General features: G+C 51.3%; 111 protein-coding genes, 1 tRNA gene and 4 pseudogenes (1 of these 116 running past the window's edge). 63 read left to right on the top strand and 53 right to left on the bottom strand.

Annotated features, from left to right (window positions below; all coding sequences use genetic code 11):
* The 3 genes in view from B5E43_RS05440 to B5E43_RS05430 are tightly spaced (at most 12 nt apart) and all read left to right on the top strand, a layout consistent with a single transcriptional unit that may run on beyond the window.
* On the top strand, window positions 1-619 hold the 3' portion of the coding sequence (locus B5E43_RS05440) for a DUF3991 and toprim domain-containing protein (RefSeq protein ID WP_242964722.1). Its footprint begins 845 nt before the window's first position; the window shows 619 of its 1,464 coding nt (coding positions 846-1,464); its start codon lies beyond the left edge, outside the window; its stop codon occupies window positions 617-619.
* Between the two features lie 12 nt (window positions 620-631).
* The gene (locus tag B5E43_RS05435) at window positions 632-2,467 is read left to right on the top strand and encodes a type IV secretory system conjugative DNA transfer family protein (protein WP_087394400.1); all 1,836 of its coding nucleotides are present in this window, start codon (window positions 632-634) and stop codon (window positions 2,465-2,467) included.
* Window positions 2,464-2,718, top strand: coding sequence for a helix-turn-helix domain-containing protein (locus B5E43_RS05430; protein ID WP_087394398.1), 255 nt, complete (start codon window positions 2,464-2,466; stop codon window positions 2,716-2,718). The genes B5E43_RS05435 and B5E43_RS05430 overlap by 4 nt, the downstream gene beginning before the upstream one ends.
* A gap of 89 nt (window positions 2,719-2,807) precedes the next feature.
* Here B5E43_RS05430 and B5E43_RS05425 read toward each other — a convergent pair whose 3' ends face one another.
* The 6 genes from B5E43_RS05425 to B5E43_RS05400 form a co-directional block, all read right to left on the bottom strand.
* The gene (locus B5E43_RS05425) at window positions 2,808-3,008 is read right to left on the bottom strand and encodes a hypothetical protein (RefSeq protein WP_087394396.1); all 201 of its coding nucleotides are present in this window, start codon (window positions 3,006-3,008) and stop codon (window positions 2,808-2,810) included.
* Between the two features lie 673 nt (window positions 3,009-3,681).
* Entirely contained in the window at window positions 3,682-4,272 is a 591-nt protein-coding gene (locus tag B5E43_RS05420) for a hypothetical protein (RefSeq protein WP_158098970.1), read from the bottom strand.
* Window positions 4,273-4,497: 225 nt separating this feature from the next.
* Window positions 4,498-6,480 carry a nucleoside-diphosphate sugar epimerase/dehydratase gene (locus B5E43_RS05415; RefSeq protein ID WP_242964721.1) on the bottom strand — a complete coding sequence of 661 codons (1,983 nt, stop codon included), beginning with the start codon at window positions 6,478-6,480 and terminating at the stop codon, window positions 4,498-4,500.
* Between the two features lie 51 nt (window positions 6,481-6,531).
* Complete coding sequence (locus tag B5E43_RS05410; protein WP_087394390.1) at window positions 6,532-7,251, bottom strand: CpsB/CapC family capsule biosynthesis tyrosine phosphatase; 720 nt, start codon at window positions 7,249-7,251, stop codon at window positions 6,532-6,534.
* Window positions 7,244-8,086, bottom strand: coding sequence for a CpsD/CapB family tyrosine-protein kinase (locus B5E43_RS05405; RefSeq protein ID WP_087394389.1), 843 nt, complete (start codon window positions 8,084-8,086; stop codon window positions 7,244-7,246). Before B5E43_RS05405 ends, B5E43_RS05410 begins: the two co-directional genes overlap by 8 nt.
* Complete coding sequence (locus B5E43_RS05400) at window positions 8,083-8,868, bottom strand: Wzz/FepE/Etk N-terminal domain-containing protein (protein WP_158098969.1); 786 nt, start codon at window positions 8,866-8,868, stop codon at window positions 8,083-8,085. Before B5E43_RS05400 ends, B5E43_RS05405 begins: the two co-directional genes overlap by 4 nt.
* Before the next feature lie 454 nt (window positions 8,869-9,322).
* Here B5E43_RS05400 and B5E43_RS05395 point away from each other — a divergent pair, with 454 nt between their 5' ends.
* Window positions 9,323-11,194: an S-layer homology domain-containing protein gene (locus B5E43_RS05395; RefSeq protein ID WP_087394384.1), complete on the top strand. Its 1,872-nt coding sequence runs from the start codon at window positions 9,323-9,325 to the stop codon at window positions 11,192-11,194.
* A gap of 110 nt (window positions 11,195-11,304) precedes the next feature.
* Here the strand turns inward: B5E43_RS05395 and B5E43_RS05390 are convergent, their stop codons facing one another.
* Window positions 11,305-11,805, bottom strand: coding sequence for a VanZ family protein (locus tag B5E43_RS05390; protein ID WP_087394382.1), 501 nt, complete (start codon window positions 11,803-11,805; stop codon window positions 11,305-11,307).
* Window positions 11,806-11,971: 166 nt separating this feature from the next.
* Here B5E43_RS05390 and B5E43_RS05385 point away from each other — a divergent pair.
* Window positions 11,972-12,082: pseudogene (locus B5E43_RS05385) on the top strand (transposon-encoded TnpW family protein); the annotation flags it as partial.
* A gap of 68 nt (window positions 12,083-12,150) precedes the next feature.
* On the opposite strand, the gene B5E43_RS05380 reads toward B5E43_RS05385, so the two are convergent.
* Window positions 12,151-12,441, bottom strand: coding sequence for a hypothetical protein (locus B5E43_RS05380; RefSeq protein WP_242964720.1), 291 nt, complete (start codon window positions 12,439-12,441; stop codon window positions 12,151-12,153).
* A 1,232-nt stretch (window positions 12,442-13,673) separates the two neighbouring features.
* Here B5E43_RS05380 and B5E43_RS05375 point away from each other — a divergent pair.
* The 29 genes and pseudogenes from B5E43_RS05375 to B5E43_RS05240 all read left to right on the top strand — a co-directional run bounded on the left by B5E43_RS05375 (window position 13,674) and on the right by B5E43_RS05240 (window position 44,513).
* Window positions 13,674-14,297: a sugar transferase gene (locus tag B5E43_RS05375; protein WP_087394377.1), complete on the top strand. Its 624-nt coding sequence runs from the start codon at window positions 13,674-13,676 to the stop codon at window positions 14,295-14,297.
* Window positions 14,298-14,307: 10 nt separating this feature from the next.
* On the top strand, window positions 14,308-15,141 hold the full coding sequence (locus B5E43_RS05370) for an aldolase/citrate lyase family protein (protein ID WP_087394375.1): 834 nt from the start codon (window positions 14,308-14,310) through the stop codon (window positions 15,139-15,141).
* 13 nt (window positions 15,142-15,154) lie between these two features.
* Window positions 15,155-16,057: a D-2-hydroxyacid dehydrogenase gene (locus B5E43_RS05365; RefSeq protein WP_087394373.1), complete on the top strand. Its 903-nt coding sequence runs from the start codon at window positions 15,155-15,157 to the stop codon at window positions 16,055-16,057.
* Window positions 16,054-17,181, top strand: a complete 1,128-nt coding sequence (locus B5E43_RS05360) for a glycosyltransferase family 4 protein (protein WP_087394371.1) — start codon at window positions 16,054-16,056, stop codon at window positions 17,179-17,181. Before B5E43_RS05365 ends, B5E43_RS05360 begins: the two co-directional genes overlap by 4 nt.
* The gene (locus B5E43_RS05355; RefSeq protein WP_087394369.1) at window positions 17,168-18,490 is read left to right on the top strand and encodes a nucleotide sugar dehydrogenase; all 1,323 of its coding nucleotides are present in this window, start codon (window positions 17,168-17,170) and stop codon (window positions 18,488-18,490) included. Before B5E43_RS05360 ends, B5E43_RS05355 begins: the two co-directional genes overlap by 14 nt.
* A 95-nt stretch (window positions 18,491-18,585) precedes the next feature.
* The gene (locus tag B5E43_RS05350; protein WP_343214268.1) at window positions 18,586-19,545 is read left to right on the top strand and encodes an SDR family oxidoreductase; all 960 of its coding nucleotides are present in this window, start codon (window positions 18,586-18,588) and stop codon (window positions 19,543-19,545) included.
* Window positions 19,546-19,628: 83 nt separating this feature from the next.
* On the top strand, window positions 19,629-20,723 hold the full coding sequence (locus tag B5E43_RS05345) for a glycosyltransferase (protein WP_087394365.1): 1,095 nt from the start codon (window positions 19,629-19,631) through the stop codon (window positions 20,721-20,723).
* A 50-nt stretch (window positions 20,724-20,773) separates the two neighbouring features.
* A complete protein-coding gene (locus B5E43_RS05340) occupies window positions 20,774-21,202 on the top strand; it encodes a glycosyltransferase (RefSeq protein ID WP_275532991.1) in 429 nt (142 codons plus the stop codon).
* Between the two features lie 5 nt (window positions 21,203-21,207).
* Window positions 21,208-22,509: a glycosyltransferase family 1 protein gene (locus tag B5E43_RS05335; RefSeq protein ID WP_087394361.1), complete on the top strand. Its 1,302-nt coding sequence runs from the start codon at window positions 21,208-21,210 to the stop codon at window positions 22,507-22,509.
* Window positions 22,506-23,720, top strand: coding sequence for a glycosyltransferase (locus B5E43_RS05330; protein ID WP_087394359.1), 1,215 nt, complete (start codon window positions 22,506-22,508; stop codon window positions 23,718-23,720). Before B5E43_RS05335 ends, B5E43_RS05330 begins: the two co-directional genes overlap by 4 nt.
* A gap of 27 nt (window positions 23,721-23,747) precedes the next feature.
* A complete protein-coding gene (locus B5E43_RS05325) occupies window positions 23,748-24,803 on the top strand; it encodes an EpsG family protein (RefSeq protein WP_087394357.1) in 1,056 nt (351 codons plus the stop codon).
* A 510-nt stretch (window positions 24,804-25,313) separates the two neighbouring features.
* The gene (locus B5E43_RS05320; protein ID WP_087394356.1) at window positions 25,314-26,465 is read left to right on the top strand and encodes a glycosyltransferase; all 1,152 of its coding nucleotides are present in this window, start codon (window positions 25,314-25,316) and stop codon (window positions 26,463-26,465) included.
* Window positions 26,458-27,615, top strand: coding sequence for a glycosyltransferase (locus tag B5E43_RS05315; RefSeq protein ID WP_087394353.1), 1,158 nt, complete (start codon window positions 26,458-26,460; stop codon window positions 27,613-27,615). The genes B5E43_RS05320 and B5E43_RS05315 overlap by 8 nt, the downstream gene beginning before the upstream one ends.
* Complete coding sequence (locus tag B5E43_RS05310; RefSeq protein WP_206406932.1) at window positions 27,612-28,148, top strand: acyltransferase; 537 nt, start codon at window positions 27,612-27,614, stop codon at window positions 28,146-28,148. The genes B5E43_RS05315 and B5E43_RS05310 overlap by 4 nt, the downstream gene beginning before the upstream one ends.
* Window positions 28,149-28,153: 5 nt before the next feature.
* A complete protein-coding gene (locus B5E43_RS05305) occupies window positions 28,154-29,674 on the top strand; it encodes an oligosaccharide flippase family protein (protein ID WP_087394350.1) in 1,521 nt (506 codons plus the stop codon).
* 2 nt (window positions 29,675-29,676) lie between these two features.
* Window positions 29,677-30,726 carry a nucleoside-diphosphate sugar epimerase/dehydratase gene (locus B5E43_RS05300; RefSeq protein WP_087394348.1) on the top strand — a complete coding sequence of 350 codons (1,050 nt, stop codon included), beginning with the start codon at window positions 29,677-29,679 and terminating at the stop codon, window positions 30,724-30,726.
* Between the two features lies 1 nt (window position 30,727).
* On the top strand, window positions 30,728-31,933 hold the full coding sequence (locus tag B5E43_RS05295) for a capsular polysaccharide biosynthesis protein CapF (protein ID WP_087394346.1): 1,206 nt from the start codon (window positions 30,728-30,730) through the stop codon (window positions 31,931-31,933).
* On the top strand, window positions 31,933-32,445 hold the full coding sequence (locus tag B5E43_RS05290) for a hypothetical protein (protein WP_087394344.1): 513 nt from the start codon (window positions 31,933-31,935) through the stop codon (window positions 32,443-32,445). Before B5E43_RS05295 ends, B5E43_RS05290 begins: the two co-directional genes overlap by 1 nt.
* Before the next feature lie 53 nt (window positions 32,446-32,498).
* Entirely contained in the window at window positions 32,499-33,530 is a 1,032-nt protein-coding gene (locus B5E43_RS05285; RefSeq protein WP_087394342.1) for a glycosyltransferase, read from the top strand.
* 51 nt (window positions 33,531-33,581) lie between these two features.
* A complete protein-coding gene (gene wecB / locus B5E43_RS05280; RefSeq protein WP_087394340.1) occupies window positions 33,582-34,742 on the top strand; it encodes a UDP-N-acetylglucosamine 2-epimerase (non-hydrolyzing) in 1,161 nt (386 codons plus the stop codon).
* 296 nt (window positions 34,743-35,038) lie between these two features.
* A pseudogene (locus B5E43_RS15465) lies at window positions 35,039-35,161 on the top strand (ATP-binding protein); the annotation flags it as partial.
* Window positions 35,162-35,373: 212 nt separating this feature from the next.
* Entirely contained in the window at window positions 35,374-35,664 is a 291-nt protein-coding gene (locus tag B5E43_RS14860; protein ID WP_143382952.1) for a hypothetical protein, read from the top strand.
* 289 nt (window positions 35,665-35,953) lie between these two features.
* The gene (locus B5E43_RS05270) at window positions 35,954-39,118 is read left to right on the top strand and encodes a hypothetical protein (protein WP_143382951.1); all 3,165 of its coding nucleotides are present in this window, start codon (window positions 35,954-35,956) and stop codon (window positions 39,116-39,118) included.
* A 461-nt stretch (window positions 39,119-39,579) separates the two neighbouring features.
* Window positions 39,580-40,005, top strand: coding sequence for a sigma-70 family RNA polymerase sigma factor (locus B5E43_RS05265; protein WP_087394335.1), 426 nt, complete (start codon window positions 39,580-39,582; stop codon window positions 40,003-40,005).
* A gap of 1,405 nt (window positions 40,006-41,410) precedes the next feature.
* Window positions 41,411-41,794 carry a recombinase family protein gene (locus B5E43_RS05255; protein ID WP_242964719.1) on the top strand — a complete coding sequence of 128 codons (384 nt, stop codon included), beginning with the start codon at window positions 41,411-41,413 and terminating at the stop codon, window positions 41,792-41,794.
* Window positions 41,795-41,800: 6 nt separating this feature from the next.
* Window positions 41,801-42,265, top strand: coding sequence for a hypothetical protein (locus B5E43_RS05250; RefSeq protein ID WP_143382950.1), 465 nt, complete (start codon window positions 41,801-41,803; stop codon window positions 42,263-42,265).
* Window positions 42,249-42,407: a hypothetical protein gene (locus B5E43_RS15055; RefSeq protein ID WP_158098968.1), complete on the top strand. Its 159-nt coding sequence runs from the start codon at window positions 42,249-42,251 to the stop codon at window positions 42,405-42,407. Before B5E43_RS05250 ends, B5E43_RS15055 begins: the two co-directional genes overlap by 17 nt.
* Window positions 42,408-42,418: 11 nt before the next feature.
* On the top strand, window positions 42,419-44,056 hold the full coding sequence (locus B5E43_RS05245) for a recombinase family protein (RefSeq protein ID WP_087394328.1): 1,638 nt from the start codon (window positions 42,419-42,421) through the stop codon (window positions 44,054-44,056).
* 381 nt (window positions 44,057-44,437) lie between these two features.
* Window positions 44,438-44,513: transfer RNA gene (locus B5E43_RS05240), tRNA-Ala, on the top strand.
* A 163-nt stretch (window positions 44,514-44,676) separates the two neighbouring features.
* On the opposite strand, the gene B5E43_RS05235 is transcribed toward B5E43_RS05240, so the two are convergent.
* From B5E43_RS05235 to B5E43_RS05105, 29 genes and pseudogenes are all read right to left on the bottom strand, one after another.
* Window positions 44,677-46,281 (bottom strand): site-specific integrase, encoded by a 1,605-nt coding sequence (locus B5E43_RS05235; protein ID WP_087394326.1) that lies wholly within the window; start codon window positions 46,279-46,281, stop codon window positions 44,677-44,679.
* A 4-nt stretch (window positions 46,282-46,285) separates the two neighbouring features.
* Window positions 46,286-47,443 carry a site-specific integrase gene (locus B5E43_RS05230; RefSeq protein WP_087394324.1) on the bottom strand — a complete coding sequence of 386 codons (1,158 nt, stop codon included), beginning with the start codon at window positions 47,441-47,443 and terminating at the stop codon, window positions 46,286-46,288.
* 3 nt (window positions 47,444-47,446) lie between these two features.
* Window positions 47,447-47,749, bottom strand: a complete 303-nt coding sequence (locus tag B5E43_RS05225) for a DUF6809 family protein (protein WP_087394322.1) — start codon at window positions 47,747-47,749, stop codon at window positions 47,447-47,449.
* Between the two features lie 184 nt (window positions 47,750-47,933).
* The gene (gene mobP3 / locus B5E43_RS05220) at window positions 47,934-49,889 is read right to left on the bottom strand and encodes a MobP3 family relaxase (protein ID WP_164475076.1); all 1,956 of its coding nucleotides are present in this window, start codon (window positions 49,887-49,889) and stop codon (window positions 47,934-47,936) included.
* Window positions 49,877-50,296 carry a hypothetical protein gene (locus B5E43_RS05215; protein WP_087394318.1) on the bottom strand — a complete coding sequence of 140 codons (420 nt, stop codon included), beginning with the start codon at window positions 50,294-50,296 and terminating at the stop codon, window positions 49,877-49,879. The genes mobP3 and B5E43_RS05215 overlap by 13 nt, the downstream gene beginning before the upstream one ends.
* A 346-nt stretch (window positions 50,297-50,642) precedes the next feature.
* Window positions 50,643-50,885, bottom strand: coding sequence for a hypothetical protein (locus tag B5E43_RS15460; RefSeq protein ID WP_242964726.1), 243 nt, complete (start codon window positions 50,883-50,885; stop codon window positions 50,643-50,645).
* A gap of 3 nt (window positions 50,886-50,888) precedes the next feature.
* Window positions 50,889-51,059, bottom strand: a pseudogene (locus B5E43_RS15455) (helix-turn-helix domain-containing protein); the annotation flags it as partial.
* Window positions 51,056-51,265, bottom strand: coding sequence for a helix-turn-helix domain-containing protein (locus tag B5E43_RS05205; protein ID WP_087394314.1), 210 nt, complete (start codon window positions 51,263-51,265; stop codon window positions 51,056-51,058). The gene B5E43_RS05205 and the pseudogene B5E43_RS15455, both read right to left, overlap by 4 nt.
* Window positions 51,262-51,624, bottom strand: a complete 363-nt coding sequence (locus B5E43_RS05200; protein WP_087394313.1) for a hypothetical protein — start codon at window positions 51,622-51,624, stop codon at window positions 51,262-51,264. The genes B5E43_RS05205 and B5E43_RS05200 overlap by 4 nt, the downstream gene beginning before the upstream one ends.
* Window positions 51,625-51,772: 148 nt before the next feature.
* The gene (locus B5E43_RS05195) at window positions 51,773-52,162 is read right to left on the bottom strand and encodes a sigma-70 family RNA polymerase sigma factor (RefSeq protein WP_158098967.1); all 390 of its coding nucleotides are present in this window, start codon (window positions 52,160-52,162) and stop codon (window positions 51,773-51,775) included.
* A 310-nt stretch (window positions 52,163-52,472) separates the two neighbouring features.
* Window positions 52,473-55,763 (bottom strand): DEAD/DEAH box helicase family protein, encoded by a 3,291-nt coding sequence (locus B5E43_RS05190; protein ID WP_242964718.1) that lies wholly within the window; start codon window positions 55,761-55,763, stop codon window positions 52,473-52,475.
* A gap of 16 nt (window positions 55,764-55,779) precedes the next feature.
* The gene (locus B5E43_RS05185; protein WP_087394308.1) at window positions 55,780-56,535 is read right to left on the bottom strand and encodes a hypothetical protein; all 756 of its coding nucleotides are present in this window, start codon (window positions 56,533-56,535) and stop codon (window positions 55,780-55,782) included.
* Entirely contained in the window at window positions 56,522-57,109 is a 588-nt protein-coding gene (locus B5E43_RS05180; protein ID WP_087394306.1) for a hypothetical protein, read from the bottom strand. Before B5E43_RS05180 ends, B5E43_RS05185 begins: the two co-directional genes overlap by 14 nt.
* Window positions 57,110-57,125: 16 nt before the next feature.
* Window positions 57,126-58,211: a restriction endonuclease subunit S gene (locus B5E43_RS05175; RefSeq protein ID WP_087394304.1), complete on the bottom strand. Its 1,086-nt coding sequence runs from the start codon at window positions 58,209-58,211 to the stop codon at window positions 57,126-57,128.
* 30 nt (window positions 58,212-58,241) lie between these two features.
* A complete protein-coding gene (locus B5E43_RS05170; protein WP_087394302.1) occupies window positions 58,242-58,700 on the bottom strand; it encodes a hypothetical protein in 459 nt (152 codons plus the stop codon).
* On the bottom strand, window positions 58,697-60,193 hold the full coding sequence (locus B5E43_RS05165; RefSeq protein WP_087394300.1) for a class I SAM-dependent DNA methyltransferase: 1,497 nt from the start codon (window positions 60,191-60,193) through the stop codon (window positions 58,697-58,699). Before B5E43_RS05165 ends, B5E43_RS05170 begins: the two co-directional genes overlap by 4 nt.
* A 6-nt stretch (window positions 60,194-60,199) precedes the next feature.
* On the bottom strand, window positions 60,200-61,258 hold the full coding sequence (locus B5E43_RS05160) for a Fic family protein (protein ID WP_087394299.1): 1,059 nt from the start codon (window positions 61,256-61,258) through the stop codon (window positions 60,200-60,202).
* Window positions 61,259-61,446: 188 nt separating this feature from the next.
* Window positions 61,447-61,938: a hypothetical protein gene (locus B5E43_RS05155; RefSeq protein WP_143382949.1), complete on the bottom strand. Its 492-nt coding sequence runs from the start codon at window positions 61,936-61,938 to the stop codon at window positions 61,447-61,449.
* Window positions 61,931-62,113, bottom strand: coding sequence for a hypothetical protein (locus B5E43_RS05150; protein ID WP_087394295.1), 183 nt, complete (start codon window positions 62,111-62,113; stop codon window positions 61,931-61,933). The genes B5E43_RS05155 and B5E43_RS05150 overlap by 8 nt, the downstream gene beginning before the upstream one ends.
* Window positions 62,114-62,262: 149 nt before the next feature.
* Complete coding sequence (locus tag B5E43_RS14855) at window positions 62,263-62,673, bottom strand: hypothetical protein (RefSeq protein WP_143382948.1); 411 nt, start codon at window positions 62,671-62,673, stop codon at window positions 62,263-62,265.
* 114 nt (window positions 62,674-62,787) lie between these two features.
* Window positions 62,788-63,222, bottom strand: a complete 435-nt coding sequence (locus B5E43_RS05145) for a hypothetical protein (protein ID WP_087394293.1) — start codon at window positions 63,220-63,222, stop codon at window positions 62,788-62,790.
* 38 nt (window positions 63,223-63,260) lie between these two features.
* Complete coding sequence (locus tag B5E43_RS05140) at window positions 63,261-63,581, bottom strand: hypothetical protein (RefSeq protein ID WP_158098966.1); 321 nt, start codon at window positions 63,579-63,581, stop codon at window positions 63,261-63,263.
* 132 nt (window positions 63,582-63,713) lie between these two features.
* Window positions 63,714-64,352 (bottom strand): hypothetical protein, encoded by a 639-nt coding sequence (locus tag B5E43_RS05135; protein ID WP_087394289.1) that lies wholly within the window; start codon window positions 64,350-64,352, stop codon window positions 63,714-63,716.
* A 566-nt stretch (window positions 64,353-64,918) separates the two neighbouring features.
* A complete protein-coding gene (locus tag B5E43_RS05130; protein WP_087394286.1) occupies window positions 64,919-66,670 on the bottom strand; it encodes a recombinase family protein in 1,752 nt (583 codons plus the stop codon).
* Entirely contained in the window at window positions 66,667-66,936 is a 270-nt protein-coding gene (locus B5E43_RS05125) for a hypothetical protein (RefSeq protein ID WP_087394284.1), read from the bottom strand. The genes B5E43_RS05130 and B5E43_RS05125 overlap by 4 nt, the downstream gene beginning before the upstream one ends.
* Before the next feature lie 17 nt (window positions 66,937-66,953).
* Window positions 66,954-68,219 carry a plasmid recombination protein gene (locus tag B5E43_RS05120; protein ID WP_087394282.1) on the bottom strand — a complete coding sequence of 422 codons (1,266 nt, stop codon included), beginning with the start codon at window positions 68,217-68,219 and terminating at the stop codon, window positions 66,954-66,956.
* 352 nt (window positions 68,220-68,571) lie between these two features.
* Window positions 68,572-68,793 (bottom strand): LLM class flavin-dependent oxidoreductase, encoded by a 222-nt coding sequence (locus tag B5E43_RS05115; protein WP_055080156.1) that lies wholly within the window; start codon window positions 68,791-68,793, stop codon window positions 68,572-68,574.
* 423 nt (window positions 68,794-69,216) lie between these two features.
* A complete protein-coding gene (locus B5E43_RS05110; RefSeq protein ID WP_087394280.1) occupies window positions 69,217-70,512 on the bottom strand; it encodes a phage/plasmid primase, P4 family in 1,296 nt (431 codons plus the stop codon).
* The gene (locus tag B5E43_RS05105) at window positions 70,487-71,101 is read right to left on the bottom strand and encodes a CHC2 zinc finger domain-containing protein (protein ID WP_087394279.1); all 615 of its coding nucleotides are present in this window, start codon (window positions 71,099-71,101) and stop codon (window positions 70,487-70,489) included. The genes B5E43_RS05110 and B5E43_RS05105 overlap by 26 nt, the downstream gene beginning before the upstream one ends.
* Before the next feature lie 242 nt (window positions 71,102-71,343).
* Between B5E43_RS05105 and B5E43_RS05100 the strand changes: the two genes are divergently transcribed.
* The 8 genes from B5E43_RS05100 to B5E43_RS05065 all read left to right on the top strand — a co-directional run bounded on the left by B5E43_RS05100 (window position 71,344) and on the right by B5E43_RS05065 (window position 79,718).
* Window positions 71,344-72,408 (top strand): DUF4238 domain-containing protein, encoded by a 1,065-nt coding sequence (locus B5E43_RS05100; protein WP_087394277.1) that lies wholly within the window; start codon window positions 71,344-71,346, stop codon window positions 72,406-72,408.
* Between the two features lie 61 nt (window positions 72,409-72,469).
* Window positions 72,470-72,676 carry a helix-turn-helix domain-containing protein gene (locus B5E43_RS05095; protein WP_087394275.1) on the top strand — a complete coding sequence of 69 codons (207 nt, stop codon included), beginning with the start codon at window positions 72,470-72,472 and terminating at the stop codon, window positions 72,674-72,676.
* A gap of 3 nt (window positions 72,677-72,679) precedes the next feature.
* Window positions 72,680-73,525 carry a helix-turn-helix transcriptional regulator gene (locus tag B5E43_RS05090; protein WP_087394273.1) on the top strand — a complete coding sequence of 282 codons (846 nt, stop codon included), beginning with the start codon at window positions 72,680-72,682 and terminating at the stop codon, window positions 73,523-73,525.
* Complete coding sequence (locus B5E43_RS05085) at window positions 73,506-74,168, top strand: sigma-70 family RNA polymerase sigma factor (protein WP_087394272.1); 663 nt, start codon at window positions 73,506-73,508, stop codon at window positions 74,166-74,168. The genes B5E43_RS05090 and B5E43_RS05085 overlap by 20 nt, the downstream gene beginning before the upstream one ends.
* Window positions 74,169-74,250: 82 nt before the next feature.
* Window positions 74,251-76,209, top strand: coding sequence for a hypothetical protein (locus tag B5E43_RS05080; RefSeq protein ID WP_087394270.1), 1,959 nt, complete (start codon window positions 74,251-74,253; stop codon window positions 76,207-76,209).
* Window positions 76,193-77,797, top strand: coding sequence for a hypothetical protein (locus B5E43_RS05075; RefSeq protein ID WP_143382946.1), 1,605 nt, complete (start codon window positions 76,193-76,195; stop codon window positions 77,795-77,797). Before B5E43_RS05080 ends, B5E43_RS05075 begins: the two co-directional genes overlap by 17 nt.
* A gap of 6 nt (window positions 77,798-77,803) precedes the next feature.
* Entirely contained in the window at window positions 77,804-78,238 is a 435-nt protein-coding gene (locus tag B5E43_RS05070) for a hypothetical protein (protein WP_087394266.1), read from the top strand.
* Window positions 78,231-79,718, top strand: coding sequence for an AAA domain-containing protein (locus B5E43_RS05065; RefSeq protein WP_087394264.1), 1,488 nt, complete (start codon window positions 78,231-78,233; stop codon window positions 79,716-79,718). The genes B5E43_RS05070 and B5E43_RS05065 overlap by 8 nt, the downstream gene beginning before the upstream one ends.
* 101 nt (window positions 79,719-79,819) lie before the next feature.
* Here B5E43_RS05065 and B5E43_RS05060 read toward each other — a convergent pair whose 3' ends face one another.
* Entirely contained in the window at window positions 79,820-80,068 is a 249-nt protein-coding gene (locus B5E43_RS05060; protein WP_087394262.1) for a DUF6061 family protein, read from the bottom strand.
* A 433-nt stretch (window positions 80,069-80,501) separates the two neighbouring features.
* On the opposite strand from B5E43_RS05060, the gene B5E43_RS05055 reads away from it, so the two are divergent.
* Window positions 80,502-81,176 (top strand): hypothetical protein, encoded by a 675-nt coding sequence (locus B5E43_RS05055; protein WP_206406929.1) that lies wholly within the window; start codon window positions 80,502-80,504, stop codon window positions 81,174-81,176.
* A 141-nt stretch (window positions 81,177-81,317) separates the two neighbouring features.
* Here the strand turns inward: B5E43_RS05055 and B5E43_RS15450 are convergent, their stop codons facing one another.
* The 3 genes from B5E43_RS15450 to B5E43_RS05040 all read right to left on the bottom strand — a co-directional run bounded on the left by B5E43_RS15450 (window position 81,318) and on the right by B5E43_RS05040 (window position 82,891).
* Window positions 81,318-81,515 (bottom strand): hypothetical protein, encoded by a 198-nt coding sequence (locus B5E43_RS15450; RefSeq protein ID WP_087394260.1) that lies wholly within the window; start codon window positions 81,513-81,515, stop codon window positions 81,318-81,320.
* A gap of 71 nt (window positions 81,516-81,586) precedes the next feature.
* Window positions 81,587-82,087 carry a class I SAM-dependent methyltransferase gene (locus tag B5E43_RS05045; RefSeq protein WP_242964717.1) on the bottom strand — a complete coding sequence of 167 codons (501 nt, stop codon included), beginning with the start codon at window positions 82,085-82,087 and terminating at the stop codon, window positions 81,587-81,589.
* Window positions 82,088-82,105: 18 nt separating this feature from the next.
* Window positions 82,106-82,891: a ZIP family metal transporter gene (locus B5E43_RS05040; protein ID WP_087394258.1), complete on the bottom strand. Its 786-nt coding sequence runs from the start codon at window positions 82,889-82,891 to the stop codon at window positions 82,106-82,108.
* A 393-nt stretch (window positions 82,892-83,284) separates the two neighbouring features.
* Here B5E43_RS05040 and B5E43_RS05035 point away from each other — a divergent pair, with 393 nt between their 5' ends.
* Window positions 83,285-83,560 carry a metal-sensing transcriptional repressor gene (locus B5E43_RS05035; protein ID WP_087180278.1) on the top strand — a complete coding sequence of 92 codons (276 nt, stop codon included), beginning with the start codon at window positions 83,285-83,287 and terminating at the stop codon, window positions 83,558-83,560.
* 103 nt (window positions 83,561-83,663) lie between these two features.
* Window positions 83,664-85,538 (top strand): cation-translocating P-type ATPase, encoded by a 1,875-nt coding sequence (locus tag B5E43_RS05030; protein ID WP_087394256.1) that lies wholly within the window; start codon window positions 83,664-83,666, stop codon window positions 85,536-85,538.
* Between the two features lie 110 nt (window positions 85,539-85,648).
* Here B5E43_RS05030 and B5E43_RS05025 read toward each other — a convergent pair whose 3' ends face one another.
* The 3 genes from B5E43_RS05025 to B5E43_RS05015 form a co-directional block, all read right to left on the bottom strand.
* The gene (locus tag B5E43_RS05025) at window positions 85,649-87,379 is read right to left on the bottom strand and encodes an ABC transporter ATP-binding protein (protein WP_087394254.1); all 1,731 of its coding nucleotides are present in this window, start codon (window positions 87,377-87,379) and stop codon (window positions 85,649-85,651) included.
* A complete protein-coding gene (locus B5E43_RS05020; RefSeq protein WP_087394252.1) occupies window positions 87,376-89,121 on the bottom strand; it encodes an ABC transporter ATP-binding protein in 1,746 nt (581 codons plus the stop codon). Before B5E43_RS05020 ends, B5E43_RS05025 begins: the two co-directional genes overlap by 4 nt.
* Before the next feature lie 75 nt (window positions 89,122-89,196).
* Window positions 89,197-89,826 (bottom strand): TetR/AcrR family transcriptional regulator, encoded by a 630-nt coding sequence (locus tag B5E43_RS05015; protein WP_087394250.1) that lies wholly within the window; start codon window positions 89,824-89,826, stop codon window positions 89,197-89,199.
* Between the two features lie 166 nt (window positions 89,827-89,992).
* On the opposite strand from B5E43_RS05015, the gene B5E43_RS05010 reads away from it, so the two are divergent.
* From B5E43_RS05010 to B5E43_RS15445, 6 genes are all read left to right on the top strand, one after another.
* Complete coding sequence (locus B5E43_RS05010; protein ID WP_087394248.1) at window positions 89,993-90,613, top strand: TetR/AcrR family transcriptional regulator; 621 nt, start codon at window positions 89,993-89,995, stop codon at window positions 90,611-90,613.
* Window positions 90,614-90,681: 68 nt separating this feature from the next.
* Complete coding sequence (locus B5E43_RS05005) at window positions 90,682-92,433, top strand: ABC transporter ATP-binding protein (protein ID WP_087394246.1); 1,752 nt, start codon at window positions 90,682-90,684, stop codon at window positions 92,431-92,433.
* The gene (locus B5E43_RS05000; RefSeq protein WP_087394244.1) at window positions 92,430-94,169 is read left to right on the top strand and encodes an ABC transporter ATP-binding protein; all 1,740 of its coding nucleotides are present in this window, start codon (window positions 92,430-92,432) and stop codon (window positions 94,167-94,169) included. Before B5E43_RS05005 ends, B5E43_RS05000 begins: the two co-directional genes overlap by 4 nt.
* Window positions 94,170-94,353: 184 nt before the next feature.
* Window positions 94,354-95,040 carry a class I SAM-dependent methyltransferase gene (locus B5E43_RS04995; RefSeq protein WP_087394242.1) on the top strand — a complete coding sequence of 229 codons (687 nt, stop codon included), beginning with the start codon at window positions 94,354-94,356 and terminating at the stop codon, window positions 95,038-95,040.
* Window positions 95,041-95,046: 6 nt separating this feature from the next.
* Entirely contained in the window at window positions 95,047-95,292 is a 246-nt protein-coding gene (locus tag B5E43_RS04990; protein ID WP_087394240.1) for a cation transporter, read from the top strand.
* Between the two features lie 37 nt (window positions 95,293-95,329).
* Window positions 95,330-95,482 carry a hypothetical protein gene (locus B5E43_RS15445; protein WP_242964716.1) on the top strand — a complete coding sequence of 51 codons (153 nt, stop codon included), beginning with the start codon at window positions 95,330-95,332 and terminating at the stop codon, window positions 95,480-95,482.
* A 287-nt stretch (window positions 95,483-95,769) separates the two neighbouring features.
* Here the strand turns inward: B5E43_RS15445 and B5E43_RS04980 are convergent, their stop codons facing one another.
* The gene (locus B5E43_RS04980; RefSeq protein WP_087394236.1) at window positions 95,770-96,168 is read right to left on the bottom strand and encodes a metal-dependent transcriptional regulator; all 399 of its coding nucleotides are present in this window, start codon (window positions 96,166-96,168) and stop codon (window positions 95,770-95,772) included.
* Window positions 96,169-96,429: 261 nt separating this feature from the next.
* Window positions 96,430-96,831, bottom strand: a complete 402-nt coding sequence (locus B5E43_RS04975) for a metal-dependent transcriptional regulator (RefSeq protein ID WP_087394233.1) — start codon at window positions 96,829-96,831, stop codon at window positions 96,430-96,432.
* 244 nt (window positions 96,832-97,075) lie between these two features.
* On the opposite strand from B5E43_RS04975, the gene B5E43_RS04970 reads away from it, so the two are divergent.
* From B5E43_RS04970 to B5E43_RS04940, 9 genes are all read left to right on the top strand, one after another.
* Window positions 97,076-97,288: a FeoA family protein gene (locus tag B5E43_RS04970; protein ID WP_087394232.1), complete on the top strand. Its 213-nt coding sequence runs from the start codon at window positions 97,076-97,078 to the stop codon at window positions 97,286-97,288.
* A 137-nt stretch (window positions 97,289-97,425) separates the two neighbouring features.
* Entirely contained in the window at window positions 97,426-99,432 is a 2,007-nt protein-coding gene (locus B5E43_RS04965; RefSeq protein ID WP_087394230.1) for a ferrous iron transporter B, read from the top strand.
* Window positions 99,432-99,605, top strand: coding sequence for a FeoB-associated Cys-rich membrane protein (locus B5E43_RS14845; protein ID WP_139193410.1), 174 nt, complete (start codon window positions 99,432-99,434; stop codon window positions 99,603-99,605). The genes B5E43_RS04965 and B5E43_RS14845 overlap by 1 nt, the downstream gene beginning before the upstream one ends.
* Window positions 99,606-99,820: 215 nt before the next feature.
* Window positions 99,821-100,372 (top strand): DUF3793 family protein, encoded by a 552-nt coding sequence (locus B5E43_RS04960; RefSeq protein ID WP_087394228.1) that lies wholly within the window; start codon window positions 99,821-99,823, stop codon window positions 100,370-100,372.
* Window positions 100,373-100,417: 45 nt separating this feature from the next.
* On the top strand, window positions 100,418-100,840 hold the full coding sequence (locus B5E43_RS04955) for a flavodoxin (RefSeq protein ID WP_087394226.1): 423 nt from the start codon (window positions 100,418-100,420) through the stop codon (window positions 100,838-100,840).
* A 110-nt stretch (window positions 100,841-100,950) separates the two neighbouring features.
* Window positions 100,951-101,871, top strand: coding sequence for an AraC family transcriptional regulator (locus B5E43_RS04950; RefSeq protein ID WP_087394224.1), 921 nt, complete (start codon window positions 100,951-100,953; stop codon window positions 101,869-101,871).
* A 27-nt stretch (window positions 101,872-101,898) separates the two neighbouring features.
* Window positions 101,899-102,021 (top strand): DUF6219 family protein, encoded by a 123-nt coding sequence (locus tag B5E43_RS15440; protein ID WP_343214270.1) that lies wholly within the window; start codon window positions 101,899-101,901, stop codon window positions 102,019-102,021.
* A gap of 18 nt (window positions 102,022-102,039) precedes the next feature.
* Window positions 102,040-102,312, top strand: a complete 273-nt coding sequence (locus B5E43_RS04945) for a DUF6110 family protein (protein ID WP_087238102.1) — start codon at window positions 102,040-102,042, stop codon at window positions 102,310-102,312.
* Window positions 102,313-102,364: 52 nt separating this feature from the next.
* The gene (locus tag B5E43_RS04940; protein ID WP_087394222.1) at window positions 102,365-104,458 is read left to right on the top strand and encodes a heavy metal translocating P-type ATPase; all 2,094 of its coding nucleotides are present in this window, start codon (window positions 102,365-102,367) and stop codon (window positions 104,456-104,458) included.
* Between the two features lie 245 nt (window positions 104,459-104,703).
* Here the strand turns inward: B5E43_RS04940 and B5E43_RS04935 are convergent, their stop codons facing one another.
* The 6 genes from B5E43_RS04935 to B5E43_RS04910 all read right to left on the bottom strand — a co-directional run bounded on the left by B5E43_RS04935 (window position 104,704) and on the right by B5E43_RS04910 (window position 108,722).
* Complete coding sequence (locus tag B5E43_RS04935) at window positions 104,704-105,048, bottom strand: cupin domain-containing protein (protein ID WP_087394220.1); 345 nt, start codon at window positions 105,046-105,048, stop codon at window positions 104,704-104,706.
* Between the two features lie 20 nt (window positions 105,049-105,068).
* Entirely contained in the window at window positions 105,069-105,398 is a 330-nt protein-coding gene (locus B5E43_RS04930) for a cupin domain-containing protein (protein ID WP_087394218.1), read from the bottom strand.
* 78 nt (window positions 105,399-105,476) lie between these two features.
* Window positions 105,477-106,163 carry an ABC transporter ATP-binding protein gene (locus tag B5E43_RS04925; RefSeq protein ID WP_087394216.1) on the bottom strand — a complete coding sequence of 229 codons (687 nt, stop codon included), beginning with the start codon at window positions 106,161-106,163 and terminating at the stop codon, window positions 105,477-105,479.
* Entirely contained in the window at window positions 106,157-106,906 is a 750-nt protein-coding gene (locus tag B5E43_RS04920) for an ABC transporter permease (protein WP_071432120.1), read from the bottom strand. The genes B5E43_RS04925 and B5E43_RS04920 overlap by 7 nt, the downstream gene beginning before the upstream one ends.
* Complete coding sequence (locus B5E43_RS04915; RefSeq protein WP_087394214.1) at window positions 106,896-107,915, bottom strand: ABC transporter substrate-binding protein; 1,020 nt, start codon at window positions 107,913-107,915, stop codon at window positions 106,896-106,898. The genes B5E43_RS04920 and B5E43_RS04915 overlap by 11 nt, the downstream gene beginning before the upstream one ends.
* A gap of 129 nt (window positions 107,916-108,044) precedes the next feature.
* Window positions 108,045-108,722 carry a Crp/Fnr family transcriptional regulator gene (locus B5E43_RS04910; RefSeq protein WP_087388209.1) on the bottom strand — a complete coding sequence of 226 codons (678 nt, stop codon included), beginning with the start codon at window positions 108,720-108,722 and terminating at the stop codon, window positions 108,045-108,047.
* A gap of 295 nt (window positions 108,723-109,017) precedes the next feature.
* Here B5E43_RS04910 and B5E43_RS04905 point away from each other — a divergent pair, with 295 nt between their 5' ends.
* Both B5E43_RS04905 and B5E43_RS15435 read left to right on the top strand, forming a co-directional pair.
* Entirely contained in the window at window positions 109,018-112,704 is a 3,687-nt protein-coding gene (locus B5E43_RS04905; RefSeq protein ID WP_242964724.1) for an acyl-CoA dehydratase activase, read from the top strand.
* Between the two features lie 150 nt (window positions 112,705-112,854).
* On the top strand, window positions 112,855-113,388 hold the full coding sequence (locus B5E43_RS15435; protein ID WP_242964715.1) for a hypothetical protein: 534 nt from the start codon (window positions 112,855-112,857) through the stop codon (window positions 113,386-113,388).
* A 244-nt stretch (window positions 113,389-113,632) separates the two neighbouring features.
* Here the strand turns inward: B5E43_RS15435 and B5E43_RS04895 are convergent, their stop codons facing one another.
* Window positions 113,633-114,736 carry a HAMP domain-containing sensor histidine kinase gene (locus tag B5E43_RS04895; protein WP_087394212.1) on the bottom strand — a complete coding sequence of 368 codons (1,104 nt, stop codon included), beginning with the start codon at window positions 114,734-114,736 and terminating at the stop codon, window positions 113,633-113,635.
* A gap of 312 nt (window positions 114,737-115,048) precedes the next feature.
* On the opposite strand from B5E43_RS04895, the pseudogene B5E43_RS04890 reads away from it, so the two are divergent.
* Window positions 115,049-115,343: pseudogene (locus tag B5E43_RS04890) on the top strand (hypothetical protein); the annotation flags it as partial.

The raw sequence follows: 115,343 nt of genomic DNA, 5'->3' as shown, positions 1-115,343 counted from the left end.
GCTGCAAAAACACGGTTACACTGACATCGTGACCCTGCGTCCTGCCTATAAGGATTGGGACGAGGACTTGAAAGCCCAGCACGGTCTGGAAGCCCAGCCCGCGGAGGAGCATCCCCAGTTGGTCGTGGCCGGCGAGGTCTGCCAGCGGATTGGGGCCATGTGCGGAGAGATAAAACCAAATCGAGCCGCTGAGCAGCTCCCGGAACTGCTTTGCAGTTACCGTGCCTGTCTGGAGAGGAACAAACTGGAGGAGGCCATGGACTGTGCGGAGGAGATGACCGCCCTCTCCCTGGCCGTCACCCTGCGGGAGTGCCGGCAGATGGGGACCGTACTGACACCTCAGCAGGGGGCGCAGTATCTCCAGAGCCGGATCCTCCCCCACCAAAACCGCTCCGGATTGAGAAGCCGCACGGCGGAGTTGTCCGCTCTGGTCCAGGACATCACCCAAAGGAGCGGCACGCCGGGCATCCGCTCCCAGACAGACAAGCGAGAGCTGGCCAGCGCATGGCTGGAGCTGGCCCTGGCCTGTGCCAAAGTTACCGTGAAGTATGAGGCGGACCAGTGGAAGCAGGAGCAGAAGCTCCAGCAGGAAAACACGGGGCCTGTCCTCCAGATGTAACAGGAGGCGATTATGTCGAAAGAGATCATCCTGCTCCTGTTCTGCGGTCTGGCACTGCTGGCCCTGGCCGCTGCCACCCACTTTACGGGAAACGGCTCCCTGGACAACATCAAGTCCAGGACGGTGGGAGACGGTCAGCACGGGACGGCGCGCTGGGCAACCAAACAGGAAATAGAAAAGACCTATCGCCACATCCCCTTCCGCCCCAGCCTGTGGCGGCGGGGCGAGGAGCTGCCCAAAGCCCAGGGACTGGTGCTGGGCTGCGTGGGGAAAAAGAATAAGGTGACCGCCCTGGTGGATCCCGATGACATCCACTGCCTCATGATCGGTGCCAGCGGCGTGGGCAAGACCGCCTTCTTCCTGTACCCCAATCTGGAATACGCCTGTGCCAGCGGCATGAGCTTCCTGGCCCTGGACACCAAGGGCGACTTGGCCCGGAACTACGGCGCCGTGGCCACGAAATACTATGGCTACCAGGCGGCGGTCATCGACCTGCGGAACCCAACCCGCTCGGATGGGTACAACCTGCTCACCCTCATCAACCACTACATGGATGTGTGCCGGGAGGAGCCGAAGAACATCGCCGCCCGTGCCAAGGCAGAGAAATACGCCAAAATTCTCTCCAAGACCATCGTCAACCCGGAGGGGGATGCCTCCAGCTACGGCCAGAACGCCTTCTTCTATGATGCGGCGGAGGGCCTGCTCACGGCAGTCATCCTCCTGCTTGCGGAGTACCTGCCTCCCACAAAAGAGCACCCGGAGGAGCGGCGGCACATCGTCTCCGTGTTCAAGCTGGTGCAGGACCTGCTGGCTCCCGTCATGGTGGGCAAGAAACCGAAAAACGGATTCCAGGTCCTTATGGGCAATCTGCCGGACACCCACAAGGCTAAGTGGTTTGCCGGAGCCGCCCTCAACAGCGCGGACCAGGCGATGATGTCTGTCATGTCCACCGTCCTCTCCCGGCTCAACGCCTTTCTGGACTCAGAGCTGGAGCAGGTCCTCTGCTTTGACAGCGCCATTGACGCCGAGTCCTTCGCCTCCCGGAAGTCCGCCATCTTCTTGATCCTCCCGGAGGAGGATCCCAGCAAGAACTTTATGGCGGGCCTCATGATCCAGACCCTCTCCCGGGAGCTGTTCGCCGTGGCGGATGAGCATGGCGGAAAGCTCCCCAACCGGGTGGTGCTGTTCTGCGATGAGCTGGGCACCATGCCCGCCTTTGACATCCTGCCCCTGTTCTCCGCGGGCCGCTCCCGGAAGCTGACCCTGGTGCCCATCATTCAATCTCTGGCACAACTGGAGAAGAACTACGGCAAGGAGGGGGCGGAAATTATCCAGGACAATGTGCAGGACACCATCTTCGGCGGCTTTGCCCCCAACAGTCAGACCGCCGAGGCGCTGTCCAAGGCCCTGGGCAGCCGCACCGTCATGAGCGGCTCCATCAGCCGGGGGAAAGAGAAAAGCCAGTCTCTGCAGATGATGGAGCGTCCGCTGATGACCCCGGACGAGTTAAAATCCATTCCCAAGGGACAGTTTATCGTCATGAAAACCGGCACCCACCCCATGCGTACCCGACTGCGGCTGTTCCTGGAATGGGGCATCACCTTCGGGGAGCCCTATGTCCTGCCGGAGAAGGCCGCCTGCCCTGTGGTCTACGCCAGCAAGCAGGAATTGGAACAGGCCATCCTCCAGAGGCACCCGCCGCAGCCGGAGGAAGAGCCAGCGCCTCCGCCGCGCCCACCGGCTCCACTGAACAGCGGCGGTAGCCGGAGAGAGAACGGCCAGACGATGCCGCTAGACAAGGCGAGAGGGATCCGCCAGATCCACCGAAATCAGGAGGGAACCCCATGAGTTATTTCCAGACCATTTATCAGTCCGACCTCAGCCACCGGGCCAGGGTGGTCTATATGTACCTCAAGGACCGGTCGGACCGGAACGGCAGATGCTGGCCGGCCATCAAGACCATCGCGGCGGAGCTGGGCCTGTCCCGCTCCACCGTCAAGCGGGCCCTGGACGATCTGTGCCGTGCAGGATTCCTGGTTAAAGAGAGCCGCTGGCGGGAGAATGGCGGGTGTACCTCAAATCTGTATCGGCTGTCCTGATAAAAAACAGACCCTCCCGCCAAGGGGAGGGCCTGCCTATTCGATGGACCGGGGGCTGGTTCAGTGTGGACCGCCCAGAAGGACCCACTTTAAGATTTTTTAATGCAGAAGAAAGCCCACAAAAGGCCCCGGTGCTTCCAGAAGGCGAGAAAGTGGACATGTACGGCCTCGTCTACCGAGAGGACGAACTGCTTCACCATTGAGCTGCCTTTCACGCCGTTCTTACCCCGATTGGAGGTCAGATAGGCCTCGTTGGACCAAATTTCCGGTGTGAAAGATACATGGATCATGTCGTGAAGAAGACCCTCGTCCACCTCCTCTATTGCCCCTGCCTCCGCCGCCTGGGCGGCGGAAATGCAGTCCCGGAAGTGCCACCGGACCAGCTTCCCCGCCGGCCCGGTGGGGATCCAAGGGGAAAATGGACCTCTAGATGGCTCATCCCGCTTATCCAGTAGGCCACATGTCAGGAATGCTTCCCTCCGAGGTACGATAGCCCTGCTGCTCCAGGATGGTCCCCGCCCGCACCAGATAATCTACATCCCCCATGGACCGTGCGTAGGACCTGGGTAGTACTCCGCAGATGCACAATCCTTCAAAATCACATAGGGACACCGTAGGTCCGCATCAGAGTGTGGATGCGGGTGTGTGCCCATCAGGCCCGCATGTGGTCGGCCAGTATGCGGTCCAACGTCCGCTGGACCTTTTGATTCAGGGCAAGGGAGAGCTCGTCCGGGTCCACAGAAGAATATGCCAGGGGGCAGGTCCCTCCTGCTTCAGCGCCTCGTGAAACAGAGCCGACTGGTCCGCACCCAGCAGGGGACTTTCTGTGGCGCCCCCCAAAACTGTCGGCCCCAGACAATGCGGTGGACAGGGCGGTGAGCGGTAGCGGGTTCGTCTGTTCCGTGTTCGTAATCTCTTGGTCAGCCAAGGGGATTCACCTTCCGGCGGCGTAAGAATGACGGATTAATTCAGATACTTATTGAGGTAGTACGCCTTTTGAGAGTTCTTTTCGTTGCAGTAGTAGTCCCACAGAGTATCCAGTACGCTGGTGTCTGCCCCCAGCTTCTCCAGTTCGGTGCGGTAGCGGGATAAAATCGATTCCACCGTCTGGTCGATTTCCACCTCCAACACATAGCATTGATCCAAACCATCCATACCGATCTCACGTTTTTTGCTGGAAGTGCGCTCCTCTGGGCTGAGGCTGTTCCACAGATTGACCGCCTCCTGCTTCATTGCCCCCAGGCGTGCCATCAGATCCACCTCGCAGGCATACAGCTCGGATACACAGTTGTTGATTAGCTGCTCAGCCTGGGCCTGGCTGGATACACCGCCGGAAGGGGAAGATGCGCCTTGGGATGACTGGGGGGCAGAGGAAGCTTCCTCTGTTCCTTCCGCTTCTGCTGTAGTTCCACCGGTCAGGCCCATCTCCGCTTTAACCTCGTCCGCACGGGCGGTTCCGTCAATCAAGGCTTGGCTCTGTTCAACCGTGGGAGCCAACACCGTAATGTTGTGATCGACCAGAGCGCCTTCCAAGTCTTTCTTATTCTGTTCCATATCCTGCAGGATCGCAGTTTCGTCTTTGGTGAACGCGGTATACAGGGCCTTGATATTATCCTGCTGCCAAACACAGAGGGCTGCAACAGCTCCAATCACAACCAACAAAATTAAAAGCAGTACTTTTTTCCAACGTTTCATAGCATCACCTATCGTTTCATACAGGGGAACATCCCAGAGCGGTTGCTGCCCTGGGATGTTCTCCTTCGGCTGAACCAGATTTTATTATACACGAGCATATATCTGGTTGGAAGTCGAATTTTCGCTTTTATCAAAGTCACTATCCGCAGTTTCCAGGTCATCGTCAAAGTCATACTCCTTCGCACTGTGGCTGAGAATCGCCTCAGAATTCACAGCTTCAGGATCCCGATAGGTAGGAACCAACCGCTTCATTAATGCGATGAGCTGATCCTTGGGGGAATCTGATGTGATCGCCTGATCCAGCGAGACCAGAGCATCCATGATCTCATCCGGCGTGATTGGCCGCTGCTCCTCCACAAAAATCTTCTCATTGCTGGTTTTGGTCAAATGCTCGCTCTTCATCAGCAATTCTTCGTAGAGTTTTTCCCCAGGACGCAGACCGATTTCTTTGATTTCAATGTCTTTGTAAGGCACCAGCCCGGACAGGCGGATCAGGTTTTCCGCTAGGGTGAGGATTTTCACCGGCTCTCCCATGTCCAGAACAAAGATCTGGCTCTGGCGGGCCATAGCTCCCGCCTCCAGTACCAGCATAGCGGCCTCAGGAATGGTCATAAAGTAACGGATGATTCGCTTATCGGTGATGGTAACCGGCCCTCCCGCCTGGATCTGTTTCTTAAACAGAGGAACAACAGAGCCGTTAGAGCCCAGCACATTTCCGAAGCGTACCGCGCAAAATTCCGTGGCACTCTCCCGGCGGCTCTGGAGGATCATCTCGCAGAAGCGCTTGGTGGCCCCCATAAAGTTGGTAGGATTTACCGCCTTATCGGTGGAAATCATCACGAACTTCTTAACCCCGGAGCGCTCTGCTGCCCGCACTACATGGTAAGTGCCGAAGACATTGTTCTTAATCGCCTCAGCGGGGCAGTTCTCCATAAGGGGTACATGCTTGTGAGCCGCCGCATGGAACACCACATCCGGTCGATACTCGTCAAAAATCTGGTAGATCCGCGTTTTATCCCGGATAGAAGCAATTTCCACCCTTAGATCCAGATTTTGTCCATAAATTTGTTTCAGTTCCTGCTGAATATCGTAGGCATTGTTCTCATAGATATCCAGAATGATCAGGGCCTTTGGAGCGTACTTGGCAATCTGACGGCACAGCTCACTGCCGATGGAGCCTCCGCCACCAGTGACCAGAACTACTTTGTTCGCCAGAAATTGAGAGACAGACTGGGGATCCAGCTGCACTGGCTTACGCCCCAGCAGGTCTTCAATCTGGACATCTTTCACTGCGGCTAGACTGACTTCGCCGTTGACCAGCTGGTAAATTCCGGGGAGCACTCTCAAGCGGCATCCGGTCATTTTACAGATATTCAGGATCTCCGCTTTTTCCTCCTGAGCGATCGTGGGAATGGCAAAAATAATTTGGGTAATGCCATACTGCTTGACCGCTTTCTGGATACAATCCCGCCCACCTACAATACGAGCGCCGTCCATATGCTTACCCGCCTTTTGTGGATCATCATCTATGACACAGCACAGGCGGCCTTCAATCTGCTGACTGGAGACAATCTCCCGGGAGAGGACTCGGCCGGCACTTCCTGCCCCAATGAGCATAATGCGATCTGAACTGGGGCGGAGAGACCGTAAATAAGCCCGCAGGGCGGTGAGAAAGCGCAGGGAGCACCGCTCACCTACCAGGCCAAAAAGCTGTAAGATCAGCATGATGAACCAGACGCTTTTGGGCAGACGCAGACCCAAGAAGGAACACAGCAGGACAGTAAGCGCAAAGGCTGCGAGCACGGAGAAAACCATGCTCAAGACATCCCAAACATTCACAGAACGCCAGATATAGTGGTACATTCGGCGAATCAGAAAAACGCCGCAGGTTACGGCAATTTGGATCAGGCAGCACACCAGCCAAGTATCCAGATAGTGGCGCGGAACAGCAGAAAAGGAAAAATCGAACCGCACCAAAAATGCCAGGATCCCCGTGGCAGCAATCACCAGACTGTCCGCCAAAAAAATCATCGGGAAACGCCACCAGCGCGACATGTTCTTATTCATATGCATCTCTCTTTTCCTCTTTACAACAGTCACACAACACCAGTATGCTGGCTAAACCAGCTGCCTTTTCACAACCGACATCTGACGCTGCAGATCTCCCGCCACCTCTTTCGAAAACTTTTTTCTAATCACGGCAATCGCCTCTCCCATATTTGGCGGTCTAGTGGTGGCATTGTGGCAGTCGGAAGCCAACAGGAAGCCCATACCCGCATGGAGCAGCTGTCTGACCAGCCGCCGTCCGCCCATGGTAAGAAACGCCCCTGAACTCAATTGGATGGGCACACCCAGGGCCAGGATTTCCTGAATTCCGCTCCAGCGCTGTCCTCTCATATATCGCTCCAGATGGGCAATGACAGGAGTGACCCCTGTTTTTCCGATCAGATCATAGAGCTGGTGAAACATCCCCTTATCCCAGGGGTAGAAGGGCAGTTCCAGCAACAGGAGACTGCTTTTTCCCATACACAGCTGGGGCAGTGCCTCCCACTCGTCCATATTGGGCGTCCATGCTACCTCCGCTCCAAGCAACAGTGTAGGCAACTGCCCCCTCTCCTCCTTGGGCAGTTCGTCTATCCGCTCTTGAAGACGGAGAAAGGAACTGGCTCTGCGCTGTAAAAACGCTTCGGGTTCTTCCTCTTCCCGGTAAAAATGAGGGGTAAGGACCACAGTGTCCACCCTTTGGCTGGCTTCCATTCTCAACATATCCAGGCTGAGCGTGGAAGAGGAGGCTCCGTCATCCATTTTAGGCAAAATATGGGTGTGTAGATCAATCATTTAGCCCCCTCTCGTCCTCCAAGGACTGGGGGGCCGAATGGCCGTACCCGTAGCCATATCCATATCCGCTTCGATAGGAGTACTTTTTGTACTTCTTATAGCGGTACTTCTTATACCCGTAACCGCTCTTTTCCAGATCCACGCCGTTTAAAACAAACCCCAAAAGCTTAGCCTGGGCATAGTTCAGTTGATCCACAGCTTGGATCACAGCCGGGCGTTCCGACTTCCCGGCCATCACCACAAACAGTACACCGTCTACCCTGGAGGCCAGCACGGCGGCGTCGGTCACCATGCACACAGGGGGCGTATCCAAAATAATGTAGTCGTAATTCTCCTTCACCGCCGCCAGAAAGCGCTCCATCCGGGCGGAGCCCAAAAGCTCAGAGGGGTTGGGAGGGATGTCGCCAGAGAGGATCACATCCAGTTTTTCCACTCCAGACGGCTTTATAGACTCAGACAGCAGCGCGGGAGAGACCAAGACATTGCTCAGCCCCGTGGCAGCGCTGACCCGGAGCAGCCTGGACAGCTTGGGGCGGCGGAGATCACAGTCCACCAGAAGGACCCGGCAGTCCGTTTGGGCATAGGATATGGCCAGATTGACTGCGGTAAAGCTTTTGCCCTCCCCCTGAAGAGCTGATGTAACAGCAATGAGTTTTCCTCCCGTGATATCCTCGGTCAGAGAGAAATTCACATTGGTTCGTAAGGTCTTATAGGCCTCCCGCATAAAAAAATCCTTAGAGGAAGAGAGCAGATTCTGCCGCTCCTCCTGAAGCATTGCAAACTCCTTGGAGCGGTTTTTCACCGCTCGCTTCTTCTTGCTTGGCAACAGGCTCATACCTTTTCCTCCTTCTCCGCCGCCCTTGCGGCAGGTGCGTTTCCGTAGCCATATCCGTAGGAGCTCTGCCGCGGACTGGACTGCGAAAAGGCGGGAATCTGTCCCAGCACTGGCAGCTCAAAAAGGTCTTCCAAATCTTCCTCACTTTTCAGCCGGACATCCATGAAATGCTGGATGGTTAGCACGCCCACGATAAGCACGCAGCCAACCATACCACCCAGCAGGGTGTTGCGGGAATAGCTGGGACTGATACGCGCCTGGGGGACCTTGGCGTAGTCAATGATCTTGCAGGAGCTGCCCTCTACAAACTCTTCAATCTCAGCGGGGGCAATTTCTGCCACTGCGTTGGCAATTCGAGCCGCCTCCTGAGGATCCGGGTGGGTAATATAGACCCGGAAAATCTCCGTTTCATCCACCTGGCTTGCGGAAAGCATATCCCGCAGCTGATCCGGCGTATAGCTCAGTGCTGCCTCCTCAATGACCTTTTCCAGCACTGTATCGCTACTGATGATATTTACATAGGTATTGACCAGCATCTTGGAGGTAGACAAATCGCTGCTGGTCACATAGTCAATACTCTGCCCGCTGCGGGAGTTGTTGACATATACCGACACGCCCGCCCGGTAGAGAGGGGTAATGCCAAAATACGTATATGTCAAAGCAATCCCGCCGGCCAGGACACCGCACAGTACAATGAGCCACCACTTATGCAGATAGGCCATCAACAGCTCCAGAAGGTCGATCTCTTGCTCCATCTGGGCACCTTTCCCGCGCTCATTCATGTCGAAATAAAAACTCCTTTTCATGTTATGTCAAGACACGTCATGATTCGTCAAAATATTTAGATACGCATATTATAATAATATCTCTCTTCAATTGCAAGAGAATTACAGAAATGTTAGAACAACCAAAACTTTTCATTGTTTCCACTGCCGATGCATCTGAATCAGAGTGCCTTTTAAATAAATACAAATCTGCCTAAGAATTGCTTGAAAGAGTCTTGCTAAAGATTGTAAATTGTGCTATTCTTCAAGTATTCCTGCCATATCATTTCCATAACAAAGAGTCCAGGCTTCCTGTTCATTGTCCTGTAAAAACTGGAAATAAATTGGCTCTGGACACCACTGCAATTGAGGGAATGACTTGTCTTCCCAGACGGCATGGAATCAAACATACATCAGCGTCCAACGGCTATGATACAGGTTCATAGCAGATCCAACACAGGAGGAGAGCTGTATGAAAATGAAACTTTGGAAAAAACTAGGCGCCATGGTTCTGACCTTGGCACTGACACTCGGCTTGGCACCCAGTGCCTGGGCGGCAGATTATGATGGTGCCAATCTGACCATCTCTGGCTCGGCCAGCGGTTCAGGCAGCCAGTACAACGTTCAGTACACCGCCAATTTGTCTGTAAGCGGCAACGCTGAAAACAACGATATTATTGCGCTGGTTAACGCGGCCAGGGCCAACGAGGCTTGGCTTCGTGCCCTGCGCTTTACCTGCTATCTGGAAGACGGTCTGCTAAAGAACGCAGTGACTTCCAGCGATCTATCCAGGATGAATGTATCCATTGCTGGAAACGACATCTTCGATGCGGTGGGCGGTCCCGCTAAGACCAGCGAAGGTGTCAGCATGACCTATCGATTGAAGAGTTCCGTAATTTCTCAGCTGAACACCGCCTCTGCGGCGGATCTTCCCGGTATTTTAGCCTGTAACATGAGCACCACCTTTAACGGCACCCTCACCAACAGCGAGGTCTGGAGCGCCGTGGGCAGTGCCAGTTCTATTTCCACCCAAGGTTATGTATTGGTTACATACGATCCCTCTACCAGTGAAGATTTGGGATTTAACATGGGTGCCTCTGTAAATTTGGCAGATGACACCTGCACCACTACCATCAGCCCCACTGCCAGCGGCGGGAGTTCCAGCGGCGGTTCCGATGGTGACTCCAGCCTCGGAAGTGTCACTGGCCAAGGTGACAATGTGAATGTGAATGTCAGCGGCAGCTCCGTGACCACCGCACAGATGGAGACGGCTGTGGAGCGGGCGGATTCGGGCGAGACGGTCACCATTGATGCCTCCCACCGTACCTCTGTCTCTCTGCCCTCCGGTGGTCTGGAGAACGCAGCGGACAACGACAATAACTTGACCGTGGAGCTGGAAGATGGCGAAGTCACCCTTTCCCCGGAGGCCCTCGCCTCTGTGGCGGAGCAGGCCGAGACCACTGTTATCCTGACTGTGGAGCCGGTGGCCACGGACGATCTGAACAGACGCCAGCAGGAAGTGGTGGGCGATGCCCCGGTGTTCGAGCTGACTCTCCGCAGCGGCAGCCGGTACATCACCGACTTTGACGGCGGTCTGATCACCGTGTCCCTGCCCTATGAGCTGCAGGAGGGGCAGAGCCCCGCTGGTGTTGTGGTCTGGTATCTGGACGACATGGGCAACATCAATGAGTGCTGGACCATGTATGACGTGCGCTCGGAGACCGTGATCTTCACCACCGACCACTTCTCCAAGTATGTCATCGGCTACGAAGATCCAGCGGAGGACATTGCTTTTGTGGATGTGGACGAGAACGCCTGGTACTATGATGCAGTGGTTTACGCCCTGGACAGCGGTTTGATGTCTGGCGTCAGCGACGACGAGTTTGCCCCCAATGCCACCCTGACCCGTGCCATGGTGGCTCAGATGCTGTACAGCCTGGAGGGCAAGCCGGAGCTGGGAACCAACCTGGGCTATCCCTACGCCGACGTGATGCCGGACAGCTGGTATGCCGATGCGGTGTACTGGGCCCGTCAGAAGGGCTATATCACCGGCTACAGTGCTGAGCAGTTCGGGCCTGATAATGCGTTGACCCGGGAGCAGCTGGCGGTGATTCTCTACAACTACGCTCAGGATCAGGGCTATGATACCGATGGCGTGGCCACTTTGGACAGATATCAGGACGCAGGCACTGTGTCCACCTGGGCCGTGGCCGGCCTGGGGTGGGCGGTGGATGCCGGCCTGATCTCTGGCCGGGGTGAGGGTATCCTGGCCCCCACCGGCACAGCCACCCGCGCCGAAGTGGCTCAGATCTTCATGAATTTCCTGGAGAATGTGGCCAAGTAAGGTGCTATGGGACAGGGGACCTGTTGTAAAATGGGTCTTGAATACTTAATCAAATAAAAAGGTTGTTGAGAATTGTTTGAAAGGCGATTCTCAACAACCTTTTTTATATATTATTTTCCGCTTGAACTAAATTTGCAGCAGACTTTTCTGTGAATCCTATGACTGATATGCCGCAGAATATGGGCGGCCAAAATACCCAGACAAGCGCCGCAAAAGTCGATCCAGACGTCGGTGACTTGGCTACCGCGGCCAGGGGAAAACAACTGGATCGTCTCGTCCACCAGGGCGGTGAGCAAAGCCAGAGTTCCAGCGCCGAACAGGCAGTCTGACAGGCTCCTCCTGCGCAACTGAATCAAAAGGCTGGACCACAACAGTCCTAACAGGGCAAATTCGGACATATGGGCCAATTTGCGAATCACGCGGTGGGCGTCTCCTTTGGGAATGTGGAGCTGATCCAGGATGGGGTCCAACAGATCCAGAACAGACCGACTAGCCTGAGCTGACTGGGCGGCTGGAAGCAGGGAATTGCCCCAAATAAAGGCGATACAGGCGATAACAGCAAGGCCCGTGAGAAGCAAATAGACACGCTGTTTGGTTTTGGGTTGTTCCATAGGAAAATTCCTCGCTGTGTTCCAGTTTACCCGGGAGCAAGAAAGGAGGTACGGGCCCAGTGTTTCTGTGCTATCTTATCACAAATGTGTTCCTCTTACAAGAATTTACATCTGATAATCTTCCGTTTTCGCGTATTTAGTATCCCATCCCCAGTGGTTTTCAGCCAAAATCGGCAGAACCACCTACAAGGTGCGCGTCCATTTCAGCAAGACCAGCCCTGAAACTATGAGAAATAAAATCAAGTGGATGCTCAAAGACGAGATGCAACAGATGTAAACACAGCGGACTAGGAACCTTTAACCAGGCTCCGGGTCCTTACCATGCCAAGAGTAAATGCGTAGAGGTCAATCCTCCACACCTTCGCTTTCGGGAAACTGTGCAACGCTCATGCACTTTGGATGTTCCATATCCAGAGTTAAAAAATCTCTGTCGCCGGTGAGGATAATATCCACGTCTGACACGATGGCTGCGTTTATGATCGGCTGGTCTTTGGCGTCTCGTATCAACTTTTCTGCATGGTCTACCGCAGAAATTAACTCATAGGACACTCTCGCCAGCAGCACTTCCGCATCTCCGGGAGATACTTTGGCCCTTTCCGCCTGAGCAATCCCGCAGCTCTGCGATATTGCGGTCACACAGGACAATTTCGTGATCGTGATTGTCTGCGATGTAGAGCAAAGCCTGTGCCGGTTTGGAACGTGGAAAGAGCAATGCAGAAACGAATGTTTGTATCTACCAATATCCGTATTTTACTGTTCCTTTCCATAACGCACTTCGTTTACAAGCGTCTGAACATCATCCTCGCTGGATACACCCAGTGCTTCAGCAGCCTCCGGCAAAGGCGGCCTGCCCCATCATGTACGTGTGCTGTGGGACAAAGCTGCCACCACGGGGCAGGCGCTCTCGCAAGCTTGTGGCAGTTATTCGTTCCCGCAAGGTGAGCTATATCCGAAGTACGCACAGTGCAAGGCTATAACATGCTGTGTACTGGGTATCACTGCATCCAGACGTCATGAATTACTTTTTGGGCTCTCTCAGGGGCGCCACTTGCCCTATCCGGAAGCAGTAAAGCAGATCGCGAGGAGCACCCTCAAGGACCGGTGGAAGAAACAGCTGCTGTTTCTTCTGGAAAAGACGTGCCGTGGAACCGAGTTAGACACCGTGGCTCAAAAGAGAGAGGAACCTCAGAGGCACCGGCGCTGCTGTCAGCCCAAAACCGTCCGGCAACAACGCCGGCAGACTAGGTGTGGAACGCTAGGCAAGAGGCAACGAAAGTCTTGCCGTCGAAACAGTGCACCTTTTTCTGTAGGCAGTGTGTCCATGGAGCGCACAAGTAAGCAGAAAGATATTCGGTGGGAAATTCCCCCATTTTTAGAAACTCATTCTCGAAAAATTTCCCTCAAGGCCTTTATAAATCCCGTATATGTGTTGCTTCCTGTCCAGATCAAAACTTGGGCCAACGGCTGGAGGAGAATGAGGTTTATGAGTAAAATTCAAGTAAAATTCCAATCCATTCGAAACTTTTTTGGCGCAAATAACTGATTTATGTAAAAAAACTTCTTTCGAAATTTCAAGTCTTTGACTTGAATATATAGAATGCACTTGGTATAATAAAAAAACCATTAGTATTTTGTCGCAGGTTGTTTTTTGGAAGCTATTTTGGTCAGCTATGCGAGGTGAAGCCCGTCACCGCAGGCTTGAGATCCGGAACGGGGTGCAGTATGCTTCTTCCTTGCGCAAAAACCGAATTGTGACCCAAAAAGTACCCGCGGACACTTGGCCCACGGGTACTATATTTTTATATAAAAGAATCAGAAAAATTTTGTGAAAACTATAAACGATGAAGGAGATAGGGTGAAGAAAAATAATGTACGTTAGATTTTGGAAAAGATTCTTCGATATTGTCCTATCCATAATAGGTTTAGTTGTAGCTGCAATTCCCATGGCTATTGTTGCTCTAGCAATAAAACTTGATTCGCCTGGACCTGTGATCTTTAAGCAGCCACGTTTAGGGCGTTATGGAACCGTTTATACCATGTATAAATTCCGTTCTATGTGTGTAGGAGCAGAAGAAGGTGGGGTATATTCTGACAGCAATGACTCCCGTGTGAGTAGAGTTGGGAAAATCATTAGGGCAACGAGCATCGATGAACTGCCTCAGCTTTTTAACGTTTTAAAAGGCGATTGTAGTTTGATTGGTTTCCGGTCGCCTCTGACATACCATCCGTGGCCCTGGGAGGAGTATACGGAAGAACAGCGGAAGATGTTTAATCTGCGTCCGGGGATTACTGGATGGGCACAGGTCAATGGCCGAAAGACGGTTGAGTGGCATGATCGGATTGCAATGAACGTGTGGTATGCGGAAAATTGCTCTTTTTTACTGGATCTCAAAATTCTGTTTATGACAGTATTTAAAGTTCTCTGCAATGCTGACAATGAAAATGTTGCAGAGACTGTGAAAGAAGAGAATAAGCGGCCCGTGGAGAAGTAAGGAGAAAGAAATGCTACAGTTGATGTACATAACAAACCGGCCTGAAATAGCAAGAATTGCGGAATCAGCCGGCGTAGATAGAATATTCGTTGATTTGGAATATATAGGGAAAGCAAGCCGACAGGGCGGCATGGATACCGTACAATCGCAACATACTCTGGATGATGTAAGAACAATTTCTGAAGTAATCCGCACTGCCGAGCTTCTCGTCCGGGTAAATCCGATTCATGAAGCAACAGAAGAATATTGCTCCTCGCAGGAGGAAATTGACACTGCGATTCAAAATGGTGCGGATATTATTATGCTGCCGTATTTTAAGACACTTTTGGAAGTGAAGCAGTTTCTTTCCTGTGTAGCGGGAAGAGCAAAGACGATGTTGCTTGTTGAAACACCAGAGTCCGTAAACATTATTGATGACATCCTTCAGTTGAAGGGAATCGACTGTGTTCACATTGGGATAAATGATTTGAGCATTGGATACAGAAAAAAGTTTATGTTTGAACTTTTGACAGATGGAACTGTCGAGCGGCTGTGCAACAAATTTAGAGAAAAAGGGATTCCATATGGGTTTGGGGGAATTGCTTCGCTGGGAAAAGGTGCACTTCCAGCTGAGATGATTATCAAGGAGCACTACCGGCTTGGTTCAACCTGCGCAATCCTCTCCCGTAGCTTTTGTGATACCACAAAAAACGTAGATATCCATATGGTCAAAAATACTTTTGACCATGGGATTGCGCAGATTAGAGCTTTAGAGGAAGAATGCCAAATGTACCGCGATTATTTTATGAAAAATAAAATAGCTGTGGCAGAGAAAGTTGCAGCCATCGTCGCTGCGAAAGAGTAAAGAGGATTTTCCCGTGAATTTATTAGTTACTGGCGCATGGAGTGATGCAAAAAAGCATATTTCACAGATCGAAGCAATGGGCCATGCTGTGGTGTTTATGCAGCAGGAGCGGGATGCTTTGCCATGTGAACCCGAATGGGTTGAAGGAGTGATTGCCAACGGCCTCTTTTTGACGCACCCAATTGAAAAATTTGAAAATCTACGATTTATTCAGCTTACCAGTGCCGGATATGATCGAGTTCCCATGGAGTATGTCAGAGCACATAAAATTAAAATTTATAATGCGAAAGGCGTATACAGTATTCCAATCGCGGAACATGTAGTTGCCGGTGTATTGGCGCTCTATCGACAGCTTCCGTTCTTTTTAGGCAGCCAAAAGTTGCATCAGTGGGTCAAACGGCGGGATTGCCTGGAGTTAACCGGGAAAACGGTCTGTATTGTGGGATGTGGAAGCGTAGGTAGCGAATGTGCAAAGCGATTTACAGCACTGGGTTGCCGCGTGATTGGTATTAACCGTACAGTTTTTGAGAGTAAAGACTATCATGCGGTTCTACCGCTGGATGATTTGAATCTGGATACAGTACTACCGCAGGCAGACATTGTTGTGCTGACTATTGCCTTGACAAGAGAGACGACCCATCTGATCGCGGCACAGCGCTTAAATATGTTAAAGCCATCGGCGGTTGTGGTCAATGTCTCCAGGGGCCAAATTGTTGACATGAGCGCACTGACCGCAGTGCTGCCGCATATTGGCGGGGCGCTATTAGATGTATTTGAGGAAGAACCGTTAGCGCCGGATAGTCCCCTGTGGGATATGCAAAATGTGATCATTACGCCGCATAACAGTTTTGTTGGCGAAGGAATCTCAACAAGAATGGTATATACAATTTCTAAAAACTTGGAGGCTACGGAATGAAGGTCCTCTTAATTTCACCCAAGAACAGAACGGTATATAATTTCCGTGGAGATTTGATTAAGGAAATCCAGATGCGAGGATATGATGTAATTGTAACTGGACCGAATCGAGATAATTTGGAAAAAATCCTTGCGCTGGGAGTACAGTTTAAGGAAATTCCCATGAACAAAAATGGCCTGAACCCGTTGGCCGATCTTCGGTATTTAAGGGCCTTGATGCAGCTGGTCCGGGAAGAACGTCCAGACGTGGTGCTGGGATATACCAGCAAGCCTGTAATTTACGGTTCCATTGCTGCGAAACTAGCCAAAGTGCCGCATAAAGCCGCCATGGTTACAGGGGTTGGCTATGCCTTTACAGCTCGATCCGTGAAAGCGAGGATCATTCGCTTGATCATGTCCATGTTATATAAGGCGGCGTTTTGGTCTTGCGATGTGGCAATTTTTCAGAACAGCAATGATGCTGATGAGTTTGTTCAGCGTCATCTGGTAAATCGAGAGAAATGTGTTGTGGTCAATGGCTCTGGCGTGAATATGGATCGATTTCCTGTGGCGGAGTTTCCTCCAAAAGTTACATTTTTTATGCTGTCTCGAGTGATGTATTCTAAGGGAATTCGGGAATATTTGGAAGCCTGTACAATTGTCAAGCAAAAATATCCACAGGTTAGATGTATGTTACTTGGAGCATGTGAAAACACCCAAGACTCGCTATCTAGAGAAGCGCTCCAGCCTTATATTGATCATGGAATTATTGACTATTATGGAGAGACAGATCGAGTAGCAGATTATTATCGCCAATGTTCTGTATATGTTCTGCCATCTTACCGAGAAGGAACACCGCGGACAGTTTTAGAGGCGATGTCAATGGGACGTCCAATCATTACAACCGATGCTCCTGGCTGCCGAGGTACTGTTTTAGATGGTAAGACCGGTTTCCTAGTGCCGATTCGTGATGGCAAAGCCGTTGCAGAGAAGATGATGAAGTTTATTGAGCACCCAGAGCTAATTTCAAGTATGGGCTCTGCCAGTGTAGAATATTGTCGAGAAAAATATGATGTGCGTATTGTCAATCAAGCGATGTGTGATGCGCTCAAGATAAAAGAGAGGAAGAGAGATTATGCTATTTGAGCAAATTAAACGGCGGGAAGCATCATTATCGTTAGTCGGCTTAGGTTATGTAGGCATGCCAATAGCTATAGAGTTCGCAAAGCGTGGCGTGAAAGTTATTGGATTTGACTTAAATGCTACAAAAATAGAAATATACAAGTCTGGTATTGATCCCACTCATGAGGTTGGGGATGAGGCAATTCAGAGTACATCTGTAGAATTTACAGCAGATGAGACACGGCTTAGGGCTGCTAAGTTCCACATTGTCGCGGTTCCGACTCCCGTCAACGATGATCACACCCCTGATCTGACCCCGGTAGAGGGTGCCAGCCAGATCCTGGGGCGAAATCTTACCAGGGGCTCCATCGTAGTCTTTGAGTCCACTGTGTATCCTGGTGTGACGGAAGATGTGTGTGTGCCCATCCTGGAGAAAGAGTCCGGTCTTAAGTGCGGAGTGGACTTCAAGATTGGATATTCTCCCGAGCGTATCAATCCGGGCGACAAGGTTCACCGCCTGAGCACGATTACCAAGATCGTTTCCGGAATGGATGAAGAGACTTTGGAAAATGTGGCCAAGGTATATGAAATTGTGGTAGATGCCGGGGTCCATAGAGCCGAATCTATCAAGGTTGCGGAAGCGGCCAAGGTCATTGAGAACAGTCAGCGCGATATCAACATTGCGTTTATGAATGAGTTATCCATTATTTTTGGGAAGATGGGCATCGATACCCTCTCTGTGCTGAGAGCCGCCGGGACCAAGTGGAATTTCTTGAATTTCCGTCCTGGGCTGGTAGGCGGCCACTGCATTGGTGTAGACCCTTATTATTTAACTTATAAAGCAGAGGAACTCGGGTATCACAGTCAGATCATTCTGGCCGGGCGCAGAATTAACGACGATATGGGTAAGTATGTTGCCGAAAATATCGTGAAAAAGCTGATTGTGGCCGACGTTTCCATCAAAAACGCTAAGGTAGCGATTTTGGGCTTTACTTTTAAAGAGAATTGTCCGGATACACGCAATACGAAAATCATTGATATTGTCAAAGAACTTGGCGAATACGGGATAGTGCCCGTCATCGCAGACCCGACCGCCGACCGCGATGAGGCAAAGCGGCTTTACGGCGTGGAATTTGTCGATATGGATTCGATTACAGGCTGCGACGCGGTTGTGCTCGCCGTAGCGCATGATGCTTTCAAAGACCTTGCACAGGCAGATTTCGACAAAATGTTTAAGCCGGTGGAAAATGATAAAAAAGTCCTGGTGGATATCAAGGGCCTTTTGGACCGTAAACAGTACGAAGCAGCGGGCTATCGGTATTGGAGACTATAAACTGTTATTTGGCGAGAAACAGGCTTTTACTTGAATCTATATATTATAAATATAGAATGTTTTTGAAATAAGGTGTAGAGATGGGCTATACAAATTTGAAATTTGACAGCGGCACGCTTTTTTTGGTAACCGGTGGAGCTGGCTTTATTGGCTCAAATTTGTGTGAAGCGATTTTGAATATGGGGTACAAAGTTCGGTGCATGGATGACCTGTCTACAGGGAAACAAAAGAATGTGGACATCTTTCTGGGATACCCTAATTATGAATTTATGAAAGGCGATATTAGGAATTTAGATACTTGTATGTGTGCATGTAAAGGGGCTACTTATGTGCTCCATCAGGCTGCATGGGGCAGTGTGCCGCGTTCATTGGAGATGCCGCTATTTTATAACAAAAACAATATCGAGGGCACTTTGAATATGCTGGAAGCCGCGCGGCAGAACGGCGTGAAAAAATTTGTTTACGCGTCGAGCTCGTCCGTCTACGGAGACGAACCGAATTTGCCGAAGACCGAAGGCCGCGAAGGGAATTTGCTTTCTCCTTACGCGCTGACCAAGCGCTGCGACGAGGAATGGGCGAAGCTATATACGCGGTTTTATGGGCTCGACACCTACGGGATGCGCTATTTTAACGTGTTCGGCCGCCGGCAGGATCCCGATGGAGCCTATGCTGCGGTGATCCCGAAGTTTATCAAGCAGCTGATGAGAGGCGAGACACCCACGATTAACGGCGATGGCAGGCAGAGCCGTGATTTTACTTACATTGAGAATGTCATAGAGGCCAATCTTAAGGCGTGCCTGGCCCCGCACGAGGCGGCGGGTGAGGCATACAACATTGCTTACGGCGGCAGGGAATACCTGATCGACATTTATTACGGCCTGACCAAAGCGCTCGGCGTTGATGTGGAGCCAAATTTTGGACCAGACCGCAAGGGCGACATCAAACATTCCCACGCGGATATTTCGAAAGCAAGGAAACTGCTCGGCTATGATCCGGATTATAGCTTTCAAGACGGAATAAAGCTCGCGATTGAATGGTACAAGGAAAACCTTTGAGCAGTTGGAAAGGGGAGACTCGCCCCTTAAACCTGACGCACATGAGAATGGGGTAGACTTAATAAATAGGGAGATAGTAGTAAATGGAATATCCAATTCGTGTGTTGTGTGTTTTTTCTCTGTTAGACCGCGGTGGTGCAGAAAGTATGTGCATGAATCTATACCGCCGGATCGACCATAGCAAAATACAATTTGACTTTGTGAAGCATGGCCCCCAAAAAGGTGCGTTTGAAGAAGAAATCCACTCCTTGGGTGGACGTATCTACGAAGCGCCTAGATATCAAATATATAACCATCAATTCTATTGTACATGGTGGAAGCAACATTTAGAAGATCATCCAGAACATCAAATTATCCATGGACACTACTATTCTGTTAGTGCAGTTTATTTCAAAGTAGCCCATGAGATGGGACGAATTACAGTAGGTCACTCCCATAGTACATCGGTATCCGGTCCCAATTGGTGGGAAACACAACTCAAACGAATGCTATGTAAAGGTGTAGAACGGCAAGCCGACTACTGCTTGGCCTGTTCCAAAGCGGCGGGGCAGTGGCTATTTCCCCATAAAGAATTCACTGTATTGCCAAATGCAGTGGATGCAGAACGGTTTTCTTTTAATCCTCGGATTGCGCAGGAGGTGCGATGCGAACTGTCATTGGGCGATCATTACGTGGTTGGGACCGTTGGACGGATTGTCCAAGTCAAGAATCCTATGGGAATCGTGGAGATTTTTAAGGCGCTTTGTCATAAAGAGCCAAACGCCCGCCTGCTGTGGGTGGGGGATGGAGCGCTCAGAGAGGGAGCGGAAAACGCATTGGCTCTGGCCGGCTTATCAGATCGCGTGGTATTTACTGGTGTGCGTTCCGATGTGGACCGGATGATGCAAGCTATGGATGTGTTTATCCTACCCTCCTTTTTTGAAGGGCTTGGTATGGTATTGATAGAAGCTCAGGCGGCAGGATTACCCTGTTTGAGCAGCGAGGAGGTACCGCGCGAGGCCGATATAACCGGACGATGCGAGTTTTTGCCTCTTCAGCGACCGGAACTGTGGGCGGAGCGCATTTTGGCAGCGCCTCGTGACAGGCCACATACAATAGAAGCCATTTGTCAGGCGGGGTATGATATCAAAACCTCGGCAAAATGGCTGGAGAACTTTTATATGGACTGTTTAAAGTGATAGAGTACCAATTATGTTGGCAGGTTTAACCCTTTTACTCAAGCGCCCGATTGCTTTTGGTTGGAGACGGCTCGAGACGTATGGAATCACAAAAACTTGCCACAGACTTGCAGATTGCAGATAAGGTAATTTTTACAGGTATTCGGAAAGACACCGCAAGATTGTTGCAGGCTATGGATGTTTTTGTTCTCCCGTCGATTTCTGAAGGCTTTTCTGTTTCGGCGTTAGAAGCAGAAAGCGTTGGATTACCGTGTGTTTTATCCAAAGGGGTTCCGACGGACGTGAAGCTGTTTCCTCAAATGCAAACAATCTTTCTTCCTGTGGAAAACGTTGATGAATGGGTTCGGCAACTGCGTCAGTTAAAAGGTTGCGGAAAAACATGTTGGGCAGATGAAATTCGCCAGACGATGTATGATGTGAATAACGGTGCCAAACAGTTAATGGAATATTATATGGAAAAGAGCAGAAGCTTGGAGTAGAGCATATGAAAATTCTTGTGATTTCCAGTACTCCCTGGTCGAGCAACAATAGTTTTGGAAATACTTATTCAAACTTATTTAAGGATATTCCGGGACTAACTTTTGCAAGTATTGCCCTAAATCCCGTAACAGAAGTTGATCCCATTGTTAGTTCATGCTTTTCTATTTCAGAAAAGGATCTAGTGGAAAATATGCTTCATGTAACTCGGAAAACCGGACATGAAATTAATCTGGAGATACTTGCGTCTCGTCCTATTTCCGGATCGGAAGCAAAGAAACTGGATCTTTCTGTGAAATCGTTTGCTCGAAAAAAACGTTGGATGTTGCTGTTTTGGGCTAGAGATTTCATTTGGAAATTTGGCCGCTGGAACTCCCCTGATTTAAGATATTATTTGGACACAGTACAACCGGATTTGATTTTTCAACCGATTTATTTTGTTCCACATCCCAATGTTATCGCCCAATATGTAAAGAGATATACGGATGCTCCGATGATTGGATACGTGTCAGATGATGTGTACACGTTGCACCGCTTTTCTCTGTCCCCGCTTTTTTGGATCGATCGATTAATTAAGCGAAGAAAAGTCAAGGAAACCATTCAGCAGTGTGAACTATTATATGTGATTTCTCAGCTCCAAAAACAGGAATATGAAAAGATTTTTCGTGTGCCATGTAAAATTTTGACTAAATCTTTGGATTTTTCCTGTGATCCACCAGTTAAATCACAATACCATTCGCCATTAAAGCTGGTCTTTGCTGGTAATATTGGAACTAACCGCTGGAAAAGTCTTGCGATGATTGCAGATGCATTGGAACAGATTAATCAAAGCGGTGTGCGTGCACAATTGTATATTTACACAACTACGCCGTTGACCACAAAAATGGAAAAGGCGTTGCAAAGAGGTATGTCTTCTTTTGTAATGGGAGCAGTTCCAGCAAGTGAGATCCTGAAAATCCAAACCGATGCTGACATTCTTGTGCATGTTGAGGCGCTTGATTTGAAAAACCGCCTTGTGGTTCGTCAATCTTTTTCTACAAAGTTGGTGGATTATTTTAAGGCGGCTCGCCTGATTTTTGCGGTTGGTCCCCGTGATGTAGCGTCTATTCAACATCTCATAGATAATGATGCGGCAGTGGTTGCTTCCAATCAAAAAGAAATATACGTGAAGCTTAAGAAAATCATTGAAACCCCTCAAATTATTGCAGACTATGGTAAGAAAGCATACGAATGCGGGAGAAAGCATCATAATAAAGAAGCCATGCAGTCAATGCTCAAGGAAGATTTAGTGAGGATAGCAAGGCAATGAAGATCGTTCAAATCAATGCAGTCTATCAAACGGGCAGCACGGGCCGTATTGCAATGGAACTGCACCGGGCACTAATGGATCTGGGGCAGGAGAGTTATGTTTTTACTTCAGATGGGAATTGTATAGACGCAAATGTTTTTCCGCTTGGCAGCAAGCTGGATCACAAGGCACATGCCCTATTTTCTCGCTTGAGTGGAGAGCAAGGCTATTTTTCAGCGGGGGCGACCAAGGCTTTGCTGAGGGAATTGGACAGGTTGGTTCCTGATGTAGTCCATTTGCATAATCTTCATGGAAACTATATCCATTTACCCATGCTGTTGAACTATTTGGGGGGAAAGAATATTGCTACGGTTATTACCCTTCATGACTGCTGGTTTTTTACTGGTAAATGTACTCATTATACGATACAGGGTTGTCAGCGCTGGCAAACGGGGTGCTATGGCTGTCCGAGAATAAAAAATGACAATGCCAGCTGGTTTTTTGATCGCACCCCCAAAATGTGGAGCGACAAAAAGAAATTGTTTACTGCGATTCCGCGTCTAGGTGTGATCGGTGTCTCTGACTGGATCACCAACGAGGCAAAAAAATCTTTTTTACAGCATGCGGCTGTGATCCGGAGAATCTATAACTGGATTGACATAGATCGATTTTATCCCCAAAATACAGATATACGCCAGAAGTATCAAATCCCGGATGAAAAACTGCTGATTCTGTGTATTGGCGGCGGTTGGAATGAGCACAGCAGTAAATATCAAGATCTGATTGGCCTTTCAAGATTACTGCCAGAAAATATGCACATCCTTTTGGCAGGCGCAGTGAATTCCAGCAGCCCTCTTCCCAGCAATATTACTTCCGTGGGGTATGTACATGGACTGGAAGAGTTGGCGCAAGTATATTCAGCGGCTGATGTTTATATTCATTTGTCCAAAGAGGATACATTTGGAAAAGTAATTGCTGAAGCAATGGCATGTGGGACGCCTGCCATTGTATATGATTCCACGGCCTGCCCGGAAATTGTGGGTCAGAATTGCGGGTATATTGTACCGGTGGGAGATTTGTCACAGATATATCATTTTGTATGCGAGATTGGAGAAAAAGGAAAATCGTTTTATTCAGCAAGCTGCAGGGACTTTGTTGAAAAGCGGTTTAAAAAAGAAGAGCTGATTGCAGATACGGTTGGTTTGTATCAGACGTTGATCGAGATGAAGTAAAAATAAAGCTATATCAGAGGAAGCACTATGTATTTAGTTATCATAGCGGTTGTGTTGACTTTTTTCTTTTCAAAATCCAAACAGTTTGATCGAACAAGAACTTGTATCTGGGTTTGTTTTTGCTTATTTGCAATTTCGGCATGTAAAGCAGTCTCCTCTTATGGGGATTTAATAGCTTATCGCAATAGCTATTTATCGTTGACCGGAACATCCATCAGTCGTTTATGGGAGCGGTATATTGCAGGCGACCTGAAAGATTTCGGCTTTTACGCAATCGCAAAACTGTTTTCAAACCTGGGATTGAGTACTGAAATTTGGATGGCGGCGATTGCGCTATTCTTTGCTGTTTGCGTTTGTGTATGCTTTTATCGGGAGTCAGAAGATATTTTTGTGAGCCTAATGGGTTTGTTGGCCCTGTATTATCGGTTTACCTTGTCTGGTCTAAGGCAAACGCTTGCGCTTGGATTGGTTTTGCTTGCATATCTAAAGATTATTGACAGAAAATTGCCTGCATACGTTTTACTTATGGCCGCGGCATTTTTGTGTCATTCATCATCTTTAATATTCTTCCCTGCGTATTGGGTAGCGCGGGCAAAGGTAAACTTTAAGCAACTCGTTTTGGTCATTGTAGCCTTGGGAATTTGTTTACTTGCTCCTGGTTATATCCGTACTCTCATACAAAACTTCGCTTGGAATGAAAGTATTGCATCATACAGCGATACGGAATCTGCATTGACCTGGAGCGGATATTTTATTCAGCTGGCCATGCTGATCTTTTGCCTTTTCTTTCAAAATACAGTTGTTGCAGCGGATGAAGATAAGAAAAAAATAGAAAATATAAACATATACATTAACCTTATGGTTATAGGGCTATGCATACAAGGTGCCAGCTCTATCATAGCAGAGGCATTTAGAATGAGTTATTACTATTCTATGGGAGCCTTATTTGCTGTTCCAAATATAATTGCCCATCAAAATGGAAAGAACAAAAAAGTGCTGTTTACCTCTGTTTCACTTATTTTTTTAGCTTACATACTATATACGGGCGGGTATGCAGATCTCAAATATTTTTGGCAAATATGAACGGTTAACATTTTTGCTGAATGACTTTTATCCGGAAAGGGCAAGGCATCATGAAGTATATCGGTTACTACGATTGTGAGCAAAATAAAGGCGAAAACCGAAATTATGTTTTATCTGCCACAAATAAAATGACTTACATTGCCAGCACATTGGCCAGAAATGGCGTTCCCGTGGAGATCATATCGGCAAGTGGAACTTTGAATACGAAGCCTTGCCCAGGTAAGACACTGGAAATTGCCCCCGATATTATGCTGAAGCTTTTTCCCAGCATGGGGACCGGGGGGAGAATCAAGCGAGTGTCCTGTCCAGATGGATGCTGCAGGCCCAGTTGTTTTCTCCTTTTTCAAGATAAGTGTTGCCAAAATTGCGTCATCTAAATGCGGAGAGTGACCAAGGGCTACACTGCAATGTGATGGGGTATCAATATTAGGTTGAGGGCACTGCGCCATACGGATGTGTAACAACACTTAACCTAAACGGGGAGAGAAGTATTGAAAGGTGAATTAAAACATGAGCAAAAAGTATATGGAAAAAATTAAAATACTGCAGGTAGTCTCATGTCTAGAAAAAGGCGGGACAGAGGCGTATATTGTAAACAATTTCAGACACATAGATCGAGAACGTTTTTCCTTTGATTTTTTAGTATTTGTTGAAAAAGAATATCCTTATTATACAGATATTATTCATAATTTAGGTGGGAGAATTTTTTTTTGTGGAGTTCCCTCTCTAAAAAGAATACCAATATTTCTTTATAGAATTATATCCGTAATAAAAAAATATGGGCCATATCAAGCGGTGCATTCCCATGTAAACATTGCAAATAGTTGGGTGTTGGTCGCAACGAAGCTAGCGGGTGTTCCAATTCGTATCTCACACTCTCATGATACATCAGGAAAAGACAGCGATACTTTTTTGAGAAAAGCCTATATTTGGTGGGAAGAGCTATTAATTAAAAAAAATGCAACACACTTTTTGGCATGTTCCACTCTGGCAGGAGAATATTTGTATGGCAAAGAGTTCTTTGCAGCAAAAGGCATTGTTAGCCACAACGGAATAGATATTGCACAATTTATAGACATAAATGAGAATAAACAGCAAGCATTAAAAGAAGAACTCGATATTGCCGATCATATTATTTTTGGCAATATTACGCGGTTTGAACCAAAGAAGAACACTTTATTTACTATTGATGTATTTGCGAAAATTGTGAAAAAATATCCTAATGCAGTCCTACTTCTTGGGGGGCCTGATGGTGGTTTATTGGAAAATGTAAAGAGCCGAGTACATAAACTAGGCCTTGACGGCAACGTACGATTTATAGGTGTTCGCAATGATGTTCCTGATCTATTACATCTTATGGATGTATATCTTTTTCCGTCTCTTTTTGAGGGCTTAGGGATTGTTGCATTGGAAGCTCAGGCGGCAGGAGTTTATATTATTGCGTCTAAAGCAGTTCCAAGGGAGGTAGATATGGGCCTGGGACTTATAGAATTTTGCTCGTTAGATGTTGATCAGTGGGTAACTGCTGGGTGTAAGCATATATTCAGAAAGCAACAAGACAGAAATATGGTCATCAAGCAATTTAGGGGAAAAGGATACTTAATTGAAGAAAGTGTGAAAGAGATTGCAGATATCTACGAGGGGGAGATAGGTCATGTCTAAAACTGTACACTATCTATGTTTTTACGCAAACCAGGATAACAAAGATGTTTTGACTTCCTATCCCTCGGTATGGAGTAAAATAGAGTACATTAGTGAAAAAATAAAGAATTGTGGTTATTCTGTAAACCTATTTTCTGCGGCACCAACAAAACAAAAAGGATTTTACCACGGGAATACAATACTTCACAAGGATGGAACCCGTGAAACCTATGTATCCTCTTTTCGAACTAAGTATTTTATATTAAATAAATTAAGCATAATGTTTATTTATTGCCAAATAATTTACAGATTGCTGACTGTGGACAAAGATGACATAATATTGGTCTATCACTCCATGTTTTACGACAGACCTGTAACCATTCTAAAAAAATTATTCAGGAAAAATTTTGTTTTAGAAATTGAAGATGTATATTCTGAACTGAGTGATGAAAATAAATATTTGAAACAAAGGGAAAGAAGATTTTTTGAATTACCACAAGCTTATTTGTGCGTAAATGATTTAATTGCAGAAAAATTAGAAAATAATAAAAAGAAAATTATCTCATACGGAAGATATGATTTGCCGCCAATCTATCAAAATAATTCTTGTCATGAAATGAATACAATAAATCTAATTTACGCCGGTGTGATTGAGCGGCAAAGAGGAGCCGCGTTTTTAGCGATTGATGCTATGAAGTGCCTAGAAAAGAAATATAAACTTCATATTTGTGGATTTGGCGACGATATAGATTTAAAAGCTCTTTATGATGCAGTTAAAGAGTACAATGATTCGAATGATGGAAATGAAATTATATACCATGGGATGGTAAGTGGTGAAAAGTACTATAAGTTACTACAGAGTTGTCAGATTGCGTTGAGTACCCACAAATATAGTACAGATACCATGTCATCAGCTGATAGTACTTTTCCCTCTAAGGTTTTGGTGTATCTATCCAACGGCTTACATGTAGTGGCGCAGCGGCTAAAATGTCTACAGAGCTCAAAAATAGGGAGCCTTATTCATTACTATGATGAACCAACAGCGGGAGCTGTGGCAGACGCTATCCATAGCATTGATTTGGATAAGTCGTATGATAGCCGCAGCATTATTCATGAACTTGATATAGATTTTCAAGAGAATATAAAGCTTTTGTTAGAGGTAGAAATATGAATTTATTGCTGTTGTATGACCGGATATGGCAAAAACTAAAAAGGACTTACCGGAATGCGGTTTTTCGTGCGAAAACAGGGTATCATGCCAATTTGGTGGGATCAATAACGCTCATTAATAAAAATTTAAAAATTGGGAAAAACGTTACTTTTTACCCGGACGTAATGCTTTTTGGCGATGGGCTAATCGAGATAGGGGACAATGTAGATCTTGGGAACGGAACAGTTATTTACGCTTCAAAAAATGGCGGGGGGGTCAAAATCGGAGATAATACTATGATTGCGGCACAGTCCTATATAATAGATACAGATCATGGCATTCGTGCAGGAGAGTTGATGCGTAAACAGGCCAATACAGTTTCCTCCGTTTCCATTGGCGAGGATGTTTGGATCGCTGCCGGCTGTAAAATACTGAAAGGTTCTCAGATCGGAAATGGAGCCATTATAGGCGCATCAAGTGTAGTGAAAGGGACCATCCCTGAATGTGCTATTGCGGTAGGAATTCCTGCTAAAGTAATAAAATACCGGGAATAAAGAAGATGGACAGAAAAACTGGTGTGATTTTATCATATGTTTTAATGATATTTGAGGTTTGTTCCACTCTGCTGCTTACCCCATTTATTATCAGGACCTTGGGACAGGCAGAATATGGCGTGTACAAACTGTCTGCTTCAGTCGTTGCATATCTTCTATTGCTAGATCTTGGGGTAGGCAATTCAATAATCAGGTTTATTGCCAAATATCGCGTTACTGGCGAAAAGGATCAAGCGAGAAAATTTCTTGGAGTTGCGACGATATATTATCTTATCGTCGGGATTATTGCACTAATTGCCGGTTTTGTTTTGATAGTAGTTTTCCCGTCTGTATTTGCAAAAGGGCTGACAGAAAATGAAATTATATTAGGTCAGAAACTTCTCGCAATTACCATGCTCAATTCCGCAGTAACACTAGGAACCGCGGCATATAATAACGTCATCATTGCATTTCAGCAGTTTGCAGTTTCAAAAGTCGCGTCTATTGTACAGATTTTGATCCGTATGCTTCTAACAGTTGTTGTACTAAAGTGCGGGATGGGAAGCCTTGGTATTGTTTCGGTTAATTTACTGATGACGGTATTGGTTCGAGCTTTCTTTGTGTTGTACGTATTGATTAAAATCAAGCTAGTTCCCCGGTTTACGGGAATTGAGTTGGGGTTTATAAAAGAAATTGTTGCGTATTCCTCACTGATTCTCTTGCAGATGGTGGCAACACAAATTAATGCTAGTGTGGATCAAATCTTAATAGGATCGCTAGTAACTGCATCGACATCTATTTTGGCTGTATATAGCGTAGGTACACAGGTAACCCAGTATTTTCAGTCTATTGGCAGCGCTTTTACTGGCGTTTTAATGCCTGGCGTTGTTGCCTTAGTGGAGTGCGGGGCAGAGCCAGAAAAATTGACAGCCGAGATGATCAGAGTTGGTCGTATTATCCTTATCGTTTTAGGAATAATATGGGGCGGATTTTTGGTGTGCGGCAAGCAGTTTATTGAGCTGTGGGCTGGGGGGGAGAATTCCGAAGCATATGTGGTTGCTGTCATCTTGATGAGCGCATATTTATTTACGTTGACAGAATCAATTGGATCCCAGATCCTGTGGGCAAAGAATCAACATAGGGAACAGGCAATTTTAAAAATTGTAATTGTGCTGATAAATATCATATTGACTGTATTTCTTATCCAATGGGAACCGCTGATTGGTGCAACAATCGGGACCTTTATATCGCTGATGCTTGGTGATGTATTGGTAATGAATCTAATTTTTGTGATAAAATTAAAAATTAACTTACGTCATTATTATTTAAGCCTTTTCAAAGGGCTGGTGCCATCTATAATTATTGCGATAGTAGTAGGTTCCGTATTTAAAATGCTTATGCCAAATGTGTGGCTGGGACTTATTTCTAATATTCTGCTTATGTGTATTGTCTATGGAGTTGCGATGATGACTATAGGTATGAATACATATGAAAAACATTTGATATTTTCCATACTACAAAAATTATGGATTAAAAGGAGCAAATAGAAATGTCAGTATTTGCACACAAGACCCTCCTGATCACCGGTGGCACCGGCTCTTTCGGCAACGCCGTTCTCAACGGGTTTCTAAACACCGACATCGGTGAGATCCGTATTTTCTCCCGCGACGAGAAGAAGCAGGACGACATGCGTCACGAGTTCCAGGCCAAGATGCCGGAGGTGGCCGGCAAGATCAAGTTCTTTATCGGCGATGTGCGGGATTTGGCCTCGGTCAAAAACGCCATGCACGGAGTAGACTACATATTCCACGCCGCGGCCCTCAAGCAGGTGCCGTCCTGCGAGTTTTTCCCTTTGGAAGCGGTCAAAACCAATGTGCTGGGTACCGACAATGTGCTTACGGCGGCCATCGAGGAGGGCGTTAAAGCGGTCATCTGCCTTTCTACCGATAAAGCCGCCTACCCGGTCAACGCCATGGGGACTTCGAAGGCCATGATGGAAAAGGTGATCGTGGCCAAGAGCCGCACGGTCAGCCCGGAGAAGACGAAGATCTGCTGCACACGTTACGGAAATGTGCTCTGTTCCCGGGGCTCGGTTGTCCCGCTCTGGATCGACCAGATCAAGGCGGGAAATCCCATTACCATTACTGAACCCACCATGACCCGCTTTGTGATGAGCCTGGAAGAGGCGGTGGACCTGGTGGTCTTTGCCTTTGAACATGGTACCAGCGGTGATATTCTGGTTCAAAAAGCTCCGGCTTGTACCATTGAGACGCTGGCGAAGGCGGTGACAGAGCTGTTTGCGCCCGACCATGAGATCAAAGTGATTGGGATTCGCCACGGCGAAAAAATGTACGAGACGCTGCTCACCAATGAGGAATGTGCCAGTGCAATTGACATGGGTGAGTTCTATCGCGTGCCCTGCGATAAACGGGACCTCAACTACGACAAGTACTTCAAAGAGGGCGACATCAAGCGAAATACTCTTACAGAATTTAACTCTAACAACACGAAACTGTTGAATGTGGACCAGGTAAAAGAAAAGCTGCTCACCCTGCGGTACATCCAGGATGAGCTGTCCGCTTGGGAGCAGGAGAAGTAAGATGAATATTTTAGTGACCGGCGCCAAGGGCTTCGTGGGGAAAAACCTGATTTGTAATCTCCGAAATATCCAGGAGGGGAAAAATCGTACCCGCCCCAATTTAAAAATTGACAGCATTTTCGAATACGACATTGACAGCACCCAGGAGGAGCTGGATACATACTGTGCAAACTGCGGCTTTGTCTTTAACCTGGCCGGCGTGAACCGGCCCAAGGACGAGCGCGAGTTTATGCAGGGCAACTTCGGCTTTGCGTCCACGCTTCTGGACACGCTGAAAAAGCACGGGAACAAGTGCCCGGTCATGTTGGCCTCATCCATTCAGGCGACGTTAATTGGCCGCTACGGCCAGTCTGACTACGGAAAGAGCAAGCTGGCTGGGGAGGAGTTGTTTTTCCAATACAGCAGAGAGACCGGAGCGCCGGTCTTGGTGTATCGCTTCCCCAATCTGTTCGGGAAGTGGTGCCGCCCCAACTATAACAGCGCTGTAGCCACGTTCTGCAACAACATTGCCAATGACCTGCCCATCCAGGTCAATGACCGGGCCACTGAGCTGGAATTGTTGTACATTGATGATCTGGTGGAGGAAATGCTGGACGCCCTGGGGGGGAACGCCCATTACTGTTTCTATGAAGGCCTGAATCCTGTCTTCCAGGAGAACGGCCCGTACTGCGCTGTCCCCACTACACACAAGACCACTTTGGGCGAGATCGTGGATCTGCTGGAGACGTTTAAAGCGCAGCCGCAGACCCTGCAAATGCCGGAGATTCCCAACAATTCCTTTGCTAAGAAGCTCTACTCCACCTACTTATCCTATCTGCCCAGGGAAGCGGTGGCGTTTCCCCTGAAAATGAATGTGGATGAGCGGGGCAGCTTTACCGAGCTGCTGAAAACGGCCAGCTGCGGACAATTCTCGGTCAATATCTCCAAGCCCGGTATTACAAAAGGAGAGCACTGGCACAACACAAAGTGGGAATTTTTCATGGTCGTTTCCGGCCACGGCCTGATTCAGGAGCGGAAGATCGGTTCGGATGAAGTGATGGAGTTTGAAGTGTCCGGCGACAAGATCGAAGCGGTCCATATGCTTCCCGGCTATACCCACAACATTATCAACCTGTCCGAGACAGAAAATCTGGTGACCGTTATGTGGGCTAACGAGCAGTTTGACCCCAATCATCCGGATACTTTTTTTGAAAAGGTGGTTCAGTAATGCGGCTGATCATGATCGGGGCGGGAGGCTATGGGAGAACGGCAGCGGATCTGGCCCGGCAGTCTGGGCGCTATGATCAGATCGCTTTTTTGGACGACCATAGTCAGGACTCGGATGTGCTTGGGGGCTGTGCCTCCTTTCAGGCATTTGCGGATGGCAATACAGAGATGTATCCTGCCTTTGGGAATAACGAATTGCGGCTCTCCTGGCTGGACAAGCTGGAGCAAGCGCATATCCCTGTCATGACGCTGGTTCATCCTACGGCCTATGTAAGTCCCACAGCAAAGGTGGAACCGGGAACAATTATCCTCCCCCATGCGGTGGTCAATACCGCCTGCACGGTGAGCCGGGGCTGTATCGTCAACTGCGGCGCCATTGTGGACCACGGCTGCTGGCTGGAAGAGGGCGTTCACGTATGTCTGGGCGCTATCGTCAAGGCAGAAAACCGCATTCCAAAGGGTATGAAAATTGAGGCGGGGATTGTTATAGAGAATCGAACTTACCGATTCTAAGCGAAAATGTAAGAGGAGCATTTACATAAAACACTTAGGGAGGAAAGTAACCTATGGATGATGTTAAAGACCAGGTATTATTAAGTATTATTGTTCCTGTCTATAACGCGGAAAAGTATATCGGCGCGTGTGTGGACAGTTTACTTGATCAAGGTTTTAAAAAGAATGAATTGGAAATTATCTGTGTCAATGATGGTTCCACAGATACGTCTGCGCAAATTTTAAGCCGGTATGAGAGTAATCCTCAAGTAAAAGTAATAACGAAAGCAAATGGAGGCGTGTCTTCGGCAAGAAATGTTGGCCTTGATGAAGCGCGTGGAAAATACCTGGGATTTGTAGATGCTGATGATCTGGTTGCAAAAGGTGCATTTTCTAAAATTATTCAATATATGGAAGAGAACGATCTGGAAGCCGCGCTATTTCCGCATGTTACATTTACAGAGGATGAGAGCGTTATTTTCCGTTCACCAGCCGAGCAGTTGTCGTTTACATTAAACACCGGACGGAATGCAAAAACTTCTGCTACAGTATGGTCATTTATTGTTTTAACAGATATCATTCAGCGAAATCATATAAGATTTCACGAGGAGTTGAAATATGGGGAGGATTATTTATTTGGGTATTATGTTAGCTTATATATCCAGCCAACTAAACAATGTTTTGTTGGAGAAACTGTTTATTACTATCGGCAACATGTAATGTCAGCCATGCATCAGAGAGACCAAAAACATACGCAACAGCATATGAAAGGCATGCTCACTATTGCCAACGCCTATAAGTCCATGCTGGAGCATTTTGAAGAAAAAGACTGGCGATACCAAAATACTAGAGCAAGAAAAGATACAGCAACAATGGCAGCAATGCTTGATGCCGCAAAATTGGGCATTTCGCCCAAGAAGTTTTTGTGTGATTTGAGAGATCAAGGATTGTATCCTATACAGTTACAGTGGTGGACATTAAGAATCGGGGGGGGGAGTAATAAGAAAACCTGGCTCGTCAATCTTGCGTGTTTCTTGTTCCCGTTTTCATGGTACTATATTATATTCTCAGCCCTTATAAAGAAATTATCTTCCAAGAGAGCATAACTTTAAATCTGAATATTGATTCATTATAAAAAGGTTTGGAGAGAAAACACCATGGCCGCGTTTCAAAATAATGGAAAACTCAAACTGCTGATCATTGTGGGCACCCGGCCGGAGATCATCCGTTTGGCGGAGGTCATCAAGAAGTGCCGGAAGTATTTTGACTGTCTCTTGGCCCATACAGGTCAGAACTATGACTATAACTTGAACGGTATTTTCTTCAAGGATCTGGAACTGGCTGATCCGGAGATCTACGTGGAGGCCGTGGGGGACACCTTGGGCCAGACCATGGGGAATATCATCGCAAAGTCCTATGACCTGATGGTGGAGCTGAAGCCGGATGCGGTCTTGGTGCTGGGTGATACGAACTCCTGTCTGTCCGTCATTGGAGCCAAACGGCTGCACATTCCCATTTTCCATATGGAAGCGGGCAACCGCTGTAAGGATGAGTGCCTGCCGGAGGAGACCAACCGCCGGATCGTGGATATTATCTCCGATGTGAACATGGCCTATTCCGAGCATGCCCGCCGATATTTGGCGGACTGCGGACTGCCCAAGGAGCGTACCTTTGTGACCGGCTCCCCCATGGCGGAAGTGCTGCATAAAAATCTCAGCAAGATCGAGGCCTCCGATGTGCACCAGCGGCTCGGGTTGGAGAAAGGCAGGTACATTCTGCTCTCTGCCCACCGGGAGGAGAACATCGACACAGAGAAAAACTTCCTCTCTTTATTTGGCGCCATCAACGCCATTGCCCAGAAATACGATATGCCCATCCTGTACTCCTGCCATCCCCGCAGCCGTAAGCGCTTGGAGCAGTCCGGCTTCCAGTTGGACAAGCGGGTCATTCAGCATGAGCCTCTGGGATTCCACGACTATAACTGTCTCCAGATGAACGCTTTTGCGGTGATCTCAGACTCTGGAACACTGCCCGAGGAGAGCAGTTTCTTTACCTATGTGGGGCACCCTTTCCCGGCCGTCTGTATTCGTACTTCCACGGAGCGCCCCGAGGCACTGGACAAGGGCTGCTTTGTGCTGGCCGGGATCGAGGACAATGGCCTGCTCCAGGCTGTTGAGACCGCCGTGGAGATGAACCGCAGCGGTGATTACGGGATCCCGGTACCCGACTATGTGGAGGAGAATGTGTCCACTAAGGTAGTCAAGATCATCCAGAGTTACACCGGAGTGGTGAATAAGATGGTTTGGCGGAAGTCCTGACGGGATGTTATAATCCTATGATTTACGATGGGAACGGTTAAACGGTTAATTTCATAGGATGAATCGAAAGGAGTGTTTAATGTCTACCAGGCCCAAAAGCCGGACAATCGCATCAGCAATGGCAGACGCATTGCAAAAATCGTCTGCGGTGAGCCATCTGCGTACGCCGGCCAAAACTACACCTTGACCATTTGAAGTCCTACACCCTGACCGCGCAAAACAGACACCCTCGCCGCTGGTCTGACACCGGCGTCATGGTACACTGCTTCCGCAGAGATAGTGCAGATACCAGTGAGTGGCACGAGAACCTGTACGACCCGACCCTGGCTGATGCCATCTGTGACCGGATCATCTACGACGCCTATACCATCCGGATCGAGGGTGAGTCCATGCGAAAGCGCAAGGGTATCTCCGAGTAATTCCCCGCATGGCGGCCCGCTGCACTACGCCTGCGGCCGCCATGCACCATTCCGCCGGTGACGATGCACCATCATCTGCGGTCAAGCCGCACTTTTTGAGCGGCGTATGCACCTAAAACCTTGGCAAGAATCCGTGATGGCGTAAAATGGATTTAATAGTAAAAAATTTAAATCTTTCCTGAAAGCGGGCAATCCAATAAGGTCGTGAGCACATGGATTTTGATTTGTACCCAAATTTGGAGCGGCTAATTTTTGAGGTATTTGAACAGGAGGAACGGCAGTCTGCGGAACTGCGCCTGACCCCGGAGGAGGCGGCCCAGTTGGTTCGGCGGTACGGCGCCTGCTGCACCCCGATGGATGGTGCATTCTGTCCGGACGGAAAGCGCTGGTACCGAGTGTGGCTTCCGGATTGCGATATCCACGAAAGAGAGAAAGAAAGTGGACAAGATGCTGACACAGATAGGCAGTCAGGACAAGCAGGATCTTCAACGAAACTTGGTTGATTGGTCCCGAAAGATCTATACGAGCAGAAAATATGTCCCGCGCATCACATTTTGGGGTTTTTACCATGTTTTCTGCCTGGACGAAGATACCGCCGCTATTGCAGGTTACCCCGACGACCGCAGCGAGAACCGCATGGCTTTTCTGAAACAGATCTTTGGGCAGACTACGGTCGACCCGTGGAATTATCTATTCATCGCCGGTCGATCCCAGAAGACAGCGCGAAACTTATTCAGCGACCTGTGGCACTTGTCCTGGAAATATAAGAAACTCCCGAACTCTTTTCAGCGGATGCTGAAAGCATTTCAGGACCAGCCTGAGCTGGCCCTGGACGGTGTGGCCAGAAAACTCAGCACCATGATAGGCAGCCGCCAAATTGATCCCCAACGGGCCGGCGCGGTGGCCTATCAGCTGTTGGACACCTTGTACGCCAATTACCTGTGCGGCGCCCAGACGCCGGACCCGGAGCGATCCATGGCGGTGCTGCTGATGGCCTGCCTCCTAGGGGACGACGTGGTGTTCAACCGGCAGTGCGGGCCGGTCGTGTCCGAGTGGCTGGACCGCAAGCGGCAGCCTTCCGGCCTGCTCATGGTGCGGCTCTTTCATAACTCCGGGATCTATCACATTGAGGACGCCCAGATCAACACCAAACTGCTGCCGGATATTGTGTGCGATGGGAAACGGTACAACTATCAGAGCGGGCCCGGCTCCCCACTGCGGCAGATCATCACGGAGCAGCGATTCCGCTGGATCCTGCTCAGCGGCCAGTCCGGCGATGAGGGCGACAGCACAATGTCCGGCGCCGGAAAGACCACCTCGCTGCGGTTTCTAGCACTGGAAGAGCAGGGGAAAAACGCCCTGTGGCTTCCTCTGGCGGAGATCTATGACCACCACAATCTCTCCGATGCCCACCTTCTGAGCCGCCACATCAGCGCGACATTCCACATGGATCTGAGCGACCTTCCGGACTCCACCTTTTTCCTTCTGGACGGCCTGGACGAGTTGATCGACCGCGCACAGCTGGAACAGCTGTCCAGCGATCTGTACATGCTTCAGCACTCCGGGCGGTTCGGCCTGATCGTAAGCAGCAAATTCCCATGGGATCAGATGCCGCAGATCGATATCTTTTACCAGTGGAGCAATGTCTGGGGGCAGTTCCACCCCTGCTTCATTCAAAATCTGTCCCGAGGACAGATTCGGGCAGCGCTACCCAATGATATGGAAGATGAGCAGCTTGCCCAGCTCAATACACCGTTTCTGCTCGCCCTCCACCTGCAGGCGGCCAGCCTGCCGGACGATCCGTGGACGCAAAAACTGATCGAGCGATGGAATGCCGAAGAGCTGTTTCAAAACACTGCCCCTACGGAAGAACTCATTTTTTACCGCTCTCTCATCATTCAGATCATTCGCTGGTATGAATCCGCCCAGGGACAGATGATCCGCTGGGAGATGGACGCGTTTTTTCTCTTTCACACCATCCCTGCCATCGCCTGTCAGATGTGCCGCAGCGAGGGGAACGACCCCGAGTTTGACCCCGTATCCGCCATCGCGGTGGACCGGGATTTCCTCGCCCGAATCGTCGACGACACCTGGCACACCGTCCACCCCTGGCTGCACTGCTTCCCCGGCTACTCCACCCCCGGCCTGCACTATGAGAAGCTCCTGCAGGGGATCGATTTTGACAAATTCTGTTCTGGTGCGGTGACCTCTCTGTTTCACGGGGAGTGGAACGGCCGCGACCAGCTTACCGACCCCAAATTTACCAACCACAGTCTGCGGGATAACCTGGCCCTGCTGCACCTTGCGAACATATTTCTGCTGGCCCAGGCCGGGGCGCTGGGAGAAGACCCCCAGGTCATCGAGGCCTATGGTTACACCGTGGAGCTGTTCCCCGCCAAGCAGCTGCAAAAGGCGGCGGCCTACTATGAACTGATGACGAAAAAAAGTATGTCATCGACCCTGCGGCTGGGGCCGGATGAAGCGGTCCAAAGTCCGGTATCCCGCTTTTTGGCCGGCCACATCGGCGCCACCATGTGCGAGCACATTCCGGTGTTCCGCCAGAATCACAAGATCTCCTCCGCTCCCTGGTATCAGTACATGTTTTCCGCGTTCCAACAGCTGGAAGACAGCGGTAACCGTGAGGTCCGGCGGCTGGTGGAACACCGGTTTGGCCTGGCCTATATCTACGGCCAGACCATCTGCGCCAGAAACTACCGCAGTCAGGGCCAGTACGACCAGGCGAACCTGTGTGCGGAGCACATCATCACATTCCAGAACGGACACCCGAATCTCATCAATTCCGATGGGTACCACGTCAAGGCGCTGGTGCTGTTCGAACAGATACAGCGGCTCTTGAACGGCAAGCCCTGTGGGGAGCTCCAGACAATTCACACGTCTGAAGTGGATGCCGCGGACCGGCTGACCCAGGAACTGGCTGCCCTGTCCGCTGATTCCCATGCCCGTCAGGAGATCCTTCCCCCGCTCTCCCAGGCCCAGACTCGTCTGGTCCCGGTGTTTGCCATGCTGCTGGACCGCGCTAAACGCAAACGGGATGCCTATGCCCAGCGGAAGTTTTTCTGTGATCCCACCCTGGAGTTTCTGTGCCATGCGTCCTATGTGGCAAAGTACAACTGCATCCTGGCCGCCCTCTCCCCGGGGCACTCCGGTGCGGCCTATAATCTGCTGGGGAGCCTGATGGCCAATGACAGCGAGTGCCTGGAAAACAATCCCCGCCTGCCGTTCTTTGCCCGCAGACCCAAACTCCACCTCGACATTCCGGGCCTAGCCTACGATGCCAGGCCCTTGTCAGCCTTCCAGATCTACCGGCTGGTCTACAACATCCGCAGAGGGCCGCAGCCATACTCTGCCCGGAGGTTGTGCGAGTTCCTGCTTCGAAGGCAGGTGCGGCTGGACGAAAATGGACAGCCCCGCACCGCCTTGGGAAACGGGCCATTCACCCAGCTGGAATTTTCTTTTCTGGAACAGGCCACAGCACGGGCGCTGATGAACAGACAGAGCGGCGAGACCTATTGGCGCGCACGGTATCTGCATGAGCTAGCCTTACAGGCCGCCGGCACAGCGCAGTTCCAGCAGAAGCTGGACCGGGCCCAGGCCGCCCTGAAAACGGCATGGGAAAAGACATCTTGTACAAAGAAAAGTCACGACCTCCTCAACTCCAGATTTTCCGAGGTAGACTTTCTCTCTGTCCTGGTGATGATCGAAGACCTCCTGATGGACCGCAACAGGGGCAAAGAGGAGCGCAGGATCCTGTATACCCGCCTGTTCCAGTATCTGCACAGCTACTGGACGAATGCCCGGACCAAACCAATCTTCACCACAGGCTCCGCCACCCAGTTCAGCGACATCCAGGACTGCCTGTCCCGCATAGACCGGCTCAAGCAGGGTGACGATTGGTTCACCCTCCAGGATCTCAAGGCGCAATACCCATTTGCATAAAAATTTTTCCAGGAGGCCCGTGGCCCCCGCCCTGCGAAAAAGTTTGCCGAAATCTGCCATGTGGCAGATTTCGGCAATTTTTTTGCCATTTAGACCGCTTTCCCAAAGTATCCCAAGATTGTCCCAAAATTCTCCCAAATAAACCTCTTTTCTCTAAATGACCTTTCATATAGACTGACCTCAACATAGAGCGACAGCCACCTGCAGGCGTTTCCGGTGCCGCTCTATTCAAATCATCATACTGCAGCAGGCCTCCGGAAGGAATGGTGCAGCCCAAACGGATCAGCTCCCGTGGGCGTACCTTCCTGGCCGGCCTGGCATACTGCGCCCGAAGGAAAGCCTCCGTTTGTGACGAAACGGAGGCTTTCGCATGGGAAGCAATGCGGTGACAAGGTGCCGCGGCCCTCCAACTTCTGAGATTTTGACTTTTCAAAATTTTAGAAGAAACGGAGGACTGCCTCATGGCAGAAGAAAAGAAATATTACCTTAGAGTACAAGGCTGCCTTGTAGAGGTCACAAAGGATGTTTATCGCGCTTATTACTGTATGGAACGACACACCCGCACACTGGATGAGAAGGACATCCGCAATGGCAAGGTTTCATACAGCGATCTGGATACGAAAGAAACCCTTGGCGAAGAAATGGTTCCTGATCTTGCCGCTGAAAGTGTGGAGGACAGGGCAGTTAAAAATGTCCTGTTACAGAAACTGCGCCTGTGTCTGACAATGCTTCCGCTGGAGGAGCAGAAACTGATCTATGCCCTATATTATGAGGAGCTTACAGAGCGTGAATATGCTCAACAAATCAAGCTTTCACAGAGAGCGGTGAACAAGCGCCGGCATAAGATTTTGAAAAAGCTTCGAGCAATGTTAAAAATAAAAGAATGAATATCTGGTTCTCAACCCCCTCACGAACTCGGCTTAGTAGTGAGGGGGTTGAACTATTGTTCCCTCGGGCTCCTTGAAAATCGAATATCCAATCATCTGAATACCTTCCTGACAGGGCTCTTCGAAAAAGGGCAAGCGACACTGGAGGATGCGTCAAGACCACCTGTAGATGAACAGCAGCAGGTTGCAAACGAAATAACCGACACGATTTTAGCACGGTTTTGCCAACCAAGCTGACCACATCTATCAATGACGGCTAAATAAGGTGCAAAGCGGCTCCATCCGTCCACAAAACAGCCGATGGCAAGCTGTATCGCAATGACTCTGTCAGGGACAATGATACTTCCGCCCAGTCCTAGCCCCTGGTGAAACGGGGATCACGCAAGGAGGGCGGCCGACAAAGATCTTGCCGGGGGTGAGATTCCCATGACGCGGTGGAGCCAGCCGCGGTTCAGAACGATTGCCCTACAGAGCCGGTGCCGATGGCAAGGGCTTTTGCGCTTGGGGAAGTAGTGTCGAATACGAGCGCAGAAAGAGACAATACAAATGTAAAGTCTTAATTTCAGAAGCCATGGGGACCGCCCAAAGGAATGCGTGAAGGAATACTCGTGCGGCCAATGTAGGCGGCCCCTATGTTTGTGATATTAAGCTGTGATTTGAAGGAGGTATGTCCCATGAGAACATACCCGAGGCCTCGGAAGAGCCTTTGAATGTCATGCGCTTACAAATAGATCAAACAACAAAGTGGTGGAAGATGGATGATCTTCCGCCGCTTTTTGTGTTTACACTAGAGAGGAGAACTTGTTATGGAGCAAAAATTCGCTTGTCCGCTTTATCGGACAAAAACAACAGAACATGAGGCTCAAGCAGAGATGGAATGCCAGAGAAACGCTTGCCTGCAGTAAGCCCAGGAACAGGGCTGGGTCCCGATCAGAGAGTTCTGGGGTTCAGAGAAGACGGCCTCCCAATGAAAGAGAATCCGCTTCTGGAATTGCGCGCTGGGGCAGAAAAAACTCGGTTCCATATTCCCCTGGCCTCTGAATATGACCGCATTGGGCGTATCCCTGTGGAATGCAGTACAACGCGGCCTTTTTTGAGCGTGAGGTGCGGACAGTAACGGGTGGATATGAGGGGAAATTTGGCCGACTGGAATCTGCGGCAGCAAAGAGATAAACTCCGTGACACGCTTATGTTTCGGAGTATGGATTTATAGACATAAGAATGAGGTGATAGTAGTTGGAGAGCACACAGAGAGAGGTAGTCAGTGTTCTGTTGGATCATGTTCTTTCCCTCGGCCTTATATCACAATTCACCTATTCTAAGGCGGAGAATTTGGTACATTCTGTGATGGATTTTCCAGAGCTATTCCGCTATCCTGTGTGCTTGACAGAGGAGGGATGTCAGCATGAATGTACTCAAGATCCGCAATGAGATGCGCAGCGGAAAAAGTATCTTTGATCTGCCTCTGCGAGTAACCTTTTACGCCAGAGTGTCCACAGACAAAGACGAGCAGTTGAACAGCCTGGAAAACCAAGTGCAGAACTATACAGAACTGATCCAATCCCAGCCGAACTGGACCTATATTCCGGGCTATATTGACGAGGGCATCAGCGGAACAAGCACTAGAAAGCGGGATAGTTTCCTTCGGATGATCTCCGACGCCAAGGCAGGGCGGTTCGACTTCATCATTACAAAGGGAATATCCCGCTTTTCCTGTTCCACCCTGGACAGCATCCAGTATAAACATGGTCAATCCCCGCCGTCCAAAACGGCTACCAAACATTTTTAGGAAAGGGTGATATATTTGCAAATTGCAGAGATTTTGTTGCGGGTAGACGAGAATGGTGAATTGAAGATTCCTACAGATTTGCTTCAGAAGATAGGCCTTTCCCCCGGCGACCCGGCATATCTTGTGTACCTGGCTGGAAGTGGAGGGCAAGAACTCCGTCAGGAATTCTGGCTCTCGCCAAGTTCGCTGGAGCAACCTGGGTTGGAGGAATCGAAAATCATGCTTCCCACTTCCCTTCTGGAGCAGGCGAATCTTTCCCCCGGACAGGATATCCAGATCCTCTGTCTTGACGGGGGCATCGCGCTCTGCGGAGAATCCTCCCTCGATAAGAATGAGCTGAGATATCTCCTGGAACAGCTCCAGACAGCCTCTGAGTTGGCCAGTGCTCTGCCCAACGAGGCCGGGCCATTGATTCAACAGCTTGACCAATTCATTCAGAAAGGAGTCCGTGACGATGAAACAGCAGAATAGCCCTCTCAAACAGAATGCGACAGAAATGATCGTTCATGGAATAGTCGTCCGGCTCATCTTTTCAGAGCAGAAAAACACGGCTGTGCCCAAGCGGGTGGGAGAGATCCTAAAATCCTCCTATCTCGAAAAGACGGCCGGTTGAGGAGGATATCCATGAGCAAGAGAGTTTACTGTCTCTACCGTGTTTCAACGAAGGGACAGGTGGAGAAAGATGATATTCCCATGCAGAGACAGCGATGTCATGAATTTGCCGCTGAAAAAGGCTGGAATATCGTTCGAGAATATTCTGAAAAAGGTGTGTCCGGCTTCAAGGTTTCCGCAAAAGACAGGGATGCGATACAAGAAATCCAGCGAGACGCCGCCCAGGGCAAATTTGATGTTCTTCTGGTCTTTATGTTTGACCGGCTGGGGCGTAAAGAGGATGAAACGCCCTTTGTGGTAGAGTGGTTTGTCAACAATGGGATCGAAGTGTGGAGTGCCGAGGAAGGCCAGCAACGGTTTGACAATCATGTGGACAAACTCATGAATTACATCCGTTACTGGCAGGCGTCGGGTGAAAGCCTGAAAACATCGATCCGCACCAAAACCAGACTGGGACAAATTGTACAGGAAGGCCGCTTTCGCGGCGGTACTCCCGCCTATGGATATCAACTGGTGAAGAAGGGCCGCACAGGAAAAAAGAACCGGGAATTATATGATATTGAAATCAACCCGGATGAAGCTCCCGCAGTCAAGCGGATGTTTGACTTGACCGACCGATACGGTTATGGAGGTCGGAAGATCTCCACGATTCTGAAAAATGAGGGGATCGTAAACCTGAGAACAGGAGAGCCTTTTCATTATTCCACGATCCAGCATATCCTGGCTAACATTATGAATGCAGGCATCCTGCGAAGCGGTGAAACACAATCTGAGGTGTTTCCAGAATTGCAGATCATCACACTGGAGCAGTTTCAGAGAGTTGCAAAAGCCAGGGAACAGCGATCCGTTAACTACGCCATCAAATGTGGATGGGAACCAGAAACCATAACGCTTGCGGATGGCAGCGAAGCCACAGTGGTCCGTTCTCCTGGGACCTATCCACGCAAGATCGTTGGCAAGGCCCTCCTGTCCGGAAATGTCTATTGCGGACACTGCGGTGGCCGCATTTTTGCTACTACAGCGAGAAAGAATCACCACCCCACACAAACCCCGGAACGAATCGCGGTTTATAAGTGCTATAACCGGACCCAGCATAAGGAACAGTGCGACGGGCCATCCACCTATCGTGCGGAAAAGGTGGACCGGGTCGTAGAGTCTGTCCTCCGCGGCATTTTTGAGCGGGCTACGCGCATTGATGAATCTGTATTTTTGAAAACGCAGATCCAGTCCTCCACAAAACAGTATCAGCAAAAAATTAAAGCTGCAAAAGGTGAATATGCAAAGGCGGTAAAAGAGCTTTCCAAATGGGAGGATCTGATGTTGGCGTCTATCGAAGGGACCTGTGTATTCACTCCGGAGCAGGTCAAAAAGAGGATGGATGGCATCCAGGAGACCGTGGACAAGCTCACAAGAGAGATCGAAACGCTCCAGACCGATATGGAAAATTCCAAAACGCTCTCATCTGAAATCATGACACAGCATCAGCAGCTCTTGTCGTGGGCGGAGTTGTTCGATTCAGCCAGTATCGACGAGAAGAAAGTCATCGCCTCCCAGCTCATCAAAGCGGTGACGCTGTCCCGAAATTATGGCATCCAAATTGAATTCAATATCTCGGAGGCACAGTTTTTGAACGGAATGGAGATGGGCTGATCGAGAAAACAATCGCATACAAAAAGGTTTAGAGCAACTTTTCAATAACGAAGCAAAAGCAGGCATCCAATCCAAGTTGCCGATAAGTTTTGCGGGATGCGAATCATTCGTGGAATACCACCGAGTGGTTCGCATCCCATCTGGACCGCAGATGGTTCGCATCCCATTTGAGCCGCCCTCAAGAGCCTCCGGACGGGCAATTTTGTGGGCCCGTGCCAGGTCGCACTTGGGAGAGCGTTCGGTTCGCATCCATATGGACGCACATCACGGCCTCAATTTTTGTTTCCAGTTCCTCGTCCGATTTTTCGGACTATCCCTTCAAAATTGAATATCTCAAAAATTCGTTTTTCATAACTTTTTTGATTGAAAAATGGCCGATTTGGGCGGTTAGCTCAGCTGGGAGAGCGCGGCGTTCGCATCGCCGAGGTCGAGGGTTCGATCCCCTTACCGTCCACCAAAACTGGAAATTGCCGCAGTGAAAACTGCGGCAATTTCTCGTTTGACCACAGAAATACCACAGACGGATTTCTGTTTTGACCACTTGAAGGGCACCCCCTTTTCGGAAGGAGTGCCCTTCATTGTTTACTGTCCCGCAAAATCTGAGGTAGTATTTTAATGTTTTACATTTGCAATGCTGGACTTTCCTCGCCCCTGAGTTCGACCCGAATCTCATCATAGTATCTCTGCACCGTTGTGCGGTCCATGTTCAGGTCTCTTGCGATTTTGGCTTTATTGGTCACACCGGGGTACTCCCGCAGGTAGGCGGCGATGGCTTTCTTCTTGGGGCTTACCCCGTCGGGATACTCCGTGCTGGCCCCTGAACGCAGGGCTGCGATCTCTGCTTTCATCTGAAGGATCAGTTCCGCCAGCTTTTCCTCGCACTCCGCCTCCGTGTGGCCGTAGACATTCCGGGAGTGTTTTTTCCCATCCGGCCACACCGGGGAGTATCTCCCCTCCCAGAGATGGTCGTTGAGCTGCTTGACATATCCAGTGCCCGGCCTGCGGCGGGCCGGAAGGACGGGGGTGAATGATTCCTGTGCATGGGGCTTCTCTGTCTCCTGCTCCGGCTCCGGCTGCACCTCCGCCTTTGCGATCCCCCGGTCGATGTTCGCCGCCGCCTTCTGCCGCATCTCATCGGTGACGTGGGTGTAGGTGTTCAGCGTCGTGGCCGACGACACATGGCCGATGATCGTCGAGAGCGTCTTCACATCCATCCCGTTTTCCAGGGACATGGTTGCAAAAGTATGGCGCAGATCGTGAAATCTGACTCGCTTGCACCCCGCTCGGTCCAGGATTACCTGAAGCCGCTTGCGGACATAACCCGGATCGATGGGCTGTTCCGGCTTGGTGCGGGAGGGAAACATCAGGTCAGCGAAGATGCCCCTCTTATACTCCGCCAGCACCTCCACCATGGCGGGCGGCAGGATGATGGTGCGGTTGGCCGCCTTGGTCTTGGGTTCACTGAGGACCAGCTTGCCGCCCACCGGATAGATCTGCTTGTCGATGCGGAGTTTCCCGGTGGCAAAGTCCAGATCGCTCCACCGAAGGGCCAGCAGTTCTCCCCGGCGCATCCCGGTGGTCAGCTCCAAGAGAAACAGTTCGTACATCCCCTCCGCCTTGGCTTGGATGAGGAACCGCTGGATCTCCTCCTGGGTCAGCACCTTCATTTCCTTGCCCTTCAGGGGTGGCAACTTGCACCCGATGGCTGGATTGCTGTGGATCATCCGCTCCTCCACCGCCTTGTCCAGCGCCATCTGGCACACCGCGTGACAGCTGCGCACCGAGCGGTCCGCCATCCCCTTTCCCCGCTGGTCTATATGGATTCTCCGGCCGGTCTCTTTCATGGTGCGGAAGAAGGTCTGGAGGTCCGCCTGGGTCAGCTTGTTCAGCGGGATGTCCCCCATGCCGGGGATCAGGTGGTTGTAGATCCATCCCTCGTAACTTGACTGGGTGCTTTGCCGCAGCTTCGGTTTGGAGAAGTTCTGATACCAGTAGTCTATCCAGTCCCCGAATCGCATCTCCGGCCGGACTTGGACAGGGCGGAAGTCCCCGCACTGCTCTTTCAGCTTCTCCAGCTTTTCCGCGCACTCCTTTTTGGTTTTGGCCAGCACATTTTTCGTTTTGGGGTTCCCCGCCTCGTCGTAGCCCACCACCACCCGGCCTTCCCAGCGACCGTCTTTCCGCAGACGGACGGTGCCCTCCCCCTTCTTTCTCTTGCCTGCCATGCTCTCACCTCACCATGATGTTTTCCATAAAGCTGCCCACGATTTCGCTGGCCCGCTTCTGCATATCCCCGGTCACATGGGTGTAGGTGTCCAGCGTGAAGGACGCCTGGGTGTGCCCCAGGATGCCCGAGAGGGTCTTGGCGTCCACGCCGGAGGCCAGAGCGTGGGTAGCGAAGGTATGCCTCAAGTCATGGAATCGGATGCTGGGCAGTCCAGCCTGTTTCAGCAATACCTTCATGTGGGTGTAAGCCGTATTGGGGCGAGTGGGCCGCTCCGGGCGGAGCGGGTCTGGGAAGATCCACTCCGAGTATGATCTTGTCTTGCGCTCTGCCAGCAGCTTGGCCGTGCTGGGCGGCAGGGTGATGGTCCGTTTCCCTGTGCCGGTCTTGGTCTCGCCGGTAGTCAGCCTGCCTCCCTTCTGGGCGTGGACGGATCGGCGGATGGAGAGGGTCCCGTGGGCCTCGTCGAAGTCGGACCACATGAGGCCACAGATCTCACCCCGCCGCAGGCCGGTGGTCAGTTCCGTGTAGAAGAAGTCGTGCCAGACCGTGTCCTCCCGGATCACCTCCATGAACCGCTCCAGCTGGGCGTCGTTGAGAATCTGCTTGGGGACAGTTTTCTTCTTGGGCAGGGTGACGCCTTCAGTGGGATTGCGGGCAATCAGGTTCGCTTGCACCGCCGCATCCAGAGCTTCATGCAGAACGCCGTGGATGCGGCGGATCGTAGTGCCAGCCAGTTGGTACCCGTATTGGGGGTGCTCCTCCTGACGCCCGTGCTCTTGAAGCGCCCGGTACAGCCTCCGGATGTCCTCTGTGGTGATCTTTCCCACCGCCTTGTCCCCCAGATGTGGCTTGATGTTCCGCTCAACGTATCCCCGGTATCCCTCCAAGGTGGAGGGCCGAACCGAGGGGGCGGTGTATTCCTCCAGCCAGCGATCCAGCCACTCGCCAAGGGGCATTTTGCTCTCCTCCCGCAGATCCACGTCCCGGTACTCCTCGATGTTCCGGTGGAGCTTTGCCAGCAACTCCTTCTGACTTCCGGCGGAGAGGTACCGGAAGATGGAATCGCCGTTGCTCTTGTGGCCCACTACGATCCGGCCCTCCCAGCGGCCATCCTCCCGTTTCCGCACCATACCGTCCCCAGACGGTCTGCGCTTTGCCATAGTCTATTCCTCCTTATTGGGGTCGAGCAGACTGCCGTCGTCCTCGTCCAGAGCCTCCAGGATTATGCGAACTCCCAGGCGAAACCCCAGGATGAAGTTCTCCAGGGCCATGGTGCTACCGATCTCGTTCTCTGCGTTGATGAGCCGGAGCAGCAATGTTTTTTCCTTGTCCTCCAGCAGAGCGGTGAGCTTTTCCTCGCACTCCGCCGACTGTTCCATGGCCTTTTTCAGGGCAGTCCCCGATTTGACGATCTGATCGTTGGGGGTGATGTTTCCGAAGTACAGATTTTCCAGTGTGTCACGCATGTGTGCCGCCTCCTTTATCAGCAACACACAATACCACAGAAACGGGAAATAGCCAGGGTAACGGCGAACTATTATCAAATTGTTATCATTTTTTTGGGGGGGTGTACTGCACTGAACTGCACCCACTGGGTATCAGATCCCGAGGGCTTTTTGTTGTTTACAGTGCCGTAATTTTTGAGGGAGGTCACATCCCGCCCATGACCATTCCGCCCTGGGTCTGCTCCTCATGGTCGTCCGGCTTGTGGCCCATGGCGATTTTCTTCTCCTGGATTTTTCTTCGGAGTTTGCGGTCAACGTGTAGGCCGGCGCTGGAGTGGGGCAGAGCGTGGTTCTCAAAGATCCGGCTCATATGGTAGAGCAGGCGGGTGGCCGCCAGCATGACGGAGGGTGGACGGAGGCTGTCCTGGTGCTCCAGAAAGAACTGCGCGTACTGGTTTCCCTGGGCAGCGGAGCGGCTGAACCACGCCATTGCTTGGGCTTGATCTTGGGCTACTCCCTGCCCGGTCAGGTACAGCTTGCCCAGCATGTATTGGGCGTACTGGTTGCCCGCCTCCGCCGACTGGGTGAACCAATCCGCTGCTCTTGTGGCGTCCTTGTTGACGGCGTTCCCCTCCAGATACTCTTTGCCCAGACGGTATGCGGCGAAATGGCTTCCGTTTTCCGCCGCCTGTTTCAACCAGCGGATGCCCTCGTCCGGATCCCGCACCTCCAAATCGCCGGAGAGGAGCAGCTTGCCAAGAGCGTACTGTGCTTCCGTCAAACCCTGTATTGCCGCCTGGGTGAACCAGTGCTTTGCCTTTTGACTGTCCGGGATCAGCAGAGGACCGTCCCGATAGAGCTGACCCATCAAGTACTGGGCATGGGCGTCGCCTCGCCCTGCCAGCCGTTTCAACTCTTCCGCCGCCCCGTTCCGGTCCTCCAGCGAAAGTGTCTCGGCCCGGATGATCTGCCGCAGTTCCCAGCAATCATAAGACTCGCCCCGCACCTGCTCCGCCTCGTCGTGGCCAGCCAGGTTCGCATCCTCGAAAGTGATCTCCCCCAGACGGACGCGCTCCGCCTCTTGGATGACAGCGTTCTTGATCTGCCGGAACTCCTTCTCCTGGGACAGCTTTTTCTTCTCTCTGGGCTTGTCATGATAGTAGCTGTCCACCTCATTTTGGAGGATGCACCATTGCTCGTAGCACTCACGGACCACTGGCAGCTCCTCCAGCCGGTCCACCACTTCGTCCACAGTTTTCTTGACAGACTTGGGCAGATAGCCGTAGGACTTCTTGCCCTTGACCGTCTCCAGCTGCGTGGCCAGCTGTTCCATCTTCTGCCCGATCTCAGGAGCCGAGCAGATGCTCTGCGCTATCTCACGGGTCAGACGTCGAATGGCCCTGCGAGCCTCCCGCACCAACTCATCCCGCGACTGGGATTTTTGCTCATAAGTGTGCAGCATCTCCAGCTTGAATATTTGATTCATCAGCTTTGACTTGATCTGCCGGATTCCTTCTTTTGTGAGATAGGCTTCTTCCGGAACCGTTGACCATGCCATCATGTGAACGTGGGGATGGTCCCCCTCGTCGTGGTAGGCGGCATACCAGCGGAAGTGATTCGGCGGGATGTTCATGGCGGCGGCGATGTCATTGCGGTTTGCCCGGAGCAAATTTTGCCACGCCTTGGCATTGTCGTAGCCAAGACGGGCGGCGTCCTCTCGCTTTAGGGAGAGGATATGGGTCCACACATTGCCGGTGTACTGATCCAACTCCCGCATTGCTTTTTCTAAATCCACGCCGTCCTCATCCCCAAAGAGGCCGTGGTCACCCAACCGCTTTGCCCTGGGACGGGTGGCAATGTACTTCATGTAGCCGTCTGACTGCTGCACCGCCGGCCAGTTTTCCTCCAGCGCCCTGGTGATAAATGCAGAGGCGTTTGCTTTGGTAGGCTTGGCTTCGTAGTCAGAATACTCGTCAAGTCCTTTGGCCGCTGGGAAATCTTTCGTCAGTTTTCTGACCAGCTGCTCCTGCTTTCTGGTGGGCGGGCGGTCATCTGGAAGTAGTTCCACCCGTTCTCTGGTCCCGATGTACCGCAGGTAGCCGCTGACAGAATGGTTCCCATCGCACTTGAGATAAGGACTTTTCAGGATCAATCTTGCCACTCATCTCTCTCCTCCCAGGTTCCCCGCACCCGCTGCTCCAGCGAGATGCGGCCGTTGGTTTTCTTCACATTTTGTACGCTCTCAGCTCGCCGCCGGCGGAGATCTTCGTCGCTGAATTGGTACGCATCGGCGAGGATGCCGGCCACCATGTCCTGCTCCACCGCCTGCCGGAAGGCGATGGAGGACAGCCGATCCTCCAGCTGTCCCAACCGCCCATCCAGATAGGATTTGATGGAGGTGGGGAGAAATAGACCGGCGTCGTTGGCGCTGAGGTAGTCCAGGTAGAAGTCCACCGCCCGCTCGATGAAGGCGGTCATGCTCCGGCTCCCATCCTCCTGATACCGGCGCTCCAAGATCGCCTTTTTCTCCGGCGTCAGGTAAAAAGGGAATTTCTCTTTTTCGCTCATAAATGGCTCCTTCCTGGGGTGTGACCCCTGGTTTTTTGTTGTGGCAGTAGGTGTTTGGGGATCGTGACCGCAAACGTGAGCCCCGCCGTCTGTTTTTGACCCCACTTTTGATGCACTGCAAACCCCCGCAACTGCCCGCACTGCGGGCAGTTGTGACCGGCCGGAAGCGCCAACGGCGACCCCGGCCTTTATCCTGCTTTTCTTTTCGTCCTCCGCAAAGAGCCCAGGAGGGGGAAAGCTCTCTCTCCAAAGAGCGGGAACAGCGGCCCAAATCCGGCCCCTATCCGATGGGAGGGGCAGGGACTCTGCCCTCCCGCAATCGGGCCACACAGCGGCCCACTGGCGGTCACGCGGGGCTTTCTTGCTCCCGCAGGAGGTTGGCCACACGCTGGCGCTCCGTGGCCAACTCCAATTCCTCCAGCTGGCGGGCGTAATACTGGTCGATCACCTCCTGGATCGGCCGGAGGGTAAACAGCAGATTCCCGTTGCGCCGACCGCTGCGTTTGGTGATCACCTCGGTGGGCTCGGTTGTGATGAGATTCCTCTCCTCCAACTGTCGGATGTACTTGCGCACGGTATTCTCGCTCATGCCTACCGCCTCACCGATAGTTTTGATGCTGGGCCAGCACTGGTGGGTCCTGTGGTTTTCACATCGCCGCAGGAAACTGTACACTGACAGTTCGCCAGCATTCAGTCCGAGTTGGAAGATCTCATTAGGCAGAGAGAAAAAATTCCCGCGTCCACTGTACTTGCTGTACCTCATGCGCCACCTCCTGTGTGCTCGTTCATCCATTGGATGAACTGCTCCTTGGGTACCACCATCCGATTGCCGACACGCAGCACCGGGAAGCCCGGCTCGTGCATCAGTTCATATCCACTGGACGGTGACACGCCAAGTACCTTTGCCACCGTTTCCGCATTGAGAAACAGCGGCAGGTCATCGTAGGACTTGTATTCGGATTTTTTCAATCAGCATCCTCCTTTGAAATATCACGGACATCATCCGGGTGGACCAGCTGCAGGAACTCCTCCACGGAGTTGACCGCCTCGGCCTCCTTCAGCTGTTGGTAGCGGATTAGATCGCAGAGTGTACGGAGATTGACCTCCGCACACTCCAGCAGCTTGTCCATGGCCACGATCTGCTGTGCTGTGCTGAGCTCCGTGGGCTTGTCAGGATCTTGCAGATAGGTCCGCACCTCATCCGCTTCCGGCATCTCTTCCCCCAGGACTGCCTGCATCTCCTGAAGGACGTAGTCCATAGTTTCATTTTCAGCGTTGGCAGTCAGTGCTTGCAGCAGCTGTTTTGAGCTGTTTCCAAATACATTCATGATCTTGTACTCCTCTGTAGGTTTTATTCAGGGCCGACCGGCCACGGCCAGAGCCGGGGTTTCCGAGGTCCGGAAATTTTGCCCTCTACTTATCAGGACACTCACAGGCGGTTTGTAAACCAGAAAAACAAAAAATTGAGGGGCTCTGTCAAATGACAGAGCCCCTCAGCTGTTCGTGGAGCTTTTTCAGCCGCTTTGATACCGCCGCCTTGGACACGCCGTAGATCGTCCCGATCTCCTCCATGGTCAGACCCCTGCCATATCGGAGTTCTACAAGATCCCGGCCCTGGTCTCCCAGGCCATCGACAGCTTTCCGCAGAGTTTCAAGCTGGAGGTTCCAGAGCGCCGCATCCTCCACGGGACGCCTGACACAATCCGAACCGGACAGCACCGTTTCAAACTCACTTTTACTCAGATGCCTTTTGTCCTGCTTGTCCTGCGCCTGTTCCCGTTTCCGATCCTGCTCCAGGAAGTCTGCGACCTCCTTTGGCACTGATACTTGCTGGCCACTATAGGTAATCACGACAGAGTCGCTCATTTGCATCCTTTCCGCTTTACACGGGAAGGTGCACACCCGCGCTGCCGGCACAGCGCCAAATACTGAAGACCTTCATGGAAGTTCCCTTCGTACAGGGTGGTTGTGGTGCCCTACGAGGCCCATGAATGTCTGAGGTCCCACCGGGGTGTGGACCTCACCGGAAAGCTGCGAGTTTTCGGCTTTCGCCTGATTTTAATATAGAACAAACGTTCCGCTATGTCAAGCACGTGGGGACATTCAACAGACAACTTCTGATCCGCTGCATAGACCTCTTTGCAGCCCTACCGCCAGCAAGGTTTATCATAGCTCTCTACGCCGCCGCGTTAGCGTTGATCCGGTCAATGACACCTTTGATGCCAGCCCAGAGGGTCAGGTCGGTAAACACCTCCACAATACTTCCCTGATCTGTAAAGGGCGGCTCCTGGAGGACAGACAGGTCCTTCATCATGCCGTTGTGGACGATATACTCCACGATCTGGTTGACGAAGTAGATCTGCCGGCTGTCCAGGTTGGCGTCATTGAGATACTGGGAAAAGGCCTCCTTGGCGGCGTTCATGTCCAGGCCCACGATCTCCCGAACGAATTCGCCCAGGGGTTTGGCTCCCAGCTCTGCCTCGTAGTCCTGGCGGCTGCCCACCTGGCTCCACAGAATATGTTCCAGCTCCTTCACATCATCGTCTGTCAAGGGAATGTTGGAGCGCAGCTTTGCAATAGCCGGGTTGTCCTGGTGTTGGCGGACATAGAACTCCGCCTTGGCCTTGTAGTTCTTCAGATCATCGTTCTCCAGCTCCGACTCCTTCCACTCCACGGAGAGGATATCATCTGTAAAGTTGGTATTGTAAATGGCACCGTCATGAGGCAGGTACTTCATCAGGTTCCGCAAGCACTCCCGGATGTGCTCAAACTCGTTGATCCCGGCGTTGTCCAGGTAGTCGGTATGCAGGATTTTCTCGATGAGTTCCGATTGTGCCCGGATTTCCGGGATGTTAGCCACACCGGCGATAGCGCTGACCTTTTTCACCAAATCTTTCCGGGCCCTGGAGTAGGTTTTGCCCACCAGGTAGGCCAGCTCGATCCCGTACATCAACGCGTCAAAGCGAACCGCGCTGGCCTCGTCCCCGTCGGGTTGGAGCAGAGGGGCCACCTCGTCCCGCAGGTACAGAGTATCCTCGTAGCTGACTGCTTGATAGGTCTCTGGGTCGGAGAACTTCTCTACATACCGCAGGTGCTGTTTCACCGCGAAGTTGCCCCGGTCCAACTCCTGGACCTTGGAGAGCATCTCATGGACTAACCGCTGGCGGAAGGGAATCAATTCGTCGGTTTGATAGGCCAGGTCCTGGAGTTTGAAAATGATCTGAGCTTTTAGGTAGAAAACAGCGCTTTGAAGCGCCATCTGATTGGCGGTGGCCTTCCCCTTGCTCATGCGGAAAAACTCAAAGTTGCCGCACAGGTCGAAGATGTAGAACTTGGTCTTGTCCTCTCCGTTTATCAGCCCTGGACACAGCCGAGTGCCCCGACCGATCATCTGCCAGAACTTCGCCTTGCTCATCACTTTCTTGAAGAACACCAGGTTCAGCACCTCTGGCACGTCGATGCCGGTGTCCAGCATGTCCACGGAGATGGCGATTTGCGGCAGCTTGTCCGGTTCCGAGAACTCGTCGATGGCGCTCTGGGCGTAGGTCATGTAGTTGTCGATGACCTTGGCGTAGCCGGGGAGGTGGGGGTACTCCTTGCCGAACACCTCCAGAATCTTCTCGGCATGGCGGTGATTCTTGGCGAAGATGATGGTCTTGCCCAGCTTTTCCCCGTAGTCAATTTTCAGGCCGTTGGTCATGAGCAGATCCAGCGCCTTGCGGATGGTGTCCTCGTTGAACAGCCACTCGTTCAGGGCAGAGGACTCGATCTTCTCCGGCAGTTCCCCGTTCTCGTCGGTAAAGGTGGCCTCGTATGCCTCCTTTTCCTCCTCCGGCAGGTCGTCGTAGGTGATGCCTTCGGTGAGAAATTTCAGCTTGCTCTCCACCGTGAGGAAATCCACCAGAAAACCGTCCTTCACCGCCTGGGCCAGGTCGTAGCCGTAGGTGGGCACGCCGCTTTCCAGCTCGAAAATCTCATAGGTGTTCTTGTCGATCTCGTCCTTGGGAGTGGCGGTAAGGCCCACCAGGGGCGCGTCAAAGTAGGTGAAGATGTCCCGGTACTTGTTGTAGATGGAGCGGTGGGCCTCGTCGCAGATGATGAGGTCGAAGTGGCCCACGGTGAATAACTTCCCCTCCTCGTCCTCCACGGTGTCGATGCAGTTCATCATGGTCTGGTAGGTGGAGAACACGCACCGGGCGGAATAGTTGTCCTTCTCCTCGCACAGGTTTGTGACCGACAGGTCGGGCAGCAGGTTCACAAAGCTGCGCTTGGCCTGGGTGACCAGGGAGTTGCGGTCGGCCAGGAAGAGGACGTTTTTGATCCATCCGTGCTCCAGCAGCACCTTCACCAGGGCGATGACCGTTCTCGTCTTGCCGGAGCCGGTGGCCATGACCAGCAGGGCCTTCCGGCGATTTTTCTCGCCGAAGGCCTGACACACCGCCTTGATGGCCCCCTCCTGGTAGTACCGCCCGGCGATGTCCTTGTCCACCTGGATGTACTTCAGGCTGGTGCGCATGGAGCGCAGGTTAAAGAGCTTTTCCAGGTCCCGCTTGGAGTAGAAGGCGGCCACCTTCCGCTCCGGGTAGGCCCCGTCGTCCATGCGGGTGTCAAAGCCGTTGGTGAGGAAGATCACCGGCCGGCGGCCGTATTTCTGTTCCAGCAGATCGGCGTACAGCTTGGCCTGCTGGCGGCCCTTGGACGGGTCCACGCAGGTGCGCTTGGCCTCGATCACCGCCAGGGGCCGGTGGGTGTCGTCGTAGAGCACATAGTCGGCATAGCCCACCTCGCTCTTGTTGGGCATACCGGGCAGCTCCACCTCGCCCAGCCAGTCCTTCCCCTCGGTCCAGCCGGCGTCGGTGAGCATGGCGTCGATGTACAGCTTCCGGGTCTTGTACTCGGACAGGTCCAGGGGTTTCGGTACATAGCTCTCCCGCTGCTCCTCCCGCCGGGCGGTAAGCTGGGCCCGAAGGGCGGCGTTCTCCGCCATGAGGGCGGCCAGGTCGGCCTCCGGAGTCGTGGCGGCGGGGATGGGGGCCTCCGCCTGTTGCTCCAGCAGGGCTGGGTCAAACTGGCCCTCGGCGTAGTCCTTGCCGTAGCAGTAGGCGATGAAGTCCAGGAACACATAGAGGTTCTCCAGGCACAGCGCCGCCTGCTCCGGGGCGATCTTCTTCCCCGTGTGGGCGGCGGCGTTGCCCGTCTGCCGGATGTACTTCAGCCGCCGCCACAGGTCCTCCCCCACGATGTCCCGGAAGTCCTCCCCGTCCATCAGACTCACCAACCGGTCGTCGTAGGGCATGACCAATCCGCCGTCTACCGAGTACATCCACTTGACGGCAAACTCCATTGCCCGGCGGCAGTTCAGCACACAGGCCGCCGGGTCGATGGCATAGATCTTTTCCGCCGAGACGGCTACCTCCGCGAAGGGGACAAACTGCGGATCGGTCAGGAAGCGGGTGAAGTTGGGCACAAAATCGCCTCTTTTCTCAGTAACTACCCAAAAGCATTTCGACCTTTTGGATTCCAATAGGCGAAAGCATACATTTTTCATTTGAGAACTCAATCAATTTTTCATTATGCAATGCATTGAGAATTCTACGGAAATTAGAGGTATTTTTGTATTCTATATTACTTTGTAATTCAGATGCACTTTGGCCATCCTTGATGTATAGGAGGCAGAGTACTTTATCCTTTGCCGTCATCTTCGTATCAAGTATACGTAAAGCACTACCGGTGTCCCAAATGACAGATGTTTCACGGCACATGATGCTGTCTATCGTTGCTTCGGTTTCTTCAAAAGACAACGTTGATGCCTGTCTAAAAAATTCTGCTAATACCCACTTTGTATTACCGAGCAAAACAGAGGCATCCATTTTATTAGGGTCAATGTGGCTTTTATGAATCATTCCTCGCTTGTTCCGCAGGCAATACATAGCATATAGAATTCGCGGGATAACAATTCGATACACTTCGGGTATGGATGAGCTATGTCCCTCATATGCTACAAGGACTTTTTCAGAAAAGATAGTTAGTTTATCCGCCAAAAGTGTATACTTGCCATCAAGTTGATACTCAACCATTCTGCGAGCTACCTCAATAAATTGGCCAATTTCATTTCCAAAATATTGCCAGTGCCTCATTTTATATTCCTTAATGGCATTTTCGTAACTTGTGAGCATGGAACCGACAAGTTCTGGCGGATAAATACCATTCAAAATTGTTTGAACATCACTTCGTGTCATTTACCATTTCCTCTAATAGTGCTACGGCTGCGGCTTCGCCTGGTTGGGTAAGTTCAATAGTCCAACTCTGACCCGTTCCTTTACGAATGATGTTTGTCTTTTCATTTTTAAAAATGGCGGAAAAATTAGAACTGTCATAACAGTTGTGTTTTTCACAGATAGGAATAATCTCTTTTCCATGAATTTTCCCTTTTCGAATATATAATACGATTAGAGCAATGTTCTTTGCCTTTTCTGCCTTATTATTACCAGGGACTTTTTTTAAGATAGAAATTGTTCCATCATCGGAATCAATATGATAAATGCCAGCACTAATATACTTATCATTCCCTGCAACAGGTATAGTTTTACTATCCACGGTCCCTGATTCAGTGGAGTGTTCATTTGCAGATGTGCCGGAAGAGGGGAGAGAAACAGGAGTAGCAAGTGGTATTGTGGGAAAAGACGAAAAATATTTTTCTACAAACTCGAATGTAGCCTGCATATTCTTTTCGACAAAACATTCAGGGCCAGAAATAATGATACTGCCCTCGCGCAGATTAATTGAAATAGAAGAGTTACTATTGTTTTCCATTAATTATTTCTCCTTTTTATGTTTCAAAATATTGCTGTATCAACGCTTTTTTCAGTACTTCCAGTTTATCAAGACTCTGCTGAATCGTCAATTTTGATTTTTCAGTTTGTTCAACAAAGACCACATATTCTTGTTGTTGCTTCAATGTAGGCGTGATATATTCCATGCTCATAAAAGGCTTCTGAGTTATTTTCTTCAAATCGCCGGCATCTTGAAAACGAGTGAAGTTGATATGTTCCATTAGTGCATATAAAAAACGCAAATCATATTTATCTGAATCGTAGTCGCTGATATACATGGCATTATCTGTTATCCACAATGGTCCTTTTGCTAAGTGGACATTTCCACTCTGGAAACCTACGCGACCAACGACGATGGTATCATTGTGATAGAGTATTTCATCTGTATACCACGAGATACCGTTTCCTCCGTATGCAGGCACGCCATTATCAAACCTTTTATTCTCTGGAACAAATTTCCCATTTGATAGTTTGAAAAAATCCTGCCCCGTTATCGTTGGAAAGCCTTTTTCATTCTTAATCGGATCCCCAAACATCTCCACAAACCTGGCCTTCACCAGTTCGTCCAGCTTGTCCAACTGTTCCCGGCGCTTGGCGATCAGGCCGCTGACCTTGTCCAGCATCGCGGCAATACGGCGCTGTTCGTCCAGCGGCGGAAGGGGAATTTCAATATTCTCGACAATGCTTTTAGAAATTTCTTTAAAGGTCGCTCCTCGCCCCAATGAATTTAAATATTCCGTGCTGTTTTTCAAAAAGTGATACAAATACCGATTATAAATTCTGTTGGAGCAAATCAGGTTTTTAAAACCTTGGTTGCAGTACATTTCTACGCCAGCAATAGCTACTTTCCCAATCGGCGCTCTTGAAGAAAGCAACACTGTCCCAGCAGGAAATGGTTTTAAACTGCTGTCTTGCACCGCTTGCTCAGTTATTTTTCTCTGGCTTTCATAAATAATATCAGAATCATCGTTCAATTCAGCAGGAGTGACCCAGTTGATATCCCCATCCCAATATTCAGGACGATTACTTTTTGGCGTTGTACCAGAAACAATGCTACAAATATCTCCCAATTTCGCCATCATAATTCCGCCTCTTCATACTGTTTGATTTCACTAAAAGCCGCTGCTCAATTCTTTTAAGGAATCTTTGAACGCTATTAAAAAGCCAGTTTCAATCTGCATGCTGGCACTCTTTGTCCAGTCATGTTCATAACTGTATCTCCATTCCACAAACGCATTTGATATTTGCTCCAAATAAGGTCTTCCCCAAATATCTGACCATTTGCCATACCGAAAGATGGTTTTCTTTTTAAGTTCCACCTGTGTATCCTGTGACAACTTTGCATATAGGTCATTTAGTTTATGTATCCTGTGGATATCTTCACCCTCATGCTGAAGCAACAGTTTTAAAAAGATTTCGCAGGAAAAAGCAGCATTCACGATTGCCGGTATTATATAAGATAGATTATTAGATTCCGGAACGCAGGCTTGTTCTTTCAGGCAGAGATCTGCACAGTTAGAAAAATTACATCCGGTCCGAAACATCTCGAATGCATCCATTTTGGCCGTCACACCATCCCCTCCAGCCCGTCCAAGCCCTTGGTGATCTCCGCCTCCAGGTCCCGGAGCTCCTGCAAAATCTCGCTGGTGGGCGGGTACTCCACGGGGATATACTCCACCTGTTTGTACTTGTTGATGGACAGGTCATAGCCGTTGTCCACGATCTCCTGCTTAGGCACCAGGAAGGACTGTTCAGTGCGCTTGCGCGCCTGCTCCCCTTCCCGGTTGTGGAACCGGGCCACGATGTCGGGGATGTCGTTGTCGGCGATCTCGGTGCGCTTGTCGTCCAGAGAGAAGCCGTCCGCCTTCATGTCGTAGAACCACACCTGGTCCGTGCCGCCGTGGCCGGTCTTGGTGAACACCAGCACCGCCGTGGACACCCCGGCGTAGGGCTTGAACACGCCGCTGGGCATGGAGATCACCGCCTCCAGCCGGTGGTTCTCCACCAGCTCCCGCCGGATGTCCCTGTGGGCCTTGGAGGATCCGAACAGCACCCCGTCCGGGACGATGACCGCCCCCCGGCCTCCCACTTTCAGCATCCGCAGAAAGAGAGCCAGGAACAGCAGCTCGGTCTTCTTGGTTTTGCAGAGCTTCAGCAGGTCGGCGGACACGATATCCGCGTCCAGGCTCCCCTTGAAGGGGGGATTGGCCAGGATCAGGGTGTACTTCTCCCGGTCCGGGTTCTGGTCGCTGAGGCTGTCCCGGTACTCGATGAAGGGGTTGTCGATGCCGTGGGTCATCATGTTCATGGCCCCGATGCGCAACATGGTGCGGTCCATGTCGAAGCCGTGGAACATGTGGTTCATGTAGTGGTCTTTCTTCTCCCGGTTGAAGAAGATCTCCTCCCGGCGGCGCTCCTTCAGGTACTCCCCTGCCGCCACCAGAAAACCGGCGGTGCCGCAGGCCGGGTCGCAGATCACATCGTCCGCCTTGGGGTCGGTGAGCTCCACCATCATGCGGATGATGTGCCGGGGGGTGCGGAACTGGCCGTTCACCCCGGCGGTGGCGATTTTGGACAGGAGGTACTCGTAGATGTCCCCCCGCACGTCGGTGTCGTGGAGCTGCTCCGCCTGGGCGTAGATCTCGTCCATGGCGGTGACGATCTTCTCCAGCATCAGGGGCGTGGGGATCTTGAAGATGGCGTCCCCCATGTACTTTGCGTAGGCGCTGTCCTTGTCGGTGTGGAGCCCCTTGATGAAAGGGAACACCATCTCCTGCACCACCGCATACATCTGCCCGGCGGGGAAGTCGTGGAACCGGGACCACTTGAGCTGTTCCCCGGCCACGGTGCGCTCCCCCACTTGGACCTCCCCGGCAAAAATGCTCTGGTGGGGCAGGCCCAGCATGGCGCTCTCCTTGGCGCGCAGGTTGTCCGTCTCGTCCAGGTCGTGGATGAACATCAGGTAGGTCATCTGCTCCACCACGTCCAGGGGGTTGGTGATGCCGCCGGTCCAGAAGGTCTCCCAGAGGCGGTCGATTTTGTTTCTCAGTTCGCCAGTGATCATGTTCTCTTACTCCTTTTCCCGGTTCCAAATATAGGCGGTATAGCGCCCGCCGCTGAGTTTCAGAATTTCCCCGCTCTTCTGCAGGTCGGCCAGGGTTCGCTGTATCGTGATTTTACTAATATCGGGGCACTGCTGAATGATCTCCGCCTTGGTAACCTTCCCAAGAGTACCCTTGATGATCTCCCGGATACGGTCCGGCTTGCTCATGCCACTGACGGCCAGGACCTGCACACGGGCAGAAAAGTCCCGGTAGGCCGCCGCTACTACGCCCAGGGTATAGCGCACAAAGGGGGTGTAGTCGCTGGTTCCCTCGTGCCATCCCTGGGAGCTCTGCTGGAGGGCCTCATAATAGGTTTCCTTGCTCTCCTCAATGAGTTTTTCAATACTGATATATTTGCCCACGATATAGCCTGCCCGGTAGAGCAACAGCAGGGTCAGCAGGCGACTCATACGGCCGTTACCGTCGTTAAAGGGATGAATACAGAGGAAGTCCAGAATGAACATGGGAATCAGTAGCAGCGAATCCATGTCACCCTTCCCCACAGCCTCCTCGTAGGCCCGACAGAGGCTGTCCACCGCCTTCGGCGTTTCCCAGGCCGGAAGGGGTTGAAAACGAATGCTTTTATTTCCCTGGGCATCCGTCTCGGCGATTACATTGTCCGCTGTTTTATAGTGCCCGCCGTAGGACGCGCCGCTGAATTTATAGAGATCGCGGTGGAGCTGCAGGATCATGGAGGCTTTGGGCGGGATATAGTCAAAGCTCTCATGGATGGTGGCCAGCACATCCCGGTAGCCGGCGATCTCCTGCTCGTTCCGGGTGCGAGGGGTGGTCTTGTCCTGCACCAGCTTTTTCAGGCGCTCGTCCGAGGTATAAATGCCCTCGATTTTATTGGAGGACTCGGTACTCTGAATCTTGGCGATCTCCACCAGTTTGGTCAGGGTATCGGCCTTGGCCTCGATAAACAGGGCCTGTTCTCCTTTATATTCATGAATCTGAGTCAGCAGGGCCACGATATCAGGCGTGAGCAGCTTCTCATAGTTTTTGGTAAAATCGTAGGTGCGCATCCTGTACCTCGCTTTAAGTCAATTTCATCATTTTTCTTATAATGATACAATTAAACTATATCAAGCAAACTTGATTGTGTCAAGGATTAATTACATCATTTTTGTTGAAATGATATAATTAAAACAGTAGAATATAGAAATGCCGCCCCAAGAATATCAGCCCAGGGCGGCATTGTTTTACTTCAATTTCAGTCCCAAGTGTTAAATACAATCTCACCAACTGTTTGCGGATTCCAATAATGGATCTGATCCAGCTCTTCCGGGCTCAGCTCCCCGCGCAGATCATGCCAGTCTCGGGTCAGTTCGCTGGGACTCAGAAACCTCACCGATCCTTCCGGCAGCTGGAGCCACTCCGGCTGGCTGATCCAAATAAAACCACCGGAGGTGTCCCGCTGAGCAAAGGCTGCATAGGGATAATGGATGTTCTGCAAAAGAAAGACAGACTGGTCGTACCTGCTGAGTTTGGCAGAATAGAAGTTCCTTATGGCTGTGTCTGTATCCACTTCTGTCACAGTCCCGCCATTTTCCAGGGCAATGGAGTAGCACATCTGACAGAACGCTTTCTCCTCCAGAAGCGGCAGCGGTGCTGTGTTTACGCTCCAAAATCCTGTAATTCCTCTTGGAAGTATCATCTCATCGTCCTTTACTCGCAGTTGTGTTCTTGAACATTCTTCAAACAAGTCTTTTTGTGATGGCCTCATCCACCGGTTCCAGTTCTTTCTCCAGCACACACTGCAGATCCCACAGCAGGCGCGTTTCTTCCCCGACGCTGACAGTTAATTTCCCCGTGGACTCCCAGCGGCAAAGAAGTCTGTAAAGGGTGAGGGCTTCGTGTTCGTTTAATTCAATCTTCATCTTTCTATCTCCATCAGCTCATAACGTTAAGGGCGTATATCTTCGGGTGAAAATTCCCTGTTTTTGGTAATTATGGGTATGCAGCGGATAATCTTGCTATGGTGTGACTTCGGGCAGGGGAGTATCGGCTGCTATAAAAATACAGTGACTCATGGAAAATATTCTTTTTTCTCTTTATCGTTTTCTCCTGTCCATTCCACCCACTTTGCATTTTCCAATGTCATAATGGTGTATTCAGGATATCTTCTGTGAATTTCGGTAAGGCAAATACTTCTCCACTCTCCATACAAGCCCTCACCGGTTACCTGAAACTCTCCAGGGTTCCAATTAGATGATTTATATGTAGAATCCAATCTTCCACAAATTTCGCATTGCCCTCCCCAAGAAAATGAGTCACTACCATAGTGTAAGATGATTTTTTTGTATATGTGTTTGTGCTTAGACCGTTTTCGGCTGTCAGAGGTAGCAGCCGTCTTTGATTTTCCTTTCTTCGGAGGCGTTTCTTCCTCGATTGGCTGCTGATATTGTCTTTTATATAAGTGTGTTTTTTCAGGATTCATCGTTAGATTTCCTTCCTAAATATCTTTGTGCAAATGTTGCCGTTATGCACATATATGTATTTTATCTCTCTTATTCTGAAGGAAAGACTCTTACAAAGCCCTCTGTCCGCTGTATCATCGTATTTCGGGACCCCATTTCAGAAATGTGGCCGTGGGATATTCGTCAGACAAAATATCTGCCATCAGATTTGTCCCGCAGATAAAAAAGTGGTGAGTATCTTCCGGAACAAGATAGTTTTCTTCCCGGAACCTGGTCAGATGGTCGGAAGGCTCACTGACATAGAAGGCCCAGAGCGCCCAGTCCGGCGTCTTCTCAGACACCCAAAGCTCCGGGCGATAGCTCTCGTCGGTGACGGTGTAGGAGATAACCCTGTCCCACACCAACCGGAGAACCCGCTCCGACCGCTTCTCCTCTTGGAAATGGTCGGGGCGCAGGAGGACCACAAAGCCATCCTCCTGAAATCCGATCTCTTCCACATCATAGACTTCGTCCACTTCAGGATGGGGAACCCACTTTCTGAAATTTTCCCAGAACTGATGTTCCAGCATAGCTCTGCGCTCCTTTCAACATGTCTCCTTAGCCCTGTTCAATCTCCGATACCTACCAATCCATATCCATGTTCCATGGCGGTATTACAAACGCGGATGAGGGCCGCGACGAACCCTCGGATTTTCTGAAAGGACACGCCATATCGCTGGATCACGCTGGTTTCTTCTGCCCCATGCGCTGACAGCCAGTTGAAGACGGAATCTGCAAACGCCCGGATAGCCGGGACCTGGTCCATTTCGAGACAGGTTTCCCCGTATGGATCAAACCGGTGATAGCATTGGTAATTTGTGAACGCCGCCCGGAAGTCATACAAGAAGTTTCCCACTCCTTCCGGCTCCTCTGCCAAGTGATCTTTCACGGCTTTCCGTGGCCTGGACGCCAGGATCTCAATGGCCTGCTCAATGTCTTTCGCAGCAACAATGGAAAGGGACATCATTTCACCGCCTCTCGGTTCTGTGATTCTTCAAACTTCAATTTGACAGGTACCTCCTCACACCAGGAGCCAGTCCTGGCCGTCCGGTATCTGGCGGAGGCTTCCCGGCACCCGGTCCAGCAGTTCCCCGGTATTATAATCCCGCACCAAAAGCTCCTCCCGGTAGTCCGGGTCCTCATACCAAACCGAAGTATACAGCCTGTTCCCTTCCAGAAACTCAAAAAACTCATGGTCCTCTATCGCAAAGTCCCGGCGTTCCGGCCAGATAATCTGAAACTGATTGTCATGGGCTGACCGCGTCAGCATAAGCGGTGATGCCTCCAGCATGAGATTGTAGCAGTCCTCTACAATAGAGAGGGGCAACACTGCCAGCGGTTCAGTGGTTCCGTCCGTCTCGCGGAAGATCAGGATGTGAATCTCCTCTTGGGGAAAGTCCACCAGCAGCAGTACCACCTGCCCATCGTGATACACCGGTCTTCCAAGATATTGTCCCGACTTTGTGCGTACCGGCTCATAGACCGTGCCCTCCGGGCAGCGGACCAAGACAAGCCGGTTTTTGTCGATGGGATGGCCGCTGCGGAACAGCTCCTCCGCCTCGTATAAATCTCCGCTGGCATAGTCGGCGCCCCAGTACCACTCGCTGCTGCCGGCCAGCGGCTCCAGGTCGGTGATCCCGTTTGTGATGATGCGTTTCATGTTCTATCCTCCCCGGCCATATCTTGGTTAGGTTCTGAGATTATATCACGGAAAATGGGGGAATCTCATGAATATTCTCTTAAGTTTTCTTAATCTCCGAAAGCAAAATGCCTCTTTATTGTTTACAGCCCTCCAATTTCTGAGGTATAGACGGTACAGAAATCACTTGCATAATTCCGCCCTCAGAGTTACAATCCAGGCAGTCAGAGACGCAAAAAATGCTCCCCGTCCAAGCCGGTAACCCATTTCCGGCAAAGGGCTGGGGAGCGTTTTTGACCACAGGACGCACCACAGACGGCGGCGCAGCACATGGAGATCAGAGTTCTAAAGAGTGGCAGAAAGAAAGAGAAACCGAGCGGAATGCACTATAAATAATTAGAAATTATGCAAAAAAGTTTTATATGCCTTTTCGCATCCGAGAGGTCGAGGGTTCGAATCCCTTCGAGTCCACCATAAAATCAAAACGGTATAGATGCCACTGGCGAAAAGCCAGTGGCATCAAGGCTTAATAGTGATAAGGTACTATTTAGCTTTGCGAGGGGCAGAGAACGGTGTGACCGCAATGGTCACGCCGTTTTTCTGCGTCCAAGGGTAGATTTTGCAACAACAGGCTCGGAAATCACAGGAATCTCTACGTCATCCACGAAGTTGAAATAGATTTTTACCTTCTGTACCCGCTTGCCACTGGATTTGTCCGGCGCAAACACCTCAATCTTCTTGATATACTCATTGACTATCGTAGGTGTTAATTCCGGCACATCCACATACTTCTGGGTCAGAGCGACAAAGGCATCTACATCTGCACTCATGGTTTCCTGCGTTTCCAGCCATTCTTCCGTCACTTCAATTTCGAGTTTTAACCGTTCCTGTTCTGCCTCGTAATCGGCGGTCATTTTCTTGTACCGCTCCTTGCTCAGATCGCCCAGGACAAAATCCTCATAGAGTCGGGACAGAAGAACATCCAAGTCAGCCAGCCGCTTCTTGGCCTGCTCCACTCGCTTCCGATCTTCACGGATGTTGCGTTCCTGATCGGAGCGGCGGCATTGCAGCCACTCCTCCTGAAAACTCTCCACGCCCTGCCGGATATAGGCATTGACCGCCTGAATGCGCTCCAACACCAATTCCCGCAGTACATCTTCCCGGATATAGTGGGCAGAACAGGTGCCTCGACCGCTTTTGTAGCTGGAGCATACATAGTGGTCTTGCTTACCGTCAAAGCTCTTGCAGGTAGCAAAGTGCAGCTTATTCCCGCAATCAGGACAGAACAGAAGCCCGGAGAATAATCCCTGCCGCTGGGCTTTTGTGGGACGGCGTTTGTTTTTTCGCAGCTCCTGCACTCTGTCCCACTGAGCCTGAGAAACGATTGCTTCCTGCGTATCAGGAAAGATGCACATATCTTCGATGGCATTGGGAATCCGTTTCTTCAGCTTATAGGACTTGGAATAGGTCTTGAAATTGCAGGTACAGCCGGTGTACTCCATCCGTTCCAGAATACCCGCAACCGATTGACCAATCCAATGGTAAGGGCGCTCCGGCATCTTCTTGCGCTTTTTCGGGTCAGGATGGTTTTCCGACTGTTTGGCATACAGTGCCTTGGTAGTCAACACCTTATCCTGCTCCAGTATACGGGCAATCTGTTCCGGCCCCTTGCCGTCAATGGCCAAGTCAAAGATGCGCTTGACTACTGGGGCGGCATCCTCGTCAATGATCCAATGGTCTTTATCGGCGGGATCGGTGCGATAGCCATAGGGCGGTTTTCCCAGATGCTTTCCGCTGGTGCCTTTCTGACGGAATACGACCCGGACTTTTTTGCTGGTGTCCCGTGGATACCATTCGTTGAACAAATTACGGATAGCGGCAAAGCCGTCGCTGTCGCCTCGTTCACTGTCCACACCATCGTTGACGGCGATAAAGCGTACATCGTAGCTGGGGAAAATGATGTCCGTGTACTGCCCAACGGTCAGGTAATCTCGGCCAAACCTGCTGAGATCTTTGACCAACCAGCAACCGACAAGCCCCTGCTTAACCAGTGCAAAGCCTGCCTGTACGCCGGGACGGTCAAAATTGGTTCCCGTATATCCGTCGTCCACCAGAATTTTCAGGTTGGTGTAGCCATGCTCGGCTGCGTACCGGGTTAAAAACTCTTTTTGATTCTGTATCGAATTTGATTCTCCATCCAGTGCATCCTCATTGCTGAGGCGGCAGTACAGGATGGTAATTTTCTGCTGATCCAACATAACGTCCTCCTTTACGGTTGGGTCAGCTGACAGAACCGGTGTGCATGGTGATATTGTAGCATGAATTTGAGTCTGTGTCATGAACAAAGCACCTCCTTATCCGAAAAAATGAGCCGTTTTACCTTGTGGGTAAGCGGCTCATTTCCGTCACATACAGTCTCCAGCAGATACCAGGTATTTCCGATTTTCCGTTCCACCGTACCGGTGAACGGATTCATCCGGTTTTCCCAGCGTTTCCGGCATTCTTCCAGAAAATCAATCGGCGGCTCAAAAATCGGGTCAAAGCAAGATTCAATGTCGATATAACCATAGTCAGGTTCACTCATAAAATCTTTGTATTCTCTCATGCAGTTTCCTCCATCAATTAAAGTTCCATATTCTGCGATTTACGGCGGACAGGTTGATTGTGTTGCTTTGTTTGCCGGGTTCGGGTCAGAATGGCGTCAAGAAAAGCCCGCACCTTTTCGGGTGCGAGCTTGACAGCTTCAAGATAGGGCCGTGCCTGTTCTTTCAGCGATTCATATCGCTGTTTCCAGACAGCGGCGCTCTTTTGCACTTGTTGCAGCTTTTCTTCCAAGCGGCTGTTTTCCGCCTTGGCAAGAATTCCATTGACCGCATAATCCTTGAGCGTGCTGCACTCGGATGGGGTCAGAGTGATGTTGCCGGTGATCGTCTTTTTCCCCATGGAGCGGATTTCCTGCACAGTCAGGGCGGCAGTACGCTGTTCTTTGGTCTGCTTTTGCAGGAATTGCAGCTCCTTCTGTTTTTTCTCAACGGCTGCCTGTGCGGTGTCCAGCGCCTGCTCTGACTGAGTGATTTGAGCAGTCACAGCTTCCAGCCGCTGCTGCTCCTGTGCCACCTTGAACTGTGTCACCGTCAGATGTTCCTCGGTGCTGCCACGCTCTCCACGCTCCACATCGGTATATCCGGCAGCTTTCATATAGTTGAAGAAATCATCTTGCAGGACACTGTATGATGTCCGCAGGACTTTCTTGCCCTTGGAGGTCAAAAGCGGATTGCCTTGCTCATCCAGAGCTACCTTGGATTCCCACTTTTTACTGCGGCTGACCTGCATAATGGTCTCCTTGACTGTACCTACAAGGGACTTATCCTTGCACCGCTTTGACCAGAGAATCTGTTTTTCCACCACCGGGATATAGACCACATGAAGGTGGTAGTGGTACACATCCTGACCCAGAGCTTCCGACATAGCCCGGTTGCGTTCATCTGCGTGCATGACGGCAGAGAGAATATACTGCTCACCGCCCACGATCTCTACGGCAGCTTTGTATGCGTCAGTGTAGAACTGCTTGGCATATTCGTAGCCGCCGTGATTGTGGAAGTAAGCGGAGTTCACATCAAAAATCAGTTCCCCGTATTTCACCGCATCGGCTTTCAGACCACGGGTGGAGATGGTCCCATCGGCAATCATCTGATCGAACATAGCGGCATAGCTGCCGGTGGGAGCCTTGAAGTGAATATTCCGGTAGGTCTGGGTGGTATCAATATCCTGGTTGGAGTAGCTGTCCTTTTCTCGTTCGTTATGCTCCTGCACCTTCGCCACATCATCGAGGGTGGGCAAGTCCTGGTTACGGGCAAAGGTACGGTCGATTCCGTCGTTTCTGGCCATAAAAATCAGCTCCTTTCCGTTGTGCGGCAGACGGCTGGGGGGAAGGGGATGCACTTCCTGCGGGAAGTGTAATAACCCACTATGACACTTTCATCCCGAAGGGCTGCAAAGTGCCGTGGGCTCTCCGAGGGGGAATGCGGCATCTGCGTATGCCTTGCCGCCTTTAGAGGTTTGTGTGTGGCACCCAAATCCTCAAAAGGCGGTGTGACCGACAGCATCTCCGCAATCTTGATTACTTCAATTCTGCCGCCCACAGGCAGAGCAGATTTTGCAAATCCACTCTGCCATCCATCTCCAAATCTGCGGATTTGTCGATGGAGACGGGAGATACGGTGGGTAAGAACGGCGGGCATCATTTGTCCCTCCGTTTCTGCCATACGAGGTCATAGCCAAGGGCATCGGCAAGCTGTACCGCCTCTACATACCGCAGAGACTCCCGCTGGAGCTTATTGGACAGGTTTGAAACGCTGTCACTCCAGCCGTAATCCTCAGAAAGCCTGTCAACGACTTCCTGCATTGTGTACCCGGAACGCACAATGTACGACTTGATTTCATTTCTCAAATTGGATTTCATTGAAAACACCTCATTCTTTCATGAAATGGTTTTACCGTGGAACATACACGCTGCACGGTACAGTAAATTTTGATTGCTTCTTAAAAATCACTCAGAACTGCGTTTGTGAAGAACTGTCCGAAACAGTACCCCGTCGACTTTGCCATTAGGTGGGCTTGCAGGCGAAACCGTGAAAACAGCCACCTTTCCGCATACCACCATCACCATTCTGTAAATCACGGAATAATGATTTGTGTTCTGCTTATGGTAGTGTTTTTCACCGTTTGCACAACCATTGATTGGGCATAGCCAATTTTAATGCCCAGCCGAGCTATCAAATATAAAAATGAACTTCGATTTTTTGCGTTCGTGCGTTCCTTCGTTCCAACGGCTGCGCCCGATCCAGAACGCATGAACGCACGAACAGAAGGTTTTGAAGTTTCATTACAACTCCATAGGCGAGAGCAGAACATAAATGCCCATATATCCCCGGCACCGTTTTCCGCCGCCGATGTGCAGATTGCTGACCGGCTCCAAATGATAGCGTCCTGCATTTTGGCTGAGCTGATTTGCGAAGCTCTTTGGGGACAGTGGGTTTTCTGCGTTGTCCTCACACCACCGCTTATAGGCTGCATACAGATTTTTGGTGCTGGCTTCATAATCGGCCTTGAATGACACATAACCCTCAGAATCGAGAAAGTCCAGAATGTTATTAGCATCCCGAACAGCGGAAGTGATATTGTCCTTGGCTCTCTGACTGATGGTGAAGTGGTAGTGATTGACGATCAGCCTCCGCAATCCCTCCAGCATCCAGAGAAAAATCCCCTCTTTTTCGGCAATCAGTTTCTCGGCAAGAAACGGATCATCGAACCGATCCGTAGGCTTATCTTTGGTGGTCAGAATGATCTGGCGGCGAAAGAAACCGTCGCTACGGTCATGAAGTGCAGTCAATGCCCCGTTGCCGAAGCAGAGGAAACGCACATACAGCTGCCCCTGATAGCTCTGCTCTTTCTTCCGTTCCAAATCCATTCGCAGTTCTGCTGTCACAATGGATTTTACATAGTTGGTTTTGGTCAAGGCATTCATATCCAGATCATCGTCCAGCATGAGCAGCTTGCCCTCCAGGTCGGCTCTGGCGAAACGACTGTTCTCTACTTTCTGGATGGAAGTGGTATTCATGTTGAGCCCGAAAATGGCGTTCATCACCACACCGATCCGGCTTTTGCCCTCGCCGCCCTTGCCGATCAGCATGAGCATTTTCTGTCCTTTGGTGGATGGAATCAGGCAGTAGCCCAGATACTCCTGCAAGGCGGGAATATCCTCCGGCTCCAACAATTCCGAAAGGAAGCGCAGCCAGTGTTCCGGTGCAGGAGCATCTGCCCGGTAAGACACCGACAGGCGGTTGCTGCAATACTCTTTTTTCTCTGTGAATGTACCGTCCAGAAAACAAGTGCCGTTCGCCACATGGATGCGGTCACATTGCAGGGGCAAAGGGTCTGCGTATGCCGCCAGCTTCAACGTCTTGAGCACCTGTTCCACCGTCTGTGCGACCTTGTCATGCAGCCAGGGCGAGATTTCCTCATAAATCATTCTCTTCAATTTGCTTTCATCCGGCAACGGGCCTTCCACAGTATAAAAGTGGTCATTGATACAGCGCATTGGATGCCGGGACAGGAAATCCCGGCAGTATTCCGGCTCAACGATTTTCCCCTTATCATTGATCCAAACAGGGTTGTTCATGGTATCGCTCCTCTCTCAGGCAGGTCTGTAATTTGCGGATAAATCCACCTGCCGTTAGTTCACTCACGACTTCGCCTCGTTCATAGGAATCGCTTTGCATCAGGATGTCCAGCTGATACTCTGCCCAGGGCAGCCTGTGGCAGGCTTCCACAAACCGCTCGTCCAACACATCTTCCGGCGCTTGCGGCGCATACCGTTTTTCCCAGTCCCGCAGCAACCACAGATAATCGTTCAGAATAGAAAAGCACAGCCACTCATTTTCTCTGAGCCGCTGTGCTTCTGTTCTGATTTTTAGTTTTCTGCGGATAGATACCGGAATGGGCTTGTCCGGGTCAATGCCGAAATCGGACGCTAATTTCTGTGCCGCTTCCGTTAGTGACAAGCCATAGAGCCTTGCCACAAAGTCAATGACATCCCCATGCGCTTCACAGGCGAAGCAATGGAAATGATCATCTGCTATCAGCAGACTTGGATGGCGGTCATTGTGAAACGGACACAGAGCCATGCTGTTGCGACCCACGGATAAGCCGCAGCTTTCAGCCGCTTTCCGCATGGAAACATGGGCTTTCACGGTTTCAAATCTTGTCATGCGTTTTCCTCCATAATTTTATCGGCAAGTTCTCCTTGTCACCTGAATATACGGAGAAAACAACTCTCAGGTGAAAAATCCGGCGCTTTTGCAAAAAAAGAAAAATGCTGTCCTGATTTTTGCGAAAATGCAAAAATCAGGACGGCAAATGTTTACAATTTGTGCCTTGATATTGTTCCACTAATCGAATATAATATTATAAATTAGCGAGGAAATAGTATGGATTTTTTTGGGGGATAAATATGGGAAACACGGTAAAAAAGCAGCATTATGTTTGGCGTAAATATTTATCCGAATGGACAGACTCGGGCGATAGATTCAAAGGAAAATTATTTGTATTAAGAAAAGCTCCTAAAGGCAATCAAAAAGAAATAGAGTTCTGCGAGCTGGAAAAAGTAGGTTTTGAAAAATTTTATTATGATATTACGGGTTTTAAGGAAATTGATATTTCAGCATTAAACCAGCTAATCGCAAGTATGCAAAAGAAAGAAATGGTAAAACTCGGAATTGCACCGGATGTTTTTATCGAGGCGGCTACTCATCGGGATTTCATCGAAAAACGAGTAATGTGCAGTTCGGAAAACATAGAAACAACATTCCATTTTTTTGAGAAGTTAATGGCTGGCGACTTGTCTTTTTATAAAGATAGTAATAATCAGAGTGTTTTGGACTCGTTGATGAAGAGTATATTAGACTCTATACTCTATGGTGAAGAAGTATCAGAAAGTCAAGTAATTGATTTAGTAAAGGAATTTTCAACAGAGGAAACAGTAGATTTAAAATATGAATTTAATCGTTTCTTTTGTATGCAATATTTCAGGTCCCCCAGGGTTCATACCAATACGAAGAAAAATGTTGAGGATTTCAAACAGAGCTATGAAGCGGCTAATGATATGACCACCAATTTCTTGACCAATATGATGATGGTATATTTTGCCGAGAGAATGGCTTTAAATATTACACAACATTTTAAAAGCAGCATTTTGCTATATAAAAATCAAACAGGCGTTCCCTTTATTACAGGAGATACCCCTATCGTCTGTCTTACGGGACAAGAGATGAATGGTATGAGCATATTTCATTATCCAATATCACCTATAATTGCCATGGAACTAATTATAATCCCTAAGTATAGCGATTGGGCAACTATAAGCAAAAATTTTGTGATGGAATTAAATCAAGAGTTTGTTGATGTTGTGAAAAATTGTAACCGTAAACTTGCAGATAACTGCGTAAACGAGATTTATTCTAATACGAAGGATAGCTTATTAAAGCTAATGGAAGAATTTGAACCAAACAATCCATAAATTAGAACTTTTACATAACACTAAGCCTGCCATTGGTATAATTCGAGAGGAAGTGCAGAGAATGAAATATCTATCGACCTTTGAAGCAGCGGAAAAATGGGGTATCTCGCACCGGCGAGTGAGTATTCTCTGCAACGAGGGACGCATCACCGGCGCACAGCGAGCAGGAAGCCGTTGGATTATTCCGGAGGATGCCGAGAAGCCCGCTGATGCCAGAATCAAAAGCGGCAAATACATCAAAACGAAAACCGAGGAAAGGGGGACATAACGAATGGAGAATACTTTTCTTCCCGGCACCGTCAGACAGCGGCTTGCAGATATTATGAAGATCCGCAAAGTATCGCAGACAGAGCTTGCGCAAAGAATTGGATGCCAAGACAGTACAATCAGCCGCTTTATTTCCGGCAAGACCGATAAGCTAAGTGATGAAAATATCATTCGTATCGCCAGAGTATTCAATGTCTCCACCGACTTTATTTTGGGTGTGACCACGGTCCCCGACAGAAAGAATTATGAGATTGACGAGCTTGGCTTATCCGCACAAGCCGCAAGAAATCTCTACACTGGAAAGGTCAATACGCAGGTGGTCAATCGCTTGTTGGAAAGCCCTCGCTTTGCAGAACTGACCTACATATTGGAGCAGTATTTTGATGATACCCTTGCTGCCGGATATGCCGCACAAAACCAGATGTATGCTACACTCAGCAGCTTGACACGAAAAACTGTAAAATCCGATGCAGCCAACCAGACCGCAAAGAAAATCCTGCAAATGAGAACGCCGGTTTATCAAGCTGACCTTACCACCATCGAAAATCAATTTATGCTGGCGGTTAAGGAAGTGAAAAAAGAAATCGGCAATGACTATGCAACGGCACAGGCATTGACCGTAGCAGCAGCGGAGCGAATGTTTGCGGAGCTTACAAAGGGTCAGGATATGGAAAATCCCACGGTCACACCGGAGCAAGTGACCGAGCTGATTATCGGCAGTGTTGCCGGTATGGATGGTGTCGATCAGGAAGCATTGGACAAGCTCGGTCAGGCGTTGACCGGCTTTATGCAGACCACGTTAGGCCAAGCCGCAGCACAGGAGAAGGGCAATGAAAAAACGGAGCAATGAACAGCTCTGTGCTCTGGCTCAGAAGGGGGATATGAACGCCCGTGACCTTCTTCTTGAAAACAATTTAGGCTTTATCCGCAAAACCGCCAACGAGATTTATTTCGATATGAATCTGGGCGAAAGCGAACTCAGTATCGACAAGGACGATCTGGAACAAGAGGGCTGCATCGGATTGTTGGATGCCATTCCCCGCTTTGACGGAAGCAAGGGCATCAAGTTTCTGACCTATGCCGCACCGTCCATCCGAAACGCCATGACCGACTTGATACGGGATGCGTTCTCTCAATACGAAATGAGGATGACCGATACCACAGACGGACTTGCTTTTCAGAAAATCTGTCTGGATGAAGTTGTCCCCGGCGAGGAACGGATGCTGCGTATTGAAGCGATTGCAGACCCCATCGCCAAGTCACCGGAAAAGATTTATATAGAGCAGGAAACCTTGCGTGAACTCTATGAGGCATTGGACAGGATCGGTGACAGAGAGCAAGCCTATCTGCTGTACCGCTATGGCTTCACAGACGATGTGGAGCATACGATGATCGGCACAGCAATTCACTTCAATCTGCGTGCGAGCCGAGCCAAGAAGCTGGAAGAAACGGCGATGGACAACCTCTGGCTGGAGCTGCCGTGGTGGTTTTAGTGTGTGTCGCTTCGGCGGGACGGGGGCTTATATATACCTCTGCTATTATCATATGAAAAAGATGATTTAAGGAGAACAAGTCATGAATGACGATAAAAAAGCAAAAAAGCAAGTTCTTGACCTCGAATTTGATGACATATCTGAATTAGATGAAAGCACTTTTGACATTGGTGTTGATGCCACCAACACGGCTGTTTTAGGTGTTAATGCCACCATGGCAGGGCTTCAAACTACGGCACTGCAAGATGCTATAAATAACTATGCTCAAGCACTTAATGAGTCAGCTATAGCGAAATCCACAGGACTTCCTGTCCAAACTCCCTCCGCACAATACAAAGGATTTGCCGCTGAAGAGTACTTTAAGCAAACATTGAAAATAAATGCGCTGGCAAAAGGTATTCCTGATTGGCAGTTGGGTGCATATACGAAAGGTTCTCTACCAGATGGCACTACTCTGTCCGGTATTGATATGGAAACAGATATTACAGTGTTTACAAGGAAGAATCCCTGGAGCTCACCCGAGCGAGCAGCAAATTATCAATCTAAAATACATAACAATGCTGCAGACTATGCAAAAGACATCGCCAACGCACAATATGATAATGTTGATTTTGTAGGTGGAGCGGGTCAAGGTGTCAACGATACCGTAACTGTAGATGTTGGAAACAAAACAGTTTCCTCTGATTCAATAACTCCCGAAGAAGCAGAACGACTTGCAGATGCCATGAAAGAGCAAAATGTTCCTGAATACCAGCATAGCGCAGAAAAAAAGGCCGAATTAAACAGGGTTAAATTAGGACAGGCTGTAGCCATGGGTGCCGCTACAGGTGCAATTTTATCAACAGTAAAGGAAATCATCTCTGTCATTAAAGAACGAGATAATCTTCCAGAGAATCAGTTTGTCAAATCGATCCAACACATTCTCTGTGGTACGGTTGAAGGTGGTATTCGTGGCGGTGCGATTGCTGGATCAGTTCAACTATTGGGAAAAGCTGTTGGCAAAGAAATTGTCGAGAATTCTATTGGTGCTGTCCCAGCTATGGCAATAGCAAATACCACTGTGGATTTTGCAAAAGACCTTTATAGAATGTTTGTTATGCATACTATTGATGCTGATGATTTACTATGTAATACCGTCAATAATACATTTTCTTCTTTTGCTGGCTTTGGCGGCTCTTGGGTGGGTGCTCAGATTGCTGGTTCTTGCCTATCTGTTCAGACTGCTGCCGCTGCCGGAGCTTCTATCGGCTCTGTTTTAGGACCCTTGGGAACAGTGATCGGCTCTGCGATTGGTGGCTTAGTTATCGGATATGGAGCAACCCTCATAATTGGTACAGCAAATAAAGATGCACAAAAGGCATTTAACCAGTGTATTGCTGATATTAATTCGCAGGTTGAGCTTACTGGATGTGATACCATGTATTGTTTTGCGGATGCAATGTCGGAACTTTCTGAGTTCAAGCTGTCTTTTAAGAATCTCCTACCGTGCTATAATTTAATTTCTGATTTGAAGGAATACAACCTTCGCAAAAAGGCAATCAAAAGTGTCCACGCTCAGTTGGATGCAAGTCTTGAAAATATTGAAATATCCAAGCGTCGTGCGTTGGAGAGCCTCGCAGAGCAGTATTCCGCCCGCTTGGCTAAGCTGGAATCTTGTTTTGAAGCACAACGGCAAGCATTGTATGAACAGTTTAAAGATTCGATGGAGACATATGTTTCCAATGCTTATGCTCAGTACGTAGGCACTTTCAATTTTTATCAGCTTGAAATTTCTTCTCTTGAAGCACAGTTAACCCAAAATACTACACTGCATAATGAAATACTTGACCGGCTCAAAAACCGTAATGCTGCAAATGAGCATTTAAACACAATGCTTGAAGAACTAATGGAGGATGCCGGTTCTGCACACTTGGTGAAACCTTTCGTAAACCGACTTTATGTTGAAATGCAAAAAGATGAGTTGACTTTAGAGAGACAGTATTTATCTTTTGAGGAAGCGTTGGCGATGCAAGGGGTGTTAAGGTATGAGTATGTGGGATAATCTATTGCCGCATCGTTTTTTCATAAATCGTGCGCTTCGCAAAGCATCAGATGAACTGCGAGATCATATTGATTCGTACCGAATTGAGCATGAGATGGCAGTTCAACGATGCCGCAACGAAATTGAAGCTGCTAAAGTAGAAAAAGACCGGCAATTCGAGTTGCGGAAACAAGAATATTTACATGAGTTGTCTCAGGACAGCTATGCATTGGGCGAATTGCAAACACTTTTTCTAGATTATGTAGATCTTCACTTGAAGAAAGAACTTCTTTATTTGATCAAGAGCAAAATGATACTCGAATTGCAGTTGCTCTATGAATACGGTGATTTTCTAACCGAACAGATGAGGCTGATCGGTGAAGAAATCTCGATATTGGAGCAACGACAGGAATCACTTTCGCTACAAGTAAGAATAGATGATGTTATTGCGCTAATCAGTATAACGGGCGCAGACTTGTCCTGCGATGCTTCCGATAATCCTAAAACACTACTTGAAAAAGTGAATTTAGTTATCTTTGAATGTAAAGATATATCCCCACAGACTAAATCGGCGTTGGTTAGATTAAAAAAACTACTTCAAGAGCGAGCAGAGTATCTGCCACTGATTCAGTACATTGCATGGCTGATTCAGCAAAAGAAAAGCCTCAGTCAAGACCTTTTTAGAGAACGTAGGACGATAAACGAGTCAAAAAAGCCGCTAAAAAATCAGCTCTCCGCCATTAAGGCGGAGCTGAATCAGTTGAACGCAGTAATGTTAGACAAAGCCATCTGTATTAGGAGTATTTGGGCAAAACCTTTGGCAGAGATATTTGTAGAACTTGCTTCAGTTACAGAATTGTTGGATCAAAAATATGCTCGTCAGAAGTATATCAGTGCTGAAATTCGAACAATGAAAAGCGAACGATCGAACGATAGCGACCGTTGGGAGCAATTACAGGCCGAAGGAAAGTCGGTTTATGAAGCCATCGGGCAGTTAAATAGCAAGAAAACGAATCTATTTGAACAACGGCAACAGTGGTTTAATCGAAAGAACAAAGTGCTCGATTTGTTCAAAAAGAATAGAGTGTTTCTGCTATCGCCAAAAGATGGCCATACTTCCGATGAAATTAGGGTATTAACGCAAAGACGCACGGAACTTCTTAGGAAAATAGAAGATGTTAACCTATGCTTGAAAGAGCAAAATGCACAGGTCTTGAGTGAGCGTTGTCATCAAGAGACTGTACTTGCTGGGCAGATACTGACAGCAGAAAAAGCTATATCAAAGAAAAAACAAAGTATGGTCGAAGCTGAACAGCGAGTAAAAAAGTTGAAAGAACAAGATACTCGTTCTTTCGTCGCACGTATTTTTTCGGAATCAAAAGATGTAATAAAGGCAAAAGAGCGCCAAGATGAAGTTCGTTGTGAATTACTGCAGGCAGAACAACATTTAGCTGTATTACAAAACAAGCTAAACGCCGTTAATGCGGCTTGTGAAAAGCAATTATTACAGGTCAACCAACAACACAAGCGCCAAATAAGCGAATATCAAGGAGATATCTCAGGCATCGATCTCGCTATAGCTTTTATACAGAAAAAGAAAAAGAGGTAGAACTATATGGAAGTGAAATTCGATTTTACACTGAATTCACGCCGCTTCGGTGTCGTTGAACAAGCGATATTCAAACTCGTTCTACGAGGTGTCAGTTCTGCACAAGGAATATCTGAGCTTTTATGGATCTTTTCAGATGATGTTAAAGCCACAGCAATACAGAAATTGGTAAATAGCCAAGCGCTCCGTGCAGATTTGGCATCGAGCAAATTATATTTGTCCGATGGAATTGTTGCAATTATTGGCGCTTGCCACGATTGTACCTATACAGTTGAGATACCGGAAATACTGCTATCGCACACGACTGACGGCACAGTCTTAGTTAAAAACCGTCAAGTAATTGCAGCTATTCTTAATCATATCCTGCCTGATATAAGTGTTGATTTCTTTGCGCCGGTGCTATTCTTTAGCATTACCGAGGTGAAATGCGAACATGAATAATGAATATTGGACTGAACATTTGCAACAATGGAAAAAGTTTTTAACTGAGCGGTCCCTACAAGTAGATGATGTGGGCGAAAAAATCAAAATCAACAGGCAAAGTAAGGTTTTGGAACAAATACGATATGCTGCTGTTTTGAATCCAAGTTTGCTTCTCGAATTTATTGACCCTACAGCGGCTCCTTCACCTAAAAACGATACGGTGGAATACAATCTTGAACTAAACGAATCCCAAAAGCGAGCTGTGTCGCTTGCATTAAGTGACAATGTTTTGTCATTAATACAAGGTCCCCCTGGAACGGGTAAGACACAGGTGATTGCGGAAATATGTCTCCAGCTATATCGAGCAAACCCAAATGTTCGAATCTTGATTTGCTCTGAAACTCATATTGCAGTGAACAATCTTATTTCTCGCCTTACCGAGTATAGTGACACAATTCGTATTGTGCGAATCAGAGATAAGGAGCAGGACAGTTTTTCGGAAGAGTATTCTCCTGAAACAATTATAAAAGGATATGCTAATTGGCTTCAGAAGAATTTGGAGAACGAAGAACTTGCCGAGCTCATTATTGAAACAATTTCCAAATATGAAGATAGAAGTTTGGAGAAAGCATTAACCTTATCTTCAAATATTGTAGGTATGACCTGCAACCGAGTAGGCGCATATTCATACGACGCCTCGGCAGAAATGTTCGATGTTGTTATCATTGATGAGGTTTGTAAAGCGACTTTGCCTGAAATTCTCATGCCTTTGACGGTGTCAAAAAAAGCCATTCTCGTTGGTGACCCCAAACAACTGCCGCCTGTATTCTGTTCTGAAGAACTTGATATTATCCGTAGCATAGAAAATTGCCATCTGCAAAAATATATGTATATTGATCGACTGTTCTCTTTGTCTAAATGCGTCACATTGCTTGATACCCAATATCGCATGGCAAAGAAGATCGGGGCACTTGTTGGAGAACTGTTTTATTCTGGGAAGCTGATAAATGGCCGCACATCTGAAAATCTTGGAAAAGTAATGTGGTTAGACTATAACCCAAGTCAGTGCTGGCCAGTGACAACAGATGATGATAAACAGCAAATTTATAATCTTGATGAATGTGCCATTGTGTCATCACTAATCTGTCAGTTAGATACAGAATCAAACAGAGAACAGTCGATTGCTGTGATCGCACCTTATAGAAGCCAAGTCAACAAGCTAAGGAAAATAATACGCTCACTAAATTCAAGATATGTAAGTATTAGAGTGGATACAGTGGACGGTTTTCAGGGAAAAGAAAGCGATATTGTTATTTTTTCTCTCACTCGCACACATGGCTCCTATAGATTTCTCGCAGATGCTCGACGGTTAAATGTAGCACTATCACGAGCTAAAGATTCCATCTACATGGTTGGTTGTTTGAAATATGCAAAGGAAAACAATTTGCTGAATGCAGTTTCGAGTTATTGTGATATTGAGTTTTTGGCAGACCTTTGAATCGAACTTCCGATTTGTGCTAAGTCTCACCGATGACATTAAGCAAAGTACACGGACGAGGCAAACAACACTATTTTGCTTGCCCCGTCTGTGTACTTCAATTAATTTTCAAACGGCTTATATACCGTCACAGTTTTTAGATACTTCACAGGATCGCCGTTGAGTATCAAGTCTGCATACTCAGCCGGAGCGTTATAGATCAACCAGTCCAACTCAGACCGTTCATACATATTGTCGGTTACTTCATTCTCCACGGCGATGGTATCAATGGCAATCATATTGCCATCAGAGAATTTCAGTTCCACGCAAGCGGTGTCCATATTGAACTCACAGGAAAGTAATTGTTTCATAAGATTGTCCTCCATGATCGTCATAAAATAGCATAAGCCCGTCTGAATCCCTGTTAGGAATCAGACGGGCTTCCGTATGCACCCCGAAATCCGTCAGCTAACAATTGATAAGTAATTTAGTTCCTTATCACTGTTAAGCCAACCGTTTCCGGGCTTTTTAAGCTCGAAAATTCACGGATGATTTCATAGATGCCAACCACTGTTTTCCCCTAACTGGTGGGACTCGAACCCCCTTTTTTCAGCGATTGGCAAATCCGAAACCATGTGGTGCCCTTTTTGAAGCGGTAATTTTCAAAAAGGGCGCTATTTTTTCTACCAATAGAATACACAAAATTTGAGGCGTCAATTTGTTGGTCACGACGGACCATCAGATTGGCGCCCTTTTTGCTTTCAGACAAATTCAAAAAGGGCACTAAATATCAGGAGGTAGTAAATGAACCGAGAACAATTTTTTCAGGAGCTTCGCACAGCTCTCCACCGTGAGGGATTCACTCCGCAGCCGGAGCAGGACGAATTGCTTCCTGTGGGGTGGGATGGTCTCCCACTCTGCCGGATCACGGCGGACGGAGGCGTTCGCTACTGGCAGGAGGATGTAGCGACGCCGGAACGGGAACGAGCCTGTGAGCGAGCCACCGATCTGGCCTGCACCGTGCGGGAGTACATGACACTGCTGGAACAGGCCCCGCCCCTGCAAGCCCAAAGCCTGACCGGTGACTACCGCCTGCTGGCTGACTTCAATGGAGCCGTGCTGGCTGCCCATCCCACCCGGCTTGGCGTCCAATTCGTCACATGGGACTGGAGCTTCGACCGCACAGGTCTCAATCAGGGCAATTACTTTCAGGAAAACTATGCAGGTGCCAAACAGGACTTCGCCATCCGCGCCGGCCTCATTTCCAAACAGCAGATCTTCAATCAGGAGCAGCTTATCGAAATCTACCGGTGCTGCTCTGACACCTTAGACGCTGGTTTTGATTTGACTGCCGAGCAGGAAAAGTGCATCCGGGGAGTTCAAGAGCAGATTGCCATTGCAGCTCCCGATGCTCTGGATCGCATAAGGGAGCAGGAGCAGCACCTCATGGAACCCTATAACCAAGAACCGATCATGTAATATTCAAGCGCCGGAGTTTTAGAAATAAGACTCCGGCGCTTTTTTGCTTTACTGAAAGGAGCACACCACTAATGACACGCTACTTCATGCGGGATACACCGCTGTGCCAGATGGAACAGCAGATGATGACCCCGCCCTATTTTAAGCCCAGAGGCCATGGCCGATACTATCCCGGTTTCCAATATAGCAGAGATGACATGGAGTGCCCATAGTACCGGGGAACACCTCGTAGACGGTCATGGTTCCCTCGCCGCTCTCATTTCGCAGCTGATAAACGCTGCACCCACCGCTCTTGGCCAGGAGGCGCAGATCCGGCTGGCTGTCCTGTAAAAATGCCACTGCGGCTCAGCTCCTTTCTCAAAGTTCCAGCACCCGATCACAGGCACACTGGAGAAATTCGCGGTCATGGGTTACCACCAGAACCACCCGCCCCTCGTCCGCCAGTTCCCGTGCGCAGCGAGCCACTTCCTGCATCCTTGCATATCCGGAAACGCATGAAACCCGTTGAGCGAGAGCACGATGTCGAAACTGCCATCCCCAAAAGGCAGCGCCCCAACATCCCCCTGCTGAAAGCGCACATGGGCAAGTCCCTCGCCCCGGGATTTTGCCCGCTCCAGCATCTCCGGCGAGTAATCCAGGCAGGTGATCTCCGCCTCCGGCATTTCCCGATAGAGGGGCATGGTCAGTATGCCGGTACCCACGGGGACTTCCAGCAGTCTTCCGGAAAACCCCTCCGGTATTCCGGAAAGGGCGGCGGAAAGGTAGTCCTGGGTTTCCGCCCGGCCCATTCCCCATACCAGACGGCACACCGCCCGGCCTGACAGGGTGGAACAGGTGATCATGCCATCATAAAATGTCCGTTTGCCTCCCAATCCCCGGTAGGCGTTTTGAATCCGCTCTTCTTGTCCCATTTTTTCACCTTCACTCACTCAAGCACCCAGCGCCACATCCAGCGTCATCATGAGGGTAAAACCGACTGCAAACAGAATAGTCCCTATATTGGAGTGCTTTCCCACTGACATCTCCGGGATCAATTCCTCTACTACCACATAGACCATCGCTCCGGCGGCAAAGCTCAGGGCGTAAGGCAGTACCGGAACCAAAATCCCCGCCAGAAGGATGGTCAGAATCGCACCTATGGGCTCCACTGCACCGGAAAGCGTTCCGTACAGAAAGGAACGGGATTTGGAGAATCCCTCCGCTTTCAGGGGCATGGAAATGATCGCGCCCTCCGGGAAGTTCTGAATGGTGATCCCCAGTGAAAGGGCCAGCGCCCCCGCCAGCGTGATACCGCTGTCTCCGTAGAGCCACCCGGCGTAGACCGCGCCCACCGCCATTCCTTCCGGAATATTGTGCAGCGCCACAGCCAAGGTCAGCATGGTTGTTTTTCCAAGACTGCTTTTGATGCCCTCGGCCTCCGCGCTGCCGCGGTGCAGATGCGGAATCAGCCGATCCAGTCCCAGCAGGAATAGGATGCCGAGCCAAAAACCTGCAACGGCGGGGACAAAGGACCACCGCCCCATGTCCGCCGCCTGCTCCATTGCGGGCAGCAGCAGGCTCCAGATGGAAGCCGCCACCATGACCCCCGCCGCAAAGCCGGTGAGCGCACGCTGTACCATCTCACCCAAATTGTTTCGCATAAAAAAGACGCAGGCCGCACCCAGCGTCGTCCCCGCAAAGGGAATCAGCAGCCCTTGCCATAGCTCAATCGGCATATTCTCCTCCAATCTTACCGCAGTGGTTTTCTGTAAAGTCTATCCGGATGCTCCGGAGGCACATAGGTCCGTCGGCCAGCAATGCCAGGGCTGACGGAAATGATAGAACGCAGGATGAGGAACGCCTGTACGGAACCCATTTTGATTTCGCGCTTCTCCATAGTCCAACTTTTTAAGGGTAGGCACTCTATCTTGATTATAGTTAGCCATCGCTAACCAGTCAAGTCATTTTCTCTATTTATAAATCATTTTCCCTCTAAGTCGCTTTTCCAGATTTATGATTACATGGAACCAATCGCTTTTTATACCCCTTCCGATCCAGCTGCAGATTGACAATACGCTGCAAGTTCGATATACTTTACATATACCCCTAATGGTATGGAGGCGACTATTGTGAGACAGTGCATGGATGCGGATAATCTACACCGCAGACTCAAGAAAATCATTGGTCAGGTTCAGGCGATTGACCGAATGATAGATGAAGATGTCCCCTGTGAGGATGTTCTTGCTCAAATCAATGCTGCCAAATCTGCGCTTCACGGATGCGGAAAGGTGGTTTTGGAGGGGCATATTCGCCACTGTGTCCGGGATGGCATTGAGCACGGGGATGCGGATAAAACAATCGAAAGTTTTACAAAAGCTGTAGAACGATTTTCCAACATGGGTTAATACCCAATGAGGCAGCCGAAAGGCTGCTTTATTTCTTGACAAAATATACCCCCATGGGTATAATATACATATACCCCCTACCGTATGAAAGAGAGGAACAATCATGATAGTGCTTGTCAAAAGGCTCGAATCGTTATTGGAATTGGGCGGCATCAAAAAGGATATTATCTTTTTAATTATCTCCGGAGCTGCAGTGCTGCTTAGCCTGCTGGATGTCCGTCCATTTCCTTTTGATATGGCATGGATTGCGATTATCCTGTGTGGTATTCCGATTATTTTAGAGGCGATTATTGGTCTGGTCACCTCCTTCGATATAAAGGCGGATGTGCTGGTATCATTGGCTCTGATTGCCTCTGTTGCGATTGGTGAAGATTTTGCCGCAGGTGAAGTGGCGTTTATCATGCAGCTTGGCAGCCTACTGGAGGAACTGACTGTAGCCAAAGCCCGCGCCGGGATTGAAAAGTTGGTGCATCTGACACCCCAAACGGCTCGGGTGCTGCGCGATGGAAAGGAAAACATTGTTCCTGCTGAACAGGTGCAGGTTGGAGATCTGCTCCGCGTTCTGCCGGGAGAAAGCGTGCCGGTGGATGGCAGAATCGTATCTGGGCAAACCTCGATCAATCAGGCTGTGATGACTGGTGAATCACTGCCCGTAGACAAGACAGTGGGGGACGAAGTGTCCAGCGGCACAGTGAATCAGTTCGGCGCTTTTGAGATGGAAGCCACAAAGGTGGGTGAGGACAGTTCGATTCAGCGTATGATCCGTCTGGTGCAGAGTGCAGATGCAGGAAAAGCCAAAATTGTAGGGCTTGCCGATCGTTGGGCAACCTGGATCGTTGTGATCGCCTTGAGTGCCGCAGCCATCACTTGGCTTATCACAGGGGAGATCATCCGTGCCGTAACCATTCTGGTGGTATTTTGCCCCTGCGCTCTGGTGTTGGCTACCCCTACCGCAATCATGGCCGCCATCGGAAACGCCACAAAACACGGCTTTTTGGTGCGCGAGGGGGATGCGCTGGAGCGGCTCGCAAATGTAAAAGTAATAGCCTTTGACAAAACAGGCACGCTTACATACGGGAAGCCAAAAGTCATGGATGTTGTAAGCGTATCCGATCAATATACAAAAGAACAGATTTATCGTTTGGCCGCTTCTGTTGAACTGCTGTCAGAACACCCTCTGGGCAAAGCCGTAGTAAACTGCTATAAAAGCGAATACGGTGCGGAACTGGAACCAGTGCATCATTTCCAGATGATTCCCGGCAGAGGAGTTTGCGCACAAACAGAGGCAGCAGAACTCCTGGCAGGTAATCTGGAACTTTTGAATGAACATGGCGTCTTTATGGAATCGGTTCCCACAGTGGATGAAACGATCTGCAAGGGCGGGACTATTATCTATCTTTCGGCAGACGGTATGCTTGCCGGCTATCTCACTCTCTCCGATACGCTGCGGAAAGAAAGCGCAGATATGATCCATACGCTTTTTGAACTAAATGTACAGCCGGTATTGTTGACCGGAGATCATGAGAGTGCCGCAAACGCCATTGCAGGTCAGCTGGACATTCATGAAGTACACGCCAATTGCTTACCAGAGGACAAGCTGAATTCCATTGGCGCATATCAGGAAACAGGGAAACCCGTGTGCATGATCGGGGACGGCATCAATGATGCTCCAGCCTTGAAAAAAGCAGATGTGGGCATCGCTATGGGCGGCGTTGGCAGCGACATTGCTGTAGACGCAGCAGATATCGCGCTGGTAGATGACGAAGTAAAGGAACTGCCGCATTTGATTGCGCTTTCCAAGCGAATGATGACAACGATCAAGTGCAATCTGACATTTTCTATGGCTCTTAATTTTTTGGCCATCATTCTCGCCATCAGCGGGACTTTGAACCCTGTAGTCGGAGCATTAGTACATAATGCGGGCTCAGTACTTGTTATAGCAAACTCTGCAATTTTATTGAATTGGGAAAAAAGATAATGCTATTTCACATTCGATAAAAACATATGAATCCAAAAGAGGGAGTGCCGCCACCGGAATGTATCCGGTGACAGCACTCCTCATTTATAACGGTTTAGGCGTTCCTTCTCTCAGAGCTTCCACTGGCCGGACTCTTTACGGCCGGATACGAACGCTTGATACAGGCCCTCCTGGGCCATGAGCTGGCTGTGGGTGCCCCGCTGAACGATCTGTCCGCCGTCCAGCACCAGGATCTGGTCGGCGTTGCGGACCGTCTTCAGCCGGTGAGCGATCATCAGAATGGTCTTGTTCCGAGTCAGGGCTTCAATGGCCTTTTGCAACCGGTCCTCATTCTCCGGGTCTACATTGGCGGTGGCTTCATCCAGAATCACGATGGGAGCGTCTTTCAGGATAGCCCGAGCAATGGAGATGCGCTGCTTCTCGCCGCCGGAAAGACTGGAACCACCCTCGCCGATGACGGTGTCATAGCCTTGGGGCAGGGTGAGAATGAAGTCGTGGCAACAGGCTTTCTTCGCCGCAGCCACCACTTCCTCGTGGGTGGCATTGGGGCATCCAAACTTGATGTTGTTTTCCACCGTGTCGGCAAAGAGATAGACCTTCTGAAATACCATGGAGATCTGATCCATCAGGTCCTCCAGAGTATAGTCCTTCACATTCTGACCGCCCACAAGGACGGTGCCGCTCTCCACATCCCAGAACCGGGCGATGAGATTACACAGTGTGGTTTTCCCGGAACCGCTGGGGCCCACGATGGCGGTGGTGGTTCTGTCCGGGATGGCGAAGGATACATCCCGCAGGATAGGCCGCTGGTCATAAGAGAACGAAACATGGTCGAAGGTAATGCTGTGCTCCCTGGGCGTGCCGGCCCGACCGGTCTCTGCCAGCTGGGGCATGGCGTCCGTCTCATCGGCATGGGCCATGCAGCTGCTGACGATACGCAGCAGGGACATGCCGCTGCCCGCCGAGGAGATCTGAGCAAAGACCAGGAAGGACATGATGACCACCATCAGAGCGTTGGCCAGAATCATCGTTCCGGAGAGATAGAACCATACCGCCGCAAGCATCATGGCCACGCTTCCCAGCTGGAGCGCGATCCCCTGCGCCATAATATAAGGGGTGAACATCTTTTCGATGTTCAGGTTGCTGCGGCAGTTGTATTCCAGTGCTTCCTGCAAGGTGCGGTCACCCCGTCCGGTGAGGTTGAAGGACTTCACCACGCTCATGCCCTGCACATACTCCAGCACCGCCTCCACCAACTTGGCCTCGGACTTCTGACGGTGCGGGGCGAGGGCGGCGGATTTTTGCTCCATGGCAGAGGTGATGAACAAATAAACTGCTGTGGCCGCCACCACAATGAGACCGATCCGCCAGTCAAAAATCAGGATCATCACCGTAAAGACCAGAGCGTTGAGCATCCCGCCCAGCATGGTCACCAACACCATGGGGGCCACAGTCTCCACATTGTCCAGTACAGTGGTGCAGACCCCGGTGAGCTCTCCCAGGCTGTTGTCGTTGAAGTAGCCCATGGGGACGGATTTCATCCGCTGCCCGATTGCCACGCGCTTATTGGCCGCCATGAAGTACCCGGCGTGGGTCTGCTGGAGTTGGGAGAAATACTTGGTCACGGCGCTGCCCAGAATACTGACTGCCAACAGACCCAGCGCCTGCCACGCCGTGGCATGGCCGGTTTTTCCATCCAGCAGAGCCAGGATGGTGTAGTAAATGGCGGCGATCTCAAACATATGGAACACCGCGTTGAAAAAGCAGGCGATCACCGAGCGCCGGATGTTGCGCTGTTCCTTACCGGCAAACCGCCAGATATCTCTGAATGTCTCGATCATACCGTTTCTCCCTCCTTTGCGCCCATGTGAGCCTGCCACAGATCGGCGTACAACGGACAATGGCGCAGCAGGTCTTCATGCCTGCCCTGCGCCTCGATGCTTCCATCCTTCACCACCACGATCTGATCAGCGCCGGTGATGGTGGACAGGCGGTGGGCAATGACGATGACCGTCTTACCCTCCACCAGTTTTGCCACTGCCCGCTGGACCACTGCTTCATTCTCCGGATCAATGTAGGCGGTGGCCTCGTCCAGAATCACCACGGGGGCGTTTTTCAGCATAGCCCGGGCGATGGCGATACGCTGCCGCTCTCCTCCGGAGAGATGGGCGCCTCCGCCGCCCACCCGGGTGTCATAGCCATGCTCCAACTGGCGGATGAAACCGTCGCATCCGGCGGCTTTGGCGACTTGTTCCACTTCTTGATCCGTGGCATTTACCCGTCCCATACGGATATTTTCCCGGATGGTATCGTCAAAGAGGTAATTGTCCTGAGAAACAAAGGCCACCTGGTCATAGAGTTGTTCCAGCGGGATACGGCTTTCCTCCACGCCGCCCAGGGTAATGCGGCCCTCGGTCACATCCCAGAAACCGGCGATGAGCTTGGCAATGGTGGACTTGCCCGAACCGGAGGGACCAACCAAAGCGGTGAGGCTGCCGGCCGGAATGGTGAGGGAGATGTTGTGGAGGATCTCCTTGTCCTGGGCATACCCAAAGGAGACATGATCCAAGGTGATATCCGGTCTTCCCAGCTGTGCCGGCTGTGTTCCGTGATCCTGCTCCGGCTTCAGGAGGATCTCGTCCACCGAACCTACGATGGTACCCACCTTGGCAAGATTATCCACAAAGCCCATGGCGGCAATGAGAGGTCCCACAATGCTCATGGACAGGATGATGGTGGTGAGAAATACCTCTGCGGACAAGCTGCCGTCCGTGTAGAAGATCCAGCCCACAGGCAGCACCGTAATAAGCGTGGTGGGAGCGATGGCATAGGCCAGCGCCATTCCGAACTGGCATTTCTTCATCCAGTTGTAGTAGTAGGCAGCATTGGCCCGTACCCGGGAGGAGAACTTCTCATAGGAGTTCTTTCCCTGATTGAAGGCCTTGATGACCTCAATGCCACCGATGTACTCCACAATGGTCTCGTTCATAGCCTGGGTCGTCTCCACCGCACCCTGATAGTCCTTGCCATAGCTGCCCATGATGGCCATCATAAAAGCCATGCCCACAGGAATGGACACCAGACTCAGCAATGCCATGCGCCAGTCCAGCGTAAACAGATACACGAGAACGCATACCGGCGCCAGCAGATTGGAGGTCATCTCCGGCAGCAGGTGGGCCAGTGTCGTCTCCATACTCTCCACCTGATCTACCACGATCTGTTTGAGCCGGCCGCTGGAGGTGTCCAGAATGTCTCCCAAGGGTAAGCGGGGCATTTTGGACAGAACCATCTTCCGGATGTCCCGCAGGATCTGGAAGGTTGCCTTGTGGGAGAGGGAAAGTGCCAGATTGTAAAGCAGAGTTTTGGCCAGATAGCCACCAAGGGCCACCATGCACCACAGAAGATAGAAGTTCCAGTCCCGCTGCCCGGTGAGAAGCGCTACCAGGATACGCCCTGCCGAGAGATACGGCAGCAGACCCAGCAGGACACCCGCCACCGCGCAGAAGATGGCGGCAATCAGGCCACCGTGATGATCCTTGCCCAGCTGCCACAACCGCAGCAGTGGGCTTTGTGTTTGCTGCATAAATAAGCCTCCTTTAGTTAGTTATTGCTAACCTTTGGTTCTATGAAAAGGCCGCCGGAAAAGCGGCCTTTTGCACTACCGGAAGTTTTCAGGATGAAAAATCGTTTCAAATCCTGCCATGTGATAGCGGTTGAGCTGGCGGACATAGTGGAGCGCCCGGGCCTTATCCATGCGGTGCCGCACCGGCTCAAACATTCCGTTGAAGTAGGCGGTGGTAACGATATGGATCAAGTCCTCAGTGACCTGACCGGAGCGGACGCTCTCACAGCCGATGACCTCCATGTATTTGTAGGTGTAACTGACTTCGATCTCCACCAACTCGTCAATATAGTGGGCATATTCCGTCCCAGCGCCCCGGCGGAGCAGCAGTTCAAACTCCGGCAGGTGCTCATAGATGTAATCAAACAGTCCCTCCTGGGCATGGGCGGTGTAACGCCCCATCTCCTCCTGCTGGGTTGGGCCGTCAAACCGGTGAAAAGACTCCTGAATCTCCAAAAAACGGCGCTTCAGCTCTCCGGCAGCAGGCTCCACCAGGGCCCGGAACAATCCCGCCTTGTCAGTAAAGCGGGTATAGATGGAGCCGGTGCTGGTTCCCGCCGCCTTGGCGATATCCCGCAGGGATGCCAGAGCAAAACCTTTTTCCAAAAATTCCTGACGGGCGCAGCGAAGCACATTTTCATAGACCCCTTCAATCTGCTTTGCCATGGTATCGCCTCACAATTCAAAACAGTGTTTCAAAACGATGTTTTGAATATACAACCAAAAAGCGAGTTTGTCAAGAGAGGATTTCCCCTTGACAGTGATAGAAAGGGATGCTATATTGATAATCGGATTATCGGTAATCAAATTATCATTCGTTGGGAGGGATGTTATGGCAAAACCGGATACTTCCATTGACCCTCGGATCATGGACAGCGCCAAAGAGGAGTTCCGGACGCTGGGCTTTGAGAGGGCTTCCCTGAAATCCATCTGCCAGCGGGCTGGGGTGACAACCGGCGCCCTTTATAAGCGTTACGCCGGAAAAGAGGAACTGTTTCGCGCTGTGGTGGCGGATACGGTGGCGGATTTGGATGCTGTTTATGAGGAGCGGACAGCGGTACCGGCATCTGCTCTCTCCGATGAAGACCTGATCCGGGCGTGGTATATGGATGAGGAATATATGCTGTGGTGGTTCCGCTTTCTCAATGAGCGGCGGGATGGCTTTGTGATGCTGCTTACCGGAGCGGAGGGTACTGCCTACGCCAACTTTCAGCACGACTGGGTGGAGAAAATGACGGAAGGCACCTGGACCTACTATGCTGAGGCCAGACACCGAGGGTTATGTACGGTGGATATGACGCAAGAGGAACTTCATGTAGTTCTGTCCGCTTTCTGGACCACCATTTACGAGCCCTTTATCCACGACTTCACCTGGCCGGAGATCCAGCGCCACTGTACTCTGGTCTGCCGTCTCTTTGACTGGTACGCCGCCCTGGGATTCCCCAAGGGGTGAAAAACGCCTCTCCGGAGGCTTTTTTCTCGCTAATAAGTTAGCAATAACTAACCAAAAGGAGTGATACTGTGTTTCAAAAAGTCCTGCGCTACACTGGACGCCACCGGAAGACCACCTACGCCTCCATTCTGGTGCTGGTGGCCGGTGTGGCCATGAGCGTGCTGCCCTATTTCTTCCTCTACCGCCTGCTGCGGCCCCTGCTGACTGGGGGCAGTCTCACTTTGGAGGAAACCCTGTTCAACGCCGGGGCCATGGCTCTATGCATGGTCCTCTACGGTCTTTTTTATGTAGAGGGGCTGGCACTGTCCCACCGTTCTGCCTATCATACGCTGGAAAACCTCCGGCTCCATCTCCAGAGCAAGCTGGAAAAGCAGCCCCTGGGCGCGATCCAGGAGAAGGGCGTTGGAGTCTGGAAGAAGATGTTCATTGACGACATCGAGAGCATGGAACTTCTGCTGGCCCACGCCCTGCCGGAAGGGCTGTCCAATCTGGCGGTGCCGGTGGTGGTATTTGTGGCCATGTTCCTCACGGGCTGGAAGCTGGGTCTGCTTTCCCTCTGCTCCCTCCCGCTGGGCGTGCTGGCTATGGGCATGATGTACCGCTCCGGCATGAGAAAGATGGGGGACTACTACGCCGCCGGGCAGAAAATGAACAACACCATCGTGGAGTACATCAACGGCATGGAGGTAGTGAAGGTCTTCAACCGGGATGGAGAGTCCTATCACCGCTTTGAGGCCGATGTGAAAAACTACCGGGATTTTACTCTGGATTGGTTCCGGGCCTGCTGGCTGTGGATGGCCCTCTACACCAGCATTTTGCCTTGCGTGGCGCTGGTTCTGCTGCCGGTCGGCGGCTATCTGGTACTCACCGGCGCCTCTACCTTGCCGGATTACGCGCTGGTATTGTGCATGTCTTTTTCCGTGGGACCGCCTCTGATCCGAGCCATGAACTTTATGTCGGTGCTGCCCCAGCTGAGCTACAAGATTGACCAAATGGAATCTCTGTTCAATATTCCGCCCCTGAAAGAAGGAAAAACGGATTTCAACGGAAACGATTTGCAGATCCGCTTTGAGAATGTGCGGTTTTCTTATGAAAAGGACGAAGTCCTCCACGGCATCTCTTTCTCTGTCCCACAGGGCAGCCTTACCGCTTTGGTGGGAGAATCCGGCAGCGGGAAGTCGACCCTTGCCAAGCTGCTGGTCCACTTTTACGATGTGACGGACGGACGCATCACGCTGGGGGGGCAAGACCTGCGAGAGATGTCCCTCGCCTCTCTGAATGAGCAGATCTCCTTCGTCGCGCAGGAGCAGTTCTTGTTCAACACCAGCCTGTTGGAGAACATCCGGCTGGGAAGACCCGGCGCCACCGACGAGGAGGTGCTGGCGGCGGCGGAACGGGCTCAATGCGGAGAGTTTCTGAAACGGCTGGAAAAAGGAATCTATACCATGGCCGGCGATGGCGGCAAAGGGCTTTCCGGCGGGGAGCGGCAGCGGATCGCCCTGGCCCGGGCGATTTTGAAGGACGCTCCCATCGTGGTGCTGGATGAGGCCACCGCTTTTTTGGACCCGGAGAATGAGGAGAAAATGAACGCCGCCATTGCCGAGGTGATCCGGGGCAAGACGGTCATCGTCATCGCCCACCGGCTTCAGTCCATTGCAGGTGCCGATCAGATCGTGGTGCTGGACCAGGGCAATGTGGCAGGGATCGGCCGCCACGATACCTTGCGAAAGACCTGCCCCGCCTACGAAAAACTGTGGCGGGCTGCCGAGGGAGCCGCTGCCTGGCGTGTCTCCGCGAAGAAAGGAGGCGACGAAGCATGATCGCACTGATGAAACGAATCCTGTCCGTATCCGGCCCCTACCAGGGGCGGATCAAGTTGGCTTTCGTTTTTGCTTTTTTGAAGGCCATGCTGTCCAAGGCTCCCATCGGCTTGTCTTTCCTGGCCCTGGGTGCCTTTCTCCAGGGAACCATAACGGCACGGCTGTGCCTGTGGCTGGCGGTGGGCACGGTGGGCTGCGTGCTGCTGGAGTGCCTGTGCCAGAATATCGCCGACCGGCTCCAGGCCGCGGCGGGCTATATGGTATTCGCCGATCTGCGCATGGAGCTGGGGCGGCATCTGCGCCGCCTGCCCATGGGCTATTTCACAGAGGGCAACATCGGCAAAATCAGTTCCGTTCTGTCCACCGACATGGTGTTTATTGAGGAGAACTGTATGCACGACATTGCCAACATGATGAGCTATACCTTTGCCCAGGCCATTCTGGTGCTGTGGCTGGCCTTCCTGAATTCCTGGCTGGGACTGGCCGCCTTGGTGGTGGTAGGGATTATTTGGCAGCTGGGCCGCGCTTCCCTGGGGAGCACCCTGGCTCACTCTGATGTCCGACAGGAGCAGAGCGAGGCTCTCACACGGGCGGTACTGGACTATGTGGAGGGCATCGGCATCGCCAAGACCTTCAACCTGCTGGGAGAGCGTTCCGCGCAGCTCACCGAAAATTTCGCCCGGAGCCGCAAGGTCAGCATTGCGTTCGAGGAAAGCCAGGCCCCCTGGATGCGGGCCCTTTATCTGGTGTGCGGTCTGGGCTCGGTGCTGATAATTCCCCTGTCTCTCTGGCTCTATGGCCGGGGGCAACTCTCCATCACCTTCCTGCTGGGTGTCTTGCTCTTCGTCTTTGACCTCTTTGGCCCCATTAAGGCACTCTACAGCCAAGCCACCCGCCTGACGGTGATGAACGCCTGCATGGACCGGATCGAGGCGGTACTAGCCCAGCCAGAACTACCTGACCGGGGCCGGGAGACCTTACCCAAAGCCGGCGGTGCCCCGGAGGTGGAGTTCCGAAATGTCACCTTCGCCTACGGGGAGAAAGAGGTACTGCATGATGTCTCCTTCACGCTGGAGAGAAACCGGATGCTGGCCCTGGTGGGCCCCTCCGGCGGCGGCAAGAGTACGGTAGCCAACCTGCTCTCCCGGTTCTGGGATGTGAAACGGGGGCAGGTTCTGGTACGGGGCAGGGACATCCGCGATATTCCTCTCTCTGATCTGATGGATCAGATCTCTATGGTTTTCCAGCGGGTCTACTTATTCCAGGATACCGTCTATAACAACATCGCCATGGGACGGACAGACGCCACACGGGAGGAGGTCTATGAGGCAGCCAGGAAAGCCCGATGCTATGACTTCATCATGGAACTGCCCGACGGCTTTGACACGGTCATCGGCGAAGGTGGAGCCAGCCTCTCCGGTGGAGAGCGGCAGAGAATCTCCATTGCCCGCTGCATTCTGAAGGATGCCCCCATCGTCATTCTGGATGAGGCCACTGCCAGCGTGGACGCCGACAACGAGAGCTACATCCAGGAGGCCATCACCCAGCTGTGCCGGGGTAAGACCCTGCTGGTCATTGCCCACCGACTCAATACCATTCGCCACGCCGATGAGATCCTGGTCATCGACCAGGGGCGCATCGTCCAGGCCGGCGACCATGACAAACTTATGGCGGAGGAGGGCATTTACCGCCGCTTCATCACCGCCCGCTCCAATCCCACCGGTTGGTGCCGGTAAAGGCAGAGGCGCGAAAGAAAAGAATGACCGGGATACGTGTCCCGGTCATTCTTCGTTCCAGCTTCTTCCCTTGATTTATCCCAGAGAACATGCAAAACCAATATGGCGGCATCTTGCAATTTCATGCGACAAAGAGTATGATGTGGTTAGCTGGCACTAACCATCATTGAGGTGACCATATTGTATGGATGACAACAAGCAGTTTTGGGAGCGGTTTTCACGACATTACTCCGGTTTCATACGCCGCTCTCAGACAACCTATCAGCAGATATGCAAAGCAATGCGTCCTTTTCTGAAACGGGACATGGACGTACTGGAGTTGGCCTGCGGAACAGGCCAGCTGTCCGTGCCGCTGTCTCCATGTGTCCGGAGCTGGGAGGCAACCGACTTTTCAGCTGAAATGATCCGTCAGGCCAAAAAGCAGATGCATTCGTCCCGGCTCCACTTTTCCGTCCAGGACGCCACCAAGCTGCCCTACGGCCCGGAGAGCTTCGATGCGGTCGTGATCTCCAACGCCCTCCATATCATGCCTCACCCGGAAAAGGCTCTGGCGGAAGCCTGGCGGGTTCTGAAGCCGGGGGGATGGCTGTTCGCCCCCACCTTTGTCTGGGGCAAAAGCCGAAGCGCCAGACTCCGGCTCTGGTTCATGGGGCTGTCAGGCTTTCGGGTGTACCATGTCTGGACTGCCGGGGAGCTGATGGCATACCTGTCCGAGTACGGCTATTCCATCGTTCGCCATCAGCTTCTCGGGAGTTCGTTGGCGCCGCTGTGCTGTCTGATGGCCAGGAAGATCCCGGATGAACGGACTGCGGCACGGCAGGCTACCGTCCGGTCCGCACAGCACGATGATCCAAAAGTCAAGAAGGAGTGATAGAACATGTGGAAGTACACAGTGGAAGTCAACGGAATGATGTGCGGGATGTGCGAGGCTCATGTCAATGACGCCGTGCGCAAAGCCTGCCCGGTCAAAAAGGTAAATTCTTCCCGCAGCAAAAACCAGACCGTGATCCTCTCTGAAACAGAGCTGGACACGGAGGCTCTTATGAACACCATTCGCGGCACGGGGTATGAGGTCGGAGCGATCCAGCAGGAGCCGTACAAAAAAAGAGAATTGTTTGGCTGAGGTCTTTAGGCGCAGCGGTCAGAAAAGAGGCGTGAACATGAACGCGGCAATGCAGTCGTTTGGATATGGATTAGCAGCCTTGCTGTTTTGCATCGCCATTCTTGGCGTGTGCCATAACATCAAAAAAACTGCCCGAAAAGTTTTGAAAAGCCAGCAGCCACATAAGGGCGATCTATCGCAAAAGTTTTGATTTATGTCACAGAATTGCTTAGTTGTGAACTTATCCCTATCAAAATAAGCGGTGGATGCGTTGTTGCATCCACCGCTTTATATGTTGCTTATCATCCTTCCCGGTGGCGTTACCCACGCGCTTGCCGGATGTTGCACTGCTGCCATTATCATTCCAGTAACTCCAGCGGCACCACGCAAAGCTAAAAAGCCGCCTTTGATCAATCTGTTCTTAATAGCCTCCTGATAAAAGCATGATCGGTACCGAATGTCATTTCAACGCAGGGGGCAAGCAGCTCTTTCCACAATTCAATCGGCACAGGTTCCTCCAGCCGAATGGTTGGTATATTCTTTTTTGAGTCGCTTTAATCTCTCAAAGGATTCCGTGCTGATTGCGTGTTCAATGCGACAGGCTTCCTTTTCTGCGGTTTTCGGGTCAACACCGGCCTCCATCAGCATCGCAGAGAAGAATTGGTGCTTTTCCAGTGTGATTTCGGCGACAGAACGGCCCGCTTCGGTCAAGATCAGGAAACGACGCTCATCCATTCGCAGAAATCCTTTTGCACGCAGAGAGGCAACCGCGTGGCATACACTTGGCTTCGATACCTTCAGATGCTGTGCTACATCCACAGACCGTACCACCCCCATTCTCCTCTGAAGGAGTAGGATAGCTTCCAGATAATCTTCCGCTGACGCACGCACTTCCAATCCCATCACTCCTTGTCCATCCGGCAACCGCTATGGTTTTGAGCCAAGTCCAGACCTTCTTTTCATAGGTAGGCTATTGTCTGAATTCAATATAAGCAAAAGAATCCAAGTGGTTAGCAAACGCTAACCACTTGGATTCTATCATACACCGATACTGTTGTCAATGTGTGTATCCCGTCCGCAACCCCTTGTCCTCTCGGCAGGTAGCGGTCTGTACCCTGAGCGTTCGGATTTCCTGTCAGCGGTGTAGCTTTCTGAAGATCAGTCCTGTGCTCCCGAAGACTCTACATCAGATATTTTTGTCTGATTCAGGTGAGCCTGCATGGCGGCGAAGGATTTTTCGCTGATCACATGCTCGATCCTGCAGGCATCCTCTGCGGCTGTTTTTTCATCCACGCCAAGACCCTTGAGCATTTCTGTCAGTACCGTGTGCCGGGTGTACATGGTCTCAGCAATGGCGAGACCTTTTGATGTCAGAGTGATTGCGCCCTCTCCGTCCACCTCCACATAACCGTCTTTTTTTAGAATGGACAATGCACGGCTGACGCTGGGCTTGGTATAGCCCATCTGTTCTCCCACGTCAATGGCCCGCACAAAGGATTTTGTTTGCCTTAAAATATAAATGGTCTCCAAATACATCTGACCAGATTCATGGATTGCCATACAAGACCTCCATTGGATAAAGCATTTTGATTATTATAGCACAGTCCGGAAAAATGAACCAGCCTGTTTATCGGAAACGGAGATTTTCTTTGCTGAACATAGGTTCCCGCTTGACAATTGATTTGGCATGGTATATTATAGCAGAGGGTTAGATATTGCTAACCTAATTTTTACGTGGCCTGGTTTCCTATCGCTAACCAGGCTGTGAGCAAGTGATCGAATCAACGCTGAAAAGGTGATGGATATGTCATTGTTGGATGCTCTGGACGGGCAGGAATATATCATCAAGCAAATCAATACGGACGATGAGGAGCTGAATGCTTTCCTTTTTTCTTTGGGTTGCTATGTGGGAGAGCCGGTGACCGTGGTATCCCACCTCAAGGGCGGCTGCGTGGTTTCCATCAAGGATGGCCGCTACAATATCGACAACCAGCTGGCCTCGGCCATCGAGATATAAGATCTGGAGCACTTATTACGCCCCAGAGCCCCAGATCTAAGGTATTCATTCATGTTTATTCTGCCCAACGGTTAGCGTAGGGCAACCGCTGAGTTGTGAATAAAGTACATCGCACACATAGAGAAGGAGGAAATGTCATGCGTATTGCCTTGACTGGCAACCCGAACTCCGGCAAAACCACCATGTACAACGCCCTCACCGGGCGAAATGAGAAGGTGGGCAACTGGGCCGGCGTGACGGTTGAAAAGAAGGAGCACCCCATTAAGAAAGCCTACAGCAGCGGGACGGAAGATCTGATCGCCGTAGATCTGCCCGGCGCCTACTCCATGTCCCCGTTCACATCGGAGGAGAGCATCACCAGCTCCTATGTAAAGCACGAACATCCCGATGCCATCATCAACATTGTGGATGCCACCAACCTGAGCCGCAGCCTGTTCTTCACGACCCAGCTGCTGGAACTGGGCATCCCCGTGGTGGTCGCCCTGAACAAGAGCGATATCAATGCAAAAAAGCAGACCGTCATTGATGTAGCGTCTCTCTCCGCCAAACTGGGCTGTCCCGTGGTAGAGACCGTCTCCACCGCCGCGGAAGGGCTGAAGGCCGTAGTGGACGCCGCTGTTGCACAAAGCGGTAAAATCCAAAGAGCTCCTTATGTCCAGGGCGACATTGATCTGACTGACAAGAAGGTTGTGGAGGAAGCCGACCGTAAGCGTTTCGCGTTTGTCAATTCCCTGGTCTCCCAGGTGGAGAAGCGGAAGGTCCTCACCAAGGACAAGGGCACGGGGGACGCCATTGACGCCGTGCTGACCAACAAGTTCCTGGGCATTCCCATCTTTGCCGTGGTCATGTTCCTGGTGTTTCAGATCTCTCAGGTCTGGGTGGGGCCGTTTATTGCAGACACCCTGGTGGCCTGGATCGAGACCTTCCAGGGCTACGTCGGCGAGGTGCTGCTGGCTGACGCCAACCCTCTGCTGACCGCGCTGCTGGCCGACGGCATCATCGGCGGCGTGGGCGCCGTGGTTGGTTTCCTGCCCCTGGTGATGATCATGTATTTCCTCATCGCCCTGCTGGAGGACTGCGGCTACATGTCCCGTGTCTCCGTGGTACTTGACCCCATCTTCAAGAAGGTGGGCCTGTCCGGTAAGTCTGTGATTCCTTTCGTCATTGGCACCGGCTGTGCTATTCCCGGTGTCATGGCCAGCCGTACTATCCGCAACGAGCGGGAGCGTCGGGCCACCGCCATGCTGACCCCCTTCATGCCCTGCGGCGCCAAGATCCCCGTCATCGCCCTGTTTGCCGGTGCTTTCTTTGACGATGCCGGCTGGGTAAGCTTCCTCATGTACTTCACCGGCATCGTGCTTATTTTCCTGGGCGCCCTGCTGGTCAACAAGATCGCCGGCTACAAGAACCGCAAGTCCTTCTTTATCATCGAGCTGCCGGAGTATAAGGTACCTTCTCTCTGGTTCGCCTTCAAGGCCATGTGTGCCCGGGGCTGGGCCTACATCGTGAAGGCCGCCACCATTATTCTGCTGTGCAACACCGCCGTGCAGATCATGCAGACCTTCAACTGGAGCTTCCAGGTGGCGGAGACCGCCGACAGCTCCATTCTGGCCTCCATCGCTCATCCCTTTGCCTATCTGCTGGTGCCCATCGTGGGCGTTCTCAGCTGGCAGCTGGCAGCCGCCGCCGTCACCGGTTTCATTGCCAAGGAAAATGTGGTGGGCACGCTGGCCGTCTGCTTTGTGGGTCTGGAGAACCTCATCGACACCGATGCCCTGGAGATGATGGAGGGCGCCGGCGCCGAGGTAGCGGGCTTCATCGCCATCACCAAGGTGGCGGCCTTGGCCTACTTAATGTTCAACCTGTACACACCTCCCTGCTTTGCCGCCATCGGCGCCATGAACTCCGAGATGAAGAGCGCGAAGTGGCTGTGGGGCGGTATCGGCCTCCAGCTGGGTACCGGCTACACAGTGGGCTTCCTGGTCTACCAGATTGGCACCCTGATCACCACCGGTTCCATTGGTGCCGGCTTTGTCCCCGGTCTCATCGCTGTAATTGTGTTCGCCGCAATTCTGGTGTGGCTGTGCCTGAAGGCGGATAAGGATCTGAAGCAGGAGTATGCGCTGAATGGAGCGAGAGCTTGATGATCGACTATATCGTAATTGGCATTCTTGTGGTAATTATCGCAGCCGCCGCGTTCTATGTCTATAAGGCAAAAAAGAGCGGCAAGAAGTGTATCGGCTGCCCGGATGGATGCTCTTGCAGTTCCAAAAAGGCAGACCAGCATCACTGCTGCTGCAGTACCCACGAGAAATAGAAAAGATGCGGGGGCCTTCCGTTTGGATGGCCCCCGCTGATCATTTCATGTATCCATGAACTTTCCTATTGACAAACACGATGTGATATATTAAAATCAGAATACGGGTTAGCTATTGCTAACTGCCGGGAGAAATCCCAATTATTTTTTGAATATAGGTTAGCGTTTGCTAACTTCCTGCTTTGGAAGCGACGTACCATACAAGGAGGCGTGTTATGTCAGAGGATCTGCTGATTCGTCACTGCTCTCCCACCCTGGCGGGAATCAAGACGGGAAATCTTTTTTCCTGTGCCTGCCCCAGCCGGAAGGATCTGACGAAAGACTTGTGTCGGCTGAACAAGAAACTGGTGCCCAAGGGCATCCGCGTCCTTCCGCTTCGGGTTCGCAAAGGCCGCGCTTTGATCTACGCCTACCGGCCCAATGCACTGGAGAGCGATCTGACCGATTACCGCGCCAGAGCCTTGCTTCTCAAATACGGCTATGTGCCGGAAAACCCCAATGGCTGCGTGGTTCACCTGATCCACCGGCTCCGGAGCGAGGGGGAATTTCCCCATGAGATCGGCCTGTTTTTGAGCTATCCCCCTGAGGATGTGCTGGGCTTTATTTGCAACCGGGCGTGCAATCACAAATGCGTGGGCTGCTGGAAGGTCTACGGCGACGAGCAGGCCGCCAGAAACCTCTTTGAGAAATACGAGATGTGCAGCAAAATCTACTCCCGGCAGTGGCAGCAAGGGAAATCCATCGAGCAGCTCACCGTGGCTGGTTGATGTTTCTACCATAACAAATCCAGAAAGAAAGGTCGCTAAAGTCTTATGAGTAAAGTTGCAGTTGTGTATTGGAGCGGCACGGGAAACACCGAGGCCATGGCCATGGCGGTGGCCGAAGGAGCCAAGGGCAAGGGTGCCGAGGTATCTGTGATCACCGCCGCAGAGTTCTCCCCGGAGCAGGTCAGCGAGTATTCCGCCATCGCTTTCGGCTGCCCCTCCATGGGGTCGGAGCAGCTGGAGGAGAGCGAGTTCGAGCCTATGTTCACCGCCTGTGAGGGCAGGCTGAGCGGGAAGAATATCGCCCTGTTCGGCTCCTACGGCTGGGGCGATGGCGAATGGATGCGCAGCTGGGAGTCCCGCTGCAACGACGACGGCGCCAATCTGGCCTGTGACAGCGTGATCTGCAACGAAGCTCCGGACGATGACGCTCTGGCGGCTTGCCGCGAACTGGGCGCGTCGCTGGCCTGACAAAAACACCGCAGAAGGCAGGAGGCGCTCGTCTCCTGCCTTCTGCCTGTATCCCCAGTCAGCATAGGCAAAACCATTTCCGAACCCAGAGAAACAGGTCGTGAGAAATCATGCTGAAAGAATATTTATCGAGCCAGGACTCCGGCACAGGCCGTTGGAGCAGCAGTATGCCAGGGGTGCAGATCTGCCGGTTTTCCCTGCCGGAGCCGGAGCAGGAACCTCTGCGGTCTGTCCCGGTGTGCGGCACACCGCTCCAGTTTGAGGTACTGTTCTGCCTGACCGGTCGCCTTACTGTCCGAGCGTTACAAGGTACCTCCTGCACGGTGGAGGCGCCGGGGATCTTCCTCCTCTCCGACAGCTCTGCTCTCCGCTGGTGTCAGTGTAGCGGAAACCTGGGCGGCGTTTTGATCGCCGTAGACGCAAAAGCCGCAAAGGAAAGCCTTGTGACGGTCTGCTCCACTTTGGGGATGAAGCTGGACACCAGGATCGTCAAGAAAAAGATGACAGCAAGAAACGGCTGCACGGCCCTGCACGGCACGCCTTGGACGCAGGCATTTTTTGAAACCGTTCGCTATCTGTCTGAGCAGGAGCAGGAACGCTACTGTGTTTTCAAGTCGGTAGAACTGCTGTATCTGCTCTGCACCGAGGTATCTGAATCGGATGAATCTCTCTCCGGCTCAGGCTGCCCAGTATCCCACAGCCTCTTGGAAGTCAAGGCATACATACAGACGCATCTGTCTGATAAGCTCACCATTGCGCTCCTCTGCAAACAGTTTTCCGTTTCCCCGACCTTCTTGAAAGAAGGTTTTCGCCGCGCCTACGGCGTACCGATCCACACGTATTTGATCCAGCAGCGCCTCCGGCGAGCACAGGAGCTGATCTGCACCACCCGAATGTCCATTCAGCAAATTGCGCAGTCTGTGGGGTATGAGGGTATGAGCCAGTTCAACACAGCGTTCAAGCGGGAGTATGGCATGACTCCCGGCCAGTACAGAAAAATGTCGGAAACCGCAACTCTGCGTCCGTTTTGACAGCGACAAGCTCCCACATTTCCTGCTATAATAACCAGACATTCCAAAGTGATCAAAGGAGTGAGAGCGATGAAACAGCATCGTTTTTGGGCCTGGGGCGCTGTGATTTGCATGATTATGGTCATGGTCACCGGCTACAAGCGGAAATAAGGGAAAGGAAGTATTGCAATGAGTGTTTATACGAAACTGGCCTGCTTTGCGGGCGGTGCGTTATTTGGCTCTTTTGGCGTTAAGCTGCTGTCCAGCAAGGACGCCAAAAAGGCCTATGTCCATGTCACGGCCGCCGGCCTGCGGATGAAGGACTCGGTCATGGGAACCGTGACCACGGTGCAGGAGAACGCCGCGGACATTCTGGCCTCCGCCAAGGAGCTGAACGAGGACCGGGCTGCAAAGGAAGCGGAGGAAGCCGCCGCTGCCAATCTGGAAAGCGAAGAAGCCTGATTGACCCAGAGGGAGCCGCCAGCGGCTCCCTTTTTTCTTGAAGGAGGAATCTATGAACGCAACCATATTGCACGAGAGCCGGGGGCGCATCCGGTTCCGGCTGCGCCAGAAACAGATGACGCTCGCTCAAGCGGATCTACTGGAGGCATGGATTCAGGGAAAGTCCTGGTGCCGACAGGTCACCGTCCATGAGCGCACCTGTGCTGTGATCCTGTACTACGATGGGGATCGACAAACTGTGCTGGAGGCCATTCGGCATTTTTCCTGGCAGGAGGCGGAGCGGACCACCGCACTGCCCGCCCACAGCAGCCGGGCGCTGAACCGGGAATTCGAGGAGAAACTGGTAACTAAGGTAGTGTGCAAAGCTGCCTGTACCCTGTTTCTCCCACCTCCATTGCGGATTGCCCGCATACTCTGGCACATGATCCCCTTTGTACGGCGGGGACTGCGCTGCCTGCTGCGCCGCCGCATCAAGGTGGAACTGCTGGATGCCCTGTCTATTTCCATTTCCGCCTGCAGAAGGGACTTTGGAACCGCCGGAATGGTCATGTTCCTGCTGGAGGTGGGCGAACTGCTGGAGGAGTGGACAAGAAAGAAATCTGTGGCGGATCTGGCCCGGTGCATGTCGCTGAATGTGGACCGGGTCTGGCTGCGCACAGCCCAGGGCGAAGTGCTGGTTCCCGTGTCCCAGATCCAGCCGGGGGATGCGGTAGTCGTCCGCGCCGGCGGCATCGTCCCCGTGGACGGCCTGGTGCTGGAGGGGGAGGTCACCGTCAATCAGGCGTCCCTCACCGGTGAGTCCATCCCGGTGCCCAAGCGACCCGGAGGCGCAGTCTATGCCGGCACCGTGGTGGAGGAGGGCGAGTGTGTGCTGGAGGTGAAGCAGGCCTCCGGTCAGAGCCGCTATGACCAAATCGTTCACATGATCGAGCAGTCGGAGCAGATGAAGTCGGAGGCTGAGAGCAAGGCTGCCAATCTGGCGGACAAGCTGGTGCCCTATACCTTTGTAGGGAGCCTGCTGAGTTTTGCTCTTACCCGCAATGTGGCACGGGCTTTGTCGGTGCTGATGGTGGACTTCTCCTGCGCCCTGAAACTGGCCATGCCTCTGGCCGTCCTCTCTGCCATGCGGGAGGCGGGACGGGCCCATATCACCGTCAAGGGCGGCAAGTTCCTGGAGGCGGTGGCTGCCGCCGACACCATCGTTTTCGACAAGACCGGCACCCTGACCCACGCCTGCCCCCGGGTGGCTCAGGTGGTGTCCTTCGGAGGCAAAGAGGAATCCGAAATGCTGCGGCTGGCTGCCTGTTTGGAGGAGCACTTCCCCCATTCCATGGCCAACGCCGTGGTGGAGGAGGCCAAGCGCCGGGGCCTGCGCCACGAGGAGTACCACTCCAAGGTGGAGTATCTGGTGGCTCACGGCATCGCAAGCGCCGTCGATGAGGAGCGAGTCCTCATCGGCAGCGCGCACTTTATCTTTGAGGATGAGCGTTGCGTCATTCCAGAGGGCGAGCAGGAACGCTTTGATGCCCTGCCGCCGGAGTATTCCCACCTGTATCTGGCAGTAGGGGGGCAGCTGGCCGCTGTGATCTGCATCTCCGACCCGCTGCGGGAGGAGGCGAAGGAAGTCCTGTCCACCCTCCGTGCTCTGGGAGTCACCAGTACCGTCATGCTCACCGGCGATAGTTACCGCACCGCCGCAGCCATCGCCGCACAGGTGGGAGTGGATGACTTCCGCGCCGGAGTCCTGCCGGCGGACAAGGCGGAGTATGTGGCACGGCTACGCCGGGAGGGGCATACCGTCCTGATGGTGGGCGACGGCATCAACGACTCACCGGCCTTGTCCGAGGCGGATGCGGGCATTGCCATCAGCGACGGCGCCGCCATCGCCCGGGAGATTGCAGACATCACCATTGCCGCTGACAGCCTCTGGGAGCTTGTAGAGCTGCGTCGGATCGCCATGGCGCTGATGGCGCGCATCCACTCCAACTATCGCTTTGTCATTGGCTTCAACGGCGCCCTGATCGCTCTCGGTGTGGCAGGAGTCCTGCCACCAGCCACCTCCGCCACGCTGCACAATCTTTCCACCCTGGGCGTCAGCTTACGGAGTATGAGTGCATTACCACTTAGCAAAAAGAATACACCATGACGAATAAGGAGAGGCAATCTACAGAGATCGCCTCTCCTTATTTTACTTCTTTCTAAATAGGTAATTATTTGCCTGATACATGCCTCTATATTCCTAACGCCTGTGCATGGAAAAAACCGTGCTGCTTGTCACGCATGATCCCACAGAGCTGGATATGCTGGGTGTGCCGAATTGCTGACAGGACTGGAATAAAAAACGGGCTTCACAGATGTCAAAATGCTTCTATGGAGTCCGTTCTTTTTCTGTCAGCAGGACGGGGTCTTCACGACCACCAGGTACATCTTGAACGCTGTCACGCCCTGTACTGCGTGAGGGATGCCGGCAGGCATGATAATGGCTTCTCCTGCGTTTAGGGTGTGGGGAACGCCGTCAATGGTAATTTGTGCCGTTCCTTCCAAAATAGTCGCCATAGCGTCTCCGGGAGCAGCGTGGGTGCTAATGGCCTCACCCGCATCAAAGGCAAACAGGGTGATCCCCGCACCGGGCTGTTGGGCCAGGGTCAGGCTGACAACCTTACCCGCTTCATATTCCACTTGCCCCTTCAAGGCAAAGGGCTGCGCATGAGGGACATTCTTAATCAGGGTTTCCATGAATTATTCCTCCTAAATCATTATGAAAGCGTGATCTGCAGCAGCTTGCAGCCATCCGGAGCAACTACTGCGTGGGGAGTATGGGCGGGAACAGCCAAGCAATCGCCCGTTTGAAGACAGCGGCTGTCCTCACCCGCAGAGACAAAAAGCGCCCCCTCCAGAATGTAGTAGAGGGTATCGCCAAAATAGCATTCCTCACTGATACTCTCCCCGTCGCCGAAGGCCAAAAGAGTCATTTGGCAGTGTTCCTGCCGGCTCATAGCCATACTGACCACGCGGCCAGGTTGAATCTGAATCAGCTGGGTGAGCTGCTGGGGCTGCTGTGTGGGCAGGTTGCGTAAAAAGTCCATTACTCATACCTCCATGGGTCGTTTTATCCTTATGATACCCCAGGAAACGGGATCATTCCATTGCCACAGCAACAACGATCAGGCTGTGATGCGACCAATAATTTCCCGCCGGATCTCAGTCAGCTCCGGTGCCGAGGCATCCCGGCCTTCCCGGCCAGGCAGGGTGATCCATGTTTGAATGGTGGTTGGCCTGGGTGTCAGGACAGCAATTCGGGTGGCCACGGTCAACGCCTCATCAATTTCGTGGGTGACAAACAGAACACCCGGCTTTTTGATCTGCCAGATCTCCAGAAGCATATTCACCATCTCCATGCGAATGCCGTAGTCCAGCCCCTGAAAGGGCTCATCCATCAGGAAGAACTTTCCGCCAAAATGGAAGGCCCGTGCCAGCGCACAGCGACGGGCCATGCCCCCGGAGAGCTGCGTGGGGTAGTATCCCTCAAAGCCTTTCAGCCCTACATCTGAAATGAGGGTACGCACTGCCTCCGGCTCAGCATCCTCACGAACCAGACGAATGTTTTCTTCCACTGTTCGCCACGGCAGCAGGCGTGGACTTTGAAACATATAGCTCAGCCGAGTATTGGTTCCCTCGATGGTACCCGTGTCAGGTGTTGCCAGGCCTGAAATCAGGTTAAGAAGCGTGGTCTTTCCGCAGCCGGAGGGACCGATCAGAGCCACGATCTCCCCCGGAGAAAGGGTCAAAGACAAGTCAGACAGGACAGGTAATCCGTCATAGGACTTGGTGATTCCGCTCAGTTTCAGCATGTCACACCTTCTTTCCCGCAAAAAGCCATCCTCAGCAATCTTTGTGTGAGATAGCATCCCAATACCAGCAGCAGCGACCAGGCAATGATGGCATCGGGCTCGATGTTGAGCCGGGCCGTGGTGATGGCTCCTCCGATTCCGCTGTTTGTAGTAAGAACCTCTCCCATAACTGCCAGCTTCCATCCGCCTCCGATCACGATTTCCAGCGCTGAGCGGAAATAGGGGCGGATAGACGGAAGGGTTACATGGCGCAGCGTCTTCCAGCGGGAAAATTGGTAAAGGCGCGCCATCTCCAACAGCCGTGGATCTACGCTGCGGACGCCGTGACTAAGGTTGATCACCACAGTTGGAACTGTGGCTGTGGCTACAATGAAGACGCAGGGCTTTCCGTTAAATCCGAACCACACCAGTGCCAGAACCACCCAACATACGGGCGGAATGGCTTGGAGTACATGGATCAGTGGGGTTCCCACGTCCTCTATCTTGGGACACAGGCCAAACAACAGTCCCAGAACAGCGCCAACTCCCACACCGATGGCCAATCCGGCAATCAGCCTCAGGATTGTTGTTCCTATGGTGGCTCCGAAGTCCGACTGCGTCATCAACCTAACCAATGTGGAAAGGACCTGGGCAATGGGGGGCACCACCAGCGGCGGGAAAAAGAGAGCGGCCAGCTGCCAGGCTCCCAGCAGTAGGCACACTCCCAAGGCACGGCGGAACCACAGTCCCGTCTTACCCTGCATAGAACAGTCCCTCATCGGGCAACTCTCCGCCGATCATAGAGGGCTCAAAGTTGTAAAGAAGGTTATAGAAGGTATCCAGCTCCTCTTTGGCATCCTGGGCACTCTTAAAGGTCAAGCCCATATTGGGAATGGCAGCTTCTACCACAGCAGCGTTCATATCCAGATACTCCTCAGCCAGAGCAGCAGCCTCGGTCGGGTGATCCAGCACCCACTGCACGCTCTCCTCATAAGCCGCCTGGAACTGGGCGGCCAGCTCCGGGTTCGCGTCCAGGAAGGTCTGCGTGGTGCCGAAGCCCGCGTTGGGGATCATGGTATCGGTGCCGGTGGATCGCTGCCACTCGGTTTCAAAGCTGAGTGCCCGGCGCACATTCTCATTCTGTACCATGGCGGAAGTAACCTGGGGCTCGATCAAGGTGGCGTATTCCGCCTCCCCGGAGGCCAAAAGGGCGGCTACTTCTGCAGTACTGGCGTAGACCACCTGGACATTTTCACCCACCGTCAGGCCGGCTTCACTCATAAAATACTGGGTGAGCGCATCCGGAGGAGAGGACTGAAGCGGGATATATACCGTCTTGCCCTCCAGGTCACTCCAGGTTGTGAAATTCGGATCGGTGGTCATAAAGTACGTAACGCCCCAGGTGTTCACATTCATCAGACGTACATCAAGTCCCTTATTATAGAGGGTGGATATCACGGTCAGGGGAAATGCGTACAGGTCATGTTCTCCGCCCTGGACCATAGCCAGAAGTTCTTCCGGGGCATTCCACACATTCAGGTCAATTGTCACATTCTCCCCCAGCAGCTGCTCCTCCATCATGTGAAGAACCGGCAGAGCAGGCGGGGCAGTGGGCACGCCTACAGAGATGGTAATCGGTTCGGCGGCCTGGCTGGATTCCTCTGCTGTGTCGTTTTGGTTGGTGCTGTCCGAAGGCGCATTGCCCCCGGCACAACCGGCCAGGGCAAAGAGCATCATAGCAGAAGCCAGGATGGAAGCAAGGGTGCGTTTCATTTGCGATCCTCCAATCTGAATCAATATAATCCTGCTTGTGGTTAGACATAGCTAACCACAAGCAGGATTATTACATAAAACAACAGGACCGTCCGTTGCTATGGCAACGGATAGCCCTGATTTTTCTGTCTATGCGGTTAAAAACTTACTGTCCAAAATTTGAATAACCTGTCCCTGATAAGTAAGAATACCCTCTTTCTGCATTCGGCCCAGTTCTCGGGAAAGGGCGCTGCGATCTACACACAGATAGTCCGCCATCTCTCCACGTCCCATCTCCAAGCGTATCTCACCATTGGAGGCAACTGGCAAACCTTGAAGATAGACCTTAATCCGATTGCGAAGCCGGTTCTGTGCCAAAATACGCATTTTCTGGTTGAGGAATAAAGCTCCTCTTCCCATTTCCTGCAACAAATTGGCGGTTACCCGCATCCGGTATGGACACCCGTTCTCTTGCTGCAGCAACAAAGGGTCAAAGTCCAGATAGAGCACCTCTGTATCGTTAAGGGCATCAATTTGAATGGGGCTGTCTTGGGACATGGAGCAGACCAATGTCTCCCCAAACACGCGCCCCCTACTCAGGCGATCAATGGTTAGTAGATTTCCGTCCTCGCTGTAAAGTGAGATCCTTAAGGTGCCAGACATAACAACGCCGGGGCGCTTTTGGCAATCACCGATCCGCAGCAGAATTGTGTCCTTTGGAATTGCCCGCACTTCTCCATGCAGGCAGTTAAGAACATTCTGATACTTTTCTTCCGGAATACCGTCGAACAGCTGGCAACGGCGCATCGCCGCAAAAATCGAACCCATGAGATCCCTCCGTGTTGCTGTGGCAACCGACAAAAACAAAAAGCTTCTTTATAGTTAGCGATAACTAACCATTATTATACTGCTTAGACAATGAAATGTCAATGTATGGAGGCTGTCCATGAATGGGATCGGTTTAGATTGCGGAACTGCTACTGTCAAACTGGCTATGCTCTCACAGGAGAGGGAGCTTTTGTGGTTCAAATCCTCCGCGCATCATGGTGCCGCAGTTCAAACAGTTCGGGCACTTCTCGGCGAACTACTGCAGGCGGATAGCAATGCTTGCGGCTATCCAGTGATGCTTACCGGAAGCATAGGAAATCGACTTTTAGATGTCTGTCCCGGACTTTTAACTCTGGGCGATATTCCCGCCATCCATCGCGGCATCCATCTGCTGGCACCGGAAGCGAAATCTGTCATTGAAATTGGAAGTCAGAGCGCCCGTTTCCTCACCGCTCTGGATTGTGGCACTCCGCCCAGATTTGCAGTGAATGAACACTGTGCCGGGGGCACTGGTTCCTTTTTTGAAGACCAAATGTCCCGGCTGGGCCTGCGGATCGAAGACTATTCCGAACTGGTAGCAAAGGCTCGCTCCATTCCACGCCTCTCTGGCCGATGTGCTGTCTTTGCCAAAACGGATATCATTCACCGACAGCAGGAGGGAGTGCCTACTCCTGACATTCTGCTGGGGCTCTGCTACGCAATGGTCCGCAACTATAAAGCAGTCATTGTGCGGGGACTTTCTGTGGAGAAGCCTGTGGCTTTATGCGGCGGAGTTGGCTACAATGCGGGGGTTCTTCGGGCTATTCGGGATGTTTTTGGTCTCACGGAAGAAGAATTGATTTTACCGAAGAATTTCCTCTACGCCGGCGCCGCCGGGGCTGCGCTGGCTGCTCAGGAGGCAGGCACCTGTTCCATGGGAGAACTACTGGCCTCTCTGTGTGGGCAGGATTCAAACACGGAAGACCGGCTGCACCGTCGTCAGCCACTGGGGCCTGATCCCAAGGTTTTTGTATCTGATCCGCCTGTTTCCGGCCATATCCCACCACAGGGCTACGCTTTGGGCATTGATGTAGGTTCTACCAGCACAGACCTGGTTCTCACGGATCAATTCGGAGAACTGGTGGACTTCCAGTATCTTCGCACCGCCGGAGACCCGGAGGCAGCGGTGCGAAAGGGCCTGGAGAATATCCGCTCCCGTTTTGGGCGGATTCCCCTTCTGGCAGTTGGCGTCACTGGCTCCGGACGAGAGCGGATCGGCCGGCTCATCGGTGCGGATGCCGTGCGAGATGAGATTACAGCCCAAGCAAGAGCTGCCATCCAATGTATGCCCAAAGCAGATACCGTCTTTGAGATCGGCGGTCAAGATTCTAAATACATCTCCCTTCAGAATGGGCAGGTTACAGACTTTCAAATGAACAAAATCTGTGCTGCCGGAACCGGCTCCTTTGTTGAGGAGCAGGCCGCACGCATGAACATCCCTTTGAAGGACTTCGGCCGCCTGGCTCTTACTGCAAAGGCCCCTGTGGAATTGGGAGAGCGATGCACCGTGTTTATCGAGACCGCTATCCAATCTGCCCAGGCACAGGGAGCCACCCAGGCAGAGGTCGCAGCCGGTTTGTGCCAGTCCATTGTCCGAAATTATCTCCACAAAGTAGTTGGGAGCAAGCCAGTAGGACACCATATTGTGCTCCAGGGCGGTGTGGCCTATAACCCCGGCATCGTGGCCGCTTTCCGCCAGGAATTTGGAGATCGGCTCACAGTCTCTCCCTGCTTCTCCATCAGTGGAGCATACGGCGCCGCCCTGCTGGCACTGGAATCCAAGAAAGGCCCTACCCGCTTCCATGGGTTCGACAGGCAGCCGGAAGCGGAGGTCGCCCTGTCCGCGGAGATTCAACGCAACATCGCCTTTTACCAGCGTGGCCCACGGTTGCTGTTGGAAGGTTATGATCCAACACCTGTCCCCGGAAGGAAAACGGTGGGTGTACCTTTTGCCCTGATGATCCACAAGTTCTTTCCTATGGCAAATGCCTTCTTCCGGCAGTTGGGATTCAATGTACTGCTCTCGCCGTCTACCAACGAGGAGATCATACGCCTCTCCCAACAGACAGCCCAGGCGGAGACCTGTTACCCGGTAAAGCTGATCCATGGTCATATGGCCTGGTTGGCAGAGCGCGGTGTTGACTATATCTTTCTCCCCTCCATCCATACCATGAGGCATGAGACCTCCAAGGTTGAGCACAACTACGGCTGTGTCTATATGCAGACCGCACCTCAGTTGGCCGCCCGTGCCCTTCGTCTGGCGGAGCGGGGCATTGAGTTGCTCAACCCTGTGTTCGATCTGGACTTTGGGCAGGAAGCGATGGCATCAGCTATGCTGGGCCTTGGAAAACAGCTTGGCATCCCCAAACTGCGGTGTCTGCCTGCCCTGATGGCCGGAGCCCAAGCGGTACGCCGGCATACAGCAGCAGTAGAGCGGCAGGGTCGTGAACTGCTTTCCTCTCTGAATCCTGAGGACAAAGTACTTGTACTGATCACCCGGAACTACGGTCTTTCCGATCCGGTGCTGAATATGGGAATCCCTCGTCTGCTGCTGGAACGGGGGCACAAGGTAATTACTCTCTCCCATTTACCTGCTCACGACCTGGATCTGTCAGCGGACTACCCCAATCTGTACTGGCCCTTCGGACAACACATCCTCTCCGGGGCGAAACTCGTGGCCCATCACCCTAATCTGTACGCCGTCTATCTCACCAATCACGGCTGCGGACCGGATACGATGCTCTCCTATCTGTTCCGGAAGGAGATGGGCGAAAAACCCTATCTGCACATCGAAGTGGATGAGCACTTCTCACCAGTAGGCGTTATTACTCGCATCGAGGCATTTCTCCAGAGTCTGGAAAGCCGTTCCTCTCAGCCACTGCCGGATCACTTTAAGCTCACAGCTGTGGAACACTGCTCTACCAAAGTCGTTGATATCCCAGAATCAAACCACGGCCCTTTATATGTTTTGGATCTGCCGCCGTTTACCACATATCTTAGGAAATATGCTGAAATGGTATGGAATGTGGAAACCCATCCCATGCCTCTGGGCGGCACTTCCCTGGTTTTGGGCCGGGGGGAGACCAGTTCCAAAGAGTACCTTCCCTTCCCCGCATTACTGGGTGGTATTCTGAACGCAGCGGAGAAGGAATCCGATTCCTTTCAGATGCTGATTCCCTCCACCCAAGGCGCGGAGGCCGACGGCCAGTACCCGTGGGCGGTGGAGGCAGTGCTTGCCAACCGGGGACTGGAGCGGGTAACACTGGTTTCCCCGGAACTGGAAACTTTGCCGGAGAACATCCCAGATCCAGACCTGTTGTTCCGAGCTGTGTTGGCAGGAGATCTCATACTGTGCGCCCCGCCTGAGCAGCGCAGCGCACTAAGTCCAGACGACATTCCAAATTGGGACAGCCTGAGCACGTTGGCGGCGCAAATCGGAAGCATCCCTGTCAAAAGCCAGCCTCTTGCCGCGGTGGGAGAACCCCTTACGCTGTTTGCTCTAAACGACGGGGTGCTGGGAACGCTGGAAAGGCAGGGCCGGCCTCTGTATCGTGCCCCCCTGAGCGAGTACCTCTGGTTTCTCTGGCGAGATTCCGGAAGTGTCATAGCCGCTTCCTGGACGGATCAAATGACAGAACTGGGGCGCCTATTGGGGGCGAGAAGCAGCTTCTCCAAAGATCCAGAGGGGATGCGTACTGCAGCGGATCAGCTGCTGCCGAGATTTGCCGGAGCCAACGGTCGGTACCGTTTGGCCAAGGCACGGGAACTTGGCCGAACATCGGCTGGTGTGCTGACGCTGGCTCCCCGGTATGAAAACACAGCAACACTGTTGGATATGACTGGTGAAATGGGTGGAATCCCCCACTTACATCTTGCCATGGACAGTGATTGGGACGAGAGCGCCTGGTCCCGCCTAAACTCCTTCCTCTATTACCTGAAATAAACCCCAGAATCATACCCTTTGTCCGTGCAGGCAGTTTATAGAAGCCTCTTTTGTTTTTATCGACCGAGGCTGTAGAAAAAGCACCGGAGGAGTGGTGAAGGAAAAAACCTGTTGTTGATTTGACCCGATGTATGTCCCTGAATATGGATTGTGTCTGGTGGAGCACAGCTCAGGAAGGGTGCTGCTCCCCATGCCCCAATCCAGCCGGTAGATGCCATGGTGGTCCGGGGAAGCGGCATTAGTTGCGGCGTAGCCAAGGAGCGGATGGACAACCAGAGCGAGAATCAGTATTGCCTGGACTGGTTCATGTGCTTCCGCAAAGAGTCGAAGTACTGCTATGTTTCGTTGGATACCGACTCGGCGCAAGAGAACCCCGTTGCCTGTTTGTCTGGATTGCAGCTGCAGCAAAAGGAAACCTTATGGCGTCTGTTTTTAGAAAAGCATCTGGTTCCGCCTGAATTTGAATGGCTTCGGGATGCATTGCTGCAGGACGGTGTCCAAAACTGGATCGAATGGCATTTGGCGCTCTATCGGACTTTGGAGCAGTTGGGCATCCGATTTCTCTGCAGCGGAGGTCAGTTTGAGCTTATGGACAGCGCGGGGAAACGCTTCTATTTCAGCGTGGATCACACCAATACCGCAGAACATGTGCTGATGAAGATCCTCTTCCCGCTGAATCAATAAGTTCACCTTCCTATGCCATGCAAAAGGCCGCCGGTCTGCCTGTACGGTTCAGGCAGACCGGCGGCCTTTTATCTGTTCTTAATTCCATATGTGCAATCCTTTTCCCGGTTTTAGTTCCTATGAGCTACAGTCCCATCCTAAAGTGGAACTAAAGAAATGCCCCGTTCACAAGAATATAAAAAAGACGGCCTACCATTGGCAGACCGCCTGGGGATAGAAAACAGAAATAGAGATAAGGGGAGACTCATTTCAAATCGACCCGAAAGCCGATGGTGCCTCCGCGCTTATAGGCTGTGATAGAGCCGCGGTGGCTTCTGGCGATGGATTGGGCCAGGGAGAGGCCGATCCCGAAGCTGCCGGAAAAGGTGCGGACCTGGTCGGCGCGGTAAAAGCGGTCAAACAGCTTGTCCAGGGGCAGATGGTCCACAGCGGCATAGGTATTTTCCACGGTGAGAATGGGGTGCCTGCGCTGGTAGAGGCGGACCTGGATGGAGCCGTTGGGGTCACAATATTTCACGGCGTTGTCCAGGAGGATGGCAATGAGCCTGCGAATCATGGACTCGTCGCCGTGGTAGGAGAGCTCAGGCTGGATTTGCTGGGATATGGTGTATCCCCGCTCCTCCGCCAGACCTTGAAATTCAGAGACGGTGTCCTCAACCGCGCCGCTCAAAGAGAAGTCCGAGTTTTCCAGATGGACGTTGCTCTCATCCATCCGGGACAGCATGACCATCTGGTTGATGAGCAGGCCCATCCGCTCCCCCTCACCCCGGATGTCGTCCAGCCATTCGCTTTTCCCAAACTCTGACTCCAGAATGTCCAGATTGGAGAGAATCAGGGTCAGGGGCGTTTTCAATTCGTGGTTGGCGTTGGTGATGAACTGCTTTTGCTTTTCGTAGCTTTCCGCTACGGGCCGCACGGCAGGCTTGGAGATGAGAATAATCAGGATCAAAATCAGCGCCGCACTGCCCAGCAGCACCAAAAATACGGTGAATAAAAGACGGTTTGTGGTGTTTTGATACATAGTACCGCTGACAAATACCATAATGGAGCCATTCTGCGTGTCCACCGCCTTATAGCGGTAATCGGAGATCCAGCCCCGTTCAGAATCCCGAGAGGCCACCTTGCGGGCGTAACGTTCAATGTCAGATTTGGAGATGGTGGCCACGGAGTCCATGTTGATATGGACGATCTCCTGTTCCTCGTTCAGCCATACGGTGAAAAAACGGGTGGTGAAGGGGGTCTCCTTGGTGATCACATCCAGGTAGGGGAAGCGGGAAGGGGGCTGGTGCTGGGAGGATTCAACGGGAGGGAAGGCACCGTCATTGGAGGATATGGTGTCGGTCAGCATATCCAGGGAGCGGTTAATCTGTACCTTGGTAAAGTCCTTTGCTACAGCTTCATCTTAACAAAAGAATCCCTTCTGTCAAGAGTTGGCGTCTTGGATGGGGAACACCGCTCTTAAGAAAAAGATAAGAAATAACTCTGCAACCATCCAACATTGTCTCCAGTCCTAATATATGAAAGGAGGTCGTCCGCCAAAGAAGAGCCTCAGGATCAAGAATAGGGCAAGAACGGGACGAGACTATTTGCTTGGGAACAAACAGAATCCAACCGCCTGGGAAACAGGGGGGATTCCAGACATAATAAGGAGTGAATTGTGATGAAGAAAAAGGCTATCGTGCTGGGAATCGGAATTTTGACGCTGGGGATTTTGCTCTGTTCCTGTCATGCCGGCATGGGACGTGGGATCAAACCTGCCGCGGGGAGCGGACAGACGCCTCCAGCGTCCTCCTCGGCAAAGGAGAAGGAGGAGCCCGCCGTGCAGAAGGAAGAGGAGAAGGAGCAGGAGGAAGAGAAGCAGGAGATTCAGGGCATCATCAATAAGATGGGCACTTACCTGATCCTGCTGGTGGGCGACGGAGAGTATCAGGTGATGGATTTTGGCCAGGGGGTCA

It is taken from the genome of Flavonifractor sp. An100 (assembly GCF_002161175.1).
Classification (GTDB): domain Bacteria; phylum Bacillota; class Clostridia; order Oscillospirales; family Oscillospiraceae; genus Lawsonibacter.
Note: the sequence above shows the minus strand (reverse complement) of the source record. Positions and strands in the feature narration are given on the sequence as shown.

Bases quoted from the DNA above. Each gene is read 5' to 3' on its own strand.
- B5E43_RS05435 (WP_087394400.1), top strand. From the start codon at position 632: ATGTCGAAAGAGATCATCCTGCTCCTGTTCTGCGGTCTGGCACTGCTG.
- B5E43_RS05430 (WP_087394398.1), top strand. From the start codon at position 2,464: ATGAGTTATTTCCAGACCATTTATCAGTCCGACCTCAGCCACCGGGCC.
- B5E43_RS05425 (WP_087394396.1), bottom strand. From the start codon at position 3,008: ATGATCCATGTATCTTTCACACCGGAAATTTGGTCCAACGAGGCCTAT.
- B5E43_RS05420 (WP_158098970.1), bottom strand. From the start codon at position 4,272: ATGGAACAGAATAAGAAAGACTTGGAAGGCGCTCTGGTCGATCACAAC.
- B5E43_RS05415 (WP_242964721.1), bottom strand. From the start codon at position 6,480: ATGAATAAGAACATGTCGCGCTGGTGGCGTTTCCCGATGATTTTTTTG.
- B5E43_RS05410 (WP_087394390.1), bottom strand. From the start codon at position 7,251: ATGATTGATCTACACACCCATATTTTGCCTAAAATGGATGACGGAGCC.
- B5E43_RS05405 (WP_087394389.1), bottom strand. From the start codon at position 8,086: ATGAGCCTGTTGCCAAGCAAGAAGAAGCGAGCGGTGAAAAACCGCTCC.
- B5E43_RS05400 (WP_158098969.1), bottom strand. From the start codon at position 8,868: ATGAATGAGCGCGGGAAAGGTGCCCAGATGGAGCAAGAGATCGACCTT.
- B5E43_RS05395 (WP_087394384.1), top strand. From the start codon at position 9,323: ATGAAAATGAAACTTTGGAAAAAACTAGGCGCCATGGTTCTGACCTTG.
- B5E43_RS05390 (WP_087394382.1), bottom strand. From the start codon at position 11,805: ATGGAACAACCCAAAACCAAACAGCGTGTCTATTTGCTTCTCACGGGC.
- B5E43_RS05375 (WP_087394377.1), top strand. From the start codon at position 13,674: ATGTACGTTAGATTTTGGAAAAGATTCTTCGATATTGTCCTATCCATA.
- B5E43_RS05370 (WP_087394375.1), top strand. From the start codon at position 14,308: ATGCTACAGTTGATGTACATAACAAACCGGCCTGAAATAGCAAGAATT.
- B5E43_RS05360 (WP_087394371.1), top strand. From the start codon at position 16,054: ATGAAGGTCCTCTTAATTTCACCCAAGAACAGAACGGTATATAATTTC.
- B5E43_RS05345 (WP_087394365.1), top strand. From the start codon at position 19,629: ATGGAATATCCAATTCGTGTGTTGTGTGTTTTTTCTCTGTTAGACCGC.
- B5E43_RS05335 (WP_087394361.1), top strand. From the start codon at position 21,208: ATGAAAATTCTTGTGATTTCCAGTACTCCCTGGTCGAGCAACAATAGT.
- B5E43_RS05330 (WP_087394359.1), top strand. From the start codon at position 22,506: ATGAAGATCGTTCAAATCAATGCAGTCTATCAAACGGGCAGCACGGGC.
- B5E43_RS05325 (WP_087394357.1), top strand. From the start codon at position 23,748: ATGTATTTAGTTATCATAGCGGTTGTGTTGACTTTTTTCTTTTCAAAA.
- B5E43_RS05320 (WP_087394356.1), top strand. From the start codon at position 25,314: ATGAGCAAAAAGTATATGGAAAAAATTAAAATACTGCAGGTAGTCTCA.
- B5E43_RS05315 (WP_087394353.1), top strand. From the start codon at position 26,458: ATGTCTAAAACTGTACACTATCTATGTTTTTACGCAAACCAGGATAAC.
- B5E43_RS05310 (WP_206406932.1), top strand. From the start codon at position 27,612: ATGAATTTATTGCTGTTGTATGACCGGATATGGCAAAAACTAAAAAGG.
- B5E43_RS05305 (WP_087394350.1), top strand. From the start codon at position 28,154: ATGGACAGAAAAACTGGTGTGATTTTATCATATGTTTTAATGATATTT.
- B5E43_RS05300 (WP_087394348.1), top strand. From the start codon at position 29,677: ATGTCAGTATTTGCACACAAGACCCTCCTGATCACCGGTGGCACCGGC.
- B5E43_RS05295 (WP_087394346.1), top strand. From the start codon at position 30,728: ATGAATATTTTAGTGACCGGCGCCAAGGGCTTCGTGGGGAAAAACCTG.
- B5E43_RS05290 (WP_087394344.1), top strand. From the start codon at position 31,933: ATGCGGCTGATCATGATCGGGGCGGGAGGCTATGGGAGAACGGCAGCG.
- B5E43_RS05285 (WP_087394342.1), top strand. From the start codon at position 32,499: ATGGATGATGTTAAAGACCAGGTATTATTAAGTATTATTGTTCCTGTC.
- wecB (WP_087394340.1), top strand. From the start codon at position 33,582: ATGGCCGCGTTTCAAAATAATGGAAAACTCAAACTGCTGATCATTGTG.
- B5E43_RS14860 (WP_143382952.1), top strand. From the start codon at position 35,374: ATGGATTTTGATTTGTACCCAAATTTGGAGCGGCTAATTTTTGAGGTA.
- B5E43_RS05270 (WP_143382951.1), top strand. From the start codon at position 35,954: ATGCTGAAAGCATTTCAGGACCAGCCTGAGCTGGCCCTGGACGGTGTG.
- B5E43_RS05265 (WP_087394335.1), top strand. From the start codon at position 39,580: ATGGCAGAAGAAAAGAAATATTACCTTAGAGTACAAGGCTGCCTTGTA.
- B5E43_RS05255 (WP_242964719.1), top strand. From the start codon at position 41,411: ATGAATGTACTCAAGATCCGCAATGAGATGCGCAGCGGAAAAAGTATC.
- B5E43_RS15055 (WP_158098968.1), top strand. From the start codon at position 42,249: ATGAAACAGCAGAATAGCCCTCTCAAACAGAATGCGACAGAAATGATC.
- B5E43_RS05245 (WP_087394328.1), top strand. From the start codon at position 42,419: ATGAGCAAGAGAGTTTACTGTCTCTACCGTGTTTCAACGAAGGGACAG.
- B5E43_RS05235 (WP_087394326.1), bottom strand. From the start codon at position 46,281: ATGGCAGGCAAGAGAAAGAAGGGGGAGGGCACCGTCCGTCTGCGGAAA.
- B5E43_RS05230 (WP_087394324.1), bottom strand. From the start codon at position 47,443: ATGGCAAAGCGCAGACCGTCTGGGGACGGTATGGTGCGGAAACGGGAG.
- B5E43_RS05225 (WP_087394322.1), bottom strand. From the start codon at position 47,749: ATGCGTGACACACTGGAAAATCTGTACTTCGGAAACATCACCCCCAAC.
- B5E43_RS05215 (WP_087394318.1), bottom strand. From the start codon at position 50,296: ATGAGCGAAAAAGAGAAATTCCCTTTTTACCTGACGCCGGAGAAAAAG.
- B5E43_RS15460 (WP_242964726.1), bottom strand. From the start codon at position 50,885: ATGAGCGAGAATACCGTGCGCAAGTACATCCGACAGTTGGAGGAGAGG.
- B5E43_RS05200 (WP_087394313.1), bottom strand. From the start codon at position 51,624: ATGAATGTATTTGGAAACAGCTCAAAACAGCTGCTGCAAGCACTGACT.
- B5E43_RS05195 (WP_158098967.1), bottom strand. From the start codon at position 52,162: ATGAGCGACTCTGTCGTGATTACCTATAGTGGCCAGCAAGTATCAGTG.
- B5E43_RS05185 (WP_087394308.1), bottom strand. From the start codon at position 56,535: ATGACACGAAGTGATGTTCAAACAATTTTGAATGGTATTTATCCGCCA.
- B5E43_RS05180 (WP_087394306.1), bottom strand. From the start codon at position 57,109: ATGGAAAACAATAGTAACTCTTCTATTTCAATTAATCTGCGCGAGGGC.
- B5E43_RS05175 (WP_087394304.1), bottom strand. From the start codon at position 58,211: ATGATGGCGAAATTGGGAGATATTTGTAGCATTGTTTCTGGTACAACG.
- B5E43_RS05165 (WP_087394300.1), bottom strand. From the start codon at position 60,193: ATGATCACTGGCGAACTGAGAAACAAAATCGACCGCCTCTGGGAGACC.
- B5E43_RS05160 (WP_087394299.1), bottom strand. From the start codon at position 61,258: ATGCGCACCTACGATTTTACCAAAAACTATGAGAAGCTGCTCACGCCT.
- B5E43_RS05150 (WP_087394295.1), bottom strand. From the start codon at position 62,113: ATGAAGATTGAATTAAACGAACACGAAGCCCTCACCCTTTACAGACTT.
- B5E43_RS14855 (WP_143382948.1), bottom strand. From the start codon at position 62,673: ATGAATCCTGAAAAAACACACTTATATAAAAGACAATATCAGCAGCCA.
- B5E43_RS05145 (WP_087394293.1), bottom strand. From the start codon at position 63,222: ATGCTGGAACATCAGTTCTGGGAAAATTTCAGAAAGTGGGTTCCCCAT.
- B5E43_RS05135 (WP_087394289.1), bottom strand. From the start codon at position 64,352: ATGAAACGCATCATCACAAACGGGATCACCGACCTGGAGCCGCTGGCC.
- B5E43_RS05130 (WP_087394286.1), bottom strand. From the start codon at position 66,670: ATGACACAGACTCAAATTCATGCTACAATATCACCATGCACACCGGTT.
- B5E43_RS05125 (WP_087394284.1), bottom strand. From the start codon at position 66,936: ATGAGAGAATACAAAGATTTTATGAGTGAACCTGACTATGGTTATATC.
- B5E43_RS05120 (WP_087394282.1), bottom strand. From the start codon at position 68,219: ATGGCCAGAAACGACGGAATCGACCGTACCTTTGCCCGTAACCAGGAC.
- B5E43_RS05115 (WP_055080156.1), bottom strand. From the start codon at position 68,793: ATGAAATCCAATTTGAGAAATGAAATCAAGTCGTACATTGTGCGTTCC.
- B5E43_RS05110 (WP_087394280.1), bottom strand. From the start codon at position 70,512: ATGAACAACCCTGTTTGGATCAATGATAAGGGGAAAATCGTTGAGCCG.
- B5E43_RS05105 (WP_087394279.1), bottom strand. From the start codon at position 71,101: ATGACAAGATTTGAAACCGTGAAAGCCCATGTTTCCATGCGGAAAGCG.
- B5E43_RS05100 (WP_087394277.1), top strand. From the start codon at position 71,344: ATGGGAAACACGGTAAAAAAGCAGCATTATGTTTGGCGTAAATATTTA.
- B5E43_RS05095 (WP_087394275.1), top strand. From the start codon at position 72,470: ATGAAATATCTATCGACCTTTGAAGCAGCGGAAAAATGGGGTATCTCG.
- B5E43_RS05090 (WP_087394273.1), top strand. From the start codon at position 72,680: ATGGAGAATACTTTTCTTCCCGGCACCGTCAGACAGCGGCTTGCAGAT.
- B5E43_RS05085 (WP_087394272.1), top strand. From the start codon at position 73,506: ATGAAAAAACGGAGCAATGAACAGCTCTGTGCTCTGGCTCAGAAGGGG.
- B5E43_RS05080 (WP_087394270.1), top strand. From the start codon at position 74,251: ATGAATGACGATAAAAAAGCAAAAAAGCAAGTTCTTGACCTCGAATTT.
- B5E43_RS05075 (WP_143382946.1), top strand. From the start codon at position 76,193: ATGAGTATGTGGGATAATCTATTGCCGCATCGTTTTTTCATAAATCGT.
- B5E43_RS05070 (WP_087394266.1), top strand. From the start codon at position 77,804: ATGGAAGTGAAATTCGATTTTACACTGAATTCACGCCGCTTCGGTGTC.
- B5E43_RS05065 (WP_087394264.1), top strand. From the start codon at position 78,231: ATGAATAATGAATATTGGACTGAACATTTGCAACAATGGAAAAAGTTT.
- B5E43_RS05060 (WP_087394262.1), bottom strand. From the start codon at position 80,068: ATGAAACAATTACTTTCCTGTGAGTTCAATATGGACACCGCTTGCGTG.
- B5E43_RS05055 (WP_206406929.1), top strand. From the start codon at position 80,502: ATGAACCGAGAACAATTTTTTCAGGAGCTTCGCACAGCTCTCCACCGT.
- B5E43_RS05045 (WP_242964717.1), bottom strand. From the start codon at position 82,087: ATGGGACAAGAAGAGCGGATTCAAAACGCCTACCGGGGATTGGGAGGC.
- B5E43_RS05040 (WP_087394258.1), bottom strand. From the start codon at position 82,891: ATGCCGATTGAGCTATGGCAAGGGCTGCTGATTCCCTTTGCGGGGACG.
- B5E43_RS05030 (WP_087394256.1), top strand. From the start codon at position 83,664: ATGATAGTGCTTGTCAAAAGGCTCGAATCGTTATTGGAATTGGGCGGC.
- B5E43_RS05025 (WP_087394254.1), bottom strand. From the start codon at position 87,379: ATGATCGAGACATTCAGAGATATCTGGCGGTTTGCCGGTAAGGAACAG.
- B5E43_RS05020 (WP_087394252.1), bottom strand. From the start codon at position 89,121: ATGCAGCAAACACAAAGCCCACTGCTGCGGTTGTGGCAGCTGGGCAAG.
- B5E43_RS05015 (WP_087394250.1), bottom strand. From the start codon at position 89,826: ATGGCAAAGCAGATTGAAGGGGTCTATGAAAATGTGCTTCGCTGCGCC.
- B5E43_RS05010 (WP_087394248.1), top strand. From the start codon at position 89,993: ATGGCAAAACCGGATACTTCCATTGACCCTCGGATCATGGACAGCGCC.
- B5E43_RS05000 (WP_087394244.1), top strand. From the start codon at position 92,430: ATGATCGCACTGATGAAACGAATCCTGTCCGTATCCGGCCCCTACCAG.
- B5E43_RS04995 (WP_087394242.1), top strand. From the start codon at position 94,354: ATGGATGACAACAAGCAGTTTTGGGAGCGGTTTTCACGACATTACTCC.
- B5E43_RS04990 (WP_087394240.1), top strand. From the start codon at position 95,047: ATGTGGAAGTACACAGTGGAAGTCAACGGAATGATGTGCGGGATGTGC.
- B5E43_RS15445 (WP_242964716.1), top strand. From the start codon at position 95,330: ATGAACGCGGCAATGCAGTCGTTTGGATATGGATTAGCAGCCTTGCTG.
- B5E43_RS04975 (WP_087394233.1), bottom strand. From the start codon at position 96,831: ATGGCAATCCATGAATCTGGTCAGATGTATTTGGAGACCATTTATATT.
- B5E43_RS04970 (WP_087394232.1), top strand. From the start codon at position 97,076: ATGTCATTGTTGGATGCTCTGGACGGGCAGGAATATATCATCAAGCAA.
- B5E43_RS04965 (WP_087394230.1), top strand. From the start codon at position 97,426: ATGCGTATTGCCTTGACTGGCAACCCGAACTCCGGCAAAACCACCATG.
- B5E43_RS14845 (WP_139193410.1), top strand. From the start codon at position 99,432: ATGATCGACTATATCGTAATTGGCATTCTTGTGGTAATTATCGCAGCC.
- B5E43_RS04960 (WP_087394228.1), top strand. From the start codon at position 99,821: ATGTCAGAGGATCTGCTGATTCGTCACTGCTCTCCCACCCTGGCGGGA.
- B5E43_RS04955 (WP_087394226.1), top strand. From the start codon at position 100,418: ATGAGTAAAGTTGCAGTTGTGTATTGGAGCGGCACGGGAAACACCGAG.
- B5E43_RS04950 (WP_087394224.1), top strand. From the start codon at position 100,951: ATGCTGAAAGAATATTTATCGAGCCAGGACTCCGGCACAGGCCGTTGG.
- B5E43_RS04945 (WP_087238102.1), top strand. From the start codon at position 102,040: ATGAGTGTTTATACGAAACTGGCCTGCTTTGCGGGCGGTGCGTTATTT.
- B5E43_RS04940 (WP_087394222.1), top strand. From the start codon at position 102,365: ATGAACGCAACCATATTGCACGAGAGCCGGGGGCGCATCCGGTTCCGG.
- B5E43_RS04935 (WP_087394220.1), bottom strand. From the start codon at position 105,048: ATGGAAACCCTGATTAAGAATGTCCCTCATGCGCAGCCCTTTGCCTTG.
- B5E43_RS04930 (WP_087394218.1), bottom strand. From the start codon at position 105,398: ATGGACTTTTTACGCAACCTGCCCACACAGCAGCCCCAGCAGCTCACC.
- B5E43_RS04925 (WP_087394216.1), bottom strand. From the start codon at position 106,163: ATGCTGAAACTGAGCGGAATCACCAAGTCCTATGACGGATTACCTGTC.
- B5E43_RS04920 (WP_071432120.1), bottom strand. From the start codon at position 106,906: ATGCAGGGTAAGACGGGACTGTGGTTCCGCCGTGCCTTGGGAGTGTGC.
- B5E43_RS04915 (WP_087394214.1), bottom strand. From the start codon at position 107,915: ATGAAACGCACCCTTGCTTCCATCCTGGCTTCTGCTATGATGCTCTTT.
- B5E43_RS04910 (WP_087388209.1), bottom strand. From the start codon at position 108,722: ATGGGTTCGATTTTTGCGGCGATGCGCCGTTGCCAGCTGTTCGACGGT.
- B5E43_RS04905 (WP_242964724.1), top strand. From the start codon at position 109,018: ATGCTTACCGGAAGCATAGGAAATCGACTTTTAGATGTCTGTCCCGGA.
- B5E43_RS04895 (WP_087394212.1), bottom strand. From the start codon at position 114,736: ATGCTGACCGACACCATATCCTCCAATGACGGTGCCTTCCCTCCCGTT.